Raw genomic sequence first — 115343 nt, 5'->3', positions numbered from 1 at the left:
CCGGCTATCGTAGGCTCGGCATAGCCTGAGGTGAACAGAACCTTGATTTCGGGGCGCATGGCCCGGATTTTATGTGCGAGTTCGTCACCTGCCATGCTGCCCGGCATCACGACATCGGTAAACAACAATGCGATGTCATGATTCTCCTGACAAAGGGCCAGAGCCTCGGTGCCATTGCTTGCCTCGACGACACTGTATCCGGCATCGAGAAGCCGCGAGACGGTGACGCGACGAACGCGTGCGTCGTCTTCGACAACAAGGATGCGCTCGAAGCCTCTCGGAATATTGGGTTTTTTGTCCTCATCGACGCGATCCCGTTCGATTGCTGCTGGCGCCTTTTGAGCTGGCAGGAAGATGCGAATGCTTGTCCCCTGGCCAATCTCGCTGTAGAGCTGGACAAGACCACCTGATTGCTTGGCAAAGCCATAGACCATGCTGAGGCCAAGGCCAGTGCCAGCCCCCATCCCCTTTGTCGTAAAGAACGGCTCGAAGGCACGTTCCTTTGTCTCGCTCGACATGCCAACACCGGTATCGGTCACCGTAATCAACACATATTCACCAGTGCGGACCTCCGGGTACATGCGTGCGTAGTCAGCATCGAGCCGCAGGCGCGAAATCTCGATCGACAAAAGCCCGCCGCGGGGCATTGCATCCCGTGCGTTGATTGCAAGATTGAGGAGAGCGTTCTGCAATTGTGAGCCGTCGACAAGCGCTTCGTTAGCGGAGCCGGTAATAACGGTTCGCAATTCGATCGCCTCGCCCAATGTACGACGCAAAAGATCGGAAAAACCGGAGACGAACCTGCCGACGTCCATAAGCTTCGGATTGAGAGGCTGGCGGCGGCCAAAGGCAAGCAGTTGCGCGGTCAGCTTCGCTCCGTCCGCAGCTGCGGCTTGCGCCTCCGAAGCCAGCGACAGCAGCTTCGTATCCTGCAGCCGAGCTTCGATCATTTCCAGGTTGCCGCTGATGACTGTAAGCAGATTGTTGAAGTCATGGGCCAGGCCTCCGGTCAATTGACCTATGGCCTCCATCTTCTGTGACTGGCGCAACTCTTCCTCAATCTTGTGGCGGCTGGTCAGGTCACGCACGAAGCCGGTAAAGATGCGCTTGCCGTTGGCGATTGCCTCGCCGACCGACAATTCCATCGGAAAAACCGTGCCGTCTTTGCGCTGCCCGCTAACGACCCGGCCATAACCGATGATGCGCCGCTCACCGGTGATCAGATAATGCGAGAGATAGCCGTCATGTGCCTCGCGATCCGGCGATGGCATCAGCATGCGAACATTCTTTCCGTAAACCTCTTCGGCCGAATATCCGAACAGTTTCTCCGCAGCCGAGCTGAACGAGCCGATAGTACCGGCTTCGTCGATCACGATCATCGCCTCCGGGACCGTTGCGAGAATTGACCGCAAATGCGCTTCTCGCTCCGCCAGATCCGCCTGTATCCGTTTCAAGTCGCTGATATCGGTGTTGGTCTGGACAATGACCGGCCGGGCCGGATCTACAGAAGACGCCACGACCCAGCGGCTGGAGATAGTAATCTGCTTGCCGTTCTTGCGGTGGTGAATAAGCTCCCCTTGCCACTCAACTTGCCCAGCGATCTTGTCGCGTATCGCGTCGAGAGGTTCCGGGAAGACGGTCGATAGCAAATCGTGAACAACTTGACCGATTGCTTCCTCCCGACTCCAGCCGTAGAGCCGCTCGCAGCCTGTCGTCCATCGGCTGATCACACCATCAAATCCGTGGACGATGATGTTCGCGCTGTCGAGGACTTCAGCGATCTCATCCAGTCTATTCTCGGCAACCTGTTGCCGTGGCGGCTGCTCGTTCATGTTACTTCCATTTGTATTCGGTTAGTGGCGACGGCGCGTACCGTCAAAAACAACGACAGACAAATTGCCGTCGTGGCATTCCTCACCATCTCCTGCAAGATGCACAAGCACTCCTGGCTTTGCAATGCGGATCGAGTGACGGCCAACCGCGCCGATGACACCTTTATTCGCCAGTTTCGTCATCGTTCTGGAGATGGTTTCGATGGTCAACCCGAGATAGTCGGCGATGTCAAGGCGAGTCATCGGCAGGTCCACAACGCTGGTTGAGCGGTCTTGCTCACGCTTGCGCCGAAGCTGCTGCAGCAAGAAGCTGCAAAGCCGCTCCTCGGCATTCTTGCAGGACAGCAACACCATTTGGTCCTGGGCTGCCGCCATTTCATCGCAGAGGCAGGCAAGAAGCTGCGGCCTCAGTTCCGGCGAACTGCCAACCTTATCCTCGAAGGCTCTCCGGGAGAAACGGCGCAATCTGACAGGGGTTACGGCTTCGGCACTATAGAGATAGTGATTTCTGAGCGACACGCCGACAAGATCGCCAGGATAGAGAAAGCCTGTGATGACGCGTCTACCGTCCGCCATGATCTTGAAAATGCGTAGAACCCCTTCCACCAGCTCAAAGAGATGTTTTGCCTGGTCGCCTTCGAAGAACAACGTTCTTCCGGCATCCAATTGTTCCAATGGTTGCTTCGAGAACAATGACTGAAGACAGATCGGTTCCGCTTCGAACGCAATAACAACGTCATTAAAAGTCTGAGCCTGTTCAATGCTATTCACTGACAACATGACAATGCCTCTCAAATGTTGTTCCGATGCCAGATAGATTGATGGCTTCCGAGTGACAGCCGAATGCCACACGTGTTAGAGATCGTGCAATTTTGTAACGGATTGTCACAGGGTCGAAGCCCGTCTTTACTGGAACCATTTGCAATGACCTCGGATCAGCAGCGGCGTGAACATCTTTTGGTCGTGGACGACGATCCCAGAATCCGGCAGATGCTGACACGCTACTTCGAGGACGAAGGATATGTCGTACGTACGGCATCGAACGGGCCCGAGATGCGAGCGTCTTTGCAGCAAGTGAGCTTTGATATCGTTTTGTTGGACTGGGTCCTGCCCGGCGGCGAGGACGGATTGGATCTTGCCCGCGAAATCCGCGGACAGTCGGACATTCCGATCATAATGCTGACTGGTCGCGACGATGTGGTCGACAGAATCGTTGGGATTGAGGTCGGCGCCGACGACTATATCGCCAAGCCCTTTCATCTCCGGGAAGTGCATGCTCGCCTGAAGTCCATTCTTCGCCGCCGTCAGTCGACACCGAAAGGTCGGGAAAACGAGCCAAGTGATGTCATTCGTTTCGAGGGCTGGCAGCTCGATATCGGCAAACGGCAGCTTCTGTCAGCGGACAACAACGAAATCGAATTGACCACCGGCGAATTCGACATGCTGGTTGTGTTTGCACGCCACGCCGGACGGGTCCTCAGCCGCGAGTTCCTAATGGAACTGACGCGCGGCCGGAATCTGGAAGTCTATGATCGAACGATCGATGCCCAGATTGCACGACTGCGCAAGAAGATTGAGGCGGACCCCACGCATCCACAGTTGATCAAATCGATACGCGGTGTGGGCTACGTGTTCACCGCAAGAAGATAATGGCCGGTTTGCTGCGAACGAATCCTCATGGGTCCCTTTCGTTGCAGAACATCATAAGCCCATGATCCAATCGATAGACTCGCTCCTCGTTGTGCATCTGCTCCCAATTGCCGGGATTTTGATTCCAGAATCTAATTTGGTTGCACTTGAGCTCCCTCGCCCGCGATCGAATGCTCGCAAACAGGGTTTGCGCAATGCCACGTTCATCAGCCGCACTAGCGACAATCAGAAAGGTGACGTCAAGCAGTCGCCCAACGGCGGGATGATCGCAGAGCCCGTAGATGCTTAGACCCTGTATGTAACCTCGAGGGTTGACCGCGGCGAGGATTTCGTCGTGGTGATTGGCGTCGGATGCCATCCGGCGCCATGCCACCATACCAAGGTTTGGAACTACTGCCTGGACAAGAGGATAGGCTTGCACGATCTGATCCGGCCGCAGCGCGGCAATAACATAAGTGCCAGCCATGCTTCTTCCTCTCCAAGAATAAAAACAATCGGCCACGCCTGCCGGCGGGGCGATGTGCCAATTCGTGTCAGCGTGTCATCATCAGAGGAACAGGCGTCTGCTCGAGCATCGAGCGCGTCGTCCCTCCGAAGAGCCACTCACGCATCCGCGAATGCCCGTAAGCACCCATGACAATCAGCTCGGCACCGATATCGATCGCATGCTGACGCAGCACGTCTGCGACAGCGCGGCCGCCGCTGGGCAGAACATCGACTGAGACCCGGATTCCATGTCGTGCGAGGAAGGTTGCAACATCGGCTCCGGGCTCTTCGCCGTTGCTGCCGATCGTGGCGGATGGATCGACCATGGCAACACACACGTTATCGGCCGCAGTCAGTTGCTCCATCGCAGCACGAACAGTCAGACTTGCTTCGTTGCGGGAGTCCCAGCCGATCAGCACTGTTTTTGGGCGAAGAGAGGCTGGATATCCTTTGGGCACGAGCAGGATCGGCGCCGGCGACTGAAACAGGGCTCCGTTCAAAATTTCCTGCCGCATATCGTCCTGGGTAAGAAAGCCACCGCCGATCAGTGTCAGGTCTACATAGCGCGCCAGTTGTCCGATTTCATTCTCCGCCCATCCGTATTCCGTAAAGAGCCTGCCCACCTCGAACGAAATATCGTCCGCCTGCAATATGGTTTTGGTGGCCGCGACCTTTCGGCGAAGGGCTCCGGTCTGGCGCTCACGTTCCTCGAGCCAGGCTGTGGAGGTCACTTCGCCATATCCACCGATTGGTGGAGCAGCAAGTGCTGTCACCAGCACCGACAGGTGGGCTTTCGACGCCCGGCACAATTCGATTGCAGAGTGCAGATCGTCATCGTTTTGATTGACGCCGATGATACTCAAAATGGTCTTGGCTTGCATGGTCACACCTCTTGTTTGAACTTGTTCGATTGGTGTGAGTTTAGGCACCACGGCGTGCTGCACCTTGATCTTGGTCAAGACGACGGATCGAAGATCGATCGCCAGCGTTACACAGCTTGATATGGGTCAATGCGAAAGGCGGAGGCCCGCCTTAGAAGCGATGGCAGTGTTCAAGCTCTGCGGGTTGGGCGGAAGCTCGGCGCAACATTCCATCGCAGCCGACTGTCTCGGCTCATCGTTGGGAAGCTGATTTCCAAACCGAAGGAACCATCATGACGGATGCCAAGTTGCTGCTCACATTCAATGCAGGCTCGTCAACGCTCAAGATCGGTTTATTCCAGTGTGATATGAACGGTGCGCGTCGCATCGGCAAGGGCTTGGTCGACTTCAGCAGGCGCCCATTGTCGCTTCACCTGACAGAAGGACCAGCAGTCTTCGACACCTCCCTACACGCCGAAGGTGGAGAAGATCTGCGCAATGTCATCGCCGAAACATTCGAAGCACTCGGCAGGCATTTCGACATGGATGCAGTGCGTGCCGTCGGCCATCGCGTCGTTCATGGCGGCGATCGGTTCACCGGCCCAGTTCGTCTCGACGGGACTAGCATCGGCGATATAGACCAACTGACCACGCTCGCGCCTTTGCATCAGCCTCAGGCGCTCCGCTTGATTCGTGCCGTGCAACATCTGCGGCCGGCGCTTGCACAGACGGCCTCCTTCGACACCGCCTTCCACGCAACCCAAAGTGACCTCGTTCGCCGATTTGCCCTGCCCCGCGCCTTGCACGAACAGGGGATCAAGCGCTACGGCTTTCATGGTCTTTCCTATGCTTTCATCGCCGCCGAACTGGGGCTACGCGCGCCGAAGATTGCGGCAGGTAAAGTGATTGTCGCGCATCTTGGCAGCGGCGCCAGCCTCTGCGCCCTCGACGGCTATGAAAGCCGTGACTGCAGCATGGGGTTTTCAACGCTCGACGGCATTCCGATGGCAACGCGCTGCGGCACCCTCGATCCCGGCGTGGTGTTGCATCTTCTGGGGCCGAAGGGCCGGACCGTGCGAAACCTCGAGGACATGCTCTATCATCGCTCCGGCCTGCTCGGTGTCTCGGGTATCAGCGGCGACACGCGCGATCTGCTGAAGGACGAGCGTCCTGAGGCGCGGGAAGCTATCGATCTCTTTACCTTGCGCATTGCCGGCGAAATCGGCCGCATGACGGCGACGCTGGGTGGCCTGGACGGCATCGTCTTCACCGCCGGGATCGGCGAGCATCAGCCGGAAATCCGCGCCGCGATCTGCGACCGCCTGCTGTGGCTGGGCCTTGCCCTCGACAGCAAGGCAAATGCAGCCAACGCAACCATCGTCAGCACATCGGCCAGTTCTGTCGCGGCGTTCATCATCGCAACGGACGAGGAGCAGATCATTGCCAATGAAGCCCTCTCAATTCTGGCGGCCGAGTGATCCAGATCAACAGCCCATCGTGTCGTTCGCAGTAATCTGACGCACAACCATATCGAATTGGAGCAACCCCATGGAAAAGCCGCCAGCCGCCACGTTTACACATCCGCTCGACGGCGCCGAGCTCGATCTCATCAACCGCTATTGGCGCGCCGCCAATTACTTATCGGTCGGCCAGATCTACCTGCTCGACAATCCGCTACTGCGCGAACCATTGAAGGTCGAGCATATCAAGCCGCGCCTTCTCGGCCATTGGGGCACGACCCCAGGACTCAACTTCATCTATGCCCATCTCAACCGGATCATCCGCAATCGCGATCTCGATATCATCTATATTTGCGGCCCTGGCCACGGCGGCCCGGGCATGGTCGCCAACACCTATCTCGAAGGCACCTATAGCGAGATTTATCCGGATATCGCCGCGGACACGGATGGCATGCGCAAACTATTCCGCCAATTTTCCTTTCCCGGCGGCATTCCGAGCCATGCGGCGCCCGAGACACCCGGATCGATCCATGAGGGCGGCGAACTCGGCTATGCATTGGTGCATGCCTATGGCGCCGTCTTCGACAATCCCGATCTGATCGCCGCCTGTGTCGTCGGTGACGGCGAAGCCGAAACCGGCCCGCTTGCCGCCAGCTGGCATTCCAACAAGTTTCTCAACCCGGCCCGCGACGGCGCGGTGCTGCCGATCCTGCATCTCAATGGCTACAAGATCGCCAATCCGACCATCCTTGGCCGCGACACCGACGAGGACCTGCGTCATCTCTTCATCGGCTACGGCTACGAGCCGTTCTTCGTCGAAGGTTCTGACCCGCACCAGATGCATCAGGCGATGGCTGCGACCTTCGAGCAGGTCTTCGACCGCATCCGCGCCATCCAGGCCGAAGCCCGCACCGGCGCACCGGGCAATTTCTGCCCGCGCTGGCCGATGATCGTGCTCAGAAGCCCGAAAGGCTGGACGGGGCCGAAGGAAGTCGACGGCAAGAAAGTCGAAGGTTTCTGGCGGGCGCATCAGGTGCCGGTTTCCAATTGTCGCGAGGACGCCAGCCATCGAAAAATCCTGGAAGACTGGATGCGCAGCTATGATCCGAAGGATCTTTTCGATGCCGACGGGCGTTTGAATGAGGAATTATCTGCGCTGGCACCGGCAGGCGAACGCCGCATGGGTGCCAATCCTCATGCCAATGGCGGTCTGCTACGCCGTGAACTCGTTGTGCCCGATATCCGCGACTATGCGGTTGCCGTCGAGGAGCGGGGCAGAACAATGGCGCAGTCAACCGAGATCCTTGGCCATTATCTGCGCGACATCCTCACCCTCAATGCTGATCGCGCCAATTTCCGCATCTTTGGTCCAGACGAGACGGAATCCAACCGCCTTGGCAGCGTCTTCGAAGTAACGAACCGCGTGTGGATGGAGGAGATAAAGCCCTATGACGTCAGTCTTGCCCGCGATGGCCGGGTCATGGAAGTACTCAGCGAGCATCTATGCCAAGGATGGCTGGAAGGTTATCTGCTGACCGGGCGTCATGGTCTGTTCTCCTGCTATGAAGCTTTCATCCATATTATCGATTCCATGTTCAATCAGCACGCCAAATGGCTGAAAGTGTCGCGCGAGCTGCCATGGCGCAAGCCGGTTTCCTCGCTGAACTATCTGCTGACCTCGCATGTCTGGCGACAGGACCATAATGGCTTCAGCCATCAGGATCCCGGGTTCATCGATGTTGTTGCCAACAAAAGAGCTGACACCGTGCGCATCTACCTGCCGCCGGATGCCAATACGCTGCTATGGACAGGCGACCATTGCCTGAAGACCTATGACCGCATCAACGTGATTGTCGCCGGCAAACAACCGGAGCTGCAATGGCTGTCGATGGATGAAGCAGTCAAGCATTGCGAAGCCGGTATCGGCATTTGGAATTGGGCCTGCAACGAACAAAGTGCAGTTGAACCGGATGTCGTCATGGCCTGCGCCGGCGATGTCCCTACCATGGAGACGCTCGCTGCTGTCGATCTTCTCCGCCAGAATATTCCGGAACTATCGATCCGCGTGGTCAACGTTGTCGACCTGATGGCGCTGCAATCGAAGGAGCAACATCCGCATGGTCTCGCCGACGAGATCTTCGACAGCGTGTTCACACCGGACAGGCCGGTGATCTTCGCCTATCATGGCTATCCCTACTTGATCCACCGCCTCACCTACCGGCGCACCAACCACCGCAACTTCCATGTCCGCGGCTTCATCGAGGAAGGAACGACGACGACCCCCTTCGACATGACCGTTCTCAACGAGCTCGATCGCTACCATCTTGCCATCGAAGCAATCGAGCGCGTACCGGGTCTCAAGGAAAAGGCACAGGATGTGATCAAGCTTTTCCGCGACAAGCTCGAAGAACACGGTCGCTACATTCGCCAATACGGTGAGGACATGCCGGAAATCAGCAATTGGAAATGGCCCTATAACGCCGATGGGGATCGTTTGTCCTGAAGTGATGCACTATCAAGGGACCGGCTGAGGTGGTCGGTTCCTTGAGGAGTGTGGGGCGATATAAAAGCCTGCCCTTTTTTGCGTGCGGCAACGATCGTGATAAGGATCTGATGTCATCGCAACAGACCGGTGGAGAACCCGAAACGGAGGTCGATTTCAGCGGTCGGCAGGTCTTTTGGGGGGTGCTTGCCAACCCGACCGCCTCGTCGATGATCTTGTCCTGGCGCAATTGTCAAGCGCGAGTGATCCAACCGTTCAGCGCGGCTGGTGGCGTTACGGTAAGCTCGAGCCGATCCTGATCCAACTCGAATATTCCATGGACTCATCAGAATTGCGGTACCGATGGCACCGCAATTCTGAAAGCGGTCTGCAGATCAGAATGCCGCATCGATGTCGACGACACCGATCAGCTTGTGATTGACGAACTCCTTGATGCCCAGACCCAGCAATTCTCGGCCATAACCGGAACGGCGTATGCCACCGAACGGCAGGTCAGCCTTGACCATCGTCGGATGGTTGACGAACACCATGCCGGTCGAAATCTTCTTGGCCACTTCCACGCCATGCTTAGGGTCGGACGTGAAGACTGAACCGCCCAGGCCGAATGGCGAATCGTTGGCGATGCGCACGGCATCATCTTCGTCCTTGGCACGGAACAGCATCGAGACCGGGCCAAAGAATTCCCAGTAGCGGGCCGGATTGTCCTCGGCGATTCCAGTTAATATCGTCGGCTGAACGAAAGCGCCCTGGTTTGGAACCTTGGGACCCACCTCTATTGCCTTGGCACCGTGGCCGATCGCCAGCCGGATCTTGTCCTTGATCTCATCGGCTGCGGCCTGCGAGGACAACGGAGCCAGAGTGGTCGCGGGGTCGAAAGGATCGCCCGCGCGCAACCCGGCCACGCCAGCCGTATAACGCTCGAGGAACTGATCGTAGACTTTGTCCACAATGATCATTCGCTTGGAGGAGACACAGACCTGACCGCCGTTCCAGTGACGACCGAAGACTGCCCACTTCGCCGTCTTTTCGAGATCGGCGTCAGCCAGCACCACGAAGGCGTCGGCGCCGCCGAGTTCCATTGTGGACTTCTTCAGAGCCTTGCCCGCCTGGGCCGCAATGATCGCCCCGGCGTTCTCAGACCCGGTGAGTGCGACGCCATGAACGCGCGGATCGTTGAGAATGAGCTCGACTTGCGAGCGCGTCGCATAGAGGTTCTTGAAAGCCCCATTCGGCAGGCCGGCCTCATGCATCAGTTTCTCGAAGGCGGCGGCACTCTGGGGAACATTAGACGCGTGCTTGAGCAGCATCGTGTTGCCGGCCGACAATTGCGGCGCGATGATGCGGGCGATCTGATAATAGGGGAAATTCCACGGCTCAATCGCAAGCAGCACGCCCAGGGGGTCATGCACGATCATTGCTTCTCCTTCGGCGGGATCGGCCACCGCCAATTTCTGCGGCGCGAGCAACTTTTCAGCATTTCCGGCGTAATATTCGAAGATCTTGGCCGATAGTTCGACTTCCGCTCTAGCCTCTGAAAAGAGCTTGCCCACCTCGATCGTAAGCAATTTGGCGTAAGCGTCGATGTCTTTGCGCAGGATGTGCACTGCGCTTTGCATCACCTTGGCGCGCTCGGCGAATGCGGTTTCCTTCCAGGTTAGGAACGTCGCGTGGGCGCTCTCGATGGCCAGCTTGACGTCGGCGTCGGTGGCGTTCGGAAAAGTCTTCAGCACTTCGCCGGTATAAGGGTTTGTTGTCGTGTATGACATGACGGCTTCCTTGCTCGTTGCACGAGGCCCCAGGAACTCAAATACGATCTACCAGGCCTATTCGAACGAGGCTGTCATCGGACTGAATATCGAGCCTTGATCTATGTCATGGTCGGCATCGCCGTTACGCCTAGTCTTACCTCATCAATATTGAAACGGATGAAGGAGACGGATCATGATTGCAAAGACGATGATGGCGGCAGTCGTGCGCCAGTTTGGTGAGCCGCTTGTGATTGAGAACGTGCCGGTGCCGGTTCCCGGACCGGGCGAACTTCTCGTCAAGGTCATTGCCTGTGGTGTTTGCCATACAGATCTCCACGCCGCGGACGGAGACTGGCCTGTAAAACCGTCACCACCGTTCATTCCTGGTCATGAAGTAGCCGGCGTCGTCGCGGCGCTTGGTCCAGGCGTTCCGGATTTCAAGGAGGGCGATGCGGTGGGTGTCGCCTGGCTGCATGACGCCTGCATGCGGTGCGAATATTGTGAAACAGGCTGGGAGACCTTGTGCGAGCACCAGCATGATACCGGCTACAGTTGCGACGGCGGCTTTGCCGAATATGTCATCGCCTCGGCAGCCTTCACGGCAAGGCTTCCGGCTAACGTTGATTTTGCGCAGATCGCACCGATCCTCTGCGCCGGCGTCACCACCTACAAAGGACTGAAGGAAACCGAGGCCCGTCCGGGCGAATGGGTGGCAATTTCCGGCATCGGTGGCCTCGGCCACGTGGCAATCCAATATGCCAAGGCGATGGGCCTTAAGATCGTGGCACTCGATGTCGCACCGGAGAAGCTCGCTCTGGCGCGCGAGACTGGTGCCGATGTTGTGATCGATGCCCGGTCGCCGGACGCAGTCGCTGATGTCCTCAAGGTAACGGGCGGCGGCGCCCATGGCATTCTGGTAACAGCCGTTTCGCCCCCCGCCTTCTCACAGGCACTCCAAATGGTGCGCCGCAAAGGCACGGTCGCCCTTGTCGGCTTGCCGCCAGGAGAATTCCCGACCCCGATCTTCGACGTCGTATTGAAGCGCATCACCCTGCGCGGCTCGATTGTCGGCACGCGTCGCGATCTCGACGAGGCCATTGCCTTTGCAGCCGACGGCAAGGTTAAGGCGGAGATCACCAAAGCGCCGTTGAGCGACATCAACGAAATCTTTGCCAAACTCAAGGCCGGCAAGGTTGAGGGACGGATGGTCTTGGACCTTTCCATGCCAAGGCAAAGGGCGGCCAGCAAACTAACGGTGGCATGATGGGCTTTAACTGCACGACGACTTCGTGTGACAGGCTACTCACTAAAATGCCACCAAGCGAGCCATGGCCCTCCATGAGAAGAGGATAGCCCTAGCCGTTTGAAACACAGCGGGTCCATTACGCGATCCAGGCGATCGAACTCGCTTTGTCTGTCCGTCAGACTAGCGCGTTCAGAGGCATTGTCATCAATGCCGCAGTTTGGCTATCCGAGGTGAGAGAAGAATCCCGCCTCCCTGAATAAAGCCGGAAAACTCTAGCCTCCGCTGGTCCAGAAACCTGGGGCGGTTCACGGTTAGCTCCCCCATACGTACCGACAGCGTTTACTTGAGAAAGGTCGGACCTTCTGTAAGCGTTAGATATCACGGAACGCATCTCGGAAAGCGGCATCTGCGTCGGCTTGCGATCCTCGTCCCAATGCATCCTGCACCTTGGTGAACCGCCCGCGATAGATGAATGTCGTTGTCGCCATCGCAAGGTCCAGGTCGTCCTTCGCTCCCGCCAGATCACCTTGTCGCGTCTTCAGCCAAGCTCGAATCGCCAATGCATCGGGAGTTTGGGGGGCTTTTGCCAGCACCTCCGAAATATCCTGCTGCGCCTCGGCGTGAAGTCCCAAAGCCATTTCGATTTGCGCCCGGAGGATCAAATCTATGCGCCGCGATGCCTCAGGATCCAACACCTTGACGCTCTTCTGCTCCTCTAGCGACTTGTTTATGTCAGCCAGGGCTAGATCCTGTTTGTCGGCTCTGTGATAGGCCTGCGCCCTGAACAGATAACTGCCGATATCTTTGGGATCTGCCTCGATCAATTTGCTGAAATCCGCAGCCGCGAGGTCATACTGCTTTGTCCCCATGTAAAGTCTGGCGCGTTGATCTCTTGCCAATGTACTCTCGGCGACATCCAGCAAATCCGTGCAGATCTTAATCGCATTCAACTGGGATTCTTGGCTCAAGTTCACCGCGGCAAGACTGCAGTCCATGTCCGAGGGAATATGTTTGTTGAGAAGGACTCCGAGCGCTTCTCGGGCTTCCGTTGCGCTCGGGGCGGCGGAAATCGCTGCGACAAAATCCTGTTTCGCCCTCTCCTCGTCGCCCATCTCAACATATATGCTGCCGCGCTTCGTCAGGGCATTGTTAAGATCGAAGTTCCTGTCTTTGCCGTCGGCTGCACCTAATTCCACCGCGCGATCAGCAAGTGCCAGTGCCTGTTGAAGTTGATGGCGTGCCAAATAGATCTCAGCCATCATCGTAAGGACGGAAGCTTGCGGCGGCGCGATTGCGAGAAATTTGTTGCCATCCTTCAGGGCAAGATCGTCCTTGCCAAGACTTTTGTAAACGCTGCTCCTTTGGAGATAGACGAGGGGATCTTCGGGACTGAGGGGAGCATGAGGATTTGTGGGGTGGTCATGCGGCGCGAGCGGTTTCTCTGTACTCGTGATTGTCGTTCGACATACCGGGATACCACTTCCGAAAGGTCGAACGAAGGGAGCCATCAAGCGTCTGCGTGCGGGTTTGCAGCAGAAGATGAGCGCCGACTTTGCTCCATTGCATTTGCTGCTTCTTGGCGAAACGCTTGGATATGACGGCATTGACGGTTGCCTCGACGAAAGCAGAAGAGATGCGTTCACCGGACCGATAACGCTCGCCGTAGTTGATCAGGCTTGCATTGTTGGAGGCGATGTAGGACCGGAACTCGCCGATGGTGGTCAAGAACTTGCGCATGTTGGGATAGTCCGTTTCAAGAGCTTCCGCATCAAATTGCAGGTCTGCGATTTCGTCGCGCGCACGATAGCCGTTGCCATGCCAGAGATGCCATTTGATTTTGCGTACGCCCTCAAGCAGATCCTGCCCAGCCTGCTCGTCGTAGTTTTCGAGCCCTTGCGCGAACTGGCGAAGGACCGTGATGCGCATGGTGACGTGGAACCAGTCCAGGACATGCTCGCTCGCCGGTGCGATCATTTCGGCAAGCGATCGAACCTCTTCACCGCCGTCGGTGATGAAGGTGATATCCTGATTGGCCTGAACACCTTGCTTTTTGAGATGGTCGAGGATGCGGCGTTGCGGCTTGCGATCATGACCTTGGACGAAGCCGATATAGCGCGGATCACCGTCGTCGGGTAGCGAACGACCGACGATCAGTTCGAAATTCTTTTTGCGGTTATCGCGGTCTCGGATGTAGCCGCCATCCAGACCGATAACGATGCGGCCATCCGGAATAGGCAGGTTCATCCAGTCATGCGGGCTGGCATCCTGCATAAAGGACACCCGTTCTTCGGTCAGCTCCCGCTCGATACGGCGGGCCGTGCGCAACGCATGCTGCCGAACTGTCGTGGCATTGGCACCACGATCGATCGGCAGCACATCGGCCAACAGCTCCGCAGCGGCGGCGTAGGGCACAAGTGAGGCCCACCGGGTCTCCAGATAAAGGCGTTCGGGCGCGATGTGGTCGGGTATCAGTTCCCGCAGCGGTGAGATCGTTGCAGGACTGTTCGCGCCGTCAACCCGTGGCAGATAATAGCGCGGGCTCTTCAGACGTACATCGCCGAACAGGGTATGGAAGGTGACGGGATAGCTACCCTTGCTTCGCAGACGGCGACCATCCCGGTCGCGATGTTCACTGAGCCACGATTCCACCTGCGTCGCCACCATGACTTGCTGCAGTTTTGCAAGGAGGGTCTTTGCCTCGGACAACGACAAGCCAAGATCTTCGGGCCTTTTCGTCACCTTCACTAGATCGGCGACTGTCTCGGTCGCGACAATCTCGCTGTCGTCGTTCAGCATTTGCAATATAAGTCGTGCTCGCATGTCGTCTTCCCGCATCAAATTTTCCACAACAGCCGTAGTGGAGAACCTGATGTTCGCAAAACTCCGTCTCCGCACTTCGGTCGCGCCGGAAACAGCGATAGAGATCATCGGTTAGCAATCCGCAAATTCTTCAGTGAACTGGCAAGACTTCGACGGGGTCACGGCCCCGGCCGCCCGCGCAGAATGAAACATCACATCTGTTGATGCATAAGGCTGAGATGTTCACCGTGTTGCAGGCGTTCATTGGTTTTCCGGCGTTCGAAGTTTTCTCCCAGCCAGCTTGCGCGCTCCTTCAGTCTCTCCAGGGCGGCGCGCAATTCATGCCCGCGATCCGCGTCGTCCAGCATGGCAAGGGATTTCGTTTCGGTGACTTCTTGCAGAAACTGGGTCGTAATCACCAGATCGTCCGTCATCTCGTAGCCGAAGGCGTTGTCCTGTCGCCACATCCATGCTTCCGGCCCACCGCACTCCTCCGTCGGGCAGTCGCCGTCTCCTCCTGTGCATGCCGGATAGTGAGTGCCCGGTTTGGCTGGCTGACGTTCCTCCAGTCGAATTTCATGCTCCCAGGGAATGTTGAGGTCGTATTCATACAGGAATCGGATGCCTTTGCGCAGCTTCAGTTCGCCAAGAATCATGGCCGGTGATCGGGCTCCAGTTTCCCACGAGCCGTACCGTGCGGTGTGAATGATGAATTGGTAAAGGTGGATGCTTTCCCATCCCATCACGACCTGAAGGACGCCATGAAACTCGCACAACGTCATTGTCGAGGCAACCTGAACCCTGCGCCATACCATCGGGCTCACGCCCTTTAGCCAGATGCGGAATTGCAGGATGAAGGCCTGATCCTCCGAAGTTGCCGTCTGTTCAGCGGTTTTCCCTGCCGCTCGTTTTGCCCTCTTCACATCCGCCGGTCCCATCGAAATTCAATGACAGCGACATACTTCGTTCTATCCCGCCCCACAAATGCTTATGCTCCCCATCAATATCGAAGTTAAAACCTCGGGGGAAAGTATATCTTCTTCGTCCATGAAATTACTCAAAATCAGACACGCATCTTAATACTACGCAGAAAGATGTTAAATGGTTACTGCGATTAGTGTTTACATCTAAAAATTGTAGTTGTCGTCGGATTTACAAATTATACATGCTATCAACTGCGAAAAATCTGATTGTTTCTTCTCCCGATGAAATATAAGGACTTGAGCATATCAGTCAGCCACGGGACGCAAGGGCGTTGCTGTATGAATGCTGCGGTGTCAGATACTAAGCGCACGTTTTCCCTCGCCGGATGTTTTTTGGATGCTGCATAAGTACAACTCCGCCCGGCGCCCATGGGTCTCTAAGGTTGAACTTGGCGAACGACGCCTTGATGTTGCGGAATTTATAAAGTTTAGCAGGGCAATTGGTATTGATCCTTACCAGGCCGCCGGAGGCAAACAATTGTAATCAGTTCTGAACGTGCATCGAAGGAATGCTTCATCTGCATGGTGCTCACGAAGGTTGCGGTCGTAAGAGCGGATGATTGCCGCCGCTGCTCTCGAGCATGCGACTGAAGCGCTCCTCTTCAACTGGCCGGCTATAGAGGTAGCCCTGGATCTCATTACAACCACTTTCGACGAGGAACCGGGCCTGCTCCTCCGTCTCAACACCTTCGGCGATCACCTCCAAACCCAGCTTCTGGGCAAGAGAGATGATCGCCGAGGTTATGGCCATATCATCGGCGTCGTGCGGAATGTCAGCGATGAATGAGCGATCAATCTTGAGGCGCGACAATGGAAATCTTTTAAGCGCGCTGAGGCTCGAATAGCCTGTTCCAAAGTCGTCGACTGCGAACTTTACGCCCAGCTTCTCCAATTCGTGCATTCTGGCAATCGAGCCGGCGAGGTCCTTCATGATCAAACTCTCGGTGATTTCAAGCTCAAGCCATGTTGGATCGAGACCACTCGTACCGAGCGCAGTTGCGACCGTCTCGATCAGGCGCTTTTCCTGGAACTGTCTGGCGGAGACATTGACACTGATCCTGATTGGTTCAAGCCCTTTGTCCTGCCATGCCTTGGCCTGCCTGCACGCCGTCTGGAGGACCCACTCACCAATTGGTACGATTAGGCCCGTCTCTTCGGCAAGTGCAATGAAATCTCCCGGATAGACTAGACCCTCGCCCGGATGGTTCCAGCGGATTAATGCCTCAGTCGCAACGATCCTGCCCGTACGGACGTCCACCTGTGGCTGGTAGTGCAGCACAAACTCGTCACGAAGAAGCGCCTGGCGGAGTTCATCGGTCCGGGAAAGCTTCCTTCGGACGGTGGCGGTCATTTCCGAGGTGAACAAAGCGATTCCGTCGCGACCCAGCTCCTTCGCCCGATACATGGCCATATCTGCGGAAGCGAGCAGGTCTCCTGCGGTCTTGCCGTGGCTCGGATAACTGGCGACACCAATGCTACAGGTTACCCGCAGTTCGATATCGTTGAGTACGATCGGGCGTGCAACTGCTTCTCTTATCGCAGACAAACGACCCAGGCAGCTCTTGAGATCCATTTGCTCAAGAATAATCACGAACTCGTCTCCCCCGATCCTGGCGAGAGAACCCCGGTCACTGATCAGCTCGCAAATCCTGCCAGCCACGATCTTCAGCAGTTGGTCGCCAACCGAGTGACCAAGGCTGTCGTTGACGAGCTTGAAATTGTCGAGGTCAAGGAATGCCAGTGCCACTTCATTCCCCATGGAATCGGCCGTCTGCATTGCAAAGGTGAGTCTTCGATCCAGCAGAGCGCGGTTGGCCATTCCCGTGAGCGGATCGTGGTCGGCGAGAAATCCGATCCGGGCCTCGGCGCGATGACGACTGATTGCTATCCCGGCCATGTGCACAGCGATCGAAACAAATTCGGAGAAATCCGATTGATACTGCGCGCCCTCGGACGAATAGAAAGCCAGAATGCCTTCGATCTGGCCATCGGCGTCGGAAATAGCCAAACAGCGGCACTGATGGTCGAGTTCAGAGACATTCGCCTGATCAAAGGCGAGCTTGAGTGCCGTCGCGGCTGCGTCCAGATCTGTGGGAACGGTACGAATGAATGCCGCATTGGCGCGCCTGCGATACTCTTCATTCAAGGTGGGCGCGGCCGCCAGACGCAGTTCCCCCGGATCTGGCACGATCGTCAGGAATGCAGCGTGCACACCCTCCGCGAATCCAGCAATCATCCGGGCAAGTTCTCCGAGAAAATCTGGAAGAGGCATCCCGCGCGCTATCATTTCGAGCAGGCCGGACTGAGCGCGCATCCGTCGTTCTGCCGATTTCTGCGCGGTGATGTCACGGGAAGCCCCGACGATGCCGACTATTGTTCCGGACGCGTCTCTCAGCGGGACACGCGTGATCATCAGCCATCGCTCCCCATCGCCACGAAATGCCAACTCCTCCCCCCCGAAATGGGGCTGTCCTGTCTCGGCTACACGACGTTCAACATCCGTGGCGATTTGTGCTACATGGCGCGATAGGAAGTCGAAATCCGTCCGTCCAACCAAATCCTTCAGATGGGATAGCCCGTTGTTGGCGACGACCGCCTGGTTCGCAAACAGGAAGCGTCCTTCCAAGTCCTTTGCGTAGATATAATCAGGGATTTGGTTGATCATGTTTTCCAGCCAACACTGGCGCTCGGCCAAGTCAGCTTCGTGGTGAAACTCCTCCGATGTCCTGCCCAACATGGCTGCATTCGGAGCCGGCTCGACCTCGGGGAATGAGATTGGCAATTTGCCGTCCACAATGACGCCTTTAGCCACGGGAATTCCTCGGAACAGATAGGAAAGACCATTCTGCTTTTGCGAGGTTATGTTCGGGTGAACGTCAATTCATTGCGAAGACGAAACTACGGTCATGGTGAACGAGTCCCTAATGCTCTCGAGGGGTGGCGTCGCCTTAACTGATTGATGCCAATCGGGATGGCATTCGATAGTCATCAGGACACTTCAGACTGACAACACGGCACGCCACCGCTTTCCCGCCGAGATCATCGCGCATGTGGTGTAGCTATTGATGGGAATCGAACCACCAACCCGTGACCATGTCATTCGCACTTCAGGTGGTTGGTGAACTGGCTGGAATATCCGCAGATTTCCTGCAATCCGTTAACAGCCAGTTCGCTATTTCTTGCCGAGATGAAGCGCTGCGGCCATATAGGTGCCATGACGCTTGATTCGAAGATATTCGTTGGCCTTAAATCAACTCGCAAGAGGCCTGCTCCGCAAAGCGAACCCACCGGTCCCAGATGCCAATGGGACGGCTGCGAAAAGAATGGTCCGCATCGCGCCCCGGTAGGGCGGGATGCGGAGGGCCTGTATCTGTTCTTCTGTCTTGAACACGTGAAGGAATATAATAAGGGGTACAATTTCGCGGCGGATCAATCTGACAAGGACATTGCCCGCTATCAGAGGGAAGCAGCCGTAGGCGGCCGTCCGACCTGGGGGACCACCGTTAATCAGGCTCCCGAAATACCGATGCCGTCCACTATCCGTTCCGGTTCAGCACAAGCATTGAATGCCCGCAAAACCGCCGCGCAGCGCAAGGCGCAAAAGGCCGATTTGCAGATGCGCAAACTCAAGGTTCTGGAAGCCAAGGCATTTGAGACACTCGGTCTTTCACCGGATGCGACGCCGGAGGACATCAAAAGCCGCTATAAGGAAAGGCTCAAAATGCACCATCCGGATGCCAACCAAGGCGACCGCACGTCCGAGGACGAGCTTCGAGCATCGATCGAAGCGCATAAGATCCTCAAGCTGAACGGATTCTGCTGAAAGGTTTCTACCATCGGGTTACGTGCAAGCTGCAGTTCCTTGAGGGACCGGATGGCACCCGCCTGATGTCAGAGCTTGAGTGCGCCGTCGTGCAACGAACCCGGAAGACTTCGAGAAATAATGTCTCTCTGGTCGCGACCCTCACGGTGCGAAAGAACACAGACGCCTTGAGCTGTTTTGAACTTCCAATCCCGTCATTTCGTTGAACCGACTAGCTTTCCGACGACGACGGCAAATGGCTGGTCTTGAAGGGATGTGAACCGATGGCCCCGCACATTTTCAGCTACTAAAGCACTGAAAACAAGAGGTTTAAGGCGTAACGAAAAATTATGGAACTTTCACGTGAGCCTCATTATCCCGATTGGTCAGCATGGCCGACCAAAGACGGAAACCCTCGGTCATCGACGAATTGCTCTGCTCGCACCATGACACAATGCGTATCCGACAAGCGGCGATACTTTCGTGTCGGAGGAGCATAATCCGCGGGGCGTATCGGGTTCTTGATCTCATGGGAGGTGAGCGGGCGCTTATTCAAGCGCCGTTCTGGTTCGGGCAGGGGAACGGCTTCAAGGAGTCGCTTGGTGTAGGAGTGCTGTGGATTGGCAAAGATCTCTTCGCGTGATCCGATCTCCACAATCTCTCCGAGATATAGAACGGCAACGCGATGGCTGATGCGCTCAACGACAGCCATATCGTGCGAGATGAAGACATAGGAAAGTCCGAGGCTCGCTTGAAGCTCCATCATCAGGTTGATCACCTGAGCCTTGATGGAGACGTCCAATGCCGAGACGGATTCATCCGCGACGATGATCTTTGGTGCAAGCGCAAGCGCACGGGCAATACAGATGCGCTGCCGCTGGCCACCGGAGAACTGATGTGGCAGACGGCTTGCCATGGATGGCTGCAGCCCCACTTTTTCAAGCAATTCTGCCACCTTGCGCTCTGCGTCGGCTCTTGTCCCGAGGCCATGGGTGAGAAAGGGTTCGGCAATCGCCTGTCCAACCGTCCGGCGCGGGCTGAGGCTGGCAAACGGGTCCTGAAAAATCATCTGAATGTTGCGCCGTGCCGCACGCAACCGATCTGCGGACATTGTCGTGATGTCCTCGCCTAAAATATGCACGGAACCGCCCTTCGGTTCGACCAAACGCATGATCGACCGTCCGAGCGTCGACTTACCGCAGCCGGATTCGCCGACCAGCGACAGGGTTTCACCGTCCCGCAACTCGAAGGAAACATTTTCCACGGCATGAATGCGGTTCGATACCCTGCCAAAAAAGCCTGAGCGAATGTCGAACCGCGTCGTCAGGTTCTTGACTGCGAGAACGGTAGCGCCCGGGGCGCCGGCATTGTTTGCCTCGGGAGGTGAAGTCTGTGCTTCGCCCGTCTGTGGATCGATGATCAAAAAGGGTTTGGGTGCCCTTTCACCGTTCATCGAACCAAGCAATGGAACCGCATGGAGGAGCGCGCGCGTATAGGGATGCCTCGCGTTGCGGAAGATCGTCTCCGTCGTCCCGGTCTCAATTGCCTCTCCGCGAAGCATGACCACGGTGCGTTCGGCTATTTCCGCCACCACGCCCATATCATGGGTGATGAACATGACGGCCATCCGTTCTTCGTCCTGCAGCTCTTTGATAAGGCTCAGGATTTCTGCCTGGATCGTGACGTCGAGCGCGGTGGTCGGCTCATCGGCAATCAAAAGCTTTGGCCGGCAGGCGAGCGCCATCGCAATCATCGCGCGTTGGCGCATACCACCGGAGAAATTATGCGGGTAGTCGTTGAAACGCTTAGCTGCGGCCGGAATCTTGACGCGATCCAGAAGCCTGATCGCTTCGGCCTGGGCTTCAGCGCCTGTGAGAGAGCGATGAATAGTCAGCGCTTCGACAATCTGCTGTCCGATTGTGAAGACAGGATTGAGACTTGTCATTGCCTCCTGGAAGATCATCGAAATGGCGTTGCCACGTACGCGTCGCATTTCGTTCTCGGACAGAGAGAGAAGCTCTCTTCCGTTGAAGCGCACTGATCCTTCTATTCTTGCCTTTTCCTCCGACAGCAGCCGCATGATGGAAAAGGCCGTCACGCTCTTGCCTGATCCAGACTCGCCGACGATCGCGACCGTCTCGCCGGCGCGAACCTCGAATGAGACGCCCTTGACGACCTCGCTCCAGCCGTTGGCGGTCAAAAAAGACGTTCTTAGCTTCTCCACGGCAAGAACAGGCTCCGCGTCGACATTGATTCCACCATTGGATTGGAGCATATGGGCCTCCGGTACAGTCATCGTGCTCACCATTTCCTGCCTCTCAATACCCTCTGCCATCATTCGGCCGCTTCCGGATCGAGCGCGTCACGCACGGAATCCCCGATCACGTTGAATGCCAGAACCACGACGGTGATGGCCAAACCTGCGCCGATAACCGACCATGGAGAGCCGAAAACGTTGCTGAGCCCATCGCGAATGATGTTGCCCCAGCTTGCCTGCGGCGGCTGCGTTCCAATACCGAGGAAACTTAAAGCCGCCTCCAGCCGGATGGCGGATGCAATCCAGAGCGTCAGCAAAAGGACAATTGGCGCCGCGATGTTCGGCAGGATATGCCGCAGCAGAATGACCGGCGTCTTCACACCAATCGCGATCGCGGATTCGATATAGGGCTCCTGCTTGATCGAAAGTGTCGAGGCGCGAGACACCCGGGCAAATCCGGGCACGAATGCGATGGTCAGCACCCCGAGCAGATTCCAGAAGCCGCCGCCAAGGGCTGCGGAGATGATGATGGCGAGCAGAAGTTCGGGAAAGGCCATCAGCAGATCGATGAGCCGGGTAATGATGCGATCGGTGACGCCTCCGAAATAGCCGGCCATGACTCCAAGAGTTGTTCCGATCACCGCCGCAAGCGCTGGGGCGAGCAGACCAAAAGTCAGAGAATTGCGCGAGCCGTAGATCAGTCGCGAAAGGACATCCCGACCGAACTGATCGGTCCCCAACCAATATTGCCAGGAGGGATAGGCGCCGATCGCAAAATAGCTCTGCTTCAACGGATCGTAAGGTGCGACCAAAGGCGCCAAGATAGCAACCGCACAGAACAGCACAATCACAAGCGAAGCCCAGATCGTTGATGGTTTGGAGAAAATTGCGCGCCGGATAATCTCGAGATAGCTCGTCTCGAGAACGACTACAGGTGTATTGTCAGCAAGAGCCATGTTTCTTATCCCCTGATACGCGGGTCGACGAGCGTGTAGATGACGTCGACGAGGAGATTGATCAGGACGACCGATAAGGCGAAGACGACGACACCCCCCTGGATCAGCGGATAGTCGCGGGTCGCGATCGCGCTGATCAGCGTCTCGCCGATACCGGGCCGGTTAAACACCAGCTCGATCGCGACGGAACCGGAAAGCGTCGAAAGCAGACTAAGGCCAAGGCCTGTCACGACGGGCAAAAGTGCATTGCGCAATCCGTGCTTGTAGATGATGTTGCGTCTGGACACGCCCTTCGCCTTGGCGGTGCGCATATAATCTTTCGACAGGACCTCGAGCAAAGAAGTGCGCGTCAGACGGCCGAGAAAGGCGATCTTGACCATGGCGAGTGTCAGGGCCGGAAGCACCAGATGGTAGAGGCGATCGATGAACCCCTCCCCGCCTCCATTGATCGGAAACCAGCCGAGATTGAGCGAAAAGGCGATCAGAAGCAGCGCGCCCAAATAGAAGTCCGGAATGGCGTAGCCGATGAGGGAGAAGATCCGCATGCCGGAATCGGGCAAGCGATTACGCTTGACCGCGGCCATGACCCCAAATGGCAGGCCGAAGACGACGCCGATCAGCGTCGCAAAGATCGTGAGCTCGATCGTATAGGGGAGGTTCTCGGCGATGATGTCGGCCACCGGCCTATGCTGCATCAGGGACGACCCGAAATTCAGGCGGATCATGTCCCACAGGAATGAAAGATACTGCTGCCAGATCGGGGCATCGAGACCTGTCTGCGACCGGAAGAGCGCAAGTTGCTCTGGCGTTGCATAGTCGCCGAGCGCCACAAGCGCTGGATCACCGGGCAATATTCTCAAGGCTACAAAGACAAGCGTCAGGACCAGAAAGATTGTCGGTATGGCATCGAGTAGTTTGACGGAAATAATACCAGGCATGATGATCTCCGCTCAGGCTACGCGCTTGGCTTTTGCGAGCGACCAATAGGCCGGACCGGATTCGACCTTATAGCCGATATCGATGCGCGGGTTTCTCGCGACCACGTAGGAGAGTGCGATGACGCCAAGCAGCGGCAGGTCGGTGAGGACCTTCTTTTCGGCTTCCTGGATGATGGCAATGCGCTTGTCGAAGTCAGGCTCGGCCTGCGCTTTGGCGAGAAGGTCATCGATGCCGGGAATAGCGACGCCGTAATGGCTGAAGTTGCCCTGCCCCTTGCCATCGGCCTTGACTTCGGCGGACGCTGCCAACTGCGACGACAGCGTCAGTGTCGGCACCGGCGGATAGCTTGATGAGAGAAGCGGAAGCGCGTTCTTGTCCTGGCGATTGTCGGAGTGAAACGTGGTGTGATCGATGATTTTCAGATCGAGATTGATGTTGGATGCACGCAACTGCTCCTGCACCATCAGCATGATCGAGGCATAGTCTTCGCGCTGGCTGACGAAGCAGGGAATGGTGACACCACTCGGAAAGCCGGCCTCCGCCAGCAGCGCCTTCGCCTTCTCGGGGTCTGGCTTGTACTGCAGCTCCGGTGGCAGGTCCTCTATCTTGACAGAGCCCGCGAACTGCGAGGCGATGACGCCGACCATCGGGCTTGCAATGCCCTGGAAGGCGGCCGCGATCTGGGCATTGTCGATGCCGTAGCGGATCGCCTGTCGTACCTTCAGGTTATCGAGCGGCTTGCGGGTCAGATTGATGTTCAGCGTGTTGTGACTGCCTGGCGCCGTCGCGTCGAAGATCGTGGTTGGCGAACGCTGCTTCATAGCGTTGATCCAGCCGGGTGATCGCACGCCCTCGACCATGTCGACTTGGCCCGAAGCGAATGCAAGGGTCCGCGCTGTCGTATCGGCAATGAAGGTAATGCGAAGATTGGCTGTCGCCGGCGATCCATCAAAATGGTCCGGGAAGGCAACAAGATGCAGGCCATTGGTTGGGCTGAAGGATTGTAATTGGTAGGGCCCGGTGCCGACCGGATCTGTATTGAAGCCCTCGCCCTTTTCCTCAAATGCCTTTCTGGACAGGATCGACACGCTGAGCGTGGAGGCGCAGCTGCCGTTGAACAAGGGGTCGGGGTTCTTGAGCGTGAAACGAACCGTCATCGGATCGACGGCCTCGCAGGTCGCAATGTTTGCGTAGAACACTTTGTTCGAGGTCACCAGTTTCGGATCGATTTGCCGCCCGAAGGTAAAGACGACGTCGTCTGCGGTAACCTCGCCGTGGCCTTTGTGAAATTTGACGCCGTTGCGGATCTTGTAGGTCCAGGTCTTTGCGTCGTGGGAGGACTCCCAGCTTTCGGCGATACTTGGCAAAAACTCGTCCGGCTTGACGGCCCAGCGGCCTTCCGGCGGCTTGACGAGCGTGTCGTAGATCTGGTTGACCGCCCAGTTGTCGCCACCGTTGAGGCCGGTCTGCTGGGGGTTGAGACCGACCGGCGCGCGCGAGGCAAGCGCGATGGTAATCGTGTCATTATCCGCGGCTTGCGCCGGGGCGAATCCGAGGTTCGATCCAACAGCCATGGTCGCTGTCGCCAGTCCGGATTGAACCAAAAATTCTCTGCGTGAAACGCTCATATTCCCTCCTCCCAAAGGTTTTGTAGTTAGACGTCAGAACTGGACCGCGATCCTGCGGCTCTCCATTTCGGCGGTGTCAAACACCATGCCGAGGCCCGGCGCCGTCGGTAGTTCGAACCGCCCGTTCCTGGGCTCGGACGGATTGACGAACACGGACGCACCTCTTTCCCAATTGTCCGCCAGCTCGACGGGCTTGGCCAAATGCATGATGGTGCTGAGCACATGAATATTTGCGAGATGACCGACCGTTGGCTGGGTCTGATGCGGCACGAGCTCGACGCCGGCCGCCTGCGCAAGTGCTACGCATTTCATCATTCCGGTGATCCCACCCATCTTGATGATGTCGGGCTGCACCATTCTCACGCCCGCGTCGATAAGATCGCGAAGAGCCTGCAAGGTATAGGTCTGCTCGCCGGCCGAAACCGTGATGTCGAGACGCTGCGCCACCTCTCCCATGGCGCGCACATTATAGTGCTGAACCGGCTCCTCGAACCAAGTGTAGCCGAGCTCTTCCAGTGCGCGCCCGACACGCATGGCGCCGCCGACCGAATAGCCATTATTGGCATCGAAACCGAGCACGAAGTCGTCGCCGAGGAGCTTTCGCACCGCCTTCGCCTTGGCGATATCACCGAGAATATCGACGTCCTGACGGCTGCGATCGCCATCCCAGCGGATCTTGACCGCCGCCGGATTTTCCTTCGCAACACGCCGCTCGACGACGCGCACGACCTCATCGACAGTCCGGGCTGCGTTGCCACCGACGGACGAATAGCAGGTGAGGCTGGTCTTCCATGCACCGCCCAGGAGCTTGTAGACCGGCTGCTTGAACAGTTTGCCTTTCAGGTCCCAAAGCGCGATATCGAGTGCCGCAAGCGCTGCCGTCGCAATCCCCTCCGGACCAAGCTTCACACAGCGATGGAAGAGTTCGTCAAGAAGCACGCCATGATCGAGCACATCCTTGCCGATCAGGAACGGCGCCATGTCCCGAGCGATGACGACGAGTGAGGCGTAGCCGCCCTGCATCGGCGAGGCTTCTCCAAGGCCGAACTCCCCGTCTTCGGCCTCGATGCGGACGAAGGCGCTCTTTGCGCCATTTGGGCCATCACCCAGTGAAAGCTGGAATGGCTCAATTTTGGTGATCTTCAATGCGTATTCCTCCCAATTCAGATGTCACCAGGTGACGGCAATGTATTTGGTCTCCGAAAACTCCAATATTCCGTGATGAGCACCCTCTCGTCCGAGACCGCTCTGCTTGACACCTCCGAACGGAGCGGCCGGATCGGACACCAGACCACGGTTGAGCCCGACCATTCCGGCCTCAAGCTTTTCAGAAACACGCAACCCGCGTGCGAGATCGCGGGTGTAGACATAGGAGATCAGCCCGAATTCGGTGTCGTTGGCGGCCGCGATGACCTCGTCCTCCGTCTTGAAGGGCGTCAGCGCCGCGACCGGACCGAAGATTTCCTCGCCAGTAATCGCCGCTTCCGCGGATACGCCGGTGAGAACGGTGGGCGGAAAATAGAAGCCGTCGCCGTCAAGCTGCTTGCCGCCCGTCAACACCTTGGCACCGCGTCTGGTTGCGTCGGCAACAAGACCGCCGATGCGCTCAAGCGCACTTTTGTTGATGACCGGACCGCATTGGGTGGTCTTGGCATATCCTGGCCCCACGGTCATCGCGCCCATCCGTTCGGCGAGTTTGTTGGCGAAGGCCTCAATAATTCCGTCCTGGACATAGAAGCGGTTGGCGGCCGTGCAGGCCTCTCCGCCATTGCGCATCTTGGCGACCATGGCGCCTTCGATTGCCGCATCGAGATCGGCGTCGTCAAAGACGATGAAGGGCGCATTGCCGCCAAGCTCCATCGAGCAGGAGATTACCGTGTCGGCCGCCTCGTGCAGCAGCTTTCGACCCACCTCCGTCGAGCCCGTAAACGACAGTTTGCGGACACGCCGATCATGCAGCATCTGGCTGACCACGGGTCCTGATTTTTCCGTCGTAATGACGTTGACGACGCCGTCCGGAACACCCGCCTCGGCATAGAGTTCGGCAAGTGCGTAGGCGGTAAGCGGCGTTTCGGTTGCGGGTTTAAGGACGCAGGTACAGCCCGCCGCAAGTGCCGGTGCGATCTTTCGCGTCGCCATGGCCGCCGGGAAATTCCAGGGCGTCACCAGAACCGCAACACCGATCGGCTGATGCTGGACGATGATCTTGTTTGCGCCGGAGGGCGCCGTCGATATCTCGCCGTTCAGACGAACGGCCTCCTCGGAGAACCAGCGGAAGAATTCGGCCGCATAGGCGACCTCGCCATGGGCGTCACCAAGCGCCTTGCCGTTCTCAAGACTGATGAGTTCGGCAAGCATGTCCTTGCGTTCGATCATCAGCTCGAAGCAGCGACGAAGGATCTCCGATCGCTTGCGCGGCGGCGCCGCCGCCCATGCAGGCAAAGCCTTGTAGGCGGCGGCGACGGCCTCCAGCGCATCGTCGATCGACGCATCGGCGACTGCCGCAATCACGGATCCGGTCGATGGATCGATGACATCGAGCCGCTTACCGGTACTGCCGTCTCGCCACTTGCCGCCAATGAACAGCTTTGTCGGCACCGCGCCGATGTCGAAGCTGATCTGGGAGGTGATCTTCTGGATAATGCTCATACGGTCAGCCTGCCTTTCTTGCGATTGCATCGGCTCTGAGACTTTTGCGGTCGCCACTGAAGGCGACATCGACGAGGATCGCCATGGACGCAGGGTCGAGAGGCCGAGGGTTGTTCTTGATGAGCCGCACACTGCCCATGGCCTGTTCGACCACCTGGGGCAGTTGAGCCTTCACAATGCCGAGATCGGCGATCGTCTTTGGAATGCCGATCGAGGCAAAAAGGCTTGCTACCGCGTCAATCGTTGCGTCTGCACGCTGCTGTGCGGACCTATCCGCAAAAACGAGCCCCATGGCCTGGCCGATCTCGCCGATCTCGGCCTCGCAGTGATTACGGTTGAATTCCATGACATAGGGCATCATGACGGCGACGCCCGCACCGTGGGCGGTATGCGTCATCGCGCCCACCGGATATTGGACGGCGTGTGCCGCAGCCGTTCCTGCCGTGCCGAAGGCGAGACCGGCGGCGGTAGCGCCAAGCATCAACCTTTCCCTGGCCTCGAAATCATCGCCCTTGTCATAGGCACGCTTCAGACTTGCCGCGATATGGGAAATGGCCAGGAGTGCATAGTGATCGCTGAGCGTATTTTTTCCGAGAAAGACATGCTCGTGCACGATGCTGCCCGTTGGCTGACGGCGAATGGTCGTGAATGCTTCTATCGCATGTGTGAGGGCATCGGCGCCGGACACGGCCGTCAGGCCCGGCGGGCAGGAATAGGTCAATTCGGGATCGCATATGGCCGTGTGGCTGATCAGATGCGGGCTTGCGATGCCGACTTTTACGGCCCGATCCGGGTCGGTGATGACTGCAACAGGCGTCACCTCGGATCCGGTGCCGGCCGTGGTCGGAACAAGAACAAGCGGTAGAACGGGGCCGGGAACCTTGAACTCACCATAATAATCCGAGGCACGACCGCCATGGGTGAGCAGAAGCGCTGTCACCTTTGCCGCATCGAGGCAACTGCCACCGCCGATGCCGATCACGAGATCGGCTCCAAAGGCCGCCCCAGCCTCAATGGCGCGGGAAATGCAATCCAGCGGCAATTCGGCGATCGTCTCGTCGAAGACCTTGGTTTCGATGCCCACCGTTCTCAGGCCATCGATGATCTCGCGAAAATCGCCGTCTCCGCTCAGTCGCGCATCGGTCACCACCAATGCCCTGCGCCCGAGAGTGGCCGCGTAACCGGAAAGCGCCCGGCGCTGTCCCGCTCCGAAAACGAGATTGCGTGGCGTACGCAAGGCTCCAAACAGTGACAAGATCTTCTTCCTCCCCTGATGTGACTAGGCTGCTGTTTCAGAAGAGGCGAGCGCCTGCAGGCGAACCCAAACCTCGTCGGATATTGGAACGCCCTCCTTCAATCGCCTGGCGCGGCAGGCTCTTCCCCGTTCGCCGGGGATCAGGACATTCGAAAAGCCGGCGGCCGGCGGCAGGCTGCGGATCTCCTCCAGATAAGCCTGTAGGTCACGTCTCGGCCCATCGATGACAATAAACAAGTCGCCCTTGTTGCAGACATTCGTGTCATCCAGCGTTCCGCGAACCTCTGTCCCGAGTGCCGCGCCTGAAAGGCTGCTGACGATGAGTTCGAACGCAAGGCCCAGCGCGTAACCCTTTGCCTGACCGAAAGGTGCGATCGCGCCCATTTTAGCAGCGTCGGGATCGGTTGTCGGATTTCCGTCCGCGTCAAGTGCCCAGTCGGGCGGAATTGGCTGGCCGCGCCCAGCGTAGTCGTGAATTTCCCCCATCGAAACCAGGCTCGTCGCCGTATCCATCATGAATGGCGCGGCACCTGTTGGAACCGCAATGGCGATGGGATTGGTTCCGAGCATCGCCTTGCGCGCGCCCCACGGATGCACGAGCGCCTCGCTGGTCGACAGCGCAATGATCGTAAATCCCTCCGCGGCGATCCGCTCCGCATACCAACCAAGCATCCCGATGTGATTGGAATTGCGGATCGCTGCCAGCGCAATCCCGTTTTCCCGCGCCCTCGCCTTCAACGCATCCAGCGCCGAGCAGGCGACAACGGGGCCGAGACCGCGTTGTCCGTCGACCGCAAGAAAGCCAGTCCCGCGCCAGTTGTGGCTGCCCTTCGCCTCCGGATCGACAACACCGTTCTTGATGCGACGAATGATGCGATCCAGTCGCAGCAACCCGTGCGAAGGCACGCTCCGCAGCTCAGCTTCCATCAGGAGGTCCACCTGCAAGACGCGATGGTCGGGCCGAACGCCCGCATGCTCCAGAGCGTGTTCCGCCAGCCTTCTCAGCCTCGATGCTTCAACGAGTGGCATAATATCAAATCCGATCGGATATATGATTGCTGTGCGGCCACTATGCTGCTAAGAAATGGGGGCGTCAAGGAGCGAATCTAGAAATGACAAAAGACTCGAAAAACCGGGGCTTCGGAGAAACGGCTATATTGCGGCGCCCGCAGCGGCTCGGAGACGAGGTCTACAATGTGATCTACGCGCAGCTCATGTCGCTGAAGATCCCGCCCGGCGGCAGGATAGCTGTCGACAATCTCGTGCGGGAACTTGGCGTCTCGCAGACACCGATCCGCGAGGCGATGTCCCGCCTTGAGGCGCAGGGACTGGTGAACAAAACCCACCTGATAGGCTATAGTGCCGCACCGCAGCTGGACAAGCCGAAGCTGCAGCAGCACTACGAGATTCGTCTGCTTTTAGAGCCATTTGCCGCGGCACGAGCAGCCGAACTGATGTCAGATGACGCCGTGGCCGAGCTTGAGGCCATAGATGCCGAGATGCGATCGATAAGGCACGAAGATTCAAGGCTGGCCTATGGTGAGTTCGCGCAAAGCGACGGACGGTTTCATGACCTGATAGCCCTTGGAAGCGGCAACGCGCTCGTCCATGAAACGCTTGCGCGCCTGCACATCCATGTCCATCTCTTCCGCCTGTATTTCCATGCACGCGCAACCAGCGACGCAAACAACGAACACGCCTTCATCATAGCTGCTATCAAAAACAGGGATCCGGTCGCCGCCGAAAACGCGATGCGCGACCATATCGAACGATCCAGGATGCGCTTCATGGCGATTTTTCAGGCTTGAAATGCTGGTCGCCAATCCGCGTTGGTGAAACCGCAACAATTCGATTTGCCTTTTTCCGCGCCAGACTGCGAACAACTACGGTTACGATTTGAGTGCCGTCCAGCTACTCTTCCAACGAGGCAAGGAAGTTGGCGACGATGGGGGAGCGGACTGCGGCCGGCCATATCAGGTTCATTTCCATCGGGGGAATTGCTCCGGCGACCTTGACAAATTTAATGCCTGGGAAGGCCAATCGGCCGATCGGCTCGGGAACGAATGCGACGGCAAGGCCTGATGCCACATAGGTCATCAGCGACATGATGTGACTACTTTGACGAACATGTTCGGACACGAGATCCGGAACAGCCGCCATGACGCTGGAAATGTCCAGGTGCGCTCCCGCCTCCGCATATACAGCCAGGCTCTCGGCAGATATGTCTTCGACGGACACAGATTGCAACGACGTGAATCGATGGTCTCCGGAGACGGCCAAAAGCCATGGCCAGGTGCCAATACGTTTTACGGCAATGTCATTATATTCGATGACCTTCGTTGCCGCCGCGTAACCCACGTCCAACTCGTCAAGTCGCAGTGCTGCGATGACCTCACTGCTGGCCATCTCTTCGAGGCTGATGGCAACGTCTGGCCAGCTCGCCTGAAACCTGCGTATCGACGACTGCATAATACCTGCAACGGCGGCATTTGCCCCGTAGCCTATCCGAAGTCGTCCGACCGCACCCCGCGCCACGTCCCTTGTTGTGCGCACTGCGGTATCTACCTGAGACAGCGTCAGGTAACTTTCTTTCAAAAACTGACGTCCCGCCTCGGTCAACTCAACGCGCCGCTTGGTGCGGGCAAGCAGTTGCGCGCCTAGGATTTCCTCAAGGGCCTTGATCTGTGCCGTCAACGCCGGTTGCACAATATGTAGCCGGTCTGCCGCCCGGCTGAAATGGAGTTCCTCTGCAAGCACGGTGAAATACCGGAAATGCCTGAGCTCGATCGCCGTGCGCCGACTGTTTGCTACATCCATCTGATCATTTCCACTGATTAATAACGAAGCAAAAGCTATTGGCAATGATAGACGAGGTTATGCAATTTGTCGCTCGAAAGGACGACACAAATGCTTCACCAGACGCCACCACTCCCGCTCCAACACGCAGTTCAAACCGACAATGAAAAGCAATCCTCAGCGCGGACGCGGGGCTACAGCAAGCTCTTCGTTCCCATGGCGGTCGTCGGTGTCGTTGGTGTGCTGGTCGCGATCAGTTCGGCGCGTTGGGATCTCTGGCAAGCGGGTGCGAACGTGCAGACCACGGACAACGCCTATATCAGAGCCGAGCTTAGCCGTCTGAGCGCTCGTGTGGCAGGCAACGTCAGTAGAGTGGCTGTCGATGATTTTGATAGGGTGAAGAAGGGCCAGTTGCTGGTTGAGATTGAGCCGGCGGATTATCGCGCCAAGCAGATGCAAGCCCGGGCTGCACTCGATTATGCCGTCGCGCAGTTGGTGAACCTTGCAAACCAAAAAGAGCTTCAAAGGGCCGCTATAAGGCAAGCAGAAGCCCAAAAGACGGTCGCCGACGAAAATGCCGCACTCGCCAAGCAGGAGGCGGATCGGCAGGCCGCCCTGCTGAGATCGGGTAGCGGCACCCAACAAAAGAACGATCAGGCTCAGACCCAGGCAAGATCGACCACTGCAACAGCCGAGGCGGCTGATGCAGCCGTTAACTCGGCCAAAGCTCAATTGGAGGTTATCACGGGTCAAGAGCCGCAACTCGTGGCGAACGTTGATTCGGCAAAGGCGCAGTTGCAGACCGCAGACTTGTCCGTAGACTACACCAAAATTACGGCTCCGTTCGACGGCGTGGTCAGCGAACGGCAGGTTCATGTGGGCGACTATGTCACCGTTGGATCCAATGCCATCACCATCATTCCCCTGCCCCAAGTCTATGTCATCGCCAATTTCAAGGAAACGCAGCTTTCGAGGATGAAAGAGCAGCAACCGGTGACGTTGACCGTCGACGCTCTTCCGGATCAGACGTTCAAGGGCCGGCTCAGCCGCCTCTCCCCAGGTGCAGGATCACAATTCGCGCTGCTTCCGGCGGACAACGCGACGGGGAATTTTACCAAAGTCGTGCAGCGCGTGCCGGTTCGGATTGATTTCGACAAAAACATCGACCTTGGGCAATTGCGCCCCGGCATGTCTGCCGTCGTTTCCGTCCACGTCGCGGGAGAATGACCGATGCGCAATATTCTTCGGTTGCCGCCGCGAGGAACGGCGCGCCCGACGCATCACCCGATCCTGGCGGTTTGTGCCGTTCTCCTTGGCCCATTTATTGTCGGCTTCCATAGCCGCCTTTTCGGGATCGGATTGGTCGATCTTAGAGCTGCCTTTGGATTGGGTGTCGATGAGTCAGCTTGGCTGAACACACTCTCAACTGCACCGCAGATCGTGCTTGCCCCTTGCGTGGCATGGTTGGCCGCAACCTTCGGGGTACGGCGCGTGACGGTCATCCCCGCCCTGCTGTATGCCTTGCTGTCTCTCGCCATCCCATTCGTTCGACAGTTCGAACTTCTGGCACTTCTGCACGTAATACACGGCACGCTACTTGGTGTCTTCGTCCCGGCTACCCTGCTGATCATCTTTCGGAACCTTCCGGTCAGATGGTGGGTCTCGGCGATCGCGATCTACGCGTTCAGATCGGCATTCACGGCGAATGCCGGGACCGCCCTCTTGGATTTCTACGTTCAGCACCTGGGCTGGCAATACCTCTACTGGCAGGATGTTGCTCTTGCTCCCGTCATGGCCATTCTGGCCCTGTTTGGTGCTCCGCATGAGGAGGTCGACCAGGATCTTGTACATGATGCCGACTGGGGAGGAATGCTTTTGCTTGGTTTCGGTCTGGGGTTGCTTTTCGTCGCCATAGATCAAGGCAATCGGCTGGACTGGTTCGAAAACGGCTTTGTCACGGCGGCTATTGTCGGCGGATGTGTGCTCATAGTGGCGTTTTTCGTGAATGAGGCCGTTGTCAAAAAGCCATGGGCGAACTTCCGGGTCGTGGGTGCGCGCAACATCGCTTTGCTTCTGTCGATCGCGCTTCTGTATTTGCTCAGTGCACTTTCGAACACCAGCCTTATATCGAACTACCTCTCCACTTTGCCGCAGCTTCGTCCCGAACAGATTGGTCAAACCCTTGTTATCTGGTGCTGTATTCCCCTGTTCATGCTGACGCCCATGGCGGTTTGGGCGATGCACCGGATAGACGGTCGATGGGTCCTTCTCATCGGACTATCCTGCTTCGCGTCGGCGGCACTTTTGGGAACGGGCCTGACGGGCGACTGGAGCGGCGATAATTTTCGCACGATGTGCGTGCTTCAGGGGGCCGGCCATATTCTGACATTCCTGCCGATCATCGTCCTGACAATCGGCAATGCAAGCCCGCGCAATGCAACGGCCCTTGCCGCCTACATCCAGGTCGTTCGCCTGCTCGGCACCGAGACCGCACAGGCCCTGATGACAACATTCCTTCGCAAGCGCGAACAACTATACTCGTTTCTCATCGGATTGAACGTGGAGAAGGGCGGTGACCTCCCCGTCGCAGCGCTTTCAGGCCTGACGAGGCGCCTCGCTCCTCTTGGGCAGGCCACTGCTCAACTTCGCGGCACAGGTATTCTTGGCCAGGCCGTCCAACGGCAGGCAAATGTTTTGTCCTTCATCGATGGCTTCTGGGTTACATTCTGGGCTGCCGCAGCCGGGCTCGTTGTCCTGGCATTTGTCACAAAGGCACCGCCCGGCCCTCTCACCAAATCTCACCTGACCGTATGACGGCGTGCCGAGCGTGCGCCACGACTGGCCCTTCCGAACGAACGCCATGTCTCGCCCAAGCGGCTCGAAACCGGCTTGACCGCTTCTCAGCCAGTGCTGTTCGCTCTCCATAGAGCGGCGGCCACGGATCCTGTCCAACTATTCAATCCATCCCTCGTTCAAACAACGCTACGGCCGTTCGAGCCGCGATCGAGCAAGGCCTGATGGAACTGTCGTTCTCGCTGCCCCTGACGAAGCCCGCTTGGCACCCATTGGTCTTGTGGGGGCACAGAGCGGGATTGTCACGCTGCCGTTCGCCGATTGAATGTCGAACCGGTTCTGCGCACCGGCCATTGGAAATGGTAAGTCAGCCGCTATCACCGCCTCCGACGGGCAGGATCGTGCCCGTGAGGTAGGATGCCTCATCGGACGCCATGAACAGGATCGCCTGCGCCTGTTCTTCCAGCGTCCCATATCGCTTCATGAAGCTCGATTGCTTGGTTTGCGCGACGACCTCGGCCATCCAGCGGCGGTCGTCCTCGGATTGCTCTTGCGCGTTGCGTGGAACGCGCCGGGCGGGCGCTTCGGTGCCGCCGGGCGCGACCGCGTTCACCCGAATGCCGCGCGTGGCGTTTTCCATGGCGAGTGACACTGTGAGCGCATTTACCGCCCCCTTGGCGGCTGAATAGGGTACGCGGTTGATGCCGCGCGTGGCGATCGATGAAACATTGACGATCACCCCTTGACCGGCCGCGATCATGATCGGCAGAGCCGCGCGGCAACACCACATGGTCGGGTAAAGGGACCGTTTGATCTCCGCTGCAATCTGCTCCTCGCTGAAGGCTTCATAAGGGCGCATCCAGATCGCGCCGCCGACATTGTTGACGAGGATGTCGAGGCTGCCTGCCCGGTCATGGGCCGCGGCGATGGCCGTTTCAGCTCCGCTCCAGCTCTCAAGATCGGCCGTGATGGCGAATGCCTTGCCGCCGGAAGCCGTGATCTCGGCCGCCGCCTCATAAACCAGTTCAGACCGATCGACGAGCGCCACTTCGGCCCCTTCCCGTGCGGCGCGAATGGCGACTTCGTGACCGATGCCCTGGGCCGCGCCTGTCACCGCCATCACCTTGCCGATAAAACGCCCGCGGTTCATTGCGCGGTCTCCGACGGATTGAACTTCTCGTAGTGGAAGACGGCCGGTTTGACGCCGATCGTGTCGAAATGCCTGCGTACCGCCTCCACCATGAGCGGTGGACCGCAAAGATAGACATCGCAGTCGCCGCCATTGAGGTCATCGGCACCGAAATGGTCGGTGACAAAGCCCTTCATCGACGCGGCGCTTTCCGGGTCGGACACGCAAACGTCGAAGCTGAAGCCCGGAATGGTTTCGGTAAAGGCTCTCAATTTTTCTACTTCCACGCGGTCGACATCGCGCGTCACGCCATAGAGCAGGCGGATTGGGGGAGCGATCCTACCACCCTCGGCCAGGTGTCCGAGCATCGCGAGGAAAGGCGCGAGACCCGTGCCGCCGGCGAGGAACAGCGTCGGACGAGCAATTTCGCGCAGATAGAAGGCACCTGATGGACCCTTGATCGTCAGGTGATCACCCGGCCTGGCACGATCCGACAGATAGCCCGACATCAGGCCGCCCGGAATGTTACGAACCAGGAATTCCACCCGGCCATCAGACAGGATCGACGAGAAGGAATAGGCGCGGCTGGCTTGGGTCTCCGGGACGGAAACCTGAACATATTGCCCCGGCAGAAAGTTCAAGGCTTCGGGCTCATCGAGCGCCACGGAAAAGCCGATGGTGGTTTCGGACAATAGCCGCACCTCCGCAAGCACTGCGCCATATTCCGCCGGGCCGCTCTTGCACATGGCGGAGGTGGCCGGCACGGAAATCACGCAATCGCTCTTCGGTCGCATCTGGCAAGTCAGGACAAAGCCCTGCTCGCGCTCGTCATTGGAAAGGGCGTCCTCGATGTAATCGCCAAGCTCGAAGGAGCCTGCTTCGACTTTGCACTTGCATGTGCCGCAAACGCCATCGCGGCAGTCCATGGGAATGTTGAGCCGTGCGCGATAGGCTGCATCGACAAGCACTTCGTTGGCGCCGCAATCGAGGAAACGGGTTACGCCATCCTCGAAATTCAGGGCTATTCTCGGCATGGTTTCCCCCTCCCCGATCAGACGTGGTAAATGTCGATGACGTGGTGGATGTAGTCGTTGACGAGCACGATCTTTTTGCGCGAAATCAACATCTGACCGCCGGAGACATCCAGCGTGTAGACGTTCACGCCGTAATGCGTATCCGTCGTCTTGTAGCGAAAGTTCTGGGTCGTCCAGTTGAAGCGGATCTCGAGCTTGTCATCGCTCTGCGTCAAGATCTCGACATTCGAAATGTGGTGCAGCGTGCGCGGCTCGGGCAGGCTGGTGGCGCTGGACCGATCGGTGCGGATGCGGAAGATGCGATCCTCCAGCCCTTGTTTGCTGGGGTAATACATCAACGAGATTTCGGTCTGTGGATCTTCCGTCAGGCGGTCGTCGTCATCCCAGGCAGGCATCCAGAACTCTACATTCGGAGCATAGAGTGCGAGCCAGTTGTCCCAGTCGCGGTCGTCCAGATAGCGGGCCTCGCGATAAAGGAATTCTTCGACCTCTTGGCGTGAAATAGTCATAGTTTCTCCTCCCGCATCCTCGAGCGGGTAATTTCCCAGGCAAGCGTGGCCCTAAAGCGCACTTGCGCAATTCGTTGCTGTTGCTCAGCTCGTCGGGTCGCGCCCGATGGCTTTCTGCAAGGCCTTCTTCCAGTAACTGTGCTGGACGACAAACAGCCCCTCGTCTTCGGTCTTGGCGCCTGACAGGATCGGCTTGAGGCCGATCGCGGCCGCACCCTCGTCGGGCCCCTCAATCCAGTGCGTGGCGCCGCGGCTGAGGTCGTTCCATTGCGCATGGCGTGCCTGATAGCCGATCTGGCAGGAGCGGAACTCCTCGAGATCATCTGGTGTCGCCATGCCACTGGCGTTGAAGAAGTCCTCATATTGACGGATGCGGCGCGCCCGCGCCTGCGCGCTCTCGCCCTTGGGGGCGATGCAAAAGATCGTCACCTCGGTCTTGTCAACGGCAATCGGACGATACACGCGGATCTGCGACGAGAACTGATCCATTAGGTAGACGTTCGGATAGAGGCAGAGATTGCGTGAGCGCTCAATCATCCAATCCGCCCAAGCCTGGCCGAATTTTTCGGTCAGCTCGGCACGTCGCTCATACAGTGGACGATCCTCCGGATTGGCCCACCGTGTCCAAAGCAGAAGATGGCCATGATCGAAGGAATAGAAGCCGCCCCCCTGCTTGGCCCAGCCGCCGGCATCCATGGCGCGGGTCATGTCTTCCTTGTTGGCGGCCGCAATTGCTTCCTTGCGATGCTGGGTGGTTGCGGCATAGTTCCAGTGGACGGAAGAAACGTGATAGCCGTCGGCACCATTTTCCGTCTGCAGCTTCCAGTTTCCGTCGTAGACATAAGTTGAGCTGCCCCGCAGCACCTCGAGCCCATCTGGCGATTGATCGACTACCATGTCGATGATCTTGCTCGCCTCGCCCAGATGCTCCTCCAGGGGCAGCACGTCCGCATTCAGGCTCGCAAACAGGAAGCCGCGATAATTTTCAAAACGCGCGACTTTGGTCAGATCATGCGAACCGTTCTTATTGAATTGCTCCGGGTATCCGGCGCCATTCGGCTCCTTCGCTTTCAACAGCTTGCCCGTGTTGGAGAACGACCAGCCGTGAAAGGGGCATGTATAGGTCGACTTGTTCCCGCGCCTGTGACGGCAGACCATGGCGCCGCGATGCGAACAGGCATTCAGGAAGCAATGCAGCTCGCCGTTCTTGTCGCGCGAGATCACGATCGGCTGACGGCCGATAAAGCCGGTCAGGAAGTCGTTCGGGTTTGGGACCTGGCTCTCATGGGCGAGATAGATCCAGTTGCCCTCCCAGATATGCTTCATTTCCAGTTCGAACAGGTCTGGATCGGTAAAGATGTCCCGGCGGCAGCGATAGGTGCCAGCAATGCTGTCCTCGACAACCGAAGCTTCGAGCCTGTTTTCGACACGGGGATCGACGGTGACGTCCAGCATGGTTTCTCCCTCCTTGAAACGGGAGTGCAGGCACAGCTGCACTCCGCGGATTTTACCAAGCGGCCTCAGGCTGCCTGAGCGCGCTCGCGCTCGACAATCGTATCTGCCACTCCCTCGACGGCCGGTATCAGGACAAAGTCGAAGTCGATCGAGGCATACGGTTCCTGCACCTGGTTCTCAGCCATCAGCCTTGGGTCGTTGATGCGTGTAATCGGCGGGATCAGATCCTCGCGCGTGCCGAACGCGAAATCATCGAAGAGATAGGGATCGTCCTCGATGTTGATCTGGGTCGTCAGATGGCGGAAACCCTTCGCCTCGATGAAGAAGTGGATATGAGCCGGTCGATTGCCATGGCGACCGACAGCAAAGAGGAGCTTCTCGGTGTTGCCGCCCGGAGGGGTGGAATAGCCGCTCGGCATGATGCTGCGGAAGCGATAGCGGCCATCGTCGTCGGTAACGATGCGGCGGCGGAGGTTATACGCCGCCTGGTCAGGATCGAAATGTGAATAGTTTCCGCGAGTATCGGCATGCCACACGTCGACAATCGCGCCAGCGACCGGTCTACCCTCCTGGTCGCGAACTTGGCCCTGCATGAAAAGCGCCTCGCCCTTATCTGACCCGTCGTCAAGGCGGGCAAACCCGGCTGATTTTGGCGCTCCGGCGATATAGAGCGGACCTTCGATTGTGCGCGAGGTACCCCCGGCAAGCCCCGCGCGCCGCTCTTCTTCATCGAGTCTGAGATCGAGGAAATGTTCGAGCCCGATGCCAGGCGCAATTAGACCAAGTTCGTTGCTGCGGCCAGCAGCACCGAGATAGGCGACAGCATTCCAAACCTCGTTCATGCTGATGTCGAGATCGTCGATTGCCTGGAACAGATCCGCCAGAAGGCGGTTGACGACCTCCTTCAATCGTCGGTCGCCGCCTTCCACATCAATTCCGCTGGCGCGACGCGCCAGGTCGTGAATGACGATCCTGTCGATAAGATTCTTTGCCATGACATCCTCCTTTGGCATGGACGGCCGCCTTGCGCCGTCCGTCATCATTGGTCCTCGCCTCTCCCTGGCGGGAACATGCTTTCTCAGTCGTCGTCGTCATGGATCGACGAAGGATGCCGACAGAGCGGCACGACCTTGACATCCATGAAGGGAAACAGCGGTAAGGTTGACAAAATCTCGTGCAACTCGGCCGGCCCGCTGACATCGAAAATGCTGACATTCGCATACCGGCCGGCGATGCGCCAAAGATGGCGCCACGTGCCGGACCGCTGCAGCTCCTGCGCCCGTTCTCGCTCGGTAGCCTTGAGCTCCACCGCGACATCTGCTGGAAGATCGTGTGGCAGATTGACCGTCATCTCGACATGAAAAAGCATCGCCTCACCCCACCACACGCAAAGTCGAGGAAGGCTTGCCGTCCCTGCGAAAGCGCTCGACAGCGCTTTCGCATAGCATCACCCCGAGGCCTGGGCCGCTCGGCAGCTGCAGCTCGAAGTTGTCAAAGCGCAGCGGCTCCTCCAGTATCTCCTCGGTCAAAAGCAATGGACCGAAGAACTCCGTGCCCCATTCCAGATCCTTGACGCCCGCCATGAGATGGGACGCGGCAATCGTGCCGATCGGCCCTTCCAGCATGGTGCCACCATAGATGCTGACGCCGGCAGTCTCGGCGATCGCGATCACCTTGGCGGCGGCAAAAAGGCCTCCCGCTTGCTCGATCTTGATGGAGAAAACGTCGGCAGCCCGAGCGTTGACCGCCTCGAGTGCGCTTTCAGGCCCCACCAGGACCTCGTCCGCCATGATAGCGATCGGAGATGCGCGTGTCAGGCGGGCAAGCTCCGCGATGCCCTGCACTGGCTGTTCGACGAGCACGCAACCGACGTCAGCGAGCGCCGAGATTGCCTTGCGCGCCTCTCGCTCCCGCCAAGCCATGTTCACATCGACGCGGATGGACGCCATGTCCGGCAGTGCCTTGCGGATTGCAGCCACGTGACGAATATCCTCGTCGATCGACTTGACGCCGATCTTCAGCTTGAAGTCCTTGTGGCGACGCCGATCGATCATTGCCTGAGCCTCGTCGACGTCTTTGGCCGTGTCGCCAGAAGCAAGCGTCCAGGCGATCGGCAGGCTGTCGCGACGCCGACCTCCGAGCAATTCCGACAACGGCAGGCCGAGGCGTCGCGCATGGCAATCGAGCAAGGCGGCCTCGACCGCGCATTTTGCGAAATGATTACCCTTGACCGCCTTGGCAACGGCATCCATTGCCAATTGAACGCGCGTGGCATCCCGGCCGATCAAAAGCGGCGCGATATAGGTGTCGATCGTCAGCTTCATGCCTTCGGGACTTTCCGGACCATAGGCGAGACCGCCGATGGTTGTCCCCTCACCCAGACCCTCAACACCATCGGAACAGCGAACACGGACGATCGTCATGCTCTGCCGGCTCATGGTGACCATCGACAGGCGATGCGGCCGTATGGTGGGCAAATCGAGTATAATGGTCTCGATCGTCGAGATCCGGCTTTCCGCAGACACCGCTCTTCCTCCGCTGATTGCAGGGACGCTATCGTTCTGTTTGAAATTCGTCCAAAACTATAAAAGTTGGATTCGATACCTTGGAGGTATAATCATGGAGTTGCGGCAGTTACGCTATTTCCTCGCCGTCGCTCGTGAGCGAAACTTCTCGCGTGCAGCTGAAATCCTGCACATCGCTCAGCCGCCCCTCAGCCGACAGATCCAGCAGTTGGAGGAAGAGCTGGGCGTGTTGCTCATCGACCGTTCGAGCCGCCCCCTCTATCTCACCGAGGCGGGGCGCTTCCTCTACGAGCAGGCTGCACAGATCATCGCGCGGACCGAGCACGTGCGTGAGCAGACACGCAAGATCGGCTTATCGAAGCGCGAGCGCTACATCATTGGCTGTGTAGGCTCGACGCTCTACGGCGGCACACCGGATCTCGTCCGCCGGATGCGCGAGCGCTGGCCGGATCTGGACATCGAGATCAGGGAGATGATGTCGACCGAGCAGGTCACCGCCCTCAAGGAGAGGCAGATCGACCTTGGCTTCGGAAGGGTTCGGTTCAACGACAGGGAAGTTGAGCGCCTGACCCTGCGCGAAGAGAGATTGGTCGTCGCCTTCCCAAAGGGGCACCCGAAATCGGCGGCGAAGGATTCCATAATGCTCAGCGAATTGCAGGGTGAATCCTTGATCGTCTACCCATCGACACCCAGGCCGAGTTTCGCCGACGAAATCCTCAATTTGTTCGGTGAACTCAGTATCGGTTTCGCCCATGTCGAGGAGGTTCGCGAAATCCAGACAGCGCTCGGAATGGTCGCCGCCGGTACCGGCATCTGCGTCATTCCCGCTGCCTCCCAGCGTCAGCGCCCTGACGACGTCTGCTACCGCATGATCGCCGACGAACAGGCGACCTCACCCATTATCATGAGCTATCGCAGCAACGAGGCCAACGGCAGGATCGAGCAGATCAAACAGCTCATTCGTGAAATGTACGCAGACAATCCGCCCTGGCTTCAGTTGTCGAATGTCCGGTTGGATGCGCCCGATGAATGATGGGCCGAATGAGCGCTCCTCAGACGGACATTGATGCTGTTCCATTTAAGCAGCATCGAGGTTCTCTACCGTATGCTTGGGTTGGCGCGCCCAGATCCTGAGCGCGCCATCTTAACGGTGTCAGAACCGGTATCCCACTCCCAGCATCGCAAATGGCTGGACGTCGTTTTTAACAATTGGGCTGTCCTTCGCATCCCCCATCAGGAAACCAACACCGGTAGCACCAGTGACCAACCAGCTCTGCGTCAGCATGTAGGTTACCGATCCCTTCAGATCGACGCGCTTGATCCCCGCCTTTGCGTCGTATTGCGCCAAGCCAGAACGGGCAGATTGATCTGGGGTCACACCGAAATATGCGGCCATATATTTGTCATCTGCCCAGGTCGCGGATGCTTCGGCGGAAAAAATGAAGCGTTCATATCGATGAGAGGCTTTGGCCCCAAAGGTGCCGGTCAACCCCTCGCTGCCGCCGATCGTCTTGTCCAGTGTCGCATACACCTCGAACGGCCCTTTTTCGTAGCTGACGATCCCACCAACAACGCCGCCGGCCTCGATATCGCCCAAGCCCCGCAGGTAGTGAGAATCATCCTCTTTGCGGCCGAGATCATATCCGCCTGTCACGCCGACGCGGAAGCCGTCCCGCTCAAAAAGGTCAACGGTGACGCCCTCGACGTTGACATGGACCCTCTCCCCGAAATCGGCGGAGAAAATGGGAAAGGGCTTAATTTCAAATTTGTCCGACCCTTCATATTCCGGCATGTAGATTGCCCCGGCGCCCATCGTCACGTTCCAGTCGTGAAGCTTGCCTCGAAAACCGCCGTACTGTCCGGTATCGAATTGCTCGGAAGGGGCGATCGGCGCATCGCTTGCTCCAAGGTCCGCCGCAAGGGTGGTTAGCGGAAAGAGTACCCAGGCAGCGGCCAATGCCGTGATCTGAGCTCCAATCTTACGTGTTCTTTTGGTTTCAAAGGAGGCCGGGAGGCCTTTCGACGCCGTCGTGTGACATCCGTTTTCCTGACGATGTCGAATATTTTGGATCAGCAAATCATACTCCTAACTTTGATCGGCGAAAGAAAAGCTCATTCTTTCCTCGCAGCGGAACGGAAGGCGCAAACCTGGGAACCAGGTTGACCCATCTGTCACCAGTGGCGATTGATCCAACGAACAGGAGAATTGATACAGCTTATAGCTGTTGCGCCCCGTCTTCTGGTCCCCACCATGGTATATCCTGGCGCTGACAGTGCCGGCGAACAATTGCCGCAGCATTACAAGGCTCTTAAGACTGCTGCAAAATCTCAACGCAACGGCATTCCGCCCGCGATCACCGGCCTGCGCAATGGTCGTGCCGAGCACCGTGATGTGAAATGGGCGATGACTATAGCTTCGCTCGAGGCTGCAGCAGCTGCGGGACCACCGACACTGAGTAAGCCCGTCTTGTGGCGAATTCCGGTAGGGCGCGGGTGCCTGAGATTGCGCGCACCCGCAAAGGCGGTACTTCTACAATCGGCGTAAGCGCGCAATGGCTTGATACTGCATACTATCAGTCGCCATTTCCATGAGCTCGATGCGGTTTCCCTCCGGGTCCTTCATCCAGGACTGCCGATTGCCATCGAGGCCAACCCTTATTGCCGGCCCCTCGACCTCGTCCAGTGCGGTCGCGTCGGAGCGCCATTGGCTCATCGTCGCCCCTCGTTGCATCAGAGTGGTGACGGTGTAGTCGAGATCCGCGACCTCGAGGCACATGTGATGCATACCGCGCGCGTTAGGGGCAGCTGGCTCGTCTCCGACGCCCCATGGGAAAAGCTCGAGATATTGCCGATCGTTCAGTCTCAGATAGACGATGAAAAGCGAACCGTCGTCGCGGAGCAATCGAAACATCTCCGGCAGGCCGATGATACGAGTGTAGAAATCGAGCTCCTTCTCGATGTCGCGGACCATGAGCGTCACATGCGTATATCCCTCGAAGAGATTGCCGGCCTTAAACGAACTCAGCCTTTCGTGCGCTGTCTTCCACCGCGAAAGGAACCGGCCGAGATCAGTCGGTGCATCGTGTTCGGCGACATGGACCGCGAGGCGCGGAAGTGTGGACAGCGTCGCGAAGATTGGACGCCAATCTGACGTGCCGTGGCCAAGATCGGCCCAGCCGCCCTCCGGTGCCGTGGCAAAGTTCGGCTGGAGATCTTTGAGATGAACCGAGACAATGCGCCCCGACCATTTCGTCAGCCATGCAATCGGATCGAGTCCCGCACGCAGGATCCAGCCAATGTCGGCTTCCCAGTCCATCCCTGGCGCCTGTTCGAGAAGAATCTCCATCGGTACCGCACCGTCGCTCAGCGTCACCATTTCGAAATCGTGATTGTGCCAGGCGAAGCGCAATCCGAGCTGCCGCAGTTTGTTTTCGATCTCGTTCAGGCGGATTCCCAGCGCCTGCCAGCCGACTAAGGTGGAGGGTCGTTCATCTGGCGGCAACCAGGGCCCAATCAACGTTTGGACGCCCAGCTTGCGTGCAATCTCGACCGCTTGGTCGAAATCGCCTTCGAGCAATTGGAGGGGGACATGGGCCTGCGGCATTTTCAGGCCGCGGGCATCAAGTGCTGCACGGAAGCCCTCGGGATCTTCGAAGTTCTGGAAAAAACCCTCCACGCCGTTGAAGCCAAGATGGGCAATCTGGTCGAGCACGTTCTCCCACGGCAGAAAATCGCGGGCCGAGAAAAGCTGTACGAGAGTGTGCATGTTATCCTCAATGTGTAAGGCGGATACCCGTGGACGGATCAAAGACATGGATACTGTCTTTGGGAAAGGAGATGCCGAGGGTTTCGTTGGCGCCGATCGACAAGCGCTCACGGAAGGAGGCGTGGATCGTTTCAGACCCCAGGGACAGTGCAAGCACCGTCTCGGCCCCCGTCGGTTCATCGACGATGATGCGGCCTTTCATGCCGCCATCGGAAAGAACGATGTGCTCGGGGCGGATTCCGGCCAGAAGATCCCGTCCTTGCGCGATCGCTGCTATGCGCTCAGGCAGGTCGAAGGAAACGCCGCCTTTCGTTATGAAGCGCGTGCCTTCGGCCCGGCCCGCAAGCAGATTCATCGCGGGCGAGCCGAGAAAGCCGGCGACGAATAGGTTGGCGGGATAATCATAGAGATGAAGCGGCGCTCCGACCTGTTCAATGCGTCCACCGTTCATGACCACAATCCGATCGGCCATCGTCATTGCTTCGACTTGATCATGGGTGACGTAGATGGTCGTGGTCTTCAGTCGTTTATGAAGAGCCTTGATTTCCGTTCGCATCTGCACGCGCAGCTTGGCGTCAAGGTTCGAAAGCGGCTCGTCGAAGAGAAAAACCTGGGGGTCGCGCACGATGGCGCGCCCCATCGCCACCCGTTGTCGCTGTCCGCCGGACAGTGCCTTGGGATATCGATCAAGAAGATCGGAAAGGTTGAGGATTTCGGCCGCCGAGCGAACCTTTGCCTCGATCTCCGCCTTCGGACGGCCCGATAGCTTCAGGGAGAAGCCCATGTTTTCGGCCACGGTCTTATGCGGATAGAGCGCGTAGGATTGAAAGACCATGGCGATGTTTCGATCCTTCGGCGCGACGTCGTTGACGACCCGACCGCCAATGTCGACGGCACCACCGGAGATCGGTTCAAGCCCGGCAATCATGCGAAGGAGCGTCGATTTTCCACAGCCGGACGGGCCGACGAGGATGACGAACTCGCCATCCTGGATTTCGAGATTGACGCCGTGCATGACGCGGAAACTGCCGTATTCCTTGACGACGTCTGAGACAGTGACTGAAGCCATCTTACCCCCCGAGTTTCTGCATGATCTGCGCAAAGAGTTCCAGATCGAGACGTGCGTCGACGACATCGGTCTTGATGGTCGCGCCCTGCGTGATCGCCGCATGGAACCGCCGCCATTCCGCAACGAAACTATCTTGCCGGCTGCTATGCCCCCGAGAAACGGTCACACCATGGGGACCGTCCGCCGAAGTGACCGTCAGCGTTGCGGGTTGGTGGCGTATGTAAGGAGTGTCATAGTCGACCCGCACCATCTTTTCAGGCGTATAGACTTCAATATGTGCACCGAAACGGGCGATCCGATCGATACCGGTTTCAAACTGGCATATGAAATCCCCGTAATCGAATTGGATGGTCACGAACCAACCCTCGCGCCGAAAATGGGCAGATAGAACGGCTTTCGGCATGCCCAGCATTTCCCGCATCGCGGAGACGTCATGGGAGGACAGCCCCAAAAGCAGCTTGTAGACAAATGCGCGCGGTCCTTCGTCGGTGCCAACCATGGAACGAATGGCTCGCGCATCGGCGGCCGCGTTGGCCGCCTTGACATCCAAGGGGACATCGTCGCCCCTTATCACCTTTGATGTCGGTTCGATGAACGCGGAATTGGGGCCGATAACGTCGTGGACGCGTGCAAAATTGATGGTTCCGAGGAGTGGAGCAATCAGTTCGACAGCCTTTTCAAATGCCGCCGCGTGCCGGCGCATGTAACCAACCTGGACGATCCGATCTGTCTTGATCTGTTCTTCAGCGATGGCGTCCGCTTCAGCCAATGTCATGCACATCGGCTTTTCTATCAGCACGTGCTTTCCCGAACGCATTGCCGAAATGGCATGGGATGCATGCAGCGCATTCGGCCCGGCGACGAGAACGGCGTCGATGGTCTCGTCGCTCAGCAACGCCTCCATATCCGCATATGCCTTGGTGCCGGGTAACGAAGCAGAGAGCTGCGTTGTTACCGATGGGGACGCATCGTGCACGGCGCCGATCACGAAGTGGTCGTTGAGTTGTTTCAATGTCGGTATATGGAGGATCTGGGTGGCTTCGCCGCAGCCGATAATCCCGATATTGAGCACTGTCATGGATGTCGCCTTTCTCATCCCTTCACACCCCCTGCAATGGCGCCGTGGGTGATGTATTTCTGGACAAAAAGGAAAAGGATCAGGGTCGGAATCATGGTCAGTGTCGCCGCTGACGTCAGCCCGCCCCAATCCGTGGAGAATTGTTGAAGAAACATCTGGATGCCAACTGGAAGAGTCATCGCCTGGGTAGAGCGCAAGAATACGTTGGCGACGAAAAACTCGTTGTATGCCAGCAGGAAAGCGAAGATCGACACCGCCGCGAGCCCGGGGCCCGACAGAGGAAGGACGACCTTGAAGAAGGCGCCGAAATGGCTGCAACCATCGATCAGCGCGGCCTCTTCGAGCTCACGCGGAATCGTATCGAAATAGCTCCGGGCCATCCATGTGACAAAGGGCAGATTGAGCACCGCGTAGACGATGATGACGGAAAGCGGATGATCGATGAGGCCAAGAGGCCGAAACAACAGGAAAAGCGGGATGAGCGCGAGAATGATCGGGAACATCTGCACCGCGAACAGGCCTGTCGCGTAGATATCCATGAGCCGGTTGCGAAAGCGCGACAGGGCGTATCCGGCAAAGACCGCGCAGGTCAACGAGAAGACCGTCGAACCCGCCGCCGTTATGAGCGAGTTCTTGAGATAGGTCAGATAGGGAGTGGTCAACAGCAGTTTGCGGTAGTTGTCGAGGTTTGGATCAGGCGGGATGAAATGCTCCCGCGCCAAGATCGCCTGGGTCGGCTGGAGTGAATTCAGCATCATCAGTATGATCGGCAGGTTCACTAGGATGCCAAGCCCGCACATCAGAACCGTCAGCCCCCAGCGGTTGGTCGTTGTCTTTGCCATCAACGCTTCCCCCTCTGTAGCCAAAGAACGGCGATGAAGATCGTCATGAGGATAGCGAGCGTGACGAAGCTTACCGTGGCTCCCATGCCGACGTCGTTCCGCGCGAATGTGTATCGATAGGCGAGGACGACCAGATTCTCTGTGGCGTTGGCTGGACCACCTTGCGCCAGCAACCAGGGGGTATCAAAATCGTTGACGGTCCAGATTGTCATCAAGAGACAAAGGACGACCGATATCCCCCGGATCGCGGGCATGGTGACGTGCCAGAATGACTGCCATGAGGTTGCTCCATCGATTTCGGCGGCCTCATAGAGCGTCCGGTCGATTGTCTGGAGCGCGGCGAGAATAGAGAGGAGCATGAAAGGGAATGAGCGCCAGATCTTGATCAAGATGACCATGACGACCGCCCAGTTGCTATTCGAGAGAAAGAAGACGGGATTGCCACCGAACAGAGTGATGATCTGATTGAAAAGCGCGTGCTCATCATTCATCAACCAGCGCCACGACACGATGGCGACAAGCGACGGTACGATCCAGGGCAGTAGGAACACCACTCGCAGAGCATTCCGTCCCGGAAAGTCCTGATGCAGAAGCAGCGCCAGACCCAATCCCAGACCATAGCAGCCGATGATATTGCAAATTGCAAAGAGGAGTGAAAACCTGAGCGAATGCCAGAACGCCGGGCTCTGGGACAGTTTGACGTAGTTGTCCCAGCCGATGAAATGCCCGGGTTTCAAAAGGGAACCGTCGGTGAAACTAAACCACAGGCCCTTCGCCATCGGCCAGGCTATGACGATGAGGATGAGGATGACCGACGGCGCCAGCAGCAGCACGGTGGTTCGCAGTTCAGGCGTTGCCAGGCGTCGAACGCTTCTTCGCACGACACCGGCCGTCGCAACGGGGGCAGCAGAAAGGTAAGTGGTCATTTGGCCATGATCTCTTCGAGGTGAGCCTGTGCCGGCGCAACGGCGTCCGCGGTAGGTACCCCCTGCCAGATCTGCTGAACCATACTCATCAGGAAGCCGTCGCCGTCGATCTCGTTCAGCTCGGGGAAGGTGCCGCTGGCCGTGAATGCCATCCCCTTGGCGACCGGAAGATATTGTTCGATCACCTGCCGAACATGTGGTTCGCTGGTGAAGAACCGGTCATTCTGAAAAGACAGGCGCGCCGGCATGGGGTAGGCATGCCCTTCCGTAAACAGAGGCAACTCATGTTCCGACCACCACCTGAGGAACTTCATAGTTTCCTTCGGATGCTTGGTTTGCTTGTAGATCATGATGTTGTTGACCCACGCGATCGTCCCCTTGTCGCCGTGGGGGCCCGCTAGGGGCGGCACCACACCGATCTTTTCGGCTTGGTCCCCCGCGCTTGCTCCTATGTTAGGGTTTGAAAGGAGAAAGGCCGCCTTGCCGGCGAGAAACGCGCCGCGTGCGTCGTCGCTGGTGTAACCGGCGGATGCCGGGTTGACTGACCCATCGGCCACAAGCGCCGAAAGAAAAGAAAGGGCCTCGATGGATCTGGCAGAGGTCAGCGCCGGCTTGCGATCCCGATCGAACAAGCCACCACCATTATTGATCATCGCGGCCAGCGTCCAATGCATGCCGGACGGATCGCCGGAGGAAACCAGGCCGTATGTCCCGTTGCCGGTGACAGCCTTCGCGGCTGCGCGAAGCTCGTCCCAGGTCTTTGGTACTGGAACGCCTTTAGCCTCGAGTATATCCTTGCGGTAGTGCAAGGCGCGGATATCGATCGCCCAGGGAAGCGCGACATAGTGGCCGTCGTACCGTACCGCTTCCATTGATGCAGGATCGAAATCCGCAAGCGTGCCATCCGCCTTCATGGCGTCGACCAGTTCGTCAACCGGGTAGATCGCGTCCATCGAGAAGAACTGCGCCGCCTGGAACGCGGCTCCGGTCGAAATGTCGGGCGCAGAACCGGATGCGACGGCGGTGACATATGTCTCGTACCAACTGGTCCAAGGCACGGACCGATAGGTCACCCGGATCTCGTTTTGGCTTTTATTGAATTCGTCGACCAGGGCGGATGCCCGAACGGGATATTCCGCGGGCCCCCAGTTCTGATCCCAGAACTGGAGCTCGATGGGTGTCTGGGCTTGCGCGGCACCGACGCTTAGAAGGCACGCAACAACGGTCAGGGCCGCAAGGCCCTTTGCTCTGAAGTTCATTTGTTCTCCTCCGATTGGGCGTGCAGATACCTCCTTGCACCCCCGATGCCACGACCAACGCCTACCCATCAGTTCAGGGTAAAAAATTTCATGTGGTGACGTCACCACTCTCCTGTATGGGTCATTATTCCCATATGGTGACGTCACCACATTGCATCTCTCAATCTTTCATGCAAGTGGAAAAATCCGGAATTGGAGAAGACAAATGCAAAATGGAAAGCCGACGATGGCGGACGTGGCTCGCGTGGCCAACGTCTCACCGACGACGGCAGCACGGGTGGTCCACGGCAATGGATATGTCAGTAAAGAGAACCGCACACGGGTTCTGGCAGCGGTCGAAACGCTAAGTTATCGCCCAAACCTGCAAGCGCGTTCCTTGCGCACCCAGCGCAGCTTCACCCTCGGGCTTGTGCTGTCGTCTGCGCGCGAGAATCCATTTTTTGCCAAGTTGTCTCACGCGTTGCGGACAACGGCGAGGTCGGCAGGCTACTCCATGCTCACGGTCAACCACAGTCATTCGGCCGAAACCGAGGCGGACGGTGTGCGGCAGTTCCTGGAACATCAGGTCGAGGCGGTTGTCGCGTGTCACGTATTTAACCCCGGCAACTTTACGCCCATTGTGGAAAACGGCATCCCCATTATTCAGATCGAAAGAGAAGTTGTCCCCCAAACCCATCTCGTGACCATAAATCCGCGTCCCGGACTTCAGGAGGCATTGTCGGATCTCGTCGCCGGTGGGCATAGGCGGGTCGCCTTTCTTGGCGGCAACGACCTTGGAAACAATCGCTTGATTGCCCCGACGTTGACCGAGCGTGAGAGAGCGGAAACGTTTCTTGCGGTCGCGTCTGAAATGGGGCTCGATGTTGGCGAGTGTCCAATCCTGCTCGGAGACTACGTTCCCCCGGCAACTGACGAGCGCCTTCCTGGCTATGAACTCGCGAACCAATTGCTGGGCGCGGGAGGCGTGCTCCCGGTGACAGCGATCATTGCAGGGTCGGATATTCTTGCCGCGGGAATTCTTCAGGCGCTTTACGAGCGAGGCGTCAGAATCCCGCACGACTGCTCCTTGGTTGGCTATGACGATTCGCTTGCTCGCTTTCTAGCCCCTGCCCTCACCTCAATTGCGCAACCCTATGAATCGATAGCGCGTGCCGTCGTCGAGATTGCCACGTCACTCGACACCGACGGTCCCCTGCTTCGCAGGCAGGTAAAGACCGGGCTGGTCCGCCGCGATTCCATTGGTCCTGCTCCGGGAACAAGTTGACTTAAAAGAAACGAAAGAGCGACTTTCGATGTCCCAATCCGATGCAGTGACGGTCGAAGAGGAGGAGCAGTGGGTTGAACTCGACCAAGCTCGTATTTTCACAAAAACGTGGATGCCGGAAAATGGGAATTGCGAGGCGCCTCCAATCCTGCTGCTGCATGACTCGCTTGGGTGTGTAGCCTTGTGGCGGAGTTTCCCGTCGCGTCTTGCTTCCGCCACCGGCCGATGTGTGGTTGCATATGACCGCATTGGATTCGGGCGGTCCGACGCCCATCCGGGTAAGTTGGGACTGGCATTCATTCAAGAAGAGGCAAGGCTCGTCGTCCCGCAAGTGCTTGCTCACTTGAAGATCTCGAAATTTATCGTGTGCGGGCACAGCGTCGGTGGCGGCATGGCGATCGAGACAGCCGCCTGGCTCCAGAACAGTGTCTCCGCTGTCGTGACCATTTCTGCGCAAGCATTCGTGGAAGCAAGGACGATCGAAGGCGTGACATCAGCAGAACGGGACATGCGGTCACCTGAAATCAGGGCCAAGCTTGCCAGATCTCATGGCGACAAGGCTGAGTGGGTCGTGGATGCATGGACGAAGACCTGGCTTGCGCCCGAATTCAGAAACTGGAGCCTCGACGCCACCCTTGCCGAGATCAAGTGTCCTGTGCTCGCTATCCACGGGGACCGGGACGAATACGGCTCGTTGGAACATCCCAAACGGATTTCAGAGGATCGGGGCAGGGTACATATCATGGCGGACGTCGGACATGTGCCGCATCGAGAAGATGAGAAGCGCCTCGTAGACGTGATCAAGCGGTTCGTCAGCGAGGTCGACCAAGACTGATCGTTGTTGCGCTCAACGAAAAAGGCCGGAGCATGCTCGGCGGCTTGCGCATTACCCCGTTTGAGCCTTGTCGGGAGGCACCACCGATTTCTCCTTGCAGAACTCAATCAGCCGTCGCACAGGCATCGAATCTGGTTTGATTGCTTCCGTATCCGTCCCAATCAATGTGACCACGGCCTGTGCCTCGAATTGCCAATCAAGAATTGGAGCAGCTATCGCTACCAGCCCGGGAATAAACTTGCCTTCCACAGACGCATAGCCGAGTTCACGCGTTTTCTTCGCCAGGAGGACGATCCCTTCGGCGGTGGGAACCAGATCCGGCGCAATTGAGGGATTTTTCTTTACGCGGCGCAATTCGGCATCACGCGCCGACTTGATGGAAGCCGAGGGCGCCCATGCCAGGAAGGCACGACCGGACGCTGAGTTCAGCAATGGAAGGGTCGTGCCCAGGCCCATAGAGGTCACCGTCGGGGAGACTGCCCGTTCCCATCTGACAACCGTCGCACCGCCATTGCCCCAGACGCAAAGAAGGGCGGTCATGCCGGTATCGGCGCATAAATCAGCCAGGCCATCCGCGGCGAAATTCACAAAGTCGTGACGGCCGATAGCCGCGAGTCCCAACTGTAAGGCGCCTGGACCAAGCAGATATCTCCCGGAACGTCCGGTCTGGGCGATAAGTCCCGCCTTGAGGAAGGACGAAAGATACCGGTGGACCTTGCTCGGCGGCATCCGACATGTCCGGGCAAGCTCCGATAACGTCACAGGCTCCTGATATTCGATCACGGTATTCAACAATCTCAATGCGGCATCAAGCGACTGGATGCCAATACTCTGCCGGGCTTCGCCCTCACGTTTCGCCAACTGTTTTCACTAGCTCCTCAAGCGCCATAATTTCTGCGGCGAAAGTATCACCGTTGTTGCGCTTGAAAAGCCCCCTGATTTCCTGCGCTTGAAAAGCAAGCACGCCGTCAACGCGACCTTCGTACTCCAAAGTCACCGTTTTTCGTCCCCACTCCTTCACGGTGAGGTCAACCACGAGCGTGTCGCCGTCCACGATTGGTCGTCGAAATTGTGCTTTGGCTTCGATCAGGCCAATGCCGATGGCGTCGAGTCTTGCACACAGATCAGCGTGACCGCCTCTGGGTCGCAGCCAGTCGTGAAATGCCTTGTCCAACCATCTGAAAATATTCGGATAAAATGCGATTCCTGCGGGATCGCAATCGCCGAAGCTCACCTGGATCTGCGTCATTCCTCACTCCCAAGGTTTTCCACTATAAAAAATGAATTGCATATTTCAGAAAAGAAGCTAGCCTTATCGCAATAGATTGTCGAGCGATCCAAGGAGGAGAGATGGCGCGGCTTCGAAGCGTTGAGATACTTGGCGGCGGCCCTGCCGGCCTTTACACCGCAATCCTAATCCGTCGCCTGATGCCGGAGGTGAGGCTTCGCGTAACGGAACAAAATCCGGCTGGCGCGACCTTTGGATTCGGCGTCGTATTTTCCGATCAGGCATTGGACTTCCTGAAAGCATCGGACCCGGCATTCCACAGCCTGGTGACGCCGCAGATGGAGCGTTGGAAGAACATGACGCTCAATCTCCCAGGTGGAAGCGTCATCCTTGACGGTGTGGGTTTTGCGGCCATCGGAAGGCTTGAGCTCATCGAAATGCTCAGGCTCCACGCGCAGTCGCTTGGGATCGACACCCGTTTCTCCCATCAAGTCGGGTCGGTGGATGAACTGGACGCTGATCTCATCATCGGTGCCGACGGCTTGAACTCATTGGTTCGCCGCTCGTCGGAATCAGCGTTCGGTGTGAAGATGGACAACTTTACGAACCATTTCGCATGGTTCGGAGCCAATCGTCCGTTCACCACTCTCACCCAGACATTCGTTGAAACTGAGCTTGGGGCGTTCAATGCGCACCATTACAGGTTCTCGCCCGATCGTAGCACATTCATAGTCGAATGCGACGACGAGACCTTCCAGCGCAACGGCTTCGCAGCGAAGAGCGAAGGGGAGAGCGCACAGATCTGCGCGGATCTATTCGATCATGTTCTGGAGGGCGCCTCGCTTGTCACCAACAAATCGCTGTGGCGGCAGTTCCCGAAGTTGTGGTGCAATTCCTGGGTCGCCGGCCGCAAGGTGCTGTTGGGCGACGCAGCCCATACCGCGCATTTTTCTATCGGTTCGGGGACGCGGCTAGCACTCGAGGATGCGATCGCCCTCGTCACATGCCTCTCCTCTCATCCGGACGTCGATGAGGCGCTTGCCGCTTACCAGATGGAGCGTCGGCCAATCGCAAAGAAGATCGTCGACGCCGCCAACACGTCTGCAACCTGGTATGAGCATTTTGCGGACAAAATGCAGTTGGCTCCGCTCGACTTTGCGTTCGACTATATGACGCGCTCGGGTCGCGTGGATATGGATCGCCTGCGGCAATTGGCGCCCGAATTCATGTCGCGCTATGAAGAAGACCACAGAATGCGTTCAGGGGCGATTTCCGATCCGGTCGGCGACGCAACCGCCGGTGCCGCGGAAATCGGGTTTTGCAAGGAAGACCATAAGAACTGCTCGGTGATCCTGTGGGATAATCTGCAACGAAACCCAGACAAGCTCGCAGTGATCGGCCCGGCGGGTTCACGCACATATTCAGAGCTTATTCGAGATGCCGCCAAATGGGGGAACGCCTTCAAGGCTGCGGGGCTCAAGCGCGGCGAACGCATCCCGTTCTTCCTCGACGATACGCCGTCTTTTCCGGCGGCCTTCTTCGGTGCGGTGCGCGCCGGGTTCGTACCGGTCCTTTTGAACATCCAAACGAAGACGGATGTCCTCAATTTCTTTCTGCGGGATACCGGCGCGCGGATTGCGCTCTGTGAAGCGGCCTTGGCGTCGAGCTTCGACGCGCAGGCAGTTAGCGGCACTCTTCTCGAGCGGACCATAATCGTCAACGGCGCGGCGGGCTCGCCCGGACATGAGAACTCCGAGGATTTTCTCCGTAACGCTGGGGAGGAACTTGATTGTGCCGACACAGGGCCGGATGACATGGCCTTCTGGATGTATTCATCCGGGTCGACCGGCCGTCCCAAGGGGATCGTCCATCTGCATCACGACATGGCCTATAGCCAGGCCGCGTTTGGAGACCAGCTTTTGAAGCTGCGAGCCGACGATATCGGGTTTTCGGTCCCGAAAGCCTATTTCGCCTATGGATTCGGCAATTCCCTGCTCTTCCCCTTCTCGGCCGGCGCAACCACGCTTCTGGTACCGGGGCAACCGCGCCCAGACGTCGTTCTCGATGCGATAGAAACCTATCGTCCGACGGTGCTGTTCGGACTGCCGACCCTCTACACTGCTTTGATCCATTCCGATGGCATCGAGAAGCGTGAGTTGTCGTCGCTTCGAATGTCCATGTCGGCGGCGGAAGTGCTTTCCCAAGAAGTCTACACCGCATGGGAAAGCCTCACAGGACATGGCCCCACCGAAGGGCTCGGCTCGACAGAAATGCTGCATATCTATCTGTCAAATCGGTTGGACGACCACAGGATCGGATCGGCCGGCGCGCGTGTCCCCGGCTATGAAATCAGATTGGAAACTCCCGACGGCAGCCCCGCCGGCCCTGGTGAGGAGGGCGTGATGTTTGTACGAGGACATTCGTCCGCGCCCTGTTACTGGAACCGACCGGACAAGACCGCCGACACCATGCGTGGCGACTGGCTCTACACGGGCGACCGGTTCATCGAACGGGACGGACATTACTACTTTCAGGGTAGAGCCGATGATCTCATCAAGGTGTCGGGCCAATGGGTGTGGCCGCTCGAGGTGGAGCGCTGCCTGAACGAGCATCCGGACGTGCAGGAATGCGCCGTCATGGCGCACAAATTGCCCGATCAACGGATGACACTCCGGGCGGTGGTAAGACTGCGCGTCGGCGTAGACGGCGGCGATGTCTGCTCCAAGCAGCTTTGTGATTACGTGAAGACGCGACTGCAGCCGCACAAATATCCCCGCATCATTGAATATGTCGCGGAGATACCGAAAACCGGGACGGGCAAGATAGACCGCCAGGCGCTCCTGCCGGCAGCATCTCACGGCTGATCGCGCCGACACAACCGACAATGCCGCTTAGTCGGAAGGTGTGCCCGACGGTTCGGCTCGCTAACACTCGCACAGGTGTAATTCGGTCCGCCACAGGCCACAAATACGACTTTTGCGCAAAGAGGAGATAGTTTCGTGACGTTTGTTTTTCCCCCGCCGCCCCAGCCATCGGCCGCTGTCGCCAATTCCGACAGCCGGTTTCCCGTCCGGCGCATCTTCTGCGTTGGTCGCAATTATGCGGCTCATGCTCGTGAAATGGGTAAGGATCCGGAACGTGAGTTTCCGTTTTTCTTCACCAAGCCGGCCGATGCAGTGGTCGACAATGGAGAAGCAGTTGATTACCCACCACGGACCAGCAATTTCCACTATGAAGCGGAACTGGTCGTGGCGATTGGAAAAGAGGCCGTGAACGTCGGCACGGATTCCGCGCTCGACTATGTCTGGGGCTATGCTGTGGGAAACGATCTCACGCGAAGAGACGTCCAGCTTGAGGCACGTGACAAGGGACGCCCGTGGGATGAAGGCAAAGCCTTCGACCGGTCTGCGGTCGTGGGACCGATCCATAGCGTCGGGACAATCGGACATCCAAAGGCAGGCTCCATTCGCCTGACCGTGAACGGCGAGCTTAAACAAGACGCCGATCTTCGGGACCTGATTTGGTCCGTTCCGGAAATCATATCGATCCTGTCCCACTCCTTCACGCTCAAGCCCGGCGACCTGATCATGACCGGTACGCCCGCAGGCGTTGGTCCACTTGCACCGGGCGATGTCTGCACCGTCAGTATCGCGGGGCTTGGAGAGATCGCCACGCGCGTGGCTGAGCCGAGGCGGTAGGACGATGTTCAAGCTGCACAATTTTTTCCGCTCATCGACATCGACGCGCTTGCGGACGGCCCTGAACGTCAAGGCGCTCCCCTACGACTATGTGCCATATGTCCTGCGCCGGGGGGATACCCGTACAAGCGAGTATCTGAAGATGAACCCGGCCGGCCTTGTTCCCGTTCTTGAGCGAGAGGACGGCACCTTCATGAACCAGTCGCTCGCGATCATCGAGTGGCTCGAGGAAACTCATCCGCAGCCTCCCCTGCTGCCGCAAAATGCCGACGGACGGGCGCGGGTCCGCGCGCTCTCCTACATGATCGCTTGCGAGGTTCATCCGCTCAACAACCTGCGTGTCCTCGGCTATCTGGCCGATACGTTCGGAGCGGATGAAGAAGCCCAGCGATCATGGTTTGTGCACTGGGTGAAGGCGACCTTTGATGCGCTTGAGACGACGCTTGCCCGTGACGCATCCACGGGCAGGTTTTGTCATGGCAATCAGCCCAGCCTGGCCGACATATGTCTTTACGCTCAGGTCTGGAACAACCGCCGCTTCGATATCGAACTGTCCACATGGCCGACAATCGCGCGCATTTTTTCCGCTCTTGATGCGATTCCAGCCTTTCATTCCGCGGCGCCACCGTTTCAGCCCGACGCCTCATAATAGCGACTGCATTTGGAGAAACGAGGAGGATCTCATGGAGAACGCGACGGCAACACCAAAACCCCACTCGATGCAGCCTGAAGAGACGCCGGAATTGCGGGAACTTTATGCCGGTTTCGATCGACAGCACATCAAGCCGCTGTGGACCCAGATCGGTAACCTGATGCCACGTCATCCGATGTCACAGGCGGTGCCACATGTTTGGAAATGGGCGGACATCCTGCCTCTGGCGCAAAGATCCGGAGATCTGATCCCCGTCGGACGCGGGGGGGAACGGCGTGCGCTGGGCCTTGCCAATCCCGGACTGGGTGGCAATGCCTATATCAGTCCAACCCTCTGGTGCGCGATCCAGTATCTCGGCCCGCGGGAGACGGCACCTGAACATCGCCATTCCCAGAATGCTTTCCGCTTTGTCGTTGAGGGCGAAGGCGTATGGACCGTCGTGAACGGAGATCCTGTACGCATGAGCCGTGGCGACCTGCTGTTGACGCCCGGCTGGTTCTTTCACGGTCATCACAATGACACCGACTATCCGATGGCGTGGATTGACGGCCTGGATATCCCCTTCTCCTACCAAAATGACGTTGGCTTTTTCGAATTCGGCGCGGAGCGAGTGACCGACTACGCAACCCCACGGTTCTCGCGCTCGGAACGGCTTTGGGGCCACCCGGGCCTGCGGCCCCTGTCCGGCCTTCAAGACACGGGCAATTCACCGATCGGGGCATATCGTTGGGAGCATACCGATCGTGCCCTGACAGAGCAGCTACTGCTAGAGGAGGAAGGGCAGCCGGCTACTGTCGAGCAGGGTCATGCGGCAATTCGCTATGTCAACCCGACCACTGGCGGCGACGTCATGTCGACGATACGCTGCGAATTCCACCGCTTGCGTGCAGGCGCGATCACTGCTCCTCGACGTGAAGTTGGATCTACGATCTTCCAGGTATTCGATGGCCGTGGCAGCGCAGTCATCAATGGCCATGAGCAGAAGCTGGATATTGGGGATATCTTCGTGATTCCGTCTTGGGTTCAATGGTCCTTGCGGGCAGAGACCCAGTTCGACCTTTTCCGCTTCTCCGATGCTCCAATCATGGAGCGTCTGAATTTTGCAAGGACCCTTGTCGAGGGAGAGGACCGGTGAGCCAGCACGAAGAGGAGGCTCGCGCCGCCCTGCGTGCCCGTCAGGGCGCGGGCGCGCGCTACGACGCACCGACGGCGCCGGCTAATGAGTTGGATTGGGCGCGGCGGGGAACGGCATACTTCGCCCGCCTCCTGATGAATCTTAGCGATGGCGCCCTTGCCGGCCCGTCGAAGATCGCCGGCGTGGACCGCCGCTGGCTCGTTGCAGCGATAGGACTGCAGGCGAGAATGCTTGCAGAAGCCGTCGCCTGGGTCCGAAGCAATTCCTCGCACCACCTGCCTTTCGATCTTGCGGTCGATCGGCAGGAGATCGCATTGGCAGCGACATTGCCATGCCAGGCATTGCGCAATCTTTTCGCCCATTCGGAAGTTCACCTCAATGTCGAATGGCGCGACCTGGCGGACGACGACTGGAGCGGTTGGGCGGAAGATAGAAACGGAAAGCGGCTGGCTGTCAGCGCGACGCCGAAGATTCGGGCAATCCGGCTCTGGAATTGCGCTATCCAACTTGATGCCGGTGGTCGCTCCAGCGACATCCCGGGTTCGCTTCGCGGTCTCCCCGTGGTTTCCGGCGATCCTTTGCCGCTCCTCTGAAGCGCTGCGCGCGGTGCTTCGGAGCCCCATATTTCCATCTTCTCAATTTTCCGGCCATTTCGCGCAGCGAGCGATGATTTTTCGGTCGGCGGCCCGTTCGATCTGACCCGCCGGCACTTTGTCAACGAGCAAAGTGCCGGCGCCTGCTTGCGGATCTTTTACCTGTTGGAGTTCAGGCCTTGAGGATCTCCGCCATTCTTTGTCCGATAAAGACGCAAGCCGGCATGGTCGGTACCGCCACGATCCGCGGCATGATCGTGCTGTCGGCGATACGCAGATTGCGGACCCCGTTTACGCGCAACTTGCCATCGACGACGGCTTTGTCGTCCTTGCCCATGCGGCAAGCGCCGGCTGAGTGAAAATATGTCGTTGCTCCATCACGCACAAAGTTCTCCAGGTCCTTGCCTTCGAGCTTCTTCCCGGGAGCCACCTCGCGCACGACAAATTCCTTCATTGCCTTGGAATTCGCGATCGAGCGGGCGATCTCGATGCTGGTCGACAATGCCTTTACATCGTCGGGATGGCTCAGAAATCGCATGTCGACGATCGGTCGGTCCGCGGGATTGGTCGACTTCAGCTTGAGGCTTCCACGGCTCTTGGGTGCTACCAAACCGCCGCAAAGGGCCCAGCTTGTCGGCGGAGGCGCGTATTTCTTACCGATCGTTTCGCTGGCATAGGGAAGCTCGATCTGAACTATGCTGACGTCTGGCAGCTCCAGGGCCGATTGGGTCTTGTAGTATCCCGAGACATTCGCAGCGCTATTGCGGTATTCGAATGCCGCCGGCGCTTCGAAGAGACAGCCACCATGCAGGACATGGTCCTGAACGTTCTTGCCCACCTGCGGAGAGTGTACCAGCGTCTTCAGGTCGACCGCCTTAAGTTCCGCCTCGTCACCGATACCGCTCAACATCAGGATCTTGGGTGTGTTGAAACCACCGGCCGAAAGTATGATTTCGCGCCCGGCGGAGATTGTGACTTTCTGACCGCCGTGGATCAACTCGATGCCGACGGCGCGATCGCCTTCGATGACCACGCGGTTAACCTGGGTGTTCACCAGGAGTGTAACATTGTCCTGGGCAAGCACCGGGTACAGGAATGCGCGGGCCATGTTCTGGCGCTTCCCATCCTTGATGATCTGGTTCATGAAGCCGAAGCCGTTTCCGGTTTCCTCTCGTTCACCGTTCAGGTCTTCGACCACCGGCAAACCAACTTCACGGCAACCGTCAAGCGCTTTGGCTGCAAGTGGCAACGGGTCGGCTGCCGGCTGAACCCAGACGGGACCACCGACGCCGCGATACTTCGCGTTCGGTTTGCCCTGCCAGTTTTCGACACGCTTGAAGATTTCGAGGCCGTGCGCGTAACCCCACATGGGATCGCCCGACTCCGCCGCCCAATGGTCAAGATCCGCCTTAAATGGGCGTGACCAAATCGTGGCGTTAATGCTGCTGCCACCACCGACCACTCGGCCTGTATGTTCAGGAACGCCGCGATTGTTCACGCTCGGGCTTGGAATGGCAACATCGCCCCAATCGCGTTCGGTGCCAAGATTGGTGAACCACAGGCGGGGGTCTTGTATGGACGGTGCCGTGTCCCAATCACCTGCCTCGACCACGAGAATCCTGGCATTCTTGTCCTTTGCCAGCGTCCCCACGAGCGAGCAGCCGGCACTGCCGGCGCCCACCACGATGTAGTCATAACCCTTGGCCAGTGATGAACGTCGCTTGTCCTGGTTCGCTCTGATGGCATCGAGTTCTTCTGCAAGCGCGTCGACACTGCTTCCAGCTGTCAGGCCCATGGCGACAGTCGCGAGCATGAAGGTGCGGCGATTGATGCGACCGGTAATGAGTGAATACTCCAGATGCTGGAGCTGCCTGCCCTTATCAGTTTCCATTGTTCTCCTCCTCTTTGGCAATGCATAGCTTGTTGCCTGCCCTCCGCAGGTCGGAAGGCAACAAGCAACTTCGTTTCGCGAGTTTTTAGGATCGATATTCCACCAGGCAGCGACGACCCGGAACAACGCTCCTCCAAGCATTGCCCCAGGATGCCGCCGCGGCTCAGCGACTGCGGCCGCACCTTTTAAGGTGCGCCGTCCAGCGCTCTAAAATGGGTAGCCCTGCCCGCTGGTTTCGATCGTAATCCACTTGAGCTCGGTGAATTCGTCGATGACGGCCCTGCCATCGAAACGGCCGAAGCCACTGGCCTTGGTGCCGCCATATGGTGCCTGAGCCTCGTTGTTGACGGTTGCTCCATTGATGTGCACCGATCCCGTATCGATACGCTGGGCCACATCGAGCGCGCGGGAAATATCCGTGCCGAACACGCCCGCCGAAAGGCCGAATTCGGTATCGTTCGCAATGCGAACCGCGTCTTCGGTATCCTTCGCCCGGATGATAGACACGATCGGCCCGAAGGTTTCTTCGCTATAGATGCGCATGCTCGGGTTCACGCCATCCAGCACCGTTGCCGACAGCATGGCACCCGTCGCTGTTCCCCCGGCGACCAGTTTGGCGCCCTTGGAAACCGCATCGTCCAGAAGATCCTTGAGCCGCGATGCAGCTGCCTTGCTGATCACCGGGCCCAACACGCAGGCGCCCTTTGAGGGATCGCCGACCGGCAGCGCCGTAGCGCGTTCGGCGAATTTCGCAACATATTCGTCGGCGATCTTCTCATCGACAATGATGCGTTCCGTCGACATGCAGATCTGGCCCTGATAGAGGAACGCCCCGAAGATGCCGGCGGCAACTGCATGGTCGACGTTGGCGTCTTCAAGCACGACCAAGGGGGATTTGTCGCCCAGCTCCAGGATGCAACGCTTGAGTTGCCGGCCCGCCTTCTCGGCGATAATCCGGCCGACGTGCGTGGAGCCTGTAAAATTGATGCGCCGAACTGCCGGATGTGCGATGAGAGCGTCGACAACCTGGGGCGCGTCCTTGGGATCATTCGTTATGAAATTCAATGCACCTGCGGGAAAGCCGGCGGCAAGAACGGCCTGTGCTATCAGCTCATGGGTGCGTGGGCTTGTTTCGGAGGCACGGAAAACGACGGTATTTCCGCAGACAAGCGGATATGCGATCGCGCGAGCTGCCAGAACAACCGGTCCGTTCCATGGTACGATGCTCAAGATGACGCCGACTGGCTGCCGGATGGTCATGGAGAGAGAGCCCGGCCTATCGGAGGGAATCGTCTCGCCTTGGAGCTGCGTGGCAAGGCCTGCCGCTTCCCTAAATAGATTTCCAGCCAGCATGACGTTGAAGCGTGCCCAAAGCTCGTTGGCGCCGACTTCAAGGCTCATTGCCTCGACGAAATCATCCGCTCTCGCTTCGATTTCGTCTGCTGCCTTGAGCAATAGCGCCCTTCGCTGCGTCGGGCCAGACTTCGACCACTCCACAAATGCTTTCTGAGCAGAGGCGACGGCTCGAACGGCGTCTTCGACGCTGGCCGCTGCGCCACGGCTAATGACGGCGTCGGATGCGGGATTGCGCCGTTCAAAGGTCGCCCCCGTCGCAGATGCCTGCTCCTTGTTATCAATGTAGAGATAGGTGTCCAAAGTACTCCTCCTTCATCCCCTTAGATCGCAGCTATGTCCGCGCTCTTCCGTTCGCGGAAGATCGAAAAACCTTCGCGAGAAACGCCCGGCAAGCCAGCAAATTGTCACGCTCGTCTCCTCCAGAGCCGGCATGTCCAACGCTACATTCTTTTTTGTTTTATGCAATCATTTTTACAATACAGAAAACGTGTCGTCACGGCGTGCCTCTGAAACCAGTGCGACGGCGCGCTCCGATAGCCAGTGAAATTGCGATTCCGGCAGTGTCGAGTACGTCCGCCATCATTCGATCCACGATCGGTTCGAACGATGGCGCTTGCCACAACAGGTCAGCGACAGATGGGGTTTTAGAACAAGGTCGGCTTCTGCGTTTTCCCCGGAGCGGTTTCGCTAAAGAACAACAGCATCGGAAGCACAAATACGGCCACGACCGCGATGATTGCACCAGGTCCTATGGGTGAGGCACTGCGTGCCACAACGATCTGTGCGACAAGCGGCGCGAGGCCGCCGAAGATCGTGGTTGCGATCGTGGCCCCGATGGCCAGTCCGCTAAGGCGGCCCTCGCCGGGGAATTGCTCGGCTATCGCGACTGGACCTGCCGCGCTTATTCCGCCAGCCAGACAAGCAAGGACGATTGCAGCGGCAAGCACTTGCGGCTGCGAACTACCGGCCATGATCGGGAACATCGCCAGGGGTAGGACGATGCTGGACACAGCGAGGACAATCAAAACAGGCTTGCGACCGAAATGATCGGTCAAGGCGCCCACCAAAGGCGTCACCGCGATCACCGCTACCGCCGCTATTGTGGACAGCCAAAGTGCATCACCTTCGTTGAGCGTGCCTGCGGATGTGAGATAAGTCGGCACATAGATGATGCCGACGTAATAGGTTACCGACGCCAAGGCCGAGATTGCAAAAGCGCGGTAAAGGGCTCCGCGATGATGAGCGAGAATATGGCGAAGCGGGTGCGAGGGCACTGATCCGGAACGCTTTTGTTGCTCGAATTCCGGTGATTCCTCCATGGCCGAACGGGCAAGCCAGACACTGCCGGCCAGCACAGCGCCCACCAGGAATGGTATCCTCCAACCCCAGGAATCCAGGCTTGCCTGATCCAGAAGGGCGACTGTCAGAGCCGACACGCCGACTGCAAGCAAAGCTCCGATTTCGCTGGCCGCAGAAGCCAGCGATGTGACCAGGCCCCGCCTGGACGGTCGTGCTCCCTCCATGAGATAGGCAGTCACTCCGCTGTATTCTCCACCGACTGAAAAGGCCATGACGCATCGGAAAAGCAGCAATAGCCAAGCAGAAGCCGGTCCGGCTTGCGCATAGGTCGGCAGGAGGCCGATGGAAAGCATCATGAAGGTCATTAGCGCCACGGACAGGAGGAGCATTTTTCTTCGCCCGAAACGGTCGCCAATATGGCCAAACAGGACGGCCTCAAATGGCCGCATAAGATAGGCGACCGCAAAACCCGCCAGTGTCGTCATGAGCGCCGCATCGCCACCGCCGAAGAAAACGCGAGACAGGACCGTCGCGAAATAGAGGTACAACGTGAAGTCATACCACTCGACGATTGTAGAGAAGGCTGCGATGACCATCGAGCCTCTCGATATTTCTTTGGGTTGGCTGGCCACTGCCGTCGTTGCCCGTTGCGCTGCTGCTTCCATCTGTCACCTCATGCGCTCAAATTATTTCTGTGGGCTCGATCGACGACCGCGCAAACGCCCAAGCTCTAACCCGCCACTCGCCTTCCACGGCCCGTCGGGGATCGGGCCGATCCGTCGGCATCGCCGCCTCGCATTTTATGGTGAAGCCTCGGCCCCATTGACGATTCTGGACGGTTTACGAGGTCTGACTGATTGCGGGAGCCAGAAGCAGTCGCCCCTCGACGCCTCCGCGCTCAAGCGTTTCGTGAGCCTTCGAGGCATCCCGCATCGAGATGATGCGATATTTGGGTGAGCAGACTTCGCCACTTGCCAGCCAATCGCAGAGCTCGGAGATCGCATGACGAAGACGCGGACCATCGAGACTTTCGGTTGAATAGCCGGTGAGCGTCACGGGGCGGATCAGCTGCCAGGCCTCAAATGTGACGCGATCACCGCCAACGGCCCCTACAAGCGAGAAAACTCCCCCGTCGCGGAGTGCATTCACGCAAGGGCCGAAGAGATCTCCGCCGACCACGTCCAGGACGCCGTCATAACTTCCCGATGGAAATGGAAGCGGGCCACCTCTTGCAACCTCTACCCGCTCGGCTCCGAGCCCGCGGACGTAATCCATTTGCTCCGAACGCGATACGAGACCTGTAACCGAGGCGCCCATTGCCTTGGCGATTGCAGTGGCCGCTGATCCGACGCCGCCGGCCGCCCCGGTTATAAGTACCCGCCTTCCCTCAAGCGGGCCAAGGCGCTTCAGACCTTCATAAGCCGTTACGCCGACAAGCCCCAATGCTGCGAGTTCTGCGACATTGACCGAGGGAGGTACGAGTGCCAGCGTGTCGGCACCCACCGTGACAAACTCGGCATAGCCTCCATTCCGCTCTGCCTTAACCCCACCCAGGCCCTGCATCATTGTGATCACGGTCTCGCCGACGGTCCATTCCGAGACCGCCGACCCCATCTCGACCACGGTGCCCACAACTTCGACACCCGGAACATAAGGGAAGGGATTTTGCTTCCGCACCGGCCAGTTTCCCGCTCGGATCTCCAGATCGGTGTGATTGACGGCTGCCATCAGTGTCTGGACGCGGACCTCCCGCGGCGCGAGCGGCAGGAGATCGATCTCACGGTACACTAGGACTTCAGGCGGTCCGTAGTGATCGATCTGGACGGCAAAGCCCTTCGTCTGTGACATGCGAGAACCCCATCGCCTTCGACCGTTGAAACCGCGTCTGATGCTTATTGTCGACTTGAAACGCGTGGGGATCAACGACCGTTAGGTTTCATCATTAGAAACGCCAGGTTTCAAATTCCCAGCCGTAAAGAGAACATGAGTGAGGCCTTTCGTCGGGCTGTTGAGCTGGAGACCCAGTCAGAAAACGCTCCATCGAGTGCTCCTTGGCCGTCGGTTCCCGCGAATTCGCCGCGTCCACACGCTTCTTATGCGGCTACCTTGATCGGTTTTGGCAACGCTTCCAGCCGGTAATGCTGCTGCAATGCGACACGCGCAGTGTTAGCTCGCTTGCCGATTTTGTCTTAGGAGAATGCAATGAGCAGACACAGACGCCGCCAGGTTCTGCTTCACAAGATGGCCGGCTACATTCAGACGCTGATATTCCTTGGCACCTTCTTGGCCGGACCGATGGCCATTCTCTGGATCATCCATCAAAGGCGATGAGCCATCATGACGCCGATACTCGCCAGCCTTGCCGCCCGAGTGCTTCAGGCATGGGTGCGTCGACCTACCATAAGATTGTGGGCCGTCGGCGGGCAGCAATCGTCAAGCGTCTCGAGCTGGCGCTTTCCGTTGCAAGTTTGACGACGACGCAAACAATCAAACCATCTTCCTGACATCGGCGGGCAAATAGGAGCCGTCGAAGCCGTTTGAGGGTCTGTTGCGATCCACGCGATCCAGCGACGGATAGTCGGAGTTCCGTCTGATTGCTCAATATGAACCAACAGGTTCCGTCCCGCGAGCGACGTAGCCTCTAGGGAGTGCCGCGCGCAGTTCCTTAGCCGGGTTCAGCGTCGATATCCGGGTGACCCACCACCCTAGCCTTCAAAACAGATCGTCGGTGCCGACCGCAGCTTTCTCCGATGAGCTTTGACGATTGCCAGCCTTGAAGGAGCTTTGACGATTGCCAGCCTTGAAGAACGTGGCGACGACCGCAGAAAGGCTTTCCACATAGGAAAGGATCACCGGTACGATGAGCAACGTCAGCATCGTCGAGCTGATCAGGCCCCCGATGACCGCATGCGCCATCGGCGCGCGTTGCGCCCCACCTCCGCCGACGGCCATGGCGAGCGGTATCATGCCGAAAATCATGGCCAATGTCGTCATGACGATCGGACGGAAACGAATGGCGCCGGCGTTGACCAGCGCTTCATCGAGCGGCAGGCCACGCTTCCTTTCCCTGTTGGCGAAATCCACCAGCAGAATACCGTTCTTGGTGACGAGACCCATGAGCATGATGAAGCCGATCATCGAGAACATATTGATCGTGCTCCCGGCAACCAGCAGACCGGCGAGAACGCCGACCAGGGATAGCGGAAGCGCGGCCATGATGGCGATCGGTTGGGTGAAGCTGCCGAATTGCGAGGCAAGCACGACATAGATGAAGATCACCGCCATGATCAGAGCCTTGGCCATGTTTCCTGCTGTTTCCTGCATGTTTTCGGAGTCGCCTCCGAAGCGGATATGATAGCCCACTGGCAGGTTGCGCTCCGCGATCAGCGCCTGCAGCTCATTTGTAACGTCGCCCAGCGGCCGTCCCGACACGTCGGCTGAGACGAGAACTTCGCGCGACATGCCGAGACGTCGGATCTCGGAAGCAGCCCGCATCGTGCCAATCTCGGCAACTTGGTCAAGACGCACCATCACCGGCGCGTTGTTCGCGTCGGTCCGCCCGGTCGTCATCATCAGTTCGCCCATGTCAGCCACATCACTCCGCTGGTTCTGCGGCAGGCGCACCACGGCCGCATAGGTCTCGCCCAATGGGTCTGTCCAGTCCGTGACGTCCTGGCCACCGAGAAGCGGCTTCAGCATTCCGACCAACTCAGATATCCCGATACCCAGGTCGCTTGCCGCTTCGCGTTTTAGGCGTACGGAAAGAATAGCCGTCCGTTCCTTTGCGCTGGAGGCGACGTCGACGATGCCGGGAATTGCGCGCATGTCAGCCGTGAGATCTGTTGCGATCTTTTCCAGCACAGCTCGATCGTCACCCAGGATGCTCAACTGGATCGGACTGTCGCCACCACCAAGTCCTTCCTGGACAATGGCGATTTCGATGCCCGGGATCGCCGCAAGCCGTTGGCGGATGGGCCCGGCCAACATTGCAGGCGTGCGCGTGCGCTGGTCTGGCGGCAGCAATCTGACGAGGATGGCCGCGCGGTGTTTGCCCGTGGTGCTGCCGGTGTTGATCGTCGAATAGGTTGCCGATACCTCCGGAAGCTCCCGCAGTGCCTTTTCGACCTGTCGGACTTTCGCGCTGGTATAGTCGAGCGATGAGCCGACGGGCGTCGTCACGTTGATCTGGAAACGGCCTTCGTCCGCGTTGGGCACGAACTCGGTGCCAACCAGTGGAACCATGAAGATACTGCCGACGAACACACCAATCGTCGTCATTAGCGTTATGAGGCGATGGCGCAGCGTCCACCTGATCAGGTGGCGATAGCTGTCGGCCAATCTTTCGAACCCATGGTCGAAGCGGGCGATGAGGCGCCCGATCGGCCCACGCTTTGCATCGGCCTGCGCGTCGGGATCGTGCCACACGCTCGACAGCATCGGGTCGAGCGTAAATGCCACGAAGAGTGAAATCAGTACCGCCGCCGAGACCGTTACGCCAAACTCGTAGAAGAAGCGGCCGACAATGCCTTCCATAAAGGCGACTGGCAGGAAGACTGCGACAATCGTGGCTGTTGTCGCCATGACGGCTAGTCCGATCTCGTTCGTCCCGTCGAGGGCCGCCCGGAGATGCGATTTGCCCATGTGAAGATGGCGGGTGATGTTCTCGCGCACAACGATCGCGTCGTCGACAAGAATGCCGATCGACAACGTCAACGCAAGCAGGCTCAGCGTATTCAGCGTGAAGCCGAGAAAATGGATAACGGCAAGAGTACCGATCATGGCGATCGGAAGCGTCAAACCGGTGATCACCGTGCTTCGCCACGAATTGAGAAACAGGAAAACGATAGCGACGGCGAGAACCGCGCCTTCGATGAGCGTTGCCTGTACCTGGTCCACAGACTCCTGAATGGCGACCGAGGCGTCGGTAACGACACGAAGTTGCACGTCCTGTGGTGTCAATTCGGTATTGAGCTCTTCGAGTCGTTTCCTCACATCCTTGACGACCTGGACGGTGTTGGCGTCTTGGACCTTGACGATGTCGATCGCCAGGGCCGTCTCGCCGTTGTAGACGGCGCGGCTTTCCGCATCGGCCGCTCCAACATTGACGGTGGCGATGTCGCGCAGATAGACCGGCCCACCGCTGCGACGCGCAACGATCATATCGAGGAAATCTTCGGGTCGCGCGATGCGACCCTGGACCTGGATGGTACGTTCACTGAAGTCAGTGACTATGCTGCCGGCGGGGCGATCCTGATTGCCGGACCGCAGAGCATTGATGACCTCATCAACGCCAATTCTCAGCGCGCGCATGCGCGTTTCGTCGATACCGATGTCTACCTGTCGCTTCTGGCCGCCGACCAGCGTGACCTGTCCGACGCCGGAAACGGTCGTCAGCTGCCGGACGACGAGCCGGTCGGCGATCGTGGTCAGCTCTGGCACGCCAAGGGAGGGCGAGCTCACGGCAACCGACAGGATCGGCTGATCGGAAGGGTTGAACCGTGAGACGATAGGTTTGTCGACACCATCTGGGAAAGCTGCCTCGAGGGCCGCGACCTTGTCTCTGACATCTTGCGCAGCCGTTGCGCCTTCGACCTCGAGCTTGAATTTGGCGGTCACGACAGAACGGCCCTCGTAGGAAATCGAGGTGAGGCGGTCGAGGCCGCTGATTGCGTTCAGGGCCTGTTCGATCGGGCGTGTGACGTCCGTCTCGACGGTTTCCGGGGAAGCGCCGGGATAGGTCGTCGCCACGACCACTATCGGAACATCTACATTCGGATATTGATCAAGACCCAGCCGCTGGAAGGAAAACAGTCCGAAGACCAGCAATACAACCATCATCATGGTGGCGAAAACGGGATGATTGACGGAGATACGGGTCAGAAACATGTCAACCTGCTTGCGAAATCATTGCTGGTGTTTCAGGCACCAGCGTCGGTAGAGGTGCGATCACGATGGTGTCGCCCGCTTTAACGCCGTCTGCGATCTCCACTGCGTCGCCGCCATTCCAGCGTTCACCGACTTGAACCGATTGGCGCACCAATTTTCCGCCATCGAGCTTAAGCACGAACTCCCCCGCCCCATCCTCACGCAATGCCGAAGCCGGGAGGACAAAGATATCCTTGCGTTCACGCACAAGGATTGAACCCGTCGCAAACATGCCACCCCAAAGTTGCCTTCCCGCATTCTCTATGCGGATGTGCACGGTAACGAAGCGCGAGCCTTCATTGGCAGCTGGATTAATGCGATCGATTGACCCATCGATCGATTGACCATCGTGCCCATCGATCTGAAGCTCAGCGATTTGACCGACCTGAAGACGGGTGACATCGCGGGTGGAAACAAGGACCCTTGCCTCAAGAACACTAATATCGACCACCGTGAGCAGTTCGGTGTCGGCGCTGACGCTAGATCCTGGATCGACGGCGCGGCTTGCAACGGCGCCATCGAAGGGAGCCGTCACCTCGGCATCGCGCAAAGCCGTGCGGGCAATGTCTACTTGCGAGATTAGCCCCTGGCTTCTCGCCTTGGCCGTCGCTACATCGCTCTTAGCCTTGTCGAGTTGCTCCTGTGTCGAAACCTTGTTGGCAGCGAGTTGCTCAAGCCGATTCTGCGTCTGCATGGTTAGAAGAAGTTCAGCATATGCGGCTTCGAGATCGCTCTCGCGCTGTCTGAGTGTCGATTGCAGATCCTCGGTTTCGAATCGGACAAGTACATCACCTGCCTTGATCGACTGCCCCTCGCGAGGAATGACCTCGAGGATCTTTCCCGCGATTTTCGCTTTAAGCACGGCCCGTCTGACAGGCTGGAGCTCGCCGCTCACACGCAGGTGTTCCGCCATCGATGTAGGCTCGATCTTCGTGACCTCGACCGATGCGAGTTCCAGGGGTCGCGGCTTACCGTTTTTGCTCCTTGCCTCGACGATTTGCTTGACCCGTTCGTTTGTATCGTTGGACCCCTGCGCAGAACCGATATAAATAATGCTGATACAGGCGCCACCAAGCAGCAACCCCGCCGCGGTGAGCTTTCCCGTCCATTTCCGAGACATGGGCATGGTCCTTCTATTCCAACTAGGGAACTCTTGCCCGCCGAAACCGGTCCGTCGTGCGCGACCTTTGGCGAGTGGGTATGCCATTGGTACGAATCTTCCATTGCGGCAGCATTACCGGGCTGCCCTGCGAATTCCGCAATGTTGCCGCAACGGTCGCTGGCGATAAGGAAAAGAAGAAAGGACGCGGCAACCATGAGAATTTTGCTGATCGAGGATGAAAAGGAGCTGGCGGATGCGCTGTCGACCGCGCTGAGCAAGCAAGGCATTGTCATCGACCACACCATGCTCCTGGGTGATGCGCTCGAGTTGTCGCGCCAGCACAGCTACGACGCGATATTGCTCGATCGCCGCCTGCCGGACGGAGAGGGGTTGAGTTTCATTCCAAAGCTGAGAGCGGCCGGTGCCGATACGCCGATCATCGTCCTGACCGCACACAATGATCCAAAAGAGCGCATCGAAGGACTGGATACCGGCGCTGATGACTATCTGGGAAAACCTTTTCTGATCGACGAATTGATGGCGCGCTTGCGCGCGGTCTTGCGCAGACGGGCCAATCTGGTCGAGCCGCAAATCGCGATTGGTCACATGACGATCGACCCGCTGCATTTGAGCGTAACCGTCGCGTCGAATCCGCTCGATCTGCCCAGGCGAGAGCTTCTGGTGCTGGTCGCCCTTGCGAAGCGGCGCGGAAAAACGGTGGTCCGTTCGATCCTGGAAGCGGCCGTTTATAATTACGAGGAAGAAATCCAGTCGAACGCCCTTGACGCGCATATCTCGCGCCTGCGCAAACGTCTGCTGGATGCCCAGGCCGGCGTCACAATTCACAATATCAGGGGCGTCGGATATCTCTTGAAGGAAGAATAATGCCGGAAGGAAACATGTCGCTCAAATGGAAGCTGAGCTGGCAGCTCAGCCTTATCTTCATCACTGTGATTGTTGCGGTGATTATCGGTCTTTGCGTTTATGGTGCCTTTATCCTGTCGCCCAATGTCGCAATGGGTCAGAGGATAAAGTCAGTCATGGCCGAGGCCGTCACGCGCGATCGGCAAGGTCGGCTCGAAATACGCGAAACGCCACGCTTGATAGCCATCAAGAGGGAGAATGAGGGTCTCTGGTACGCCGTGGCGACAACCGATGATACCTCTTTGGTTTCCTATGGCACGATACCGGCAGCCTATGCAGGGATTGCGCGGAGCGTGCATGTTTTTGCCGAGGCCGACATACGAGGGTCTAAAGATACAAGGGAAATTGCCTCCATCGAGAATGTCTCGAGCCCAGTCGGCGAGATCAGGATCCTGTTTGGAGGCAATTCCGAGAAGGGCTCGCCTTTCCTCGCTATTTTGAAGGGCACCTACCCTATCTATGTCCCCCTGTTAGCTCTCGCGGTGCCAGCGATCTTCTTCACCGTTCCCCGTATCGTGCGTCGTGCGCTCGTTGGGTTGAACGACGTCGTTAGCAAAGCGACGGAGATCGAACCGCGCCGGCAAGGAGCGCGCCTTCCGACGGGCAAGGTTCCAAAGGAGGTCCTTCCACTGGTGGTCGCTTTCAACGGCGTGCTTGAGCGTCTGGAGCATGAGTTCCAGAAAAGGCAGCGCTTCCTGATCGATGCGGCGCACGAACTCAGGACGCCGATAGCGATCATGCAGACGCGGATCGAAGGTACGATGGAAGGTGAGGAGCGCGAACGCCTTTTAAAGGATATTGCCCGACTGGCCCAGGCAGCGGAGCAACTTCTCGAGTTCGAGCGAAACGATCAAACCACGGACCTATATGAGATGGTTGATCTCGTCGAGCTTGCAAAAGCTGTTGTTGCGGATCTTGCCCCCATCGCGATCGCGGCGGGTTATGAAATCGCGTTTCAAAGCGAGGTTGATCGGCTCGTTCGCCGCGGCAGTTTTTCGGCCTTGGAAAGGGCGCTCAACAATCTCGTTCGCAATGCAATCGAGCACGGCGGAAACGCGGGCTTGATTTCGGTTTCGGTTTCCGCAGGCGGCCAGATTGCCGTCGAGGACCAGGGGCCAGGCATACCTTTGGATCAACAGGAACTGGTATTCGAGCCGTTCTACCGCGTCACCCCACGCAGCACTGGTGCCGGCCTGGGGTTGAGCCTGGTTCGGCAAATCGTCACGAACCACGGTGGCCGTGTTGCCATTGCGAGCAAGGCGGCGGGAACAAAGCTGACGATGCATCTATGATATGCACTAGCGTGCAAGTCGGGCAAAATCTTCGCCTGGGGACATCGTGGGCAATGTCAGGGCCGCGGCCGAATACGGCAAGCTGATGGGCCCCGATACTTGTCCCAACAAAAACCTTACGGACGAACGAAAAGATACCTTTGGCAGGGGGGGCGTACCAGATATCTGCCTCGTCCGTCCGATCAGCCCGAGTATTGCGGTACCAGGCCGATTGCTTCGCCCTCCTTCAGCTCCTTGGGAAAGCATGCGGAGAGCCTCATCGAGATGTGTGGTGTGCGTCTTCGCAAAGCGGGGGCCGTAGTGGACTTCGATTGTCGTCGACCGGCGGGCAGGCTTGGGCTTTACCCGCAGGTCAAAGTGTTGATCATTGTTGTGGGGCTGACTTCGGGCGCTTGTCGGTCCACTCCGGCGGCGCTCCGAATTTGTCGGCGACCATTCCGGTAAGGCCTCGCCCCCGACCGAACGTTTCGCAGGCCGCGTATTTCGGCTTGCCGCCGAGTGCCGATTTCATGCGCTGGCCGGAAGGCAATGCGATTTGCAGCCCCTGAGGTTCCTTGCCCTTGATGAGCAAGCGCGAGAAATAGTCTCCAAAGTTGGAGGCAAGACTGTAGGCATCGCCGACTTCGGATACGCGTGCGTTGTTTGTGATGGAATTGGCGCCCTTGGACCAAACGACCGCGGCACGCTGAACGCCATTTTGATCGACCGCTTCCGCTTCGACAGCAAGACCTCCGAGGCCGGCTGGAAGACGGGGAATACCGACGGGCAACACGGCGCTGCTTCCAAGCGAAACGGCCGTTGAAACCCCCGCCATGGCTTTGTTCGTCGGGACGAGGTCAGTGACAACGGCATGAACTGTCAAATCCGCCGGTTGTCCGGCCGGAACGACTTGAAATTTATCGCTAAGCGCAACGCAAACAGCTCGATCGAGCGCATTCGACACCAGGAAACGGTCTTCGTCCTTCTTCACACGCGATGAGGCAGCAAATGCGAAGGTCGTCGGAACGATACTGACGGTCCTCGATGCAGCCAGACCAGCCCCATCCACGAACGTGCGCGATTTGGTGAAATTGCCTTTCGAAGGACCAAGCTGACTATACGAGCTCAGGGTTCCACCCTCTTTCAACGGCACGGAGGTGCAGCCGGATATGGCGAGCGCGGTCGGAAGTAGGAGATAGGTTAACCCGCGCCGCAGTGCCGCGCGGCCAGTGCTTGGCCTGAGTGGTGAGTCAATGAGCATGGTTCGAGCGTCCCGTTGTGCTTAAGTCGTGCGGGACCCTGAAGCGGAAGGATTGCCACAGTATTACAGGAACCTTTCTTCGGTTAAGACCTGTCGTCTTTCGACCGCTTTTTTGCCTCGCAGGGACCGGCGTCGCCGTTTGCAGGCGGTTGCCGGACACATGGCGGATGCGAAAACGACGTTGAAGGCCGGGAGGTTAGGTGGTCGCGGGATCCCGGGAACACCCTACACAAGTTGGGTCAGTTCGTTTTTCAGATTTTCGAACGCCTCTTTCAGATGCGTTGCCAGTGGCTTTCGGCCGCCCTCATCAGCCCAGGTATCGACAGCGTGGCGCAGAACGGAGATACAAGCGATTGCCAGTATCTGCAGCGATTTTCGCCGTCCGGGTTGCGGCCATCGCTCACAGAGGGCTTCGAAGGCGGCGACTTCCACATGCAGATACTTGGCCAGGCTGCTCGCATGGAGTTGTTCAGATGAGCGCACGATCCGAACGATGGCGGCAGTGTTTTCGGAATGGTAGTGCGCCGGCAATTTCAGAAGTGCGTTGCGAAGAATGTCCAAAGGGGGCAGTTTCGTTGGCTCCGCCAAGATCGCTGTGCGAATTGCGTTCGGTAACCCATTCTGCCAAGCCAGCAAGATCTCCTCTTTCGACTTGAAGTAATAAAAGAATGTCCGCCGCGAGATACCCGACGCTTGCGTGATCGCATCGAGTGTTGTTGCCTCGTAACCATCGGCCATGAACAGCTTCAGACCCGTTTCCGCAATACGCTGCAACGTTTCTTTACGGTTCTTTTCGCGCAAGCCTTGCTGCTCGTTTTGGTCCTGCCGCTTTCCCACCAGGGATGCCCTATTCCTCGAGATTCTTGCGAAGTGTCGACACGTCGTTCTGCGTCACCGCCGGCGCGGAATTCCCCCAGCTGTTGCGGACATAGGTCAGGACATTGGCGACATCCGCGTCGGAGAGGTTCCACGCGAAGGATGGCATGCCGGGCGACGTGCTGACGGCGTCGGTGGCGCCGGGACGGCTGCCGGCCAGCACCACGCGAATGAGCGATGTCGGATCATCAGCATTGACGAGCGGCGCATTTGCAAGCCTTGGAAACAGCCTGGGAATCCCCGCGCCCGATGTGATGTGGCAGCCCTGGCAGCGATCCGAGAAGATCGCCGCGCCCGCCTTCATCGCCGGGTCTGATTGCGCGATCGGCGTCGGCACGGCGGTGTCTGTCTTGCCCCCGCTATCCTTGAGGTAGACGGCGATCGCCTTGAGATCGGCGTCCTCGAAATGTTGCGTCGATTTCTCAACGACTTCGGCCATCGGCCCGGAGGCCATGTCGAACTGGTTCGCGCCTGTTTTCAGATAGGCGACGATATCGTCTTCCGACCACCTACCAATCCCCTTGTGCGGGTCCGAGGTGATGTCGGGAGCGTTCCAGTTCTGGAGCACGAATCCCTCCAGCCATTGGCTGTTCTTGTCGCCGCCGATCACGTTCTTGGGCGTGTGGCAGGTGCCGCAATGCCCGAGGCCCTCGACCAGATAGGCGCCCCTGTTCCATTCCCCGCTCTTTTGCGGATCGGGCTTGTAGGCGCCTTGCGTGAAATTGATCATGTTCCACCCGCCAAGCGTCCAACGCTGGTTGAACGGAAAGGGGAGCTGGTTGGCTTCGACACTGTTGGAAAACGGCTGCAGGGTTTGCAGATAGGCGAAGATGGCCGCGTTATCCTCAGCGGTCACCTTGGTATAGGCGGTAAACGGCATGGCGCCATAGAGATGATAGCCACCTTTATTGATCCCCTCGGACATGACGCGCTGGAAATCCTGCACCGTGTATTTGCCGATGCCGGTGTCGGCATCGGGTGTGATGTTTGGGGTGACGAGATTGCCGAACGGCGTTTCGATCGTCAGGCCGCCGGCATAGGGCTTGCCGCCGGGCGCGGTATGACAGGCCGCGCAATCGCCGAGTGTTGCCAGATAGCGGCCACGCTCGACCACATCGAACATCGCGTCGCCGCTCGATTGCGCGAAGGCAGCGGGCGCGGCGCACATTGCCGTCAGCGCAACAAGGGCGATCTCCAATCTAGACATCTTCGTACTCATGCCTGCACCATTGGACCGGGAGATTTGAGGTAGATGTTCTTGATCGCGTCCGCCGCCTTGAAGGCGAGCGCCGCAGCGGTTGCGGTGGGGTTATAGCCGGGATTTTGCGGGAAGGCTGAGGCACCGACGGTGAAGAGGTTGGGAACGTCCCAGCTCTGCAGATATTTGTTCACCGAGCTGTTGCTGGGATTGGCGCCCATGGCAAATCCACCGACGACGTGCGAGGACTGGTAGGGAACGGTGTTCCAATGCCCCTTCGTCGGGCTCTCAACCACCTGGCGAGGTCCCATGGAGCGGGCGATCTCGCCGACCTTCGAGGTGCAATATTGCGCCATTTTCTGGTCGTTGTCGGGAAAGTCGAAGGTGATGCGCAACAGTGGCCGTCCCAGACGGTCCGTATAGGTCGGATCCAGGGAAAGATAGTTCGTGCGCGTGGCGTAGCTCGATGCCTCGCAGCCGATGCTCATCGATGACAGATAGTTCTGCGCGGTGGCGCGCTTCCACTCGGAACCCCAGCGCGGCGTCCCCGGTGGTGTCGGCCGATAGTTGATCGGGGCGGCCCCGATCGGCGTGACGCGAATGCTGCCGCCGCCGAGGAAGCCGAGGCCGCTATGGTCGAAATTGTCGTTGTTGAAGTCGTCGATGCCCATTCCGATGGCGCCGCCGCCGATGAACGGATTGAAATTCTTGTTGTCGAAGAAAAGCTGGACGCCATTTGCCGTCTGGTAGCAATAGTTGCGGCCGGTCGTGCCTTCGCCCGTCGCCGGATCGTAAGGCTTGCCGATCCCCGACAGGAGCATCAGGCGGACGTTTTCAAAGGTGAAGGCCGCGACGATGACGATATCGGCGGGCTGTTCCCATTCCTGTCCGGCGGTGTCGACGAACAGGACGCCGGTTGCTTTCTTGCCGGTTGAATCCGTCAGCACCTTCAGCACTTCCGAATTGGTTCGCGCCGTAAAATTCGGTCGGCGTATGAGGGCCGGCAGAATAGTGGTGATGGCGCTCGCCTTGGCATAGTTGGCGCAGCCGTAATTGGTGCAGAAGCCGCAAAAGGTGCACGGCCCCATCGTGATTCCGAGCGAATTCGTATAGGGCTCGGAAATCAGCGCTGATGGTACCGGAAAGGGCTTGTATCCCATATTGCGGGCGGCATCCGCAAACAGAGTCGGGCCGAGCGGCTGGCGCAAGGGCTTGGTCGGATATTCCTCCGATCGCGGCCCTTCGAAGGGGTTGCCGCCATCTTGCGTCGCACCGCGAAGGTTGCCAGCTTTCCCCGATGTGCCCGCCACCTTGTCGAAGGCAGTATAGTGCGGCTCCATTTCCGACCAGTCGGTTCCCCAGTCCTGGAGCGTCAACTCGTCGGGAATGGCATTGGCGCCGTATTTTTCCTGCAGGTGGCTATGGAGACGGAATTCCTCGGGCTGGAAGCGGAAGGAGATGCCCGCCCAGTGATTGCCGGCGCCGCCGGTGCCGTTGCCCGGATGGAACGAGCCCCAATTGCGCATCGGAAGCGCATTCTGTGATGGGTTGTTGCGCACGGTCACCGTATTCTGTGCCGTCCTGAGCATCAGCTCCTGCCGCTGCACATAGCGCAATTCGTCGGGGGCCGAGGCGATGTTGAAATCGCGCGCGGTGTCACGCCAGGGACCGCGTTCGATCGCGACCACATCGAGGCCGGCAGCCGTCAATTCGCTTGCGACGATCGCACCGGTCCAGCCAAGGCCGATCACCACGACATCGGTATGGGGAAGCTTGGTGGCCATGGGATTATCCTTTCACCTTCCACTCGGGTCTGCCGGCGATACTCAGCGGTGGCAGGTCGAGCTTTTCGTCGTGACGGTCGACATAGTTGCGATAGTCATACCGCGCGCCGGGAAAGCCGAGCATCTTCCAGGAGACCATGTCCTTGTTGCCGCCGTAGATCGGATCGGCAAAAAAGCCTTCCATGGTGTTGACGTGGACGGTCGAAAAGAACAGCTTCGCATCGATCCCGTCGAGGGTGATGCTGCCGCTTTCCAGAGCCTTCAGAACTTCGTCTCTTTGCTCGCCTTTCAGCTTCGCGAAGGAGGAGTTGAAGGCGCTTCGACAGTGTGCGTCGAGCGCGGCCAGGCCGATGCGGTATCGCTGCCGGGGAACAAGCGGCGATTGGTCGCCCTGTTCGGGGGTCCCGTCTACGAAGGGGCCGGCCATATAGAGACGATCGAAATTCCCGAAGAAGCCGGCGAGTTGCCGATCGATGAATTCCACGCAACCGGCGTCCTTGCCGCTGACGCTCAAATCATCGGCGGGGATCAGCCGCTCGGCGATAGCCCCGACGGTCGTGGCTTCCTGTTCGGTGAAAAAGTACCATTGCCCGACGGGCAATATCTCCGGCGGACTGGCGTCGAATGGTTTCCAGGAAGGCTGGTCGTTAATGACCAGGGCATTTGCCTTACTCGCGACGCCGAAAATAAGCGCCATCGCGGTCGTCGACAGAATCTGCCGGCGTGTGAGACGTGGAGTAGAGGTGATATCCATAGGGCCCAAATCGTTTTCCATGAGTTTCTCGCTCCTTTCGACCTTCCCGCCGGCGCATCATCGCGCCGACGGGCCCCAGAGGTTACTTCACCATGCCGAATGGATCAGGCACGCTATGCTGGTTTGCATTGTTCCAGAAGTTCTGGAGTACAAAACCGTACTCGGAAAGGTTATTGGTGAACGGGGCGAGCATTGCGTCCGCTGTGGGTCGCTTCCAGTCGGCCTGAAGTTCGCAGGCAAGCGCAAAGGTGCTCACCAGCTCAGCGCCGGCGTTGCTCATACGCGACATGGCGGCCTCCGCCTCGTAGCGATTCCAGGCGCCGCAGGCATCGACAACAGGGAAAACTTTGTAGCCGTCGTTCAACAGCGAGAGCGTCGGGAAGACACAACATGTGCCGATCGTCACCCCGGCAAGAATGATGTGACGGCGGCCCGTCGACTCGACCAGATCTTCGAACGCCTTACGGAAAGTCGGGTCCTCATAGGCATTAATGATCCCGGTCCGCCGGTAGATCGGCTCCTGCGGGAAGAGTTCTTTGATTTCGGGCAGGGTGTCGCCGTTCTGCCACTGCGCATTCGACGTGGTAATCAAGACCGGTATCTCGAGCGCCTTTGCAGCACGCGCGAGGCCAACCACATTGCTCTTGAACTCTGCCAGCGAGGTGAAGTCGCGAACACCCGCCATCAGGCCGATCTGATGATCGATCAGGAGTACGATGCTGTTTTCCGGTGTTGGTTTGTCATGTCCGAACCGGCCGGCGGCGCGGGCCTCTTCAGCCGTGAACCTGTTAGGAAGGCTAGTATAGGCAGTCGGGGTGATAATGTCTGCCGGGCGGGAGATCAAGGTATCGGTCATGTGTTTCTCTTTGCTTCTGACTTAGAGGGAAGCTGGTTCGTGAGAGCTGTTGCAAGGAGTGACGCTGGGAAATTGCGTCACTCCTCAAGTGAGGCCCAATGGCACGTTAGCAGTGGTGAGGTGCGCGACAGTTTTATATGATCGACGTCGGGCACCGCAATTTCCGATCACCCCGTAACGCTGCCAAATAGAGCCGGGCGGACAGAAGATCTCAGAGACCTCATCTGCCGCGCCGGATAAGTTCGGCCGCCCGATAGCCGATTAAGACGGACGGAGCCATGGTGTGTCCGCGGATAAGTGACGGCATAACCGAAGCATCGGCGACACGCAGCCCCTCCAAACCTCTCACGCGCAACTCGGAATTGACGACTGCGGTTGGATCATCGGCAGAGCCCATACGTGCGGTGCCCACCGGGTGGAAGACGGTACCAACGTCTGCCCTGACATGCGCTGCCAGTTCCTTGTCGGACGCATCCGGCGACGGATACACAGCCTCCGCCCAGGGTTCGAGAGCTGAGGTAGCGACCATCTGATGGGCAAGCCGCAGTCCCGAGACGAGCGTCTGCACGTCCGCCTCAACGCTCAAGTAGCAAGGATCAATCATGGGCTTTGCGAAAGGGTCTGCCGACGCCAACCGAACGCTGCCCCGGCTTTGCGGCTGCAGTAGAACCACGCCGATCGTCACGCCCGAGCGCTTGTCGGCGTCGGCGATCTGCGGGAAACTGGATGGGGCGGTATTGTAGGAGAGAAGCAGTTCGAGGTCTGGCACTGTGTGGCCGTCAAGAGAGGCCCAAGCCACGCCGTTCTCGGAAAAATAGCTGGCCGGGCCGTCATGGGTCTCGAGCCATTGATGGATCGCCGTGTCGCCGAGGTCTGGACCAACGGATCCTTTGGCGTCGGTGGTTCCCATCGTATAGAGGTGGGCGTAGATATGATCTTGAAGGTTCTGACCGACACCCGGGAGGTCAACGACGACATCCAAGCCAAGTGCTTCGATATGCTCGCGTGGTCCGACACCCGAGAGCAATAGGATTTGGGGGGTATTGAAGGCCCCGGCCGAGAGTACGACCTCCCGGCGGGCGCCGATAGTACGCACACCGCCGCTGTCGCTGACTTCCACCCCGGTCGCTTTCTTTCCATCAAAGAGGACGCGGGTGACATGCGCGCCTGTCAGGATCGTGAGGTTTGCCCGCGCCCGCACTTCGTCATTGAGGAAGTCATCCGCGATAGTGCGTCGAACCCCGTCGACGAAGAGCGTTTGATATCGCTCTGCGACGAATGGGTCAGATCCGTTCGAGTCGCCGCGCTTCCCAAATCCGGCTTCGACATACGCGTCCAAAAGCTTTTCAGATAGATCGGTCGGCGTGGATATGTCGTTCATCACGACGATGCCGTCATGGCCGCGCGTTTCGGATGGGCCACGATCCGAAGCTTCGATCCGCAGGAACGCATCAATGGCAGCCTTGCCGTTCCAGCCCGCAGCGCCTGCCGCCTCCCATGCATCATAGTCCTCCGGCCGCCCCCGCAACCACGCACAGACGTTCAGTGTGGTCGAGCCGCCAATGGCGCGTCCGCGCGGATGCTGGATTACTCTACCGCCGAGGAAGGACTGCGACGTGGTTTCATACGACCAGTTCTTGTCAGTACCCCAAGTCAGGAAGAACGCTCCCTGGCTGCGGCCGATATCGTAGGGGTTCTCTTGCCCGGCCTCGATCAGAGCCACGTTGATAGTCGGGTCCTCACTCAGCCCCGCCGCAAGCGCCGCGCCCGCAGCGCCTGCTCCGACCACCACGATGTCGTAGTTGCTCATTTCAAATCTCCAGATTCTCAGATTTATGTCGAGAGAAGGTTCCTGCCCTCAATGACGTATTTGATGTTCAAACGCTCCCGTCTGGGGAGCGGTTGGCGCGAGACAATGTCGATGGAAGTGTCTCAGGAATTGCGATGTGACGGCGCGACTTTGCCAGTGGCGTTCCACAGTGGGCGACCATGCGCGCGCGTTCGGCGCATGGTCGTGGCAGAGTGATGGCGATAGTTCATAACTCTCCTCACCTAATGCGATACTTCTGTCAAAATATATACCTGTGCGTGTATCATCGAGCGTCACAACCCCGCAACCAAACGAACCCGCAGCCTCATTTGTTGCCCTGTGAGATGGCGATCGTCTACTGTCTCATCTGCAACATGATTGTCGCAGACAAGGCGGCGAGTTAAGGCAGTTCGCGACGCCTATGCTACGTCTGCGATCAAAGAAGCCTCCAGACTCTGGCCATCGCACTCTCTAACAGGCTCGTTCGCATTGTATCGGAAACCCATCTATCGGGCGGGTCTCACCGTCAGATTCCGAAAATATGCAACAGTCCCAGATTCCAACCAGACACCCACACCTCCATGTTGGTCAGTCCCAAATTTGAGATCGTTCACGATGAGAGCGGGTTCAGTATTGCCATCGAGATAAAGCACCGCCTTTTGGCCGGACACGACGATCTTCATGTGGATCCAGCGTCCCAGGTCCAATTTTGCGTAGCTTTCGTATTTCTCAGGAGACTCGCGTCTGAGCCTGTCGAATCTGTAGTCGGGATAGGCAACATATTGAACGCTGTGATTGCGACGGACCTGATCGTCGGCGACACTATTTGTGGGCCGCAGGTAGATGCTCTCGAACCGTCCCTGTTTGTCGATGCGGAAGGTCAGACCAATGAAGCCCCTGGCGTAGGCCGGAGCACCGGTAACCAGCTCGCTCGCCACGTCGACTTCCACGACCCCGTCACCAAATTCCAGCGGCAACCACGCCATGAAATTTCGATCGGAGAGCTGTTCTTTCTGGGGGTCCTGTATCGCCTCGGAAGGCATTGTCATCTTGAAAGCAGGTTCGCCCTTGTAGGTGCCGAGTTCGAGCGAGACGCCCGACAGACGGAAGTCGTTGGGCGACGCATCGGCCGAGCCGCCGGCCGAATGGCCTTCCGCCGCAAAAAGCATGCTGACGGCAAAAGGAATTGTCCGCATCAAATCCATCTATTCCTCCGGGTCTGGATACTGCGATTGCAAGTTTTGCCTCCGCTTGATGTGGAAGGCGTTGAAAGGAGCCGACGCCACTCGCGTCCTGGGCATCTAGTCTGCGTCACATGCGCCTGAAGCACATTCCGAATGACGCTGTCTCCGCATTATGGTCGGCTATGACTTCTCGGCTGCTTCGCCGAAGAGCTTGCCGCCGCCAGCCCAATCGGAAGGCTCAATGTCTTCAAACAGGACGTAGATGTAGCTGGCATCGGTGCCAGTGTTTCTGACGATGCTTTCGGTGATCTCGGCTGCCACTGCAGCTTTGGCTTTCGTGTCCTTGCCGCTGAACCAGCTCACGCGTACGACAGGCATATAGTGTCTCCTTTGAACCTTGGCGGTCGGTCTGCCGCAATAATGGTGGTCCGGAAAAATATCCGGACCCCACCTTTGCGTTGTATAGCGGGCTTAGCGTTCGAGGAACGACGTGAGGTCGTTCGTAAACTTCACGGGGTTTTTGAACGCAAGGAAATGGTCGCCCTGATCCTTGGCGGAATAGACGAAGAGTTCCGACCCCTTGATCTGCGTCTGCATCCAGCGCTGGCTCTGTAGATTATTGCTGTTTTCGCCAGTGAAGATGGCTGTCGGCACATTGATCTTATGGCTGACGACATCGCGCCAGTCGTTGGTTGTGTGGTCAAAGAGAACGAGCCCCGCGTATTTCGGGTCGTTCTTGATGAACTCGTGAGCAAACGCTTCAGAGTTCTGGTAATAAGGAGAGCTGTTCTCCATCGCGCGGTGCACGACGTTCATGTCTACGACTTGCTGGTTGGTTGGGGCGCCAGCGAAAGCGGCGATCATCCGCTCCGGCGACGTTGTCATGCCACCGGCATTCAGTCGCTCTTCTTCTGTCCAATCCGCATGCGTGTAGATCGAAATCGGCTCGTCGATAAAGATTGCCTTGCGAATGGAATCCGTGCCGAATAGATCGACGTAGCTCCATATGACTGTCGCTCCCATCGACCAGCCGCAGAAATCCGCCTTCTTCAGGCCGAGATGATCGACGAATTCTTTCAGGTCCATCCCGTACCGCGCGATGCGTGTCCCGTAGTCGACTTTGTCGGATAGACCCTGATTGCGCGGATCCAGCACCAGAACGCGATACTTCTTGCTCAGCAAGGACATGACGTTGACGTATTCGGCGCCGTTGGCTCCCCAGCCAGGAATAAAGATGAGTGGCTCGCCTTCGCCCGCTTCCCAATAGGAGAGCTTCACCCCATCGTTTGTCGTGAATGAGTTGATCTGCAAACCCTTGAAATCGGACAGCTTGCCCGGCACGCCGTCAATCTGGTTAGGAAATGTGAAGTCGCGGCCCAGAGCCTCGATCGCAGGTGCGCCAAGCGCATTGCCGGCAAGTGACGTCATCAGGACTGCGCACGCGGCCCCAAGTATAAAAGTGTTCATATTCCGGTCTCCTTTGATCGGCCTCTCGTCAAACGCGAACCCAGGCGGGCGACACTGTCGGTCCCATACCCAGGAAGAAGCCGAAATGAATGTTCATCTCGCCGATTGGCTCCAGAAAGCGACTGTTGCTCAGTGGGCCGGCATCGACGGCTTCAAATGACAGTTTTTCCGCCAATGCGCGCACCTTCGCAGTCGCATCGGCATCGTCGCCCGCAACGAAGGTCTGCAAGGTCTTTCCAGCGTGGGCGTCGGGCGAGATCAGGCCGGCGAAGATCGTGTTGAATGCCTTCACCACGCGCGCGCCGGCAGCCCCTTTCTGGATTTCTTCCGCGGCCGAAGTCGTATGACCAAGCAGAAGCTCCTTGTAGTCGGCGGTGATCGGGTTGCTGATATCGACCAGAATTTTCCCGCCTAAATCTCCCGCTTCACCAAGAACCGGCGCCACTGCCTGGTATGGCAGGGCGAGCAAAATGATATCGGCGAGCTTCACGGCAGCGGCAATCCCGCCGCCTTCGACATCAGGGCCGATTTCGGCAGCCAGTGCTGCGGCCTTGGCCAGGTCGCGATGGCCGATGACAAGGTCCACGCCCTTCGACGCGAACGCTCGAGCGAATCCCGAGCCCATGTTTCCGGTTCCGATAATCGCAACTCTCATTGTCTCGTCCTCTGTTGTGGGTGCAGGGATAATGGCGTTGAAATGAATCGGGATAAATCGCTAGAATGTCGCTTTACCTGAAACGGAGTGTTTCAAATGGATCGTCTCACGGGCATCGAGGTCTTCGTCAAAGCGGTCGAAAGCGGCTCGTTCAGCGCTGCGGGCGAGACCATGAAGATGTCGTCTCAGCTCGTCGGAAAACATGTCCAGAAACTCGAACAGCATCTCGGCGTTCAGCTTCTCCAGCGCTCCACCCGCCGGCAGAGCCTGACGGACTTCGGTCGCATCTTCTACGAAAGGGCGAAGATCATTCTGTCGGAGGTCGAGACAGCCGAAGGCATGGCCGCCGAAACCCGTGCTGTTCCAGGCGGACGCCTTAGAATCAATGCCCCTGTCAGCTTCGGCATGCGAACCCTTTCGCCCCGATTGCCTGAATACATGAAGATGTATCCCAAGGTCTCGGTCGAACTCACCCTGGCCAATCGCGCGGTGGATCTTATCGAAGAAGGATACGACGCGGTGTTCCGGGTCGGAGAATTGTCAGACAGTGGTCTGATCGGACGACAGCTGTCCCCCTATCGCTTGGTCGTGTGCGCTTCGCCGGCCTACCTGGCACAGAGCGCTGCGGTAGCGACCCCCCAAGATCTGACCAACCATGAATGTCTCGGATTTGCGCACACGGAATTGAGGACCCATTGGAGCTTCGATGGTCCTAATGGGCGCGAAGTGATTCCGGTGACAAGCAGGCTCATGGTCGACCACGGCGAGCCGCTGCTTTGCGCTGCCCTTGAGGGCCTGGGTGTGATGTTACAGCCGCTCGAGCTCGTGGAGGATTCTCTTCGCGATGGCAGACTTATCGAGCTGCTTCCTGGCTACAAGGTGCCGAGCCGGCCTTTACATATACTCTACGCGCCGACCCGCCGTCTGACCCCAAAACTGCGCAGTTTTATCGATTTCGCGGTTGCGAGTTTCGGATTGCCCTCCGGCCCATCCGTTGGTCGCGCGTGACATTGAGGTGGTCACGAGCCGCACGGCTCTCCATGCCTCCTCGCCACTTCGTTCGGGCTCTCGGCAGATGCCATAGTCTGGAGATCGCCCCAACTGGTTGGATACTCTATGTAACCTTGCTTTTGCTTTGACGGGGCCGTTTTCCCGATAACCGGTTTTGTCCTGCGGGTGGGGACACAGGGGACACCTTGCCGCCCAAGACGCCCGTGAGTTCGGCCGCAACGGCGGCAAGTGCGGCTTGCGCGACGTCTGTCGGTGGGCGAGTTTGATCATCGAGCCGCGCGACATATGGGACTGTCAGAGCAGCGATCGGATGTCCGCGAAGATCCAGGATCGGAAAGCAAATCGCCTGCACTCCGGCGAACTGATTGCTCTTCATAAAGGCAAAACCCTGCTTTTGCACCTTTTGAAGGAGCTTGATGAAGGCCTGTTGCTCCGCCTGTTTCATCGTAGGGTCAATCAGTGAAAGGATCTCGCTGAGTGCCCGCGACCCTTGGAATGCAAGGAGAACTCTTCCGGAGGCCGATTTCAGGATATCAAGCTTTGCGCCCACCTTGACGTTGAACCCCACACCTTCAGGCGCATCAACCTGCGCAACGACGAGCTGATGATTGCCGCTCAGCACTGTAAGGTGACAGGACTGGTCGATGGTGGTCGACAGGGTCTTCATGCGTGGGAGCGCTTCGGAGATCAGCCGGCTCACGGGCGGAAAACTGTGAGAAAGCTCGAATAATTTCATGCCGAGCAAGAAAGATTCGTCTGTTTGAACCAGATAGGAGCGGCGTGCGAGGCACTCGATCATTCGGAAAATCTCACCGACTGAGCGACCGAGCCTGTCGGCGATATCCTTTCGCGATAGGCCATTTTCTTCCTTGGACAGAAGTTCAAGGATATCCAGCCCTTTCTCCAAGGCAGGAGCCGAGTAGAGGGGTTGCTTGCTTTCGTCGTCTTCAGGCGGGGTGTCTGGGATTTTCTTGCGTGATGCGGCTTTGACGGTCATGCCTTTTTCCACTCGTGACGAACGCCGATTTCCAACAAGGATGGTGGTTTTCACACGCTCGTTGCCAAGTCAAGTTAGATCGCCCCTTGGCCGCCGATACGATCGCCTCTTTGTTTCAGGCATTCACCAGTATTTCGACCGCGAGCGCCCCTGTGTCATTGTAAGCACGCAAGATCCAGGATTGGCCGATGCTTTCGATTGTCATGGAGATGGGACGCCCGCAAAACAGGGGTAGGAGATGTTTGGCCTTAAGCGTTGACAGGATTTCGGAATGCTGCGCCCGGAAATACTCCGTCAGCAACAGTGTCGAAAGGCCACCATTGACCACCAGGTCAGGAAACCCTTCGACGTCACGAGCGTGTTGCCGGTCGATGTGAATCTTATGGGAGTTGAATCCAAGTGCGGAATATTGAAACAGCAAAACGTCGTCCGGCGTGATCTGCTTGCCGGGGGTGATCGATGCGGCCGGCGCGTCAGATATTTTTGAGGATCCCGGCTGAGCGCTCAGCAAGATATAGGTCTGCGTTTCGCTCAAAGATGGATGAGAAGCATTGACCTGATAGAGGTCATGCGCAACCGAGACGATCGCCATCGGACCGCTCTGACCCTGTTTGTGCGAGATCGCCTGTATACGGCTTTCTCTTCGCAACGGGTCGCCAATCCGGATATCCGTGGAAAATGAAACTGTCCGGCCACCCAGAAGCAGTCGAGGCAATCCCAGATCGGGAAGCGGAACACCAAGGCCGGGAAAGCCATCTTCGCGTATCTCAGAACGGCGTGTGTCGCCGGCCAAGAGAAAGAACTGCCACCCGCGCGGCAAGTTTTCACCCTCCTTGAAGCTATCCGGATCCAAGTCCAGCATGGCTGCAATCCGGCGGACTGCAGCCATGGAACACACTTCCTGGCGCCTGACTGCCTTGTAGACTTCGTCGGTTTGGGAACTCTCGGACATTCTGGTTTTCCTTTGATATGCCAGTCGGCGGTTCATACGCAACGCCGCTTCGGAGCTTCGCCGAGGTCGTCAGTGAGACAGGGAAAATGCGCCGAAACTTCCTCTATTCATCGGCGCATTTCCTGATAGATGCCTTATTTCTCAATATCCACGTGGCGGGTTTCCGGGCTCATCAACAGGGCGATGAGTGAAATTGTCAGGACGGTCAGGCACATGGCAGTGATAATCCAAACTTGGCCGCCAAAGGACTGCATAAGCCATGCAGCCACGAAGGGTGTTGGGCCGGCAAACAGAAGGTTCGCACCTGTGTAAGCAAGCGCGGATCCTGCATAGCGGACCGAGGTCGGAAAATGCTCCGCAAAGAAGGACGGCAGAATGCCGCTTTGCGCCTGGATGCAGCCTGCGAAAGCAGCCATTGCCAGGAAGATGACGAAGGTGTTCGCGGTATTCATCATCGGAAAGTAAAGCGCTGCAATGACAAACATAAGCAGCGTGGTGACAATGAGCGGCGGTTTGCGACCGAATTTGTCACTCGCGGCGCCGCCAATGCAGGTGGTCACAATGGCAACGGCATTTGCAGCCATAAGGCACATGAATGCGGTCTGGTTGGCAATTCCAACGGTTTTCGTGAGATAGCTGATGGAAAAGACGGTGACGATATAATAGCACGATGCAGGTGCAGACCAGAACAACAGCAGGCGAATGATCGTGCCGGGATGGGTGCGGAAAACAGATTGCTTGCGCGGGGGAGCTGCATGTTTTTCCTCAGCCGCGTCCTGACGTTTCACCAGATTCTGAAACGCCGGGGTCTCCTCGACTTTGAAGCGGATATAAACGCCGAGCACCACCAGCAGAACACTGAGCAGGAACGGAATCCTCCATCCATAATTCAAGAATTGCTCGCTGGTCATCATCACTGAGATAGCAAATAGAAGACCGTTGGCGAGTACTTGGCTGGCGGGAGCTGCCATGTTTGTGAAAGCACCGAACAGCCCGCGGCGGGTGGAAGGAGCATGTTCCATTGTAAAGAGCTGAGCGCCCGTCGACTCGCCTCCGAGCGCAAACCCCTGCACGAAACGGAGCACGACGATCAGGATCGGCGCCCAGATGCCGATGCTGGCATAGGTAGGCATAAGGCCGATGAGGAATGATGCTATTCCCATGAGAATAAAGGTGAAGAGCAGGATGTTCTTGCGCCCTATTCTATCACCGAGGATCCCCATGATGATGCCACCGGCCGGGCGGGCAACGAAGCCCACCCCGAACGTCGCGAAGGAAGCCAGAAGCGCACTCTTCGGATCCATGGTGGGAAAGAACAGCGAAGGCAGGACTGTCGCCGATATTGCGCCATACGCCGTGAAATCGAGCCACTCCAGGGCCGAGCCGAGTGCACTGCTGAATGCCGCGCGTTTCGCCATGGGCGAGACCGGCTCGGTCTCGCTCTGGCCATGTGCTTTTCTGATGTCTTGAGTTGCAGCCGACATTAGTGTTCTCCTCCAAACGGTCGGTTGATATGTATTCTGAGTACGTCGTCAGCTCGCGCCGCGGTCGGCTGTCTCCCGGTGGTCTCTTTGCCATTCGGTGAAAGTTCGGCCATCGCGTGCAAGCTCAACGAGAAGTGCAGAGGGCTCGGACCCGGCTCCGCCGACCCGAGCAGCCTCTTCGACGTCTGCGAGTGTCTCGGCCAAGCCCTGTTGGTCAGCCGCGAACAATGGGCCGCCTCTCAATCGCGGAAAGCCGTAGCCGTTGACGAAAACGAGATCGATGTCGGAGGGTCTGAGGCTTATGCCTTCCTCGAGAACACGCGCGCCTTCATTGACCATGACAGCCAATATCCGGCGCTGGATCTGTTCGGCCGTAAATGCCTGGGGCTCCCTTGCCTGGCGACGACGTTCGTTGGCAATGATCTCTTCCACTTCCGCGGAGGCCACGGCCCTGCCATCGAGGTAGTCATACCAGCCCTTCCCCGCCTTCCGTCCGAGCCGGCCGGCCTCGCATAGTCGGTCGGGGATCGCAACATAACGCTCGAGGGGATCGCGGGTCGCGGCCCTGCGCTTGCGCATCGCCCATGCGATGTCGAGACCCGACATGTCGGAAACAGCGAACGGCCCCATGGCAAAACCATAGGCCTGCAGCGCCTCATCGATCTGGCGAGCCGAGGCGCCGTCCTCCAGAAGATATTCAGCATGCCGGCGGTAGACCGCAAAAATGCGGTTGCCAATGAAGCCGTCACAAACACCCGCAACGATCGGTAGCTTTCCGATCCTGCGCCCGAGTGCCATTCCGGTCGCCACGACGTCAGCTGAGGTCCGGCTCGCCTGCACGACCTCAAGCAACCGCATGATGTGCGCTGGGGAGAAGAAGTGAAGCCCAAGGACGTCGGCCGGCCGATCAGTGATGTCGGCAATCGCATCGACATCAAGATAAGACGTATTGGTCGCGAGCACGGCGCCGGGTTTTGCAAGTCGATCCAGCTTGGTGAAGATCGGCTTCTTGACGTCCATATCCTCAAAGGCGGCCTCGATCACGAGGTCCGCTTTCACAACGACATCCCAATTATCAGTCGCGCTCACTTGCTGCTGGCGCTCCTTGGCATCGTCTTCGGTTAGACGGCCAGCCTTGACCTGCGCCTGGAAGAGGTCGCGAACCCGCTGGCCACCCGCAAGCGCTGCTTCGGCGTTTTGTTCGAGAAGATCGACGACGATGCCCGCACTTGCCAGAGTGACTGCTATGCCCGACCCCATGGTGCCGGCTCCGATCACGGTGGCCCGCTCGATCGGGTGAACTGACGCTCTGGCTGCACCCGGCACGATGTCCGATTGCGTTTCCGCCCAGGCCAGATGCTGCAAGGCTCTGGCCTCGCTCGAAGCCTGGGCTCGGTCGCAAGCTTCTCGCTCTTTCTTAATTCCTTCGATCCAAGGAGTTGTCGCGGCAAGCCGGATGAGCTCGACGGTCTCCTTGACCGACTGGCTGCCTTTCCCTCGCCTCAGTGCGGACGTCGCTTCCTTGTCGATCGCCGTCTCGTCGTCGACCGGCGCAGTTCGGTCACTGCTGCGACGCTTGGACCATTTTTTCGCTTCTTGTGCGAGATGAGCAGTGGCATCCCCATCGACGACCTCGTCAAAGAGCGCGAAGGCCGCGCCCTCCGGCGCTTTGACGTTCATGGTTGCGGTCATTCTTAGGGCATGACGGGCACCGACAATGCGTGGCAGGCGCTGGGTGGCGCCGCCTTCAGGAACAAGGCCAAGCATCGTTCGTGGAAAGCCGGCGGACGCGCTCGCCGTAGCGATCCGCCAGTCACAAGCCAATGCAATAGAAAGACCACCGTCCTCCGCCGGGCCGGTTATGGCGGCGATCACCGGCTTCGCCGACGCCTCGATCGCATCAGACAGATCGGCAATCGTAGGCACGTCCGGACAAGTGTCTAAAGCTCCGAGAGGATCCTCCGTCAGGAAGTGACCATTTGCACCGAGGATGGCAATTGCCTCGACGTTGGGCGCGTTTGACGATTTCTGCAATTGCTCCAACAGAGCGATCCGGAGCTCCCGGCTAAGGACATTGCGCGGCGGGTTGTCTACAACCACAACTTCTACGCCGCCCACCCGGTAGGACGACAGAATGGCGCGCGGGTTCGACATGGACCCAGGCATTTCACACACGCTCAAGCAGAAGGGCGATGCCCTGGCCGACACCGATGCACATGGTTGCAATGGCGCGCTTGCCGCCGATTTTTTCCAGCGCCCGCACCGCAGTTCCCGCCAGGCGAGCGCCGGACATGCCGAGTGGATGGCCAAGGGCTATCGCGCCCCCGTGGGGATTGACGTATGACGCGTCATCGGCAAGGCCGAGGCCCCTTATGACCGCAAGGCTCTGCGACGCAAACGCCTCGTTGAGTTCGATCACGTCGATCGATGAGATGCTGAGGTTTTGACTTGCCAGTAGTTTCTTCGTGGCAGGCAAGGGTCCGATCCCCATCAGCCGTGGAGCCACACCTGCAGTGGCCATGGCCACGACGCGAGCCCGTGGGGTCAGGCCGTATTTCACTGCCGCTTGCTCGGATGCGAGAATAAGAGCCGCCGCACCGTCATTGACGCCCGAAGAATTGCCCGCGGTGACGCTTCCACCGGTCGGCCGGAAAGGGGTCTTAAGTTTCGCGAGTCCCTCAAGTGTTGTATCGGGACGCGGATGCTCATCGACCGAAACGACAATCTCGGTCTTCTTTCCTTTGACGGTGACGGGAACTATTTCACCTGCGAAAAAGCCATTCGCCTGAGCCAGCGCTGCCCTTTCCTGAGACCTCAGGGCGAAGCGGTCCTGGTCGTCGCGACTGATGTTGTAGGTTTCGGCAACGTTTTCGGCCGTTTCGGGCATCGTATCGACACCGTACCGCGCCTTCATTTCTGGATTTACGAAGCGCCAACCGATGGTCGTGTCCTCGACTTCGACCTGTCGCGAAAACGCCTCGGTTGCCTTGCCCATCACGAATGGAGCGCGCGTCATGCTCTCGACGCCGCCGGCCACCATAATCGTCGCATCGCCAGCGCGAATTGCACGTGCGGCAGTGCCGACCGCGTCCAGGCCCGAGCCGCAAAGTCTGTTGATTGTCGATCCAGGCATGGTGCTCGGCAGGCCAGCCAGAAGCAGCGCCATGCGAGCGACGTTTCTGTTGTCCTCGCCCGCCTGGTTCGCACAACCGAAATAGCAGTCGCCGACGGCTTCCCAATCGATTGCGCGGTTGCGATCAACAAGCGCGCGAAGCGGGTATGCTGCAAGGTCGTCGGGGCGAACGTCTTTCAACGCCCCGGCGTAGCGGCCGATTGGCGTGCGGACATAATCGCAAATAAATGCATCAGTCATAACGGTGTCCTTTCCATCCCACAGGACAACCCCCTGGCAATCCTGCCTGAGAGCTTTGTGCCGCGTTCACGCGGCACATGCTGACGACGCGGCCGCAAGCCCACACGACCGTGCCGTCCTCTGGCGCGATGAAGGCGGCTTACTCTGCTGCGTCGCCCTGAACTTCATGGACTTCGACGACATTTCCCTCAGGGTCCTGAAAGAAGATTTGCTGCCAGCCCTTGATGGCCCACTGACCGTAGTCGGCATAAGGAATGCCGCGCGCGGTCAGGCGTCGCTTGACGCCTTCAATGTCGTCCGTTCGGAATGCGATATGGCCGCGGTCAAGGGGATTGACGCCCTTCCCGGTCTTGAAGGCCACGTTGAGATCCCGTGTGGCCAGGTGCATTTCCGTCGTGCCATCGGTCAGAAACGTGACGTGTCCGCCGTAGCCGCGATCCTTGATCTGGTCGCTTGCATCATGGCCGCCATAATAGGTCTGTTGCAGCTCCATGACGTCCTTGTAGAAATCCTCGAGGTCCGTGACGTCTTTCGCCGTGAGGTTTACGTGGTGGAAGTGTGTAGCCATTTTTTCCTCCATTTTCAGCGAGCCACCGGGGCCCGATCAGTTGACCACTGCCGTCTATCGTCAGTGGATGTGAATGCCGCCGTTTACGTCGAGGGTGGTTCCGGTCATGTAGGCGGAGAGGTCGGATGCAAGGAACATGCATGCTCCGGCGACTTCTTCGGGGCGACCCGGTCGACCCAGTGGAATTGAAGCACTCAGATCGCGCAGCCGCTCGGGGGACATTGCGCCAGCGACGAAATCGGTCTCGATGAGCGATGGGCAGACCGCATTCACCCGAACCCCGGCGGGGCCGAATTCGCGGGCCAATGTCTTCGTCAAGCTCAACACGCCGCCTTTTGAAGCGGCATAATGGGATCCGCCGAACAAGCCGCCGCCGCGCTGTGCGGCGACTGACGATACGTTCACGATAGATCCGCTGCGCTGCGCGACCATCGACGCCGAGAAAGCCCGGATAATATTGAAGGTGCCGGCAAGGTTGATCGAGATCACCTCAGCAAAATCCTGCGCGGTGATGTCTTCGAATTTCGCTGGGCGCATAATACCGGCGCAGTGCACCAGGGCGTCGATGCGACCGAATTGCCGCAGGATCGCCGCGCCGGCATCGTCACAGTCGTTGCGCGACGAGATATCACAGCGCACGCCGCGCACGTCGGCTTCGGGATACTCTGCCCCCAGGGCCGCCGCGGCAGAAGCGATGCTCTCGCTAACATCGATGATGGCGATTTTTGCGCCGTTTGCCGCGAGCATGTTGGCGGTTGCTCGGCCGATCCCATGAGAAGAGGCGGCGCCTGTAATGACGCAAACCTTGTCCTTCATCAACATTCTGTCTCCTCCGCATAAGCTATGGCTCGCGATCTTTCGGATTTCATATGTGATGTCAAGAGTTCATATTCGAAATAACGACATGCATCTGATATTTTATCAGTGAACGATTGACTTCATATGTGCTCTCGATAAGTATGGCGCCGCCGGCGGGAGGGGCGTTTGGCGGATGCCTTGCCGCAAGCCTGCTTCAAAAGATCACTATGGGAGGAAGGTCATGATCAGCACCGAACGCGTCATCGAACCAAACGGCTTCGAACGATCCAGGCCGCCGATGCAGTCGGCGCGGTGCCTCGCACGAGGAGGCGACAAGTGAACGACGTTCAAGTCAGCGGCCTTCGTGTTCTGGACCTGACCAGTGTCGTGGTCGGGCCAACCTGCACGTGGCGCCTTGCCCAGTATGGAGCTGAAATCATCAAGGTTGAGGCGCCGGAGGGGGATCTGATGCGGGGGTTGGGGGGACTATCGCCGACGGGCCAGCACTCGGGCACCTATCTTCATCTCAACCGCGGCAAGCGGAACATTTGTCTCGACCTCAAGAAGCCTGGCGCGGCAGAAATTGTCGATCGGCTGATCAAAAGATCAGACGTGATCGTCGCGAACATGCGCCCGCGAGCATTGGAGCGCCTCGGCCTGGACGCCGCCTCGGTGAGACAGAGGTATCCAGACAAGATCCATTGCCTGATCACCGGCTACGGCACCGATGGCCCCTACGCAGGTCGGCCCACCTACGACAGTGTTGTCCAGGGCGCGTCCGGAATTGCGGGACTGTTCCTTGCCCGGGACGGCGAGCCTTCATATGTGCCTTTGGTCGTGTGCGATCACGTTGTCGGAGAGATTGCCGCCGGCGCCATCATGGCCGCTGTCATCAAACGAAATGCGGGCGGCGGCGGCAGCTCGATCGAGATTCCGATGTTCGAAACGATGGCGGCGTTTGTCTTGCAGGAGCATCTGGCGCAAGAATCCTTCGAGCCCCCCGTCGGCGCCGCCGGGGACCGACGACTTCTCAATCCGCATAACAAGCCTCTGAAGACGTCTGATGGATGGATTTCGGTTACCATCAACACAGATCCGCAGGTCAGAGCGTTTCTCAAGGCAGTTGGCCGCGATCATCTTTTGGACGATCCCAGATTCGCAACCGTTGCCGCGCGGGCGAAGAACGTTAAGGAATGGTTCGAAGTTCGTGGAGCCGCGCTATCGGACAAGACAAGCGCAGAATGGTTGGCGATCTTTCAAGCGGCTGACATTGCGGCGATGCCATGCCACACGAATGAAACCCTGCGCAGCGACCCGCACCTCGAGGCCGTAGGATTGTTGTCAACGGAAGAGCATCCGACCGAAGGTACGATATCGGTTATCCGCTCGACCATAAGGTGCGATGACGCCTATCCGTCGGCTGGAGGATATGCACAGCCCCGTGGATGGGAGACACGTGAGATCCTGTCCGAGCTCGGACTGAGTGACGATGAGATCGCCGAGATCATCGCTTCCGAGGCTGCATTTACCGGCCGACAGCGCCAGGCTGCGGAGTAAAGTCCGAAATTCGAGCGCGCCACGGAAAGCGAGACCAACCAATCAGGCGGAATCGACGCCGAAAGCCCGAACCCTTTTGAACATGCGTGTCTCGCATATCGTGAATTCTCAATCGCGACAGTGCGGCTCCATGCTACGGCGCACCTTAGTCAATTGTCTGCGCGCGTCCCAAGATGCTCTCTTGTCTTCGCCAGTCATCGCGACGACGGCGAAGGAAATATGTTCAGGGAGAGAGTTAAATGGGAGATTCGAACTTTTCGCTCGAAGGGAAAATCGCATTGATTACCGGCGGAGGCCGCGGCATTGGGGCTGGCATAGCGACAAGCCTTGCTCGAGCCGGTGCCGACGTATTGGTGGCCGATTACACTAAGGAGCTTGCCGAGGAGGGAGCATCGGCGATCGCGGCGCTGGGGCGCCGTACCATGGCTATCCAAGTCGATGTGAGGAAGCCGCAGAGTGTCTCCGCTATGATGGACCTAGTGGAGAAGCAATTTGGCCGCCTGGATATCGCCATCAACAACGCGGGTGTTGTAAGTTTGGGTGGGATCGAAGAACTCACCTTCGAACAGTGGAATGACGTCATCGACGTCAATCTTCGCGGCGTGTTCTTGTGCTGCCAGGCCGAAATCAAGCTGATGAGAAAGGCGAAGTTCGGCCGGATCATCAATACATCCTCAATTGCAGGCAAAGTCGGCTTTCCGAACCTATCGCACTACAGCGCTTCGAAGTTCGGTGTGATCGGCCTGACCAACGCAATCGCGAAGGAAGTTGCCACGGACGGGATTACGGTAAACGCGCTTTGCCCGGGTATCGTCGGGACAGGAATGTGGCGGGGTGAGAGTGGTCTGTCAGCCTTGTGGGCGCAGCCAGGTGAGTCCGAGGAGCAGTCCTGGGCCCGACACCAGCAGGTTTTCCTTCCCCAAGGCGTTGCCCAGACCCCTGAAGACATGGGCCAAATGGTTGTCTATCTCGCTTCGGCGAAACATGTGACAGGCCAGGCCATGGCTGTAGACGGCGGATTCTCGCTCTGACAGACCCCTCCAATTTGCGTCCACCGCCCCAATTCTGGGGCGGTGTTTAGGCTGTCCCGCAGCGGGAAAAAGACCTGATTTTGCCGTTCTGTTTAAAGTCACCTTGTGCCAGTGAACGCCGGAGGTGGGCAACATCATGCGGGAGACGGAGTGGCATTGGGCCATTCGCTATCTCTTTAAGCATTCCATGTCCGAGGCCTTCTCACGCGACTTCTGGATCTGAATTTTCCTGTAGAGCGTAGCCCGCGAAACCCCCAGATACCGTGCGGTCAGTGAAACATTTCCTCCATTGTGACGAAGAGCTGCTTCAATACGCGAGGCCTGCGACTGCGAGCGCGCTGTCAAATCCGTCCGGGCAATCTCGGACACCATATCTTCGGGCAAATGCTCAAGGTCGATGGTATCAGCTTCCGCAAGTACCACCGCGTGCCGGATAGCGTTGCGCAGCTCGCGTAAATTACCCGGCCAATGGTAGTTCAACATCACGAGCCGAGCCTCCTCGCTCAGGCGCAGTGCCGTTCGCCCGCTGTTGCGACTTTCAATCCCGAACAAATCATTGATCACTCCGGCTAGATCCGGGTGGTTCCTCAAAGGTGGGAGGAAGACGGTTCCACCTTTCAACCGGTGCAGCAGGCTGCCCCTAAGCTTGCCACTCTTGGCCAAACCGTCAAAATCGGAGCCGATCAATGCAATGATCCCGAAGCGATGGTTCGTCCGATGGTCACGACTTTCAAGAAGCGTCTGCAGAGCGATCTGCCCACCCTCGTCAAGTTCTTCAAGACGGTCCAGGATAAGGCAGGTGTTGGCGTGAAGTGGCAACTGCGGATGGAAAATCGCGGTTCCCGCTCTCTGGCTGGTCACCGCCGCACAGTCAATGAAAAGCGTTTCGGTCTCTTCGCCCGAGCTGCGTCGGGCGGTGATTTCGGCAAAAGCCGTTTTGCCGCTTCCCGTTTCCCCACCGATGATCAACGGTATACCTGCCCGATAAAGCTTTTCCGCTCTCTCGAGAACCAGTGACATCATCGGATCAATGCGAAGGTCCTTTTCGGCCAACCTCGAGGCCTGCACAGGCGTCATGAGCATAGCCGTGGGCAACGCGCCTGGTCTTTCGTCATCATTGCGCCCAACCATCCGAGACGTTTTCGTCTCTCGGTGATTGAAAACGACCTGCAGATTCTTGCCTGGTAGACGATAAGCTCTGTCGGGACGTATATCCGTCAACGACAAGTCCATGCAGAGTGCTTCCTCCGCTTGACGCCCGATCAGATCTTCCGCTTGCAAGCCGGTGAGTGCCGCGACCTGTGAACTCGCATCAATGATAAGACCGTTGTCGTCAATGGCGACACGACCCTCTTCTGCGAGATCAGAGCTTTCCACATCATTGAAAAGTCTTAGCAAATTATTGTGACGGTGCAGTCGAGCGAAGTAGCGGTTCTCAATTCGCCGTGCTGACCTCTCGACGATATCGAGCACGACGCGATTGGTCCGATCGTCGCTGACGCGTGCGGTGGTAACATTGATGACGCTCTGCAGGACCTGCCGCCGCCCGAATAAGGGTGCGGTGATGCACGACAATGCCTGGGTCGCTAATCCGTAATGCTGCTTGCCGGCAATCACGATGGACTGGCCGGTCCTCAGGCACGTGCCGACGCCATTTGTCCCCTGTCTTTCCTCTGCCCAAACCGACCCCGGCAGCACGCCCATTCTCGACATGTCACTGAGGAATTGATGGTCACAGCGGAACAGCATCATCACTCCCTTCGCGGAGGCAAGGGACACCAGGTACTCGCTGTCCACCAGACGCAGGAACAGCTTTTCGACCTCGGGCTCGGCAACGGCAAGCAGGTCCTCGTAATCCTGCTCGAGGTTTCTGAACTCTCCGTGGGTCAGAACCTCGGCTCGCGGAACATGATCTGGAGCGAGATTGTAATCGGCCAGGCAACGCTTCCAGGAATCAGCAACGACACCCGGCAGGGGCCGCCCTAATTCATAGCCGCGAGACATGCGCAATCGCGCGATTTCATCGACAACGGCCTCACGCGAAAAACTGTCGCTTCCTCGGAAATCATATTCCAACATGTTGCTCCTCCCAAAGCAAATATTGAGGGGCCTTCGTCCTTTGCCCTTCTTATAGCATCTCTCTTCCAGCCAGTCGAACAGGCCCGCCGTTCATCCAGATCAGAGGATCTGCATGGGCAGGGTCGATATCTCGGTTCAATCTGACCCCTTCGATACGCCCCACGAAGATCGTCTGGTCTCCATAGTCATGCGCTCCGATGACCCTGCAGAAGTAACTTGTTGCTGCCGTTTCCAGATAGGGCAACCCGAAGAGGCCTATCCTCCAAGCGTCCGTTTCATGGTTGGCTTCGAGAAAATCATTCCGATCAAAGCGATCAAGACGGTCGAGATCGCCGCTCGAGACGTGATTGAGGCAGTAAAGACTGCTTATATTGATAGCGGAACACGGTAAGGCGTGCCGGTCGACGGCGACCACCATCGAAGGGAGTGTCGCCGACAGTTGCGAAGGGTTCGTCACCGCCAAGCCGTAGTACCGACCGTGCTCGTCGCGCGTCGTCAGCAGTGACACGCACATCGCAGTTGCACGCATGCCTCGGCGAAGCTTCCTGGAGAATTCTGCATCGTCATCACGGAAATGAGAAGTCTCATCGCCCATTTTCCAACTCCGGTTAAGTCCGGCATCACCTGTTATATTAAATCGCTTTACGCTGCCCAATGTCGATTGTGAGACCAATGCTACGCGAACGACTGTCTCATTTGAGACAGTCGTTGCTGAGACGTCGATATGTTGGTCAATGATCCCGTTTGGAATGTCGCCAGGCGATCAGATCCGCTACCGAGATTTTCAGCAGACCAAAGCGCCTTGAGAATTGATCAATCTGTTCTCCGCACATCATCGTTCCATCCGAATTCACCAACTCGCAAAGGACGCCTACCGGCACGTGGCCTGCAAGGCGGACGAGATCGTAGGCGGCCTCCGTGTGACCCTGTCTGGTCAGGACGCCGCCTCGTCGCGCGCGAAGCGGAAAGATGTGCCCAGGCCTGCGCAACAAGCCGGGATCCAATCCATCAGTTGCCAGCGCATGCAAGGTGATTGCACGGTCTTTGGCCGAGACGCCCGTTCCGCAATGCTTCGCGTCGCATGTGACGGTAAAGGCAGTTGCTTGGGGATCGTCGTTCCTCGATACCATTGGTGGCAAGGCGAGCGCGTCCGCCCTTTCCTGGTCCATCGCCGCACATAAGATGCCTGTCGAATGATTGACCATGAAGGCAATCATCTCGTGCGTGATCGTTGCGGCGGAAGCGATGAGGTCGCCCTCATTTTCTCGATCGTCATCATCGACCACGATAACCATGCCGCCGGCCGCAACAACCTCGATCGCTTCCCCCACCATCGAAGACCCCGCCCTTGCGAGCGGAGTCCTCATCGAGATGACCGGAGAAACCTCCCAATCGAGTTGCATTGGAATTCTCCCTTGATTGGTGACTGGTAGAGCGTTCAGGCCGCGTTTACGATGGGCAGGACGTCCTTGGCCAGACGCTGCATGCTCAAACGCTCGCGTTCGAGATTGTTGCCACTTCCGTCCAGGCCCGCCATCAGCATTGTGCCGAACGGACCCGAACGTTCACGCAGGCTGATGATCTTTTCCGCAACTGTCTTTGGAGACCCGTAGATGACACTGGCCTTGACGATGGCCTCGACCGTGACGTCCTCATCCTTCATGTTGATATCCGGCTTGGCGACGATCGTATAGTCGGCGCGCTTGAGGACTTCCCAGAGATAGTCGAAGTAGAAGATGTTCGAACCCTTGGGGTCGAGCAACCAATCCTCAGCCTGTGCGTCGCTTTCGCCGATCACGACATTGCGGGCAACCGTCCAATCCTTGCCCGTCGGTTCACGACCAGCGGCCTGGCAGCCTTCGACATATTTTTGCCAATGGCTGATCACGGTGCTTTCAGGGGCGAAGTTCGCCGTTACCGGTATCCAGCCCTTCTTGGCAGCATAGGCGACACTTCCACTTCCGGGGGACATCGATGAGAGCGCGATTGGCGGATGCGGCTTTTGATAGGGCTTGCCCATGAAGCCCACGCCGAGTTCCGGAATGATCATCTCGGTCAGCTTGATTGGCCAATGCTTTCCAGGGATGTCGTAAGGAGGATCCTGGGACCAGATTTTCAGGATGGTTGAGATCGACTCCGCCATGCGTTCGTTGCGGATATCACCGTCCAGATTGCCGAAGAGCTCCATGTCGGAAGCAAGACCACCTGGGCCGACGCCAAAAATAAACCGACCCTTCGACATGTGATCGAATTGCGCGGCTTCCGCCGCGACTAGCGCCGGATGGTGGTTGGGCAGAGCAATAACGCCCGTCGCGAACTTGATGTTTTTGGTCTGCGAAATGAGAGAGGCCAGGAACATCATCGGCGAGGAGATCGGCTCCGTCACACAGGAGATATGTTCACCGATCCACGCCTCATCGAAGCCCAACTGATCGGCAAGTATGATCTTGTCGGTATTCTCCTTGATGATATCAACCAGCGGGCGACTGGCTGGATGGAGCGGCATGGCGAATGTTCCGAGTTTCAATATAACCTCCCTCAGGTTTGCGAAGCCCATCCGGGCGTTCAGTGGAAATCAGGATTTTGTAGATTGGCCGTTGGCAAGCGATGTTCGCGAGCCGTTCATCCAGAGCAATGGAGCAACCCGTTCCTCTGTCGCTGCTGGCAAAAGAACGTGGTCAACTTTGCCGATGAAGATTGTGTGCGTGCCGTAGTCTTGGGCAGCTTCAACCGTGCAGACTTGCGACGCCAACGCACCGCGAAGTATCGGCAGTCCGTCGGGTCCCTCATGCCAATGTTCTTGTGCGAAGCGACGATCCCGTAGCTCGCTTCGGGAAAAGCATTCCAGCAGCTCGAAATGCGATTCACCCATCAGATTGAGGCAGAACTTTCCGGTATCGGAGATGATCGGATGAATCGACGCAGAGCGATTGACCGCGACAAGCATGGATGGCGGGCTCATGCAAAGAGACGTGGCACTCGTAACAGCCATGCCGTGAAATGCGCCTGCACGGTCTCTTGTTGTGATCAGCGAGACGCTGGCAGCCATTATACGCATACTTGCTCGGAAAAGGTCCGTGACGGATTCCGGACTGATTGTGACTGCCATCATGAGGGCTCCTCCTCCAGCGCGATGTGGGCCGCATCGAGGGGCAAGACCGCCTCCTCGCTTCAGCATGTTCAAATTTATCAGAAGGTTAGGCGCTGAATACTGGACCAGATGAACCAGCGGCTCGGTGCGTCGCTGTCTCACAAGAGACAGTGGCAGGGCAGCCTTGGAAGGTCCTATCAAGGAGTAGCGGAGGCAGATGCCGGGCTCGCGATGTGATTGTCTCACCCGCGCAGGACACATTGTCGCTTTCGCAAGATTGTTTTTCGGAGGAGGAGTTGAGATGAGGGCTTTGCGCTTTCACGCGGCTAAAAAGCTGCTGATCGAAGATATCGAAGATCCTACAAACCCCGCGGCGGACGAAGTGGTCATCGAAAACCGCTTCACGGGGATTTGTGGGACCGACCTGCATGAATATGCCTATGGTCCAATATTTGTCCCGACCGAGCCGCACCCGATCACAGGCGCGAAAAGTCCCCAGGTGCTCGGCCACGAGTTCGGAGGGGTCGTCAAGAAGATCGGGAAGGACGTCAAACATGTCCGCGAAGGTGATCGAGTTTCCGTCCAGCCGTTCATCACGCCCCGAGGCGGTGACTATTACACCGACCGCGGCAACTTCCAGCTATCCGATGCCATGGCTCTTGCTGGGCTGAGTTGGATCGGTGGCGGCATGGCGCAAGCCACGCTTCTGAAGGGCTACAACGTCTATAAAGTACCGGAGGCACTGACCGACGAGGACGCAGCGCTTGTTGAGCCAACTGCCGTCGCCGTTTATGCGTGCGACCGAGGCGGCATCAAGCCGGGAGATGCCGTACTCGTCACGGGCGCGGGACCGATTGGGCTGCTCACGCTGCTGTCGGCTCAGGCAGCCGGCGCCGCGCAGCTTTTCCTTTCAGATATCAATCAGACGCGTTTGGAGATTGCGAAAACAATTCTTCCTGAAGTCGTGACGATCAACCCGAGAAATCAAAACGTCGGCGATGTCCTGCGGGCGGCGACGGAGGGAAATGTCGGATGCGATGTTGCGCTCGAGTGCGTCGGCAATACTCTTGCGCTTCAAACCTGCGTCGATGCCGTGCGCAAGCAGGGGGTGGTGGTCCAGGTCGGCCTGCACCAGGGCGAGGCGCCGATCAACTGGTTCACCGTCGTATATAAGGACATCGATCTTCGTGGATCCTGGGCCTATCCGGGTCAGCTGTGGCCGCGCGTGATGCGTCTCATTGCGTCCGGCCAGATACCCGCTCGCAAGGTTGTCACCAAGACTGTCTCGCTCGACAACGCCGTGAAGGACGGTTTCGACGCCCTTCTCGATCCGGCTGGAACTCAGCTCAAGATCCTGATCGACTTGCACAAGTAGCAACTTGTGCATACCGCCAAATCGGGCCGGAGGCGGGAAGCCGCCTGCGGCCTCTCGATCCCAGATTCGGCTCGACCGCCAGTTAACGTTACAGTGCCCCCCAGACACGGGCGGCAGTACCGGCCACACGGGGCGAGACGCCGTATCGATCAGCCAGCGGAAGATTTCGACTTCTTCGGAGAGCATGCCGAACCCGTCGACGATAGCGATGGCCCGATCCGCGCCGACGACGTCTGCGAGCGCCTTCAGGTCACGGTCCCGGATGGATGTCGTAGATCGTCTCGCCAAAACGATCCCAGACCTTCTCTGCCGTTGCCCAGCCGATACCGACAAAGCGCGTGTCGGTGGCGAGATGCCGGATGATCGCCCGCCCCTTGGTCACCAAAGGCAGGGCGCAGATGTCCATAAGGTATATTACGCTATAATTTCTATTTTAAGATGTATAATGATTAAACACACCGTTAAGCCTCTCCTCTCCCTCGATCAACGGGCTTTGCGGCCCATTTCCACCTATAATAGGTACATTCGAGCATGGCAGCGCTCTTGAAATGCTAAAAACCTTCATTCCCTCGCGTCTCTCTTAGCTATGACGAAACGTTGCAACTTTCGCGTATTTCAGATACACGAAAGTTTCCCAAGATTTGAAATCTCAGAAAAAATAATGTAACTTTCCCGTATCTGAAATACGGGAAAGTTACACAGATGCCTCTTCATCTCGTTGGCGAGACCATAGATAAAATGCGCAGCCACCGCCAAGCGGAAGCTGGTAAGCTCGTCCAGTTGATGCGTGGCATCTATGTCGATGCCAGCGACGATATAGACCAGACGGTGCGGACTCACGCAGTACGCATCGCTAAATATCTCTATCCAAACGCCTATCTCTCAGCCGCTAGCGCCGTGCTGCTTGGTCCGATGCGTGATGGCCGTCTGTTCCTGACCGGCCGCCGCGTACAGCGGCAGCGTATCAGAACGCTCGAAATCATCCAGAACAAGGCGCCGGATCATCCCTCCATTGCACAGGCCGTCGTCGGCGATGACATGGGAGAACTGCGCGTAAACGTGTCTTCGCTGCGACAGCGTTTTCTGGAAGCTTTCCGCATCCGTAGCGAACATGCCGCTTCCTTCGACGAAACAATGAAAGAGGGAATCGCCGCACGCTTGATCGAAGAATACGGCAATCCGGATGCCGCCGCCGATGCGGTGTTCAAGCTTGCCCGTGACAATGATTGGCTTGCTGAAGGCAGTGCAGCCGAACGCTTCCTAAAGCGCAAGCCGGGTGGTGCCATCACTCCCACCAACCAGGCTGCGCTTAACCTGATCGTAGCATGGCATGGGGCGCCGATCGGTAATTTGGTGCATGATGGTTTCGAATGGCGATGGCAGGCTGCCGATCCAGACGGTCCGTCGCTCGTGCGCCAGACTACGCCGGGCAGCCTGCCACCTTTTATTGAATCGCTGTTGCCGGAAGGCTGGCTGGGACGGGTATTGAACAACCCGGACGAACGTGCGGAGCTGCGCACGGGCAAACGCTACATGTCAAACATCACGATCGTGGAACGGGCAAGTGAGCTCGCGACCCTGCCGGCTGACGTTCTGCTGACCCGACTGAATAGCTTCACGACAGACCACGTGTTCACGGGGACCTATGCCGGTCCCGGTCGCGGTGACATCCAGGATACGTTCGAACAAAAACTGGCGCGGATGTTTGCGACCGGCGCAACACCACGCTTGTCTGGCGTGCAGATCAAGGCGCCAATGTTCCTCGACGCCCAGGGCACTCTGACGCCGAGCACGAACAAGCCGTTCACGCATATTCTGAAGCCCGCCGGCACCTCAGGATTCGAGGCGCTACCCGTCGTCGAATGGCAATCCCTGGAACTTGGCCGAACAGCCGGATTCACGGTACCCGCCATTGCGCTCGTTCCCATGCCGGATGACTTGCCGGTGGCTCTTGCGGTCGAGCGCTTCGATATCCGCACCAGCCTTGACGACATGCGCCGTCTGGCGCTTGAGGATATGGCCTCAGTCCTGGGCGTACGGGCAGAAGACAAATACACAGGCACGATGGAACGGATAGCGGCCGCACTGCGTCCACTCTCGACCGATGCGGATGCGGACCTGCTGCTGCTTTTGCGGCGGGCACTGTTCGCATGGCTGATCGCGGATGGCGATATGCACCTGAAGAACATGGCCTTGCTGGAAATCGCGCTACCTGGAAGAGACGATTTCAGCTCGGTCCGTATGGCCCCGCTCTATGACGCAGTCACGACGCGGGTGTTTCCGGGTCTGCAGCATGATCGCATGGCGCTCAAAATCAGCGGCAAGGACGAACGGCTGAGGCGAGCAGATTTCATGCGTTTCGCAGCGACGGCAGGTATTCCGTCGGCGGCGGCCGCTCGGGCCATCGATGACCTGATCTCAGCGCTCACGCGCGGCCTGGACGATCTTCCATTGCCACCACCGCTAACCGATGGTTCGACCGGCGCAGAACGGGCAGCGCGGATGCGGACGATTGTCCACGGGCGCCTGGATACTTTTGATTAGCGTGGTGTGCCACGGAACTTGCATCCGGCGGCAACAAGGGCCTGCCGGCAAGCCAGCCCCGCGAAACCATGGTCTTCCGCCACATCACATTCGACGGCGCTGTAACGTTAACTGGCGGTCGAGATTGATCTGCGATGATTTCGTACGACCATCCTTGCTCGTGATCCGCTCTATCGCCGTCATCGTTTTCCAGCGGAATTGATTGCTCATGCGGTCTGGCTTTATTTCCGGTTTCCGCGGGTGATGATCACCGACAAGCTGCGATCCTACGGCGCAGCAAAGCGAGAGATCATGCCGGGTGTAGAGCATCGCTCCCACAAAGGGTTGAACAATCGGGCGGAGAATTCCCATCAGCCGGTTCGAAGGCGGGAGAAGATCATGAAGCGCTTCAAATCAGCGAGACATCTCCAGCGCTTCGTCTCCATCCACGATCCGATCGCCAACCTGTTTCACATTCCCCGCCACGACATTTCATCCGCTCACCATCGCCAACTGCGGGGAGCGGCGATCCAGATGTGGAGCCAGTTCGCCCATCTTCAGGTAGCCCGATGACAGGCCTCAATGCCACTCCTCCAACCCAGGCCGATAAGTCTACAATGCCACATTTTGGCAATCCCGCGATGGCAATGTGGGACGGCAACACCATGGCAATCAGCGCGCAAACTGCCAGATCACCAGGCTTGCCGCAAATTTTTACGCCAAGCTTGGTGATGACTCAGCCACACTTGGCCGCAGATGAATACGTCCGCCATGCCAAATTTCCATTCACTCTTGGTTGAGGCTATCGAAGGAGAGGCCATCGAGTGCAAGCCGTGCCAACAGCGGTGGCGCTGACCAAGACAGGGGATCTATGGCGGCGAGCCGTTGAATGTCGCTTAGAATTGCTGTCGGGGTGAGGCTGTCGGCGTAATGCATCAGTCCGCCTCGCCAGCGCGGAAAGCCGTAGCCATGGACGAGCACCAAGTCGATATCGCGCGGTCGCTGCGCAATGCCTTCGTCAAGTATCTCAGTCGCCTCCGCAATCATGGCGGACAGAATGCGCCGGGTGATTTCGTGTTCCGGGATATAGCGGCGCTCTATATTGGCCTCTTGTGAAGCACGTAAAAGCTGCGCGTCGACAATCGGTGACGGCAGCGGTTTACCATCGCGATAATCATACCATCCGGCTCCTGACTTTCGACCAAGCCGCTCATTCTCTTCCACGAGGCGATCTGCGAGCGGCACGTAGCGTATGTCTGTCCGATTGCGAAGATCTTGGCGCTTGCGATTGGCATAGGCGATATCGAGCCCGGACAAATCCTGCGCCTCGTAGGGTCCCATGGCCATTCCAAAGTTGCGCATTGCCGCATCCACTTGGGAGGGAGAAGCGCCCTCGAGCAGAAGGATGTCGGCCGCCTGTCGATAGCGCGACAGGATGCGATTGCCGATAAAACCGTCGCAGACACCGGAGAGAACCGGTATTTTCTTCAGCGTCTTCGCGAGCGCGAAGGCTGTACCAAGTGTCTCGGGCGATGTCTTGTCGCCGCGAACGATCTCAAGGAGCTTCATGATGTGTGCCGGGCTGAAGAAATGGAGCCCAAGAAACCGACCGGGAACAGGTATTCCTTCCGCGAGTTGGTTCACATCGAGATAGGAGGTGTTCGTGGCGAGTATCGTGTGCTCCGGGAGGGATTTTGCCAATGCGTCGAAGATTGCGCGCTTGACTTCCATGTCTTCAAACGCGGCCTCGATCGCAAGATCGACTGGCGCGACCGCCTCATATCCAACCTTGTATCCGAACCGGGCCTTGATATCGTCGGCCGCCTTCGCCGTGAGAAGACCGCGCGAAACTCCCTGTTCAACGATGCGAAAGACATTGGCCTCGGCCCTCGTTCGGGCCTCTTCATTGGTCTCGATCACCGTCACCTCTATACCGCCTGTCGCCAAGGCATAGGCGATCGCGGCTCCCATGTTGCCGCCGCCGACGACCAGAGCGGTGGCAATGTCCCTGTTGGGCCGTGGAAATTGCTTGGATTGGGAAAGCGCTGCCCTCTCCGAGAAAAAGACGTGGCGAAGCGCTCGGGCTTGGTCGGACGCGCGTAGCTCCAGAAAGGTTTCGCGCTCGTGAGAGAGTCCTTCGGCAATGGGAAGCGTGGCCGATGCGGCAACAAGCCTTATTGCCCTTGAGGGCGCGTGCTGGCTTGGCAAACGGCGGCCGGCCAATGCCATAGCGGCGGCGACCGAGGCATCATCACTTGCCGGCGGCGGCCGGAGATCCGTCGGAACCGCCCGTTGAAGGGTGGCTTCGTCCATCGAGCGCGCAGTTGCAAGCGGATCGTCGCTCAACGCATCCACAAGGCCCATCGCTCTTGCTTCATCCGCATCGACGGTTTTGCCGAAGCCGATCATATCGACGGCCTTCGAGATGCCGATCAGACGCGCAAGTCGCTGCGTCCCACCGGCCCCGGGCACGATGCCAAGTGTAACCTCAGGCAGCCCCATGCTCGCTCGCGAAGCGGCAATGCGATAGTGGCTGGCAAGGGCAATCTCCAGGCCTCCGCCGAGAGCTGCGCCATTGATGGCGCTGATCACAGGTATGGGAAATGACGCCAGATGATTGAGGACCTCATTGAGGTGTGGCGGTTGAGGGGGAACGTCGAATTCCCTCGTATCTGCGCCAGCAACGAAGACGGCTCCCCGCCCGGTGATAATCATTCGCCGGGCCTTGTTTGTACGCGCGAGATCCATGGCGTCCAGCAGCCCCTGTCGAACATGGCGGTCGATCGCGTTGACGGGCGGATTGTCGATTGTCGCGATCGCGACGCCGTCACTGCACTCGAAATGTACCGGCATGACAAACCCTCTCAGGCGAGTGGCGCGGAACGCCGCGAGACGAATTTGGTGTTCAGGTAGCCGTCGAAGCTCTCCACGCCGCCCTCGCTGCCGTAGCCACTATCCTTAATTCCGCCAAATGGCGTTTCCGGCAGGGCCAGGCCGAAGTGGTTGATGCTGACCATGCCGGCCTGCAATTCTGCAGCGGCTCTGTCGGCCCGCTCGAGGGAACTAGTAAAGACGTATGAGGCAAGGCCGAAAGGCAGAGAATTCGCACGAGCCAGACCGTCATCAATGTGATTGAACCGCGTGACCACAGCGATCGGCCCGAACGGCTCATCCCGCATCAGTGCTATCTTGTCGTCCGGAGTTTCGACGATCGTCGGGGCGTAAAAGTAACCCTTGTTGGCGGCTCTCTTTCCGCCTGTCGCGACGTTGGCGCCGCCGCCTCTGGCATCCGCTACAAGCGCCTCCATGGCAGCAACGCGACCCGGATGGCAGAGCGGTCCCATGCGAGTGTCATCATCAAGGCCGTTACCCACCCTTACCTCTTCAAACGCGTCCGTAAAAGCAGACATGAAGCGATCATAGGCCCGATCCTGGATGTAGAAGCGAGTGGGCGCGATACAAACCTGGCCCGCATTGCGCAACTTGTTTCCTGCGAGCGCTCGTGCCGCTGCTTCCGGGTCCGTGTCATCAAACACGAGGACAGGCGCATGTCCGCCCAGCTCCATCGTACTGCGCTTCATATAGCGACCACACAGTTCGGCCAGATGCTTTCCGACCGGGACCGATCCGGTAAAGCTCAGCTTTTGAACCTCGGGCCTTGCAAGCAGGGTCTCCGAGATCAGGGCGGAGTCACCCCACACAACGTTCAGGCATCCATCGGGAAGCTCCGCCTCCTGCAGCAGGCGTGCGATAGCCATGACGCCAGATGGTGTTTCTGCCGCTCCTTTGAGGATGAGTGTACATCCGGCGGCAAGCGCGCCGGCAACCTTTCGGATCGCCTGACTGATCGGAAAATTCCACGGCGCGATCGCAAGGCAGACGCCCACCGGTTCCCGGATCACCTGTTGCTGCACTCCGGGCAAGCGGCCCGGAATGATGCGGCCATAGATCCGTCGGCCCTCTTCCGCGTGCCAATCGACATGATCCGCCGCCGCGCGGACTTCGGCCAGTGCCTCGGCGAGCGGTTTGCCCATATCAAGCGTAATGCACCGGGAAATGGCAGCCTCATTGGTGCGAAGGAGCTCGGCAAAGCGGCGCAGAATGTTGCTTCGATCCAAAGGCGAGCGGTGCTTCCACGACTGAAATGCGCTTTGCGCCGTCGTGGCAGCAAGAACGATATCCTCAGGCGTCGCCGCCGGCATGCGGCCGATCTCGTCTTCGGTGGCAGGATTGATCACTGGTTTGGATTCGCGCTGGTCAGGTCCGATCCACCGGCCGCCTATGAAGAGTTCTACCCTTGGATACGTGTTCGGTTCCATTGAACTTCCTCCTGCCCGTTCGCCGATTTACGACCGGTTTTTTGGATGCACCGTATGTCGGAAGCAACTGTCTATTTTGCGACAGGTTGGAATGCTCTCCGTGATGCAGCTATCGCAGTTCGCAACGGGCTAATGCCTTGATAGTGCTGGCAGGATAGATCCACGCCAGCGAAGAATTACGAGCTGGTGGAACACAAGGAAACCTTTCAGAAATGAGCCTCGATCCAGATACGCTCCAGCAATTTCTCGATACACTCGATCGGTTTGTGCGAGAGCGGCTGATCCCCAACGAAGCTCAGGTGGCCGATAATGATGCGATTCCGCCGTCCCTCATTCGGGAAATTCGCGATATGGGGCTGTTCGGCATGTCTATTCCCGAGGAATATGGCGGCTTGGGTCTCACCATGGCCGAGGAGGTTGCCGCCGCATTCGTGCTCGGACAAACATCGCCCGCGTTCCGCTCGCTGGTGGGCACCAACAATGGGATCGGGTCGCAGGGCATCATTATCGACGGTACGCCAGAACAGAAGGATACCTATCTCCCAAAGCTGGCAACAGGTGAAATGATCGCCTCCTTCGCTTTGACGGAACCGGACGCCGGTTCTGATGCAGGCTCGCTCAAGACCTCCGCCCGACGCGAGGGTGACTATTTCGTCCTCAATGGCACCAAGCGTTTCATCACCAACGCTCCGCATGCTGGGCTCTTTACGGTCTTCGCCCGCACGGATCCCTCCTCAAAAACGTCTGCTGGCGTGACGGCCTTTCTGGTGGAATCCGGGACACCAGGATTGTCGCTTGGTCCCAAGGATCGAAAAATGGGGCAGAAGGGTTCGCATACCTGTGATGTCATTCTCGATGATTGCAGAGTGCCGGCCGCCTCGATCCTGGGCGGTCGCGAGGGGCAAGGCTTCAAGACGGCGATGAAAGTTCTCGACCGGGGAAGATTGCACATTTCCGCCGTTTGCGTGGGAGCTGCCGAACGGCTGATCCGTGACAGTCTGGCCTATGCGATCGATCGCAAGCAATTCGGTGGGCCGCTCTCCGACAAGCAGTTAATCCAGGCGATGCTCGCTGACAGCAAAGCCGAGGCCTATGCCGCCCGCTGCATGGTCGAGGAAACCGCCCGCCGCAAAGATGCCGGCCAGAAAGTCACAACCGAAGCTGCCTGCTGCAAGATGTTTGCAAGCGAGATGGTCGGACGTGTGGCGGATCGCGCCGTACAGATCCATGGAGGTGCGGGTTACATGGCCGACTATGCAGTCGAGCGCTTCTACCGCGATGTTCGTCTTTTCCGGATCTACGAAGGAACCACTCAAATCCAGCAGCTTCTGATCGCACGCAATATGATTTCCGACGCGGCCGCTTGAACGAATGGTCTGGTGAACATGACAGAAGACAAATCCGGCCCGCTTGAGGGTATCCGCGTCATCGATCTTAGTCGTGTCCTGGGTGGACCCTACTGCACGCAGGTTCTAGCCGATTACGGCGCGGACGTCGTCAAGGTCGAGCCACCGCAAGGCGATGAGACGCGCGGCTGGGGCCCCCCCTTTAACGATGGTCTCAGCGCCTATTTCTCCGGAGCCAACCGCAACAAGCGATCAATTGTCATAGACGCAGGCAGGCCCGAGGGACGGGAAATCATACTGCGCCTCTTGGATGACGCCGATGTGCTCGTCCATAACTTCAAGCCAGGAGCCTTGGAGAAGTGGGGGCTTGGCTTTGAAGCTGTGCTTCGTGAGCGCTTTCCGCGGCTCATCCTTTGTCACGTCACCGGCTTTGGTGCCGACGGTCCCTTGGGTGGGTTCCCGGGCTATGATGCGGTCGTCCAGGCGATGACAGGTCTGATGAGCGTCAATGGACATCCCGACGGAGGGCCAATGCGGATGGGGACGCCGATTGTCGATATCGGTACAGGCCTCATTGCCTGCAACGCGATCCTGGCGGCCCTCGTCGAAAGGGGCCGCTCCGGTCTCGGCCAAGCCATCGAGGTTCCTCTGTTCGACAGCGCTATCAGCATGCTTCATCCGCAGGCGGCAAATTCATTGATGTCAGGAAAGGTGCCCGTTTCGACAGGAAACGGTCATCCAAACATCGTGCCCTACGATATGTTTTCGACCCGCACAAAGTCGATCTATCTGGCTGTCGGCAACAATGGCCAATTCGCGAAGCTTTGCGAATATCTCGGCTTTCCCGAACTGGCCAGCGATCCTCGCTTTATTGACAATGCGAACCGGCTCAAGAACCGGGATGCCCTGACGTCGGCAATCGGCTCGAGGCTGGCTGAAATGGATGCGGAGAAACTGGAACCTGAACTACTTGCCGCCGGCGTGCCGGCGGGAGTGGTGCGGAACGTCAATGAAGCTCTTGATCACGCGCACACGAAACATCGCGGCATGGTCGTCTCGGTCGGCAGCTATCGGGGGACCGGTATTCCGGCTCGTATGAGCCGAACGCCAGGCACCGTGCGCACAGCACCCCCGAAGTTCGGTGCGAATACTGTCGCGGTACTCGATGAAGCGGGTTATTCTGCGCAGGAGATCCAGCGGATGATTTCAGACGCAGTCGTCAAAACAACGAACGAGTAGAAAGCGTCTCGTGCGGCCCGTTGGCGACCATGGACCTGCGATCGCTGCACCACCGGCAGACAAGGCGGCGCAGCCTTAGACATTCACCAATCAACTATGAAACCCATTCCACCCGGTGCGGGAAATGTTGCGAGCCACCTCTATTTTGTGAAGCCATCGAAATTCGAAAGATAGACCGCGCCGAAGCCGTCAAGGATCGCCCGCGCCTCCTCATTGGGCTCTCCGTATACGACGAAGCTGGAGACGGTCGCCAGCGCGGTAAACCGCTCTGCAAACTGTGAGAACGTCTCCTGGACATGGTGAACGACGGCGTCCGAACTGCGATAATGTTCGATGATGTGGATTGTCGAACGATCATCGCTGACATTGTATTCATAAGCCATCGACCCCTCCTCTTTTCTGGTCATCTCAACCAGGGGCCGGACGATTGCTTTGAAATCATCGAAATGTGTCGTCTGCACCTTGAAAATACAGACCCAATAAATGTCCTGACGCATGTTACCTCCCATGAGCTGATGTTGCGCTCGATGAGAGGATCATGGCCGGCCAAGGCAGACAATTGTGCTTTGCACGACACTTTGGCGTCTCAGATCCGGCTCGATTGAGAATGATCTCTCGCATTGCTTAGGCACTATCCGCCGACTGCCAGAAGCACGCCGGCAGCAGCCGAATTTTTGATGAGCAGGGGCCGTTTCTTTCACATATTCGGATAGACCGGCCCCTCGCCGCCCTGCGGCGGGACCCAGTTGATGTTCTGGTTCGGGTCCTTGATGTCGCAGGTCTTGCAGTGGACGCAGTTCTGGGCGTTGATGACGTAGGTCTCCTCGCCGTCGTTCTCCACCCATTCATAGACGCCGGCCGGACAGTAGCGGGTCGACGGACCGGCAAAGATATCGTGTTCCGAATTCCTCTGCAGGGCCATGTCCTTGACCTTGAGATGAACCGGCTGGTCCTCCTCATGATTGGTGTTCGACAGGAACACCGAAGAGAGACGGTCGAAGGTGAGCACGCCGTCCGGTTTCGGATAGGCGATCGGCTTATGCTTGGCCGCCGGCTCCAGCGACTCGGCATCGGTCTTGCCGTGCTTCAGCGTGCCGAAGAAGGAGAGACCGAGGAGCTGGTTCGTCCACATGTCGAGGCCGCCAAGGGCCACGCCGATCGCCGTGCCGAACTTCGACCACAGCGGCTTGACGTTGCGCACGCGCTTCAGGTCCTTGCCGATATCGCCAGAACGCCATTCGTTCTCGATCTCGATCACTTCGTCATTGGCGCGGCCGGCCGCGATCGCATCGGCGATCTTCTCGGCAGCGAGCATGCCCGAGAGCACGGCATTGTGGCTGCCCTTGATGCGCGGCACATTGACGAAGCCGGCCGAACAGCCGATCAGCGCACCGCCGGGGAAGGAGAGTTTCGGCACCGACTGGTAGCCACCCTCGGTGATGGCGCGAGCGCCGTAGGAGATGCGCTTGCCACCCTCGAAGGTGCCGCGAATGGCTGGATGCGTCTTGAAGCGCTGGAATTCCTCGAAGGGATAGAGATAGGGGTTCTTGTAGTTGAGGTGCACGACGAAGCCGACGGCAACCAGATTGTCCTCGAGATGATAGAGGAAGGACCCGCCGCCGGTCTTCATGCCGAGCGGCCAGCCGAAGGAGTGCTGCACGAGGCCCTGTTTGTGGTTCTCGGGCTTGACCTGCCAGAGCTCCTTGATGCCGATGCCGAACTTCTGTGGCTCGCGATCCCTCGACAGGTCGAACTTGGCAATGAGCTGTTTGGCGAGCGAACCGCGCACGCCTTCGCCGATCAGGACATATTTGCCGAGCAGCTCCATGCCGCGGGTATAGTTCGGGCCGGGCTCGCCATTCTTCTCGATGCCCATGTCGCCGGTGGCAACACCGATGACGGCGCCGTCGTCATTATAGAGCACTTCGGTTGCGGCAAAGCCGGGATAGATATCGACGCCAAGGGCCTCGGCCTTTTCGGCGAGCCAGCGACAGACGTTGCCGAGCGAGACGATATAATTGCCGTGGTTGTTCATCAGCGGCGGCATGGCAAAGTTCGGCAGACGGATGGAACCAGCGGGGCCGAGCAACATGAAGTGATCGGCTGTCACCTCGGTCTTGAAGGGATGCCCCTCCTCCTCGCGCCAGCCGGGCAGCAACCGGTCGATGCCGATGGGATCGACGACGGCGCCCGACAGAATATGCGCGCCGACCTCGGCACCTTTCTCAAGCACGACGACGCTCAAATCCGGATTGACCTGCTTCAAACGGATCGCCGCCGACAGCCCGGCAGGGCCCGCGCCGACAATCACAACGTCGAATTCCATGCTCTCGCGTTCAGGCAGCTCG

At 58.2% G+C, this 115343-nt stretch carries 95 protein-coding genes and 1 pseudogene (1 of these 96 running past the window's edge); 27 read left to right on the top strand and 69 right to left on the bottom strand.

The features are described from left to right. Together EX00_RS20660 and EX00_RS20655 are read right to left on the bottom strand one after the other, a co-directional pair. Nucleotides 1-1832 carry the 5' portion of a hybrid sensor histidine kinase/response regulator gene (locus tag EX00_RS20660; RefSeq protein ID WP_047462094.1) on the bottom strand. Its footprint begins 88 nt before the window's first position, so only the first 1832 of its 1920 coding nucleotides appear in the window; the start codon lies at nt 1830-1832; its stop codon lies off the left edge, out of view. Nucleotides 1833-1853: 21 nt separating this feature from the next. Continuing rightward, nucleotides 1854-2612: a Crp/Fnr family transcriptional regulator gene (locus EX00_RS20655; protein ID WP_047462091.1), complete on the bottom strand. Its 759-nt coding sequence runs from the start codon at nt 2610-2612 to the stop codon at nt 1854-1856. 144 nt (nt 2613-2756) lie between these two features. Here EX00_RS20655 and EX00_RS20650 point away from each other — a divergent pair, with 144 nt between their 5' ends. Continuing rightward, nucleotides 2757-3482 carry a response regulator gene (locus EX00_RS20650; RefSeq protein WP_047462088.1) on the top strand — a complete coding sequence of 242 codons (726 nt, stop codon included), beginning with the start codon at nt 2757-2759 and terminating at the stop codon, nt 3480-3482. A 25-nt stretch (nt 3483-3507) separates the two neighbouring features. On the opposite strand, the gene EX00_RS20645 is transcribed toward EX00_RS20650, so the two are convergent. Both EX00_RS20645 and EX00_RS20640 read right to left on the bottom strand, forming a co-directional pair. After that, on the bottom strand, nt 3508-3948 hold the full coding sequence (locus EX00_RS20645) for a hypothetical protein (protein ID WP_047462085.1): 441 nt from the start codon (nt 3946-3948) through the stop codon (nt 3508-3510). Between the two features lie 67 nt (nt 3949-4015). Then, nucleotides 4016-4927, bottom strand: coding sequence for a universal stress protein (locus tag EX00_RS20640; protein WP_234709068.1), 912 nt, complete (start codon nt 4925-4927; stop codon nt 4016-4018). A 194-nt stretch (nt 4928-5121) separates the two neighbouring features. Between EX00_RS20640 and EX00_RS20635 the strand changes: the two genes are divergently transcribed. Together EX00_RS20635 and EX00_RS20630 are read left to right on the top strand one after the other, a co-directional pair. After that, the gene (locus tag EX00_RS20635; protein WP_047462081.1) at nt 5122-6306 is read left to right on the top strand and encodes an acetate/propionate family kinase; all 1185 of its coding nucleotides are present in this window, start codon (nt 5122-5124) and stop codon (nt 6304-6306) included. Nucleotides 6307-6376: 70 nt separating this feature from the next. Continuing rightward, the gene (locus tag EX00_RS20630; RefSeq protein ID WP_047462079.1) at nt 6377-8791 is read left to right on the top strand and encodes a phosphoketolase family protein; all 2415 of its coding nucleotides are present in this window, start codon (nt 6377-6379) and stop codon (nt 8789-8791) included. A 374-nt stretch (nt 8792-9165) separates the two neighbouring features. Here EX00_RS20630 and EX00_RS20625 read toward each other — a convergent pair whose 3' ends face one another. Beyond that, on the bottom strand, nt 9166-10557 hold the full coding sequence (locus EX00_RS20625; protein ID WP_047462076.1) for an NAD-dependent succinate-semialdehyde dehydrogenase: 1392 nt from the start codon (nt 10555-10557) through the stop codon (nt 9166-9168). Between the two features lie 175 nt (nt 10558-10732). Between EX00_RS20625 and adhP the strand changes: the two genes are divergently transcribed. Next, nucleotides 10733-11803, top strand: coding sequence for an alcohol dehydrogenase AdhP (gene adhP, locus EX00_RS20620; RefSeq protein WP_047462073.1), 1071 nt, complete (start codon nt 10733-10735; stop codon nt 11801-11803). 353 nt (nt 11804-12156) lie between these two features. On the opposite strand, the gene EX00_RS20615 is transcribed toward adhP, so the two are convergent. From EX00_RS20615 to EX00_RS20600, 4 genes are all read right to left on the bottom strand, one after another. Beyond that, complete coding sequence (locus tag EX00_RS20615) at nt 12157-13047, bottom strand: tetratricopeptide repeat protein (RefSeq protein WP_047462070.1); 891 nt, start codon at nt 13045-13047, stop codon at nt 12157-12159. Between the two features lie 157 nt (nt 13048-13204). Continuing rightward, nucleotides 13205-14605, bottom strand: a complete 1401-nt coding sequence (locus EX00_RS20610; RefSeq protein WP_047462834.1) for an ISKra4 family transposase — start codon at nt 14603-14605, stop codon at nt 13205-13207. Nucleotides 14606-14796: 191 nt separating this feature from the next. Continuing rightward, nucleotides 14797-15522: a plasmid pRiA4b ORF-3 family protein gene (locus EX00_RS31150; protein WP_080761287.1), complete on the bottom strand. Its 726-nt coding sequence runs from the start codon at nt 15520-15522 to the stop codon at nt 14797-14799. 574 nt (nt 15523-16096) lie between these two features. Next, on the bottom strand, nt 16097-18379 hold the full coding sequence (locus tag EX00_RS20600) for a sensor domain-containing protein (protein ID WP_234709067.1): 2283 nt from the start codon (nt 18377-18379) through the stop codon (nt 16097-16099). A gap of 402 nt (nt 18380-18781) precedes the next feature. On the opposite strand from EX00_RS20600, the gene EX00_RS20595 reads away from it, so the two are divergent. Then, nucleotides 18782-19390 (top strand): J domain-containing protein, encoded by a 609-nt coding sequence (locus EX00_RS20595; protein ID WP_047462829.1) that lies wholly within the window; start codon nt 18782-18784, stop codon nt 19388-19390. A gap of 352 nt (nt 19391-19742) precedes the next feature. Here the strand turns inward: EX00_RS20595 and EX00_RS20590 are convergent, their stop codons facing one another. From EX00_RS20590 to EX00_RS20555, 8 genes are read right to left on the bottom strand one after another with little or no spacing between them, the layout of a single operon-like run. Continuing rightward, nucleotides 19743-21665, bottom strand: coding sequence for an ABC transporter ATP-binding protein (locus EX00_RS20590; RefSeq protein ID WP_080761315.1), 1923 nt, complete (start codon nt 21663-21665; stop codon nt 19743-19745). Between the two features lie 38 nt (nt 21666-21703). Continuing rightward, a complete protein-coding gene (locus EX00_RS20585; protein WP_047462064.1) occupies nt 21704-22582 on the bottom strand; it encodes an ABC transporter permease in 879 nt (292 codons plus the stop codon). A 5-nt stretch (nt 22583-22587) separates the two neighbouring features. Then, nucleotides 22588-23520: an ABC transporter permease gene (locus EX00_RS20580; RefSeq protein ID WP_047462062.1), complete on the bottom strand. Its 933-nt coding sequence runs from the start codon at nt 23518-23520 to the stop codon at nt 22588-22590. A gap of 12 nt (nt 23521-23532) precedes the next feature. Then, entirely contained in the window at nt 23533-25149 is a 1617-nt protein-coding gene (locus EX00_RS20575) for an ABC transporter substrate-binding protein (protein ID WP_047462060.1), read from the bottom strand. Between the two features lie 33 nt (nt 25150-25182). Further along, on the bottom strand, nt 25183-26295 hold the full coding sequence (locus tag EX00_RS20570; RefSeq protein WP_047462057.1) for a mandelate racemase/muconate lactonizing enzyme family protein: 1113 nt from the start codon (nt 26293-26295) through the stop codon (nt 25183-25185). A gap of 24 nt (nt 26296-26319) precedes the next feature. Continuing rightward, entirely contained in the window at nt 26320-27798 is a 1479-nt protein-coding gene (locus tag EX00_RS20565) for an NAD-dependent succinate-semialdehyde dehydrogenase (protein ID WP_047462054.1), read from the bottom strand. A gap of 4 nt (nt 27799-27802) precedes the next feature. Continuing rightward, nucleotides 27803-29053: an iron-containing alcohol dehydrogenase gene (locus EX00_RS20560; RefSeq protein ID WP_047462051.1), complete on the bottom strand. Its 1251-nt coding sequence runs from the start codon at nt 29051-29053 to the stop codon at nt 27803-27805. 24 nt (nt 29054-29077) lie between these two features. Then, nucleotides 29078-30082: an Ldh family oxidoreductase gene (locus EX00_RS20555; protein ID WP_047462048.1), complete on the bottom strand. Its 1005-nt coding sequence runs from the start codon at nt 30080-30082 to the stop codon at nt 29078-29080. A gap of 26 nt (nt 30083-30108) precedes the next feature. Between EX00_RS20555 and EX00_RS20550 the strand changes: the two genes are divergently transcribed. Further along, nucleotides 30109-30861: a GntR family transcriptional regulator gene (locus tag EX00_RS20550; RefSeq protein WP_234709066.1), complete on the top strand. Its 753-nt coding sequence runs from the start codon at nt 30109-30111 to the stop codon at nt 30859-30861. 103 nt (nt 30862-30964) lie between these two features. On the opposite strand, the gene EX00_RS20545 is transcribed toward EX00_RS20550, so the two are convergent. Beyond that, a complete protein-coding gene (locus EX00_RS20545; RefSeq protein ID WP_052210825.1) occupies nt 30965-31870 on the bottom strand; it encodes a LysR substrate-binding domain-containing protein in 906 nt (301 codons plus the stop codon). Between the two features lie 90 nt (nt 31871-31960). On the opposite strand from EX00_RS20545, the gene EX00_RS20540 reads away from it, so the two are divergent. Together EX00_RS20540 and EX00_RS20535 are read left to right on the top strand one after the other, a co-directional pair. Further along, nucleotides 31961-33076, top strand: a complete 1116-nt coding sequence (locus EX00_RS20540; protein WP_047462039.1) for an HlyD family secretion protein — start codon at nt 31961-31963, stop codon at nt 33074-33076. Nucleotides 33077-33079: 3 nt separating this feature from the next. Then, a complete protein-coding gene (locus tag EX00_RS20535) occupies nt 33080-34663 on the top strand; it encodes an MFS transporter (RefSeq protein ID WP_047462038.1) in 1584 nt (527 codons plus the stop codon). 346 nt (nt 34664-35009) lie between these two features. Here the strand turns inward: EX00_RS20535 and EX00_RS20530 are convergent, their stop codons facing one another. From EX00_RS20530 to EX00_RS20500, 7 genes are all read right to left on the bottom strand, one after another. Next, on the bottom strand, nt 35010-35792 hold the full coding sequence (locus EX00_RS20530) for a 1,6-dihydroxycyclohexa-2,4-diene-1-carboxylate dehydrogenase (protein ID WP_047462035.1): 783 nt from the start codon (nt 35790-35792) through the stop codon (nt 35010-35012). After that, on the bottom strand, nt 35789-36805 hold the full coding sequence (gene benC / locus EX00_RS20525) for a benzoate 1,2-dioxygenase electron transfer component BenC (protein ID WP_047462032.1): 1017 nt from the start codon (nt 36803-36805) through the stop codon (nt 35789-35791). The genes EX00_RS20530 and benC overlap by 4 nt, the downstream gene beginning before the upstream one ends. 17 nt (nt 36806-36822) lie before the next feature. Then, nucleotides 36823-37314, bottom strand: a complete 492-nt coding sequence (gene benB / locus EX00_RS20520) for a benzoate 1,2-dioxygenase small subunit (RefSeq protein ID WP_034482505.1) — start codon at nt 37312-37314, stop codon at nt 36823-36825. An 84-nt stretch (nt 37315-37398) separates the two neighbouring features. Continuing rightward, on the bottom strand, nt 37399-38769 hold the full coding sequence (gene benA, locus EX00_RS20515) for a benzoate 1,2-dioxygenase large subunit (RefSeq protein WP_047462029.1): 1371 nt from the start codon (nt 38767-38769) through the stop codon (nt 37399-37401). 65 nt (nt 38770-38834) lie between these two features. Beyond that, the gene (gene catA, locus EX00_RS20510) at nt 38835-39764 is read right to left on the bottom strand and encodes a catechol 1,2-dioxygenase (RefSeq protein WP_047462822.1); all 930 of its coding nucleotides are present in this window, start codon (nt 39762-39764) and stop codon (nt 38835-38837) included. An 83-nt stretch (nt 39765-39847) separates the two neighbouring features. Next, nucleotides 39848-40138, bottom strand: a complete 291-nt coding sequence (gene catC, locus EX00_RS20505) for a muconolactone Delta-isomerase (protein WP_047462026.1) — start codon at nt 40136-40138, stop codon at nt 39848-39850. A gap of 4 nt (nt 40139-40142) precedes the next feature. Continuing rightward, entirely contained in the window at nt 40143-41294 is a 1152-nt protein-coding gene (locus EX00_RS20500; protein ID WP_047462024.1) for a muconate/chloromuconate family cycloisomerase, read from the bottom strand. Between the two features lie 94 nt (nt 41295-41388). Here EX00_RS20500 and EX00_RS20495 point away from each other — a divergent pair, with 94 nt between their 5' ends. Beyond that, the gene (locus tag EX00_RS20495; RefSeq protein ID WP_047462022.1) at nt 41389-42327 is read left to right on the top strand and encodes a LysR family transcriptional regulator; all 939 of its coding nucleotides are present in this window, start codon (nt 41389-41391) and stop codon (nt 42325-42327) included. Between the two features lie 120 nt (nt 42328-42447). Here EX00_RS20495 and EX00_RS20490 read toward each other — a convergent pair whose 3' ends face one another. The 7 genes from EX00_RS20490 to EX00_RS20460 all read right to left on the bottom strand — a co-directional run bounded on the left by EX00_RS20490 (nt 42448) and on the right by EX00_RS20460 (nt 50234). Further along, on the bottom strand, nt 42448-43371 hold the full coding sequence (locus EX00_RS20490; RefSeq protein WP_234709065.1) for a MipA/OmpV family protein: 924 nt from the start codon (nt 43369-43371) through the stop codon (nt 42448-42450). A 453-nt stretch (nt 43372-43824) separates the two neighbouring features. After that, nucleotides 43825-45108, bottom strand: coding sequence for a VOC family protein (locus EX00_RS30830; protein WP_080761286.1), 1284 nt, complete (start codon nt 45106-45108; stop codon nt 43825-43827). After that, on the bottom strand, nt 45068-46129 hold the full coding sequence (locus EX00_RS20480) for an ABC transporter ATP-binding protein (RefSeq protein ID WP_047462019.1): 1062 nt from the start codon (nt 46127-46129) through the stop codon (nt 45068-45070). The genes EX00_RS30830 and EX00_RS20480 overlap by 41 nt, the downstream gene beginning before the upstream one ends. A gap of 1 nt (nt 46130) precedes the next feature. Continuing rightward, on the bottom strand, nt 46131-47207 hold the full coding sequence (locus EX00_RS20475; protein ID WP_052210823.1) for a Gfo/Idh/MocA family protein: 1077 nt from the start codon (nt 47205-47207) through the stop codon (nt 46131-46133). 14 nt (nt 47208-47221) lie between these two features. Further along, entirely contained in the window at nt 47222-48049 is an 828-nt protein-coding gene (locus EX00_RS20470; RefSeq protein WP_047462016.1) for a carbohydrate ABC transporter permease, read from the bottom strand. Then, nucleotides 48049-48975: a carbohydrate ABC transporter permease gene (locus EX00_RS20465; protein ID WP_047462012.1), complete on the bottom strand. Its 927-nt coding sequence runs from the start codon at nt 48973-48975 to the stop codon at nt 48049-48051. Before EX00_RS20465 ends, EX00_RS20470 begins: the two co-directional genes overlap by 1 nt. Beyond that, a complete protein-coding gene (locus tag EX00_RS20460; RefSeq protein ID WP_047462008.1) occupies nt 48972-50234 on the bottom strand; it encodes an ABC transporter substrate-binding protein in 1263 nt (420 codons plus the stop codon). Before EX00_RS20460 ends, EX00_RS20465 begins: the two co-directional genes overlap by 4 nt. A 205-nt stretch (nt 50235-50439) precedes the next feature. Here EX00_RS20460 and EX00_RS20455 point away from each other — a divergent pair, with 205 nt between their 5' ends. Together EX00_RS20455 and EX00_RS20450 are read left to right on the top strand one after the other, a co-directional pair. Next, nucleotides 50440-51498, top strand: coding sequence for a LacI family DNA-binding transcriptional regulator (locus EX00_RS20455; protein WP_047462005.1), 1059 nt, complete (start codon nt 50440-50442; stop codon nt 51496-51498). Between the two features lie 28 nt (nt 51499-51526). Next, nucleotides 51527-52333: an alpha/beta fold hydrolase gene (locus EX00_RS20450; protein WP_047462002.1), complete on the top strand. Its 807-nt coding sequence runs from the start codon at nt 51527-51529 to the stop codon at nt 52331-52333. A gap of 51 nt (nt 52334-52384) precedes the next feature. Here the strand turns inward: EX00_RS20450 and EX00_RS20445 are convergent, their stop codons facing one another. Together EX00_RS20445 and EX00_RS20440 are read right to left on the bottom strand one after the other, a co-directional pair. Next, complete coding sequence (locus EX00_RS20445) at nt 52385-53194, bottom strand: IclR family transcriptional regulator (RefSeq protein WP_034482513.1); 810 nt, start codon at nt 53192-53194, stop codon at nt 52385-52387. Beyond that, nucleotides 53181-53582 (bottom strand): acyl-CoA thioesterase, encoded by a 402-nt coding sequence (locus tag EX00_RS20440; protein WP_034482514.1) that lies wholly within the window; start codon nt 53580-53582, stop codon nt 53181-53183. The genes EX00_RS20445 and EX00_RS20440 overlap by 14 nt, the downstream gene beginning before the upstream one ends. A 101-nt stretch (nt 53583-53683) precedes the next feature. On the opposite strand from EX00_RS20440, the gene EX00_RS20435 reads away from it, so the two are divergent. The 5 genes from EX00_RS20435 to EX00_RS20415 all read left to right on the top strand — a co-directional run bounded on the left by EX00_RS20435 (nt 53684) and on the right by EX00_RS20415 (nt 59639). Further along, nucleotides 53684-56425 carry a benzoate-CoA ligase family protein gene (locus EX00_RS20435; RefSeq protein WP_047461999.1) on the top strand — a complete coding sequence of 914 codons (2742 nt, stop codon included), beginning with the start codon at nt 53684-53686 and terminating at the stop codon, nt 56423-56425. Nucleotides 56426-56560: 135 nt separating this feature from the next. Further along, nucleotides 56561-57259 carry a fumarylacetoacetate hydrolase family protein gene (locus EX00_RS20430; protein ID WP_047461996.1) on the top strand — a complete coding sequence of 233 codons (699 nt, stop codon included), beginning with the start codon at nt 56561-56563 and terminating at the stop codon, nt 57257-57259. Between the two features lie 4 nt (nt 57260-57263). Continuing rightward, complete coding sequence (gene maiA, locus EX00_RS20425) at nt 57264-57908, top strand: maleylacetoacetate isomerase (protein ID WP_047461993.1); 645 nt, start codon at nt 57264-57266, stop codon at nt 57906-57908. A gap of 34 nt (nt 57909-57942) precedes the next feature. After that, nucleotides 57943-59046 carry a cupin domain-containing protein gene (locus tag EX00_RS20420; RefSeq protein WP_047461990.1) on the top strand — a complete coding sequence of 368 codons (1104 nt, stop codon included), beginning with the start codon at nt 57943-57945 and terminating at the stop codon, nt 59044-59046. Continuing rightward, the gene (locus EX00_RS20415; protein ID WP_052210821.1) at nt 59043-59639 is read left to right on the top strand and encodes a maleylpyruvate isomerase N-terminal domain-containing protein; all 597 of its coding nucleotides are present in this window, start codon (nt 59043-59045) and stop codon (nt 59637-59639) included. Before EX00_RS20420 ends, EX00_RS20415 begins: the two co-directional genes overlap by 4 nt. A 172-nt stretch (nt 59640-59811) precedes the next feature. On the opposite strand, the gene EX00_RS20410 is transcribed toward EX00_RS20415, so the two are convergent. The 4 genes from EX00_RS20410 to EX00_RS20395 all read right to left on the bottom strand — a co-directional run bounded on the left by EX00_RS20410 (nt 59812) and on the right by EX00_RS20395 (nt 66033). Then, nucleotides 59812-61530, bottom strand: a complete 1719-nt coding sequence (locus EX00_RS20410) for a GMC family oxidoreductase (RefSeq protein WP_047461986.1) — start codon at nt 61528-61530, stop codon at nt 59812-59814. A 207-nt stretch (nt 61531-61737) separates the two neighbouring features. After that, the gene (locus EX00_RS20405) at nt 61738-63186 is read right to left on the bottom strand and encodes an aldehyde dehydrogenase (RefSeq protein ID WP_037200608.1); all 1449 of its coding nucleotides are present in this window, start codon (nt 63184-63186) and stop codon (nt 61738-61740) included. 344 nt (nt 63187-63530) lie between these two features. Continuing rightward, complete coding sequence (locus EX00_RS20400; protein ID WP_047461981.1) at nt 63531-64781, bottom strand: MFS transporter; 1251 nt, start codon at nt 64779-64781, stop codon at nt 63531-63533. A 244-nt stretch (nt 64782-65025) separates the two neighbouring features. Next, nucleotides 65026-66033, bottom strand: a complete 1008-nt coding sequence (locus tag EX00_RS20395; RefSeq protein WP_047461979.1) for a quinone oxidoreductase family protein — start codon at nt 66031-66033, stop codon at nt 65026-65028. Between the two features lie 354 nt (nt 66034-66387). Between EX00_RS20395 and EX00_RS32145 the strand changes: the two genes are divergently transcribed. Further along, nucleotides 66388-66516, top strand: a complete 129-nt coding sequence (locus EX00_RS32145) for a hypothetical protein (RefSeq protein ID WP_267884777.1) — start codon at nt 66388-66390, stop codon at nt 66514-66516. Between the two features lie 381 nt (nt 66517-66897). Here the strand turns inward: EX00_RS32145 and EX00_RS20390 are convergent, their stop codons facing one another. Beyond that, complete coding sequence (locus EX00_RS20390; protein ID WP_080761283.1) at nt 66898-70071, bottom strand: efflux RND transporter permease subunit; 3174 nt, start codon at nt 70069-70071, stop codon at nt 66898-66900. A gap of 1 nt (nt 70072) precedes the next feature. Next, nucleotides 70073-71230, bottom strand: a complete 1158-nt coding sequence (locus EX00_RS20385; protein WP_047462807.1) for an efflux RND transporter periplasmic adaptor subunit — start codon at nt 71228-71230, stop codon at nt 70073-70075. 195 nt (nt 71231-71425) lie between these two features. Between EX00_RS20385 and EX00_RS20380 the strand changes: the two genes are divergently transcribed. Beyond that, entirely contained in the window at nt 71426-72097 is a 672-nt protein-coding gene (locus EX00_RS20380) for a response regulator transcription factor (RefSeq protein ID WP_047461976.1), read from the top strand. Then, entirely contained in the window at nt 72097-73428 is a 1332-nt protein-coding gene (locus EX00_RS20375) for a sensor histidine kinase (RefSeq protein WP_047461973.1), read from the top strand. The genes EX00_RS20380 and EX00_RS20375 overlap by 1 nt, the downstream gene beginning before the upstream one ends. A 364-nt stretch (nt 73429-73792) precedes the next feature. On the opposite strand, the gene EX00_RS20370 is transcribed toward EX00_RS20375, so the two are convergent. The 11 genes from EX00_RS20370 to EX00_RS20320 form a co-directional block, all read right to left on the bottom strand. Then, nucleotides 73793-74668 (bottom strand): DUF3313 domain-containing protein, encoded by an 876-nt coding sequence (locus EX00_RS20370; protein ID WP_052210819.1) that lies wholly within the window; start codon nt 74666-74668, stop codon nt 73793-73795. A 225-nt stretch (nt 74669-74893) separates the two neighbouring features. Beyond that, nucleotides 74894-75505, bottom strand: coding sequence for a TetR/AcrR family transcriptional regulator (locus EX00_RS20365; protein WP_047461970.1), 612 nt, complete (start codon nt 75503-75505; stop codon nt 74894-74896). 10 nt (nt 75506-75515) lie between these two features. Continuing rightward, a complete protein-coding gene (locus tag EX00_RS20360; RefSeq protein WP_047461967.1) occupies nt 75516-76751 on the bottom strand; it encodes a cytochrome c in 1236 nt (411 codons plus the stop codon). Nucleotides 76752-76759: 8 nt separating this feature from the next. Beyond that, complete coding sequence (locus EX00_RS20355; RefSeq protein WP_047461965.1) at nt 76760-78526, bottom strand: GMC family oxidoreductase; 1767 nt, start codon at nt 78524-78526, stop codon at nt 76760-76762. Nucleotides 78527-78530: 4 nt separating this feature from the next. Continuing rightward, nucleotides 78531-79301, bottom strand: coding sequence for a gluconate 2-dehydrogenase subunit 3 family protein (locus tag EX00_RS20350; RefSeq protein ID WP_234709064.1), 771 nt, complete (start codon nt 79299-79301; stop codon nt 78531-78533). A gap of 61 nt (nt 79302-79362) precedes the next feature. Beyond that, entirely contained in the window at nt 79363-80136 is a 774-nt protein-coding gene (locus EX00_RS20345) for an isochorismatase family protein (protein ID WP_047461959.1), read from the bottom strand. A gap of 220 nt (nt 80137-80356) precedes the next feature. Next, nucleotides 80357-81946: a GMC family oxidoreductase gene (locus tag EX00_RS20340; RefSeq protein ID WP_052210817.1), complete on the bottom strand. Its 1590-nt coding sequence runs from the start codon at nt 81944-81946 to the stop codon at nt 80357-80359. 506 nt (nt 81947-82452) lie between these two features. Then, nucleotides 82453-83151 carry a LamG domain-containing protein gene (locus tag EX00_RS20335; protein ID WP_202903744.1) on the bottom strand — a complete coding sequence of 233 codons (699 nt, stop codon included), beginning with the start codon at nt 83149-83151 and terminating at the stop codon, nt 82453-82455. 159 nt (nt 83152-83310) lie between these two features. Beyond that, nucleotides 83311-83508, bottom strand: coding sequence for a tautomerase family protein (locus tag EX00_RS20330; protein ID WP_034482535.1), 198 nt, complete (start codon nt 83506-83508; stop codon nt 83311-83313). 93 nt (nt 83509-83601) lie between these two features. Next, nucleotides 83602-84597: an alpha/beta fold hydrolase gene (locus tag EX00_RS20325; RefSeq protein WP_047461955.1), complete on the bottom strand. Its 996-nt coding sequence runs from the start codon at nt 84595-84597 to the stop codon at nt 83602-83604. Nucleotides 84598-84625: 28 nt separating this feature from the next. Continuing rightward, nucleotides 84626-85252: an NADPH-dependent F420 reductase gene (locus EX00_RS20320; RefSeq protein ID WP_047461952.1), complete on the bottom strand. Its 627-nt coding sequence runs from the start codon at nt 85250-85252 to the stop codon at nt 84626-84628. A 96-nt stretch (nt 85253-85348) separates the two neighbouring features. Here EX00_RS20320 and EX00_RS20315 point away from each other — a divergent pair, with 96 nt between their 5' ends. Next, on the top strand, nt 85349-86260 hold the full coding sequence (locus tag EX00_RS20315) for a LysR family transcriptional regulator (protein WP_047461949.1): 912 nt from the start codon (nt 85349-85351) through the stop codon (nt 86258-86260). Nucleotides 86261-86366: 106 nt separating this feature from the next. On the opposite strand, the gene EX00_RS20310 is transcribed toward EX00_RS20315, so the two are convergent. The 7 genes from EX00_RS20310 to EX00_RS20280 form a co-directional block, all read right to left on the bottom strand. Continuing rightward, nucleotides 86367-87260, bottom strand: coding sequence for an IclR family transcriptional regulator (locus tag EX00_RS20310; RefSeq protein ID WP_052210815.1), 894 nt, complete (start codon nt 87258-87260; stop codon nt 86367-86369). A gap of 115 nt (nt 87261-87375) precedes the next feature. Then, nucleotides 87376-88212, bottom strand: a complete 837-nt coding sequence (locus tag EX00_RS20305) for an FAS1-like dehydratase domain-containing protein (protein WP_052210813.1) — start codon at nt 88210-88212, stop codon at nt 87376-87378. A gap of 134 nt (nt 88213-88346) precedes the next feature. After that, the gene (locus EX00_RS20300) at nt 88347-89696 is read right to left on the bottom strand and encodes an MFS transporter (RefSeq protein ID WP_052210812.1); all 1350 of its coding nucleotides are present in this window, start codon (nt 89694-89696) and stop codon (nt 88347-88349) included. A 48-nt stretch (nt 89697-89744) separates the two neighbouring features. Further along, nucleotides 89745-91850, bottom strand: a complete 2106-nt coding sequence (locus EX00_RS20295) for a 3-hydroxyacyl-CoA dehydrogenase NAD-binding domain-containing protein (RefSeq protein WP_052210810.1) — start codon at nt 91848-91850, stop codon at nt 89745-89747. A gap of 13 nt (nt 91851-91863) precedes the next feature. Then, on the bottom strand, nt 91864-93069 hold the full coding sequence (gene pcaF / locus EX00_RS20290; RefSeq protein WP_047461943.1) for a 3-oxoadipyl-CoA thiolase: 1206 nt from the start codon (nt 93067-93069) through the stop codon (nt 91864-91866). A 139-nt stretch (nt 93070-93208) separates the two neighbouring features. Further along, entirely contained in the window at nt 93209-93637 is a 429-nt protein-coding gene (locus EX00_RS20285) for a VOC family protein (RefSeq protein ID WP_047461940.1), read from the bottom strand. Between the two features lie 60 nt (nt 93638-93697). Beyond that, a complete protein-coding gene (locus EX00_RS20280) occupies nt 93698-94459 on the bottom strand; it encodes an SDR family NAD(P)-dependent oxidoreductase (RefSeq protein ID WP_047461937.1) in 762 nt (253 codons plus the stop codon). 312 nt (nt 94460-94771) lie between these two features. Between EX00_RS20280 and EX00_RS20275 the strand changes: the two genes are divergently transcribed. Further along, nucleotides 94772-95992, top strand: a complete 1221-nt coding sequence (locus tag EX00_RS20275) for a CaiB/BaiF CoA transferase family protein (RefSeq protein ID WP_047461934.1) — start codon at nt 94772-94774, stop codon at nt 95990-95992. A 239-nt stretch (nt 95993-96231) separates the two neighbouring features. Beyond that, on the top strand, nt 96232-97023 hold the full coding sequence (locus tag EX00_RS20270; RefSeq protein WP_047461932.1) for an SDR family NAD(P)-dependent oxidoreductase: 792 nt from the start codon (nt 96232-96234) through the stop codon (nt 97021-97023). 168 nt (nt 97024-97191) lie between these two features. Here the strand turns inward: EX00_RS20270 and EX00_RS20265 are convergent, their stop codons facing one another. The 5 genes from EX00_RS20265 to EX00_RS31145 form a co-directional block, all read right to left on the bottom strand. Beyond that, nucleotides 97192-99102, bottom strand: a complete 1911-nt coding sequence (locus tag EX00_RS20265; protein ID WP_037198202.1) for a sigma-54-dependent Fis family transcriptional regulator — start codon at nt 99100-99102, stop codon at nt 97192-97194. Between the two features lie 49 nt (nt 99103-99151). Then, complete coding sequence (locus tag EX00_RS20260) at nt 99152-99697, bottom strand: flavin reductase family protein (RefSeq protein WP_034482551.1); 546 nt, start codon at nt 99695-99697, stop codon at nt 99152-99154. Nucleotides 99698-99833: 136 nt separating this feature from the next. Next, on the bottom strand, nt 99834-100505 hold the full coding sequence (gene ribB, locus EX00_RS20255; RefSeq protein ID WP_051983101.1) for a 3,4-dihydroxy-2-butanone-4-phosphate synthase: 672 nt from the start codon (nt 100503-100505) through the stop codon (nt 99834-99836). Nucleotides 100506-100540: 35 nt separating this feature from the next. Next, nucleotides 100541-101629, bottom strand: coding sequence for an LLM class flavin-dependent oxidoreductase (locus EX00_RS20250; protein ID WP_034482648.1), 1089 nt, complete (start codon nt 101627-101629; stop codon nt 100541-100543). Nucleotides 101630-101677: 48 nt separating this feature from the next. Beyond that, the gene (locus EX00_RS31145; protein ID WP_065706608.1) at nt 101678-102214 is read right to left on the bottom strand and encodes a flavin reductase family protein; all 537 of its coding nucleotides are present in this window, start codon (nt 102212-102214) and stop codon (nt 101678-101680) included. Between the two features lie 280 nt (nt 102215-102494). Here EX00_RS31145 and EX00_RS20240 point away from each other — a divergent pair, with 280 nt between their 5' ends. Then, nucleotides 102495-103568 carry a 2,3-butanediol dehydrogenase gene (locus EX00_RS20240; protein ID WP_047461930.1) on the top strand — a complete coding sequence of 358 codons (1074 nt, stop codon included), beginning with the start codon at nt 102495-102497 and terminating at the stop codon, nt 103566-103568. 250 nt (nt 103569-103818) lie between these two features. Here EX00_RS20240 and EX00_RS32025 read toward each other — a convergent pair whose 3' ends face one another. Then, complete coding sequence (locus EX00_RS32025) at nt 103819-103974, bottom strand: hypothetical protein (protein WP_234709063.1); 156 nt, start codon at nt 103972-103974, stop codon at nt 103819-103821. Nucleotides 103975-104270: 296 nt separating this feature from the next. Between EX00_RS32025 and EX00_RS20235 the strand changes: the two genes are divergently transcribed. Next, entirely contained in the window at nt 104271-106112 is a 1842-nt protein-coding gene (locus EX00_RS20235) for a HipA domain-containing protein (protein WP_047461928.1), read from the top strand. 84 nt (nt 106113-106196) lie between these two features. Here EX00_RS20235 and EX00_RS32280 read toward each other — a convergent pair whose 3' ends face one another. Next, nucleotides 106197-106463 (bottom strand): hypothetical protein, encoded by a 267-nt coding sequence (locus EX00_RS32280; protein ID WP_404944034.1) that lies wholly within the window; start codon nt 106461-106463, stop codon nt 106197-106199. Between EX00_RS32280 and EX00_RS20230 the strand changes: the two are divergent. Continuing rightward, nucleotides 106347-106664 (top strand): annotated as a pseudogene (locus tag EX00_RS20230) (DDE-type integrase/transposase/recombinase); the annotation flags it as partial. The gene EX00_RS32280 and the pseudogene EX00_RS20230 overlap by 117 nt on opposite strands. Nucleotides 106665-106877: 213 nt before the next feature. Here EX00_RS20230 and EX00_RS20225 read toward each other — a convergent pair. Both EX00_RS20225 and EX00_RS20220 read right to left on the bottom strand, forming a co-directional pair. Then, complete coding sequence (locus tag EX00_RS20225) at nt 106878-108944, bottom strand: 3-hydroxyacyl-CoA dehydrogenase NAD-binding domain-containing protein (protein WP_047461920.1); 2067 nt, start codon at nt 108942-108944, stop codon at nt 106878-106880. 11 nt (nt 108945-108955) lie between these two features. Further along, nucleotides 108956-110410, bottom strand: coding sequence for an NAD-dependent succinate-semialdehyde dehydrogenase (locus tag EX00_RS20220; protein ID WP_080761281.1), 1455 nt, complete (start codon nt 110408-110410; stop codon nt 108956-108958). A 212-nt stretch (nt 110411-110622) separates the two neighbouring features. Here EX00_RS20220 and EX00_RS20215 point away from each other — a divergent pair, with 212 nt between their 5' ends. After that, a complete protein-coding gene (locus EX00_RS20215) occupies nt 110623-111777 on the top strand; it encodes an acyl-CoA dehydrogenase family protein (RefSeq protein ID WP_037198209.1) in 1155 nt (384 codons plus the stop codon). An 18-nt stretch (nt 111778-111795) separates the two neighbouring features. Continuing rightward, nucleotides 111796-112995, top strand: coding sequence for a CaiB/BaiF CoA transferase family protein (locus EX00_RS20210; protein WP_047461916.1), 1200 nt, complete (start codon nt 111796-111798; stop codon nt 112993-112995). 140 nt (nt 112996-113135) lie between these two features. On the opposite strand, the gene EX00_RS20205 is transcribed toward EX00_RS20210, so the two are convergent. Together EX00_RS20205 and EX00_RS20200 are read right to left on the bottom strand one after the other, a co-directional pair. Next, nucleotides 113136-113492 carry a putative quinol monooxygenase gene (locus EX00_RS20205; RefSeq protein ID WP_047461912.1) on the bottom strand — a complete coding sequence of 119 codons (357 nt, stop codon included), beginning with the start codon at nt 113490-113492 and terminating at the stop codon, nt 113136-113138. A 200-nt stretch (nt 113493-113692) separates the two neighbouring features. Further along, nucleotides 113693-115343, bottom strand: a 1651-nt coding sequence (locus EX00_RS20200) for an electron transfer flavoprotein-ubiquinone oxidoreductase (RefSeq protein ID WP_234709062.1), incomplete at its 5' end; no start/stop codon positions are given.

This window comes from Martinezella rhizogenes (genome assembly GCF_000799715.1).
In the GTDB taxonomy this organism is placed as follows: Bacteria; Pseudomonadota; Alphaproteobacteria; order Rhizobiales; family Rhizobiaceae; genus Rhizobium; species Rhizobium rhizogenes_C.
The sequence above is the reverse complement of the archived record's forward strand: the minus strand, read 5'-3'. Positions and strand labels throughout refer to the sequence as shown.

Bases quoted from the DNA above. Each gene is read 5' to 3' on its own strand.
- EX00_RS20340 (WP_052210817.1), bottom strand. From the start codon at position 81,946: ATGAGCAACTACGACATCGTGGTGGTCGGAGCAGGCGCTGCGGGCGCG.
- EX00_RS20590 (WP_080761315.1), bottom strand. From the start codon at position 21,665: ATGACTGTACCGGAGGCCCATATGCTCCAATCCAATGGTGGAATCAAT.
- EX00_RS20530 (WP_047462035.1), bottom strand. From the start codon at position 35,792: ATGAACCGCGGGCGTTTTATCGGCAAGGTGATGGCGGTGACAGGCGCG.
- EX00_RS20615 (WP_047462070.1), bottom strand. From the start codon at position 13,047: ATGATGGCTGAGATCTATTTGGCACGCCATCAACTTCAACAGGCACTG.
- adhP (WP_047462073.1), top strand. From the start codon at position 10,733: ATGATTGCAAAGACGATGATGGCGGCAGTCGTGCGCCAGTTTGGTGAG.
- EX00_RS20360 (WP_047461967.1), bottom strand. From the start codon at position 76,751: ATGTCTAGATTGGAGATCGCCCTTGTTGCGCTGACGGCAATGTGCGCC.
- EX00_RS20215 (WP_037198209.1), top strand. From the start codon at position 110,623: ATGAGCCTCGATCCAGATACGCTCCAGCAATTTCTCGATACACTCGAT.
- EX00_RS20235 (WP_047461928.1), top strand. From the start codon at position 104,271: ATGCCTCTTCATCTCGTTGGCGAGACCATAGATAAAATGCGCAGCCAC.
- EX00_RS20645 (WP_047462085.1), bottom strand. From the start codon at position 3,948: ATGGCTGGCACTTATGTTATTGCCGCGCTGCGGCCGGATCAGATCGTG.
- ribB (WP_051983101.1), bottom strand. From the start codon at position 100,505: ATGCAACTCGATTGGGAGGTTTCTCCGGTCATCTCGATGAGGACTCCG.
- EX00_RS20300 (WP_052210812.1), bottom strand. From the start codon at position 89,696: ATGTCGGCTGCAACTCAAGACATCAGAAAAGCACATGGCCAGAGCGAG.
- EX00_RS20555 (WP_047462048.1), bottom strand. From the start codon at position 30,082: ATGCCACTCGTTGAAGCATCGAGGCTGAGAAGGCTGGCGGAACACGCT.
- EX00_RS20385 (WP_047462807.1), bottom strand. From the start codon at position 71,230: ATGTCTCGGAAATGGACGGGAAAGCTCACCGCGGCGGGGTTGCTGCTT.
- EX00_RS20535 (WP_047462038.1), top strand. From the start codon at position 33,080: ATGCGCAATATTCTTCGGTTGCCGCCGCGAGGAACGGCGCGCCCGACG.
- EX00_RS20450 (WP_047462002.1), top strand. From the start codon at position 51,527: ATGTCCCAATCCGATGCAGTGACGGTCGAAGAGGAGGAGCAGTGGGTT.
- EX00_RS20335 (WP_202903744.1), bottom strand. From the start codon at position 83,151: ATGGATTTGATGCGGACAATTCCTTTTGCCGTCAGCATGCTTTTTGCG.
- EX00_RS20260 (WP_034482551.1), bottom strand. From the start codon at position 99,697: ATGGGCGATGAGACTTCTCATTTCCGTGATGACGATGCAGAATTCTCC.
- EX00_RS20315 (WP_047461949.1), top strand. From the start codon at position 85,349: ATGGATCGTCTCACGGGCATCGAGGTCTTCGTCAAAGCGGTCGAAAGC.
- maiA (WP_047461993.1), top strand. From the start codon at position 57,264: ATGTTCAAGCTGCACAATTTTTTCCGCTCATCGACATCGACGCGCTTG.
- EX00_RS30830 (WP_080761286.1), bottom strand. From the start codon at position 45,108: ATGTCTTTGATCCGTCCACGGGTATCCGCCTTACACATTGAGGATAAC.
- EX00_RS20420 (WP_047461990.1), top strand. From the start codon at position 57,943: ATGGAGAACGCGACGGCAACACCAAAACCCCACTCGATGCAGCCTGAA.
- EX00_RS20400 (WP_047461981.1), bottom strand. From the start codon at position 64,781: ATGGTCATCGCAGCCTTCTCTACAATCGTCGAGTGGTATGACTTCACG.
- EX00_RS20625 (WP_047462076.1), bottom strand. From the start codon at position 10,557: ATGTCATACACGACAACAAACCCTTATACCGGCGAAGTGCTGAAGACT.
- EX00_RS20575 (WP_047462060.1), bottom strand. From the start codon at position 25,149: ATGAGCGTTTCACGCAGAGAATTTTTGGTTCAATCCGGACTGGCGACA.
- EX00_RS20355 (WP_047461965.1), bottom strand. From the start codon at position 78,526: ATGGCCACCAAGCTTCCCCATACCGATGTCGTGGTGATCGGCCTTGGC.
- EX00_RS20410 (WP_047461986.1), bottom strand. From the start codon at position 61,530: ATGGAAACTGATAAGGGCAGGCAGCTCCAGCATCTGGAGTATTCACTC.
- EX00_RS20380 (WP_047461976.1), top strand. From the start codon at position 71,426: ATGAGAATTTTGCTGATCGAGGATGAAAAGGAGCTGGCGGATGCGCTG.
- EX00_RS20470 (WP_047462016.1), bottom strand. From the start codon at position 48,049: ATGGCAAAGACAACGACCAACCGCTGGGGGCTGACGGTTCTGATGTGC.
- EX00_RS20350 (WP_234709064.1), bottom strand. From the start codon at position 79,301: ATGGAAAACGATTTGGGCCCTATGGATATCACCTCTACTCCACGTCTC.
- EX00_RS20320 (WP_047461952.1), bottom strand. From the start codon at position 85,252: ATGAGAGTTGCGATTATCGGAACCGGAAACATGGGCTCGGGATTCGCT.
- EX00_RS20310 (WP_052210815.1), bottom strand. From the start codon at position 87,260: ATGACCGTCAAAGCCGCATCACGCAAGAAAATCCCAGACACCCCGCCT.
- EX00_RS31145 (WP_065706608.1), bottom strand. From the start codon at position 102,214: ATGATGGCAGTCACAATCAGTCCGGAATCCGTCACGGACCTTTTCCGA.
- EX00_RS20220 (WP_080761281.1), bottom strand. From the start codon at position 110,410: ATGGAACCGAACACGTATCCAAGGGTAGAACTCTTCATAGGCGGCCGG.
- EX00_RS20455 (WP_047462005.1), top strand. From the start codon at position 50,440: ATGCAAAATGGAAAGCCGACGATGGCGGACGTGGCTCGCGTGGCCAAC.
- EX00_RS20440 (WP_034482514.1), bottom strand. From the start codon at position 53,582: ATGACGCAGATCCAGGTGAGCTTCGGCGATTGCGATCCCGCAGGAATC.
- EX00_RS20540 (WP_047462039.1), top strand. From the start codon at position 31,961: ATGCTTCACCAGACGCCACCACTCCCGCTCCAACACGCAGTTCAAACC.
- pcaF (WP_047461943.1), bottom strand. From the start codon at position 93,069: ATGACTGATGCATTTATTTGCGATTATGTCCGCACGCCAATCGGCCGC.
- EX00_RS20630 (WP_047462079.1), top strand. From the start codon at position 6,377: ATGGAAAAGCCGCCAGCCGCCACGTTTACACATCCGCTCGACGGCGCC.
- EX00_RS20495 (WP_047462022.1), top strand. From the start codon at position 41,389: ATGGAGTTGCGGCAGTTACGCTATTTCCTCGCCGTCGCTCGTGAGCGA.
- EX00_RS20390 (WP_080761283.1), bottom strand. From the start codon at position 70,071: ATGTTTCTGACCCGTATCTCCGTCAATCATCCCGTTTTCGCCACCATG.
- EX00_RS20565 (WP_047462054.1), bottom strand. From the start codon at position 27,798: ATGAGCATTATCCAGAAGATCACCTCCCAGATCAGCTTCGACATCGGC.
- benC (WP_047462032.1), bottom strand. From the start codon at position 36,805: ATGCCGAGAATAGCCCTGAATTTCGAGGATGGCGTAACCCGTTTCCTC.
- EX00_RS20395 (WP_047461979.1), bottom strand. From the start codon at position 66,033: ATGTCACAGACGAAGGGCTTTGCCGTCCAGATCGATCACTACGGACCG.
- EX00_RS20375 (WP_047461973.1), top strand. From the start codon at position 72,097: ATGCCGGAAGGAAACATGTCGCTCAAATGGAAGCTGAGCTGGCAGCTC.
- EX00_RS20435 (WP_047461999.1), top strand. From the start codon at position 53,684: ATGGCGCGGCTTCGAAGCGTTGAGATACTTGGCGGCGGCCCTGCCGGC.
- EX00_RS20210 (WP_047461916.1), top strand. From the start codon at position 111,796: ATGACAGAAGACAAATCCGGCCCGCTTGAGGGTATCCGCGTCATCGAT.
- catA (WP_047462822.1), bottom strand. From the start codon at position 39,764: ATGGCAAAGAATCTTATCGACAGGATCGTCATTCACGACCTGGCGCGT.
- EX00_RS20545 (WP_052210825.1), bottom strand. From the start codon at position 31,870: ATGGATGTAGCAAACAGTCGGCGCACGGCGATCGAGCTCAGGCATTTC.
- EX00_RS20480 (WP_047462019.1), bottom strand. From the start codon at position 46,129: ATGGCTTCAGTCACTGTCTCAGACGTCGTCAAGGAATACGGCAGTTTC.
- EX00_RS32145 (WP_267884777.1), top strand. From the start codon at position 66,388: ATGAGCAGACACAGACGCCGCCAGGTTCTGCTTCACAAGATGGCCGGC.
- benA (WP_047462029.1), bottom strand. From the start codon at position 38,769: ATGCTGGACGTCACCGTCGATCCCCGTGTCGAAAACAGGCTCGAAGCT.
- catC (WP_047462026.1), bottom strand. From the start codon at position 40,138: ATGCTTTTTCATGTCGAGATGACGGTCAATCTGCCACACGATCTTCCA.
- EX00_RS20595 (WP_047462829.1), top strand. From the start codon at position 18,782: ATGACGCTTGATTCGAAGATATTCGTTGGCCTTAAATCAACTCGCAAG.
- EX00_RS20330 (WP_034482535.1), bottom strand. From the start codon at position 83,508: ATGCCTGTCGTACGCGTGAGCTGGTTCAGCGGCAAGGACACGAAAGCC.
- EX00_RS20610 (WP_047462834.1), bottom strand. From the start codon at position 14,605: ATGCGAGCACGACTTATATTGCAAATGCTGAACGACGACAGCGAGATT.
- EX00_RS20225 (WP_047461920.1), bottom strand. From the start codon at position 108,944: ATGCCGGTACATTTCGAGTGCAGTGACGGCGTCGCGATCGCGACAATC.
- EX00_RS31150 (WP_080761287.1), bottom strand. From the start codon at position 15,522: ATGGGACCGGCGGATGTGAAGAGGGCAAAACGAGCGGCAGGGAAAACC.
- EX00_RS32025 (WP_234709063.1), bottom strand. From the start codon at position 103,974: ATGGACATCTGCGCCCTGCCTTTGGTGACCAAGGGGCGGGCGATCATC.
- benB (WP_034482505.1), bottom strand. From the start codon at position 37,314: ATGACTATTTCACGCCAAGAGGTCGAAGAATTCCTTTATCGCGAGGCC.
- EX00_RS20635 (WP_047462081.1), top strand. From the start codon at position 5,122: ATGACGGATGCCAAGTTGCTGCTCACATTCAATGCAGGCTCGTCAACG.
- EX00_RS20305 (WP_052210813.1), bottom strand. From the start codon at position 88,212: ATGTCCGAGAGTTCCCAAACCGACGAAGTCTACAAGGCAGTCAGGCGC.
- EX00_RS20475 (WP_052210823.1), bottom strand. From the start codon at position 47,207: ATGACAGTGCTCAATATCGGGATTATCGGCTGCGGCGAAGCCACCCAG.
- EX00_RS32280 (WP_404944034.1), bottom strand. From the start codon at position 106,463: ATGGGAATTCTCCGCCCGATTGTTCAACCCTTTGTGGGAGCGATGCTC.
- EX00_RS20580 (WP_047462062.1), bottom strand. From the start codon at position 23,520: ATGCCTGGTATTATTTCCGTCAAACTACTCGATGCCATACCGACAATC.
- EX00_RS20205 (WP_047461912.1), bottom strand. From the start codon at position 113,492: ATGCGTCAGGACATTTATTGGGTCTGTATTTTCAAGGTGCAGACGACA.
- EX00_RS20585 (WP_047462064.1), bottom strand. From the start codon at position 22,582: ATGGCTCTTGCTGACAATACACCTGTAGTCGTTCTCGAGACGAGCTAT.
- EX00_RS20270 (WP_047461932.1), top strand. From the start codon at position 96,232: ATGGGAGATTCGAACTTTTCGCTCGAAGGGAAAATCGCATTGATTACC.
- EX00_RS20345 (WP_047461959.1), bottom strand. From the start codon at position 80,136: ATGACCGATACCTTGATCTCCCGCCCGGCAGACATTATCACCCCGACT.
- EX00_RS20650 (WP_047462088.1), top strand. From the start codon at position 2,757: ATGACCTCGGATCAGCAGCGGCGTGAACATCTTTTGGTCGTGGACGAC.
- EX00_RS20460 (WP_047462008.1), bottom strand. From the start codon at position 50,234: ATGAACTTCAGAGCAAAGGGCCTTGCGGCCCTGACCGTTGTTGCGTGC.
- EX00_RS20295 (WP_052210810.1), bottom strand. From the start codon at position 91,850: ATGTCGAACCCGCGCGCCATTCTGTCGTCCTACCGGGTGGGCGGCGTA.
- EX00_RS20285 (WP_047461940.1), bottom strand. From the start codon at position 93,637: ATGGCTACACACTTCCACCACGTAAACCTCACGGCGAAAGACGTCACG.
- EX00_RS20465 (WP_047462012.1), bottom strand. From the start codon at position 48,975: ATGACCACTTACCTTTCTGCTGCCCCCGTTGCGACGGCCGGTGTCGTG.
- EX00_RS20240 (WP_047461930.1), top strand. From the start codon at position 102,495: ATGAGGGCTTTGCGCTTTCACGCGGCTAAAAAGCTGCTGATCGAAGAT.
- EX00_RS20280 (WP_047461937.1), bottom strand. From the start codon at position 94,459: ATGTTGATGAAGGACAAGGTTTGCGTCATTACAGGCGCCGCCTCTTCT.
- EX00_RS20265 (WP_037198202.1), bottom strand. From the start codon at position 99,102: ATGTTGGAATATGATTTCCGAGGAAGCGACAGTTTTTCGCGTGAGGCC.
- EX00_RS20655 (WP_047462091.1), bottom strand. From the start codon at position 2,612: ATGTTGTCAGTGAATAGCATTGAACAGGCTCAGACTTTTAATGACGTT.
- EX00_RS20370 (WP_052210819.1), bottom strand. From the start codon at position 74,668: ATGCTCATTGACTCACCACTCAGGCCAAGCACTGGCCGCGCGGCACTG.
- EX00_RS20325 (WP_047461955.1), bottom strand. From the start codon at position 84,597: ATGAACACTTTTATACTTGGGGCCGCGTGCGCAGTCCTGATGACGTCA.